99 protein-coding genes, 4 tRNA genes and 1 pseudogene (2 of these 104 only partly in view) are annotated in these 113518 nt (G+C 70.4%); 34 read left to right on the plus strand and 70 right to left on the minus strand.

Annotation, left to right across the window (positions count from 1 at the left end; translation table 11 throughout):
* The 6 genes from RGI145_RS10205 to RGI145_RS10230 all read left to right on the plus strand — a co-directional run.
* Nucleotides 1–209: the 3' end of an orotate phosphoribosyltransferase gene (locus RGI145_RS10205; RefSeq protein ID WP_027280231.1), read on the plus strand. It extends 523 nt beyond the left edge of the window; 209 of the gene's 732 nt are visible here — the last part of the coding sequence; the start codon falls outside the window, past its left edge; it ends in the stop codon at nt 207–209.
* 172 nt (nt 210–381) lie between these two features.
* Nucleotides 382–2118 (plus strand): peptide ABC transporter substrate-binding protein, encoded by a 1737-nt coding sequence (locus RGI145_RS10210; RefSeq protein ID WP_083670588.1) that lies wholly within the window; start codon nt 382–384, stop codon nt 2116–2118.
* A 4-nt stretch (nt 2119–2122) separates the two neighbouring features.
* Nucleotides 2123–3070, plus strand: coding sequence for an ABC transporter permease (locus RGI145_RS10215; RefSeq protein ID WP_075798241.1), 948 nt, complete (start codon nt 2123–2125; stop codon nt 3068–3070).
* Nucleotides 3067–3888: an ABC transporter permease gene (locus tag RGI145_RS10220; protein ID WP_075798242.1), complete on the plus strand. Its 822-nt coding sequence runs from the start codon at nt 3067–3069 to the stop codon at nt 3886–3888. Before RGI145_RS10215 ends, RGI145_RS10220 begins: the two co-directional genes overlap by 4 nt.
* A gap of 150 nt (nt 3889–4038) precedes the next feature.
* On the plus strand, nt 4039–4788 hold the full coding sequence (locus RGI145_RS10225) for a class II glutamine amidotransferase (RefSeq protein ID WP_156878489.1): 750 nt from the start codon (nt 4039–4041) through the stop codon (nt 4786–4788).
* 146 nt (nt 4789–4934) lie between these two features.
* Nucleotides 4935–5168 carry a hypothetical protein gene (locus RGI145_RS10230; RefSeq protein WP_075798244.1) on the plus strand — a complete coding sequence of 78 codons (234 nt, stop codon included), beginning with the start codon at nt 4935–4937 and terminating at the stop codon, nt 5166–5168.
* A gap of 82 nt (nt 5169–5250) precedes the next feature.
* Here the strand turns inward: RGI145_RS10230 and RGI145_RS10235 are convergent, their stop codons facing one another.
* Complete coding sequence (locus RGI145_RS10235) at nt 5251–7554, minus strand: molybdopterin-dependent oxidoreductase (RefSeq protein WP_075799980.1); 2304 nt, start codon at nt 7552–7554, stop codon at nt 5251–5253.
* A 261-nt stretch (nt 7555–7815) separates the two neighbouring features.
* Here RGI145_RS10235 and RGI145_RS10240 point away from each other — a divergent pair, with 261 nt between their 5' ends.
* The 3 genes from RGI145_RS10240 (at nt 7816) to RGI145_RS10250 (ending at nt 11665) form a co-directional block, all read left to right on the plus strand.
* Nucleotides 7816–9210, plus strand: a complete 1395-nt coding sequence (locus RGI145_RS10240; RefSeq protein WP_075798245.1) for an aminotransferase — start codon at nt 7816–7818, stop codon at nt 9208–9210.
* Between the two features lie 113 nt (nt 9211–9323).
* Nucleotides 9324–10454: an O-antigen ligase family protein gene (locus RGI145_RS10245; protein ID WP_156878490.1), complete on the plus strand. Its 1131-nt coding sequence runs from the start codon at nt 9324–9326 to the stop codon at nt 10452–10454.
* On the plus strand, nt 10451–11665 hold the full coding sequence (locus RGI145_RS10250) for a hypothetical protein (protein ID WP_075798247.1): 1215 nt from the start codon (nt 10451–10453) through the stop codon (nt 11663–11665). Before RGI145_RS10245 ends, RGI145_RS10250 begins: the two co-directional genes overlap by 4 nt.
* 69 nt (nt 11666–11734) lie before the next feature.
* Here the strand turns inward: RGI145_RS10250 and RGI145_RS10255 are convergent, their stop codons facing one another.
* Nucleotides 11735–12994, minus strand: a complete 1260-nt coding sequence (locus tag RGI145_RS10255; RefSeq protein WP_075799981.1) for a GGDEF domain-containing protein — start codon at nt 12992–12994, stop codon at nt 11735–11737.
* A gap of 332 nt (nt 12995–13326) precedes the next feature.
* Here RGI145_RS10255 and RGI145_RS10260 point away from each other — a divergent pair, with 332 nt between their 5' ends.
* The gene (locus RGI145_RS10260) at nt 13327–14070 is read left to right on the plus strand and encodes an SHOCT domain-containing protein (protein ID WP_075799982.1); all 744 of its coding nucleotides are present in this window, start codon (nt 13327–13329) and stop codon (nt 14068–14070) included.
* A 48-nt stretch (nt 14071–14118) separates the two neighbouring features.
* Here the strand turns inward: RGI145_RS10260 and RGI145_RS10265 are convergent, their stop codons facing one another.
* From RGI145_RS10265 to RGI145_RS10305, 9 genes are all read right to left on the minus strand, one after another.
* Nucleotides 14119–15768, minus strand: a complete 1650-nt coding sequence (locus RGI145_RS10265; protein WP_075798248.1) for a hydantoinase B/oxoprolinase family protein — start codon at nt 15766–15768, stop codon at nt 14119–14121.
* On the minus strand, nt 15768–17858 hold the full coding sequence (locus RGI145_RS10270) for a hydantoinase/oxoprolinase family protein (RefSeq protein ID WP_075798249.1): 2091 nt from the start codon (nt 17856–17858) through the stop codon (nt 15768–15770). Before RGI145_RS10270 ends, RGI145_RS10265 begins: the two co-directional genes overlap by 1 nt.
* Nucleotides 17859–18131: 273 nt before the next feature.
* Nucleotides 18132–19499 (minus strand): NAD-dependent succinate-semialdehyde dehydrogenase, encoded by a 1368-nt coding sequence (locus RGI145_RS10275; protein ID WP_075798250.1) that lies wholly within the window; start codon nt 19497–19499, stop codon nt 18132–18134.
* 165 nt (nt 19500–19664) lie between these two features.
* Entirely contained in the window at nt 19665–20432 is a 768-nt protein-coding gene (locus tag RGI145_RS10280; RefSeq protein WP_314280947.1) for an SDR family NAD(P)-dependent oxidoreductase, read from the minus strand.
* Between the two features lie 80 nt (nt 20433–20512).
* Nucleotides 20513–21343 carry a lysozyme inhibitor LprI family protein gene (locus tag RGI145_RS10285; protein WP_075798251.1) on the minus strand — a complete coding sequence of 277 codons (831 nt, stop codon included), beginning with the start codon at nt 21341–21343 and terminating at the stop codon, nt 20513–20515.
* Nucleotides 21344–21492: 149 nt separating this feature from the next.
* Entirely contained in the window at nt 21493–22683 is a 1191-nt protein-coding gene (locus RGI145_RS10290) for a motility associated factor glycosyltransferase family protein (protein WP_075798252.1), read from the minus strand.
* Nucleotides 22680–23411 carry a hypothetical protein gene (locus RGI145_RS10295; RefSeq protein WP_075798253.1) on the minus strand — a complete coding sequence of 244 codons (732 nt, stop codon included), beginning with the start codon at nt 23409–23411 and terminating at the stop codon, nt 22680–22682. The genes RGI145_RS10290 and RGI145_RS10295 overlap by 4 nt, the downstream gene beginning before the upstream one ends.
* Nucleotides 23408–26620: a glycosyltransferase gene (locus RGI145_RS10300; protein WP_075798254.1), complete on the minus strand. Its 3213-nt coding sequence runs from the start codon at nt 26618–26620 to the stop codon at nt 23408–23410. Before RGI145_RS10300 ends, RGI145_RS10295 begins: the two co-directional genes overlap by 4 nt.
* Nucleotides 26620–28356 (minus strand): hypothetical protein, encoded by a 1737-nt coding sequence (locus RGI145_RS10305; protein WP_075798255.1) that lies wholly within the window; start codon nt 28354–28356, stop codon nt 26620–26622. The genes RGI145_RS10300 and RGI145_RS10305 overlap by 1 nt, the downstream gene beginning before the upstream one ends.
* 308 nt (nt 28357–28664) lie before the next feature.
* Here RGI145_RS10305 and RGI145_RS10310 point away from each other — a divergent pair, with 308 nt between their 5' ends.
* The 3 genes from RGI145_RS10310 to RGI145_RS10320 are packed head-to-tail and all read left to right on the plus strand — an operon-like array spanning nt 28665 to nt 31009.
* Nucleotides 28665–29699 (plus strand): Gfo/Idh/MocA family protein, encoded by a 1035-nt coding sequence (locus RGI145_RS10310; protein ID WP_075798256.1) that lies wholly within the window; start codon nt 28665–28667, stop codon nt 29697–29699.
* A 13-nt stretch (nt 29700–29712) separates the two neighbouring features.
* The gene (locus RGI145_RS10315; RefSeq protein WP_075798257.1) at nt 29713–30309 is read left to right on the plus strand and encodes a D-sedoheptulose-7-phosphate isomerase; all 597 of its coding nucleotides are present in this window, start codon (nt 29713–29715) and stop codon (nt 30307–30309) included.
* A gap of 19 nt (nt 30310–30328) precedes the next feature.
* The gene (locus tag RGI145_RS10320) at nt 30329–31009 is read left to right on the plus strand and encodes an acylneuraminate cytidylyltransferase family protein (protein WP_237183041.1); all 681 of its coding nucleotides are present in this window, start codon (nt 30329–30331) and stop codon (nt 31007–31009) included.
* A gap of 66 nt (nt 31010–31075) precedes the next feature.
* Here RGI145_RS10320 and RGI145_RS10325 read toward each other — a convergent pair whose 3' ends face one another.
* Nucleotides 31076–31861, minus strand: a complete 786-nt coding sequence (locus tag RGI145_RS10325) for a 2-keto-4-pentenoate hydratase (protein WP_075798259.1) — start codon at nt 31859–31861, stop codon at nt 31076–31078.
* The gene (locus RGI145_RS10330; protein ID WP_075798260.1) at nt 31858–32586 is read right to left on the minus strand and encodes an inositol monophosphatase family protein; all 729 of its coding nucleotides are present in this window, start codon (nt 32584–32586) and stop codon (nt 31858–31860) included. The genes RGI145_RS10325 and RGI145_RS10330 overlap by 4 nt, the downstream gene beginning before the upstream one ends.
* Before the next feature lie 177 nt (nt 32587–32763).
* Between RGI145_RS10330 and RGI145_RS10335 the strand changes: the two genes are divergently transcribed.
* The 4 genes and pseudogenes from RGI145_RS10335 to RGI145_RS10350 form a co-directional block, all read left to right on the plus strand.
* On the plus strand, nt 32764–33375 hold the full coding sequence (locus tag RGI145_RS10335; protein ID WP_075798261.1) for a metal-dependent hydrolase: 612 nt from the start codon (nt 32764–32766) through the stop codon (nt 33373–33375).
* A gap of 310 nt (nt 33376–33685) precedes the next feature.
* The gene (locus tag RGI145_RS26015; protein ID WP_257787103.1) at nt 33686–33820 is read left to right on the plus strand and encodes a hypothetical protein; all 135 of its coding nucleotides are present in this window, start codon (nt 33686–33688) and stop codon (nt 33818–33820) included.
* A 6-nt stretch (nt 33821–33826) separates the two neighbouring features.
* On the plus strand, nt 33827–34762 hold the full coding sequence (locus RGI145_RS10345) for an NAD(P)/FAD-dependent oxidoreductase (protein WP_075798263.1): 936 nt from the start codon (nt 33827–33829) through the stop codon (nt 34760–34762).
* A gap of 168 nt (nt 34763–34930) precedes the next feature.
* Nucleotides 34931–35194 (plus strand): annotated as a pseudogene (locus RGI145_RS10350) (HU family DNA-binding protein); the annotation flags it as partial.
* Between the two features lie 175 nt (nt 35195–35369).
* Here the strand turns inward: RGI145_RS10350 and RGI145_RS10355 are convergent.
* The 14 genes from RGI145_RS10355 to rpsB form a co-directional block, all read right to left on the minus strand.
* Entirely contained in the window at nt 35370–36206 is an 837-nt protein-coding gene (locus RGI145_RS10355; protein ID WP_075799984.1) for an LpxI family protein, read from the minus strand.
* A gap of 11 nt (nt 36207–36217) precedes the next feature.
* A complete protein-coding gene (lpxA, locus tag RGI145_RS10360; protein WP_075798264.1) occupies nt 36218–37051 on the minus strand; it encodes an acyl-ACP--UDP-N-acetylglucosamine O-acyltransferase in 834 nt (277 codons plus the stop codon).
* Nucleotides 37048–37527: a 3-hydroxyacyl-ACP dehydratase FabZ gene (gene fabZ, locus RGI145_RS10365; protein WP_019460065.1), complete on the minus strand. Its 480-nt coding sequence runs from the start codon at nt 37525–37527 to the stop codon at nt 37048–37050. Before fabZ ends, lpxA begins: the two co-directional genes overlap by 4 nt.
* Nucleotides 37524–38561, minus strand: coding sequence for a UDP-3-O-(3-hydroxymyristoyl)glucosamine N-acyltransferase (lpxD, locus tag RGI145_RS10370; protein WP_075798265.1), 1038 nt, complete (start codon nt 38559–38561; stop codon nt 37524–37526). The genes fabZ and lpxD overlap by 4 nt, the downstream gene beginning before the upstream one ends.
* A gap of 3 nt (nt 38562–38564) precedes the next feature.
* Nucleotides 38565–39338, minus strand: coding sequence for an OmpH/Skp family outer membrane protein (locus tag RGI145_RS10375; protein WP_075798266.1), 774 nt, complete (start codon nt 39336–39338; stop codon nt 38565–38567).
* Nucleotides 39339–39355: 17 nt separating this feature from the next.
* Nucleotides 39356–41713, minus strand: coding sequence for an outer membrane protein assembly factor BamA (gene bamA / locus RGI145_RS10380; RefSeq protein WP_075798267.1), 2358 nt, complete (start codon nt 41711–41713; stop codon nt 39356–39358).
* A gap of 125 nt (nt 41714–41838) precedes the next feature.
* Complete coding sequence (gene rseP / locus RGI145_RS10385) at nt 41839–42951, minus strand: RIP metalloprotease RseP (RefSeq protein ID WP_418314477.1); 1113 nt, start codon at nt 42949–42951, stop codon at nt 41839–41841.
* Nucleotides 42952–43005: 54 nt separating this feature from the next.
* Entirely contained in the window at nt 43006–44175 is a 1170-nt protein-coding gene (gene dxr, locus RGI145_RS10390; protein WP_075798269.1) for a 1-deoxy-D-xylulose-5-phosphate reductoisomerase, read from the minus strand.
* Between the two features lie 42 nt (nt 44176–44217).
* Nucleotides 44218–45069: a phosphatidate cytidylyltransferase gene (locus RGI145_RS10395; protein WP_075798270.1), complete on the minus strand. Its 852-nt coding sequence runs from the start codon at nt 45067–45069 to the stop codon at nt 44218–44220.
* Nucleotides 45069–45812 carry a polyprenyl diphosphate synthase gene (gene uppS, locus RGI145_RS10400; RefSeq protein WP_075798271.1) on the minus strand — a complete coding sequence of 248 codons (744 nt, stop codon included), beginning with the start codon at nt 45810–45812 and terminating at the stop codon, nt 45069–45071. The genes RGI145_RS10395 and uppS overlap by 1 nt, the downstream gene beginning before the upstream one ends.
* Nucleotides 45813–45845: 33 nt before the next feature.
* The gene (gene frr, locus RGI145_RS10405) at nt 45846–46418 is read right to left on the minus strand and encodes a ribosome recycling factor (RefSeq protein ID WP_075798272.1); all 573 of its coding nucleotides are present in this window, start codon (nt 46416–46418) and stop codon (nt 45846–45848) included.
* 13 nt (nt 46419–46431) lie between these two features.
* The gene (gene pyrH, locus RGI145_RS10410; RefSeq protein ID WP_075798273.1) at nt 46432–47151 is read right to left on the minus strand and encodes a UMP kinase; all 720 of its coding nucleotides are present in this window, start codon (nt 47149–47151) and stop codon (nt 46432–46434) included.
* A gap of 191 nt (nt 47152–47342) precedes the next feature.
* The gene (tsf, locus tag RGI145_RS10415; protein WP_075798274.1) at nt 47343–48257 is read right to left on the minus strand and encodes a translation elongation factor Ts; all 915 of its coding nucleotides are present in this window, start codon (nt 48255–48257) and stop codon (nt 47343–47345) included.
* Nucleotides 48258–48348: 91 nt separating this feature from the next.
* Nucleotides 48349–49230 (minus strand): 30S ribosomal protein S2, encoded by an 882-nt coding sequence (rpsB, locus tag RGI145_RS10420; RefSeq protein ID WP_075798275.1) that lies wholly within the window; start codon nt 49228–49230, stop codon nt 48349–48351.
* A gap of 372 nt (nt 49231–49602) precedes the next feature.
* Here rpsB and RGI145_RS10425 point away from each other — a divergent pair, with 372 nt between their 5' ends.
* Nucleotides 49603–51594 carry a PhoX family protein gene (locus RGI145_RS10425; protein WP_075798276.1) on the plus strand — a complete coding sequence of 664 codons (1992 nt, stop codon included), beginning with the start codon at nt 49603–49605 and terminating at the stop codon, nt 51592–51594.
* A 51-nt stretch (nt 51595–51645) separates the two neighbouring features.
* Here RGI145_RS10425 and dnaE read toward each other — a convergent pair whose 3' ends face one another.
* The 3 genes from dnaE to RGI145_RS10440 are packed head-to-tail and all read right to left on the minus strand — an operon-like array spanning nt 51646 to nt 57563.
* A complete protein-coding gene (gene dnaE, locus RGI145_RS10430) occupies nt 51646–55080 on the minus strand; it encodes a DNA polymerase III subunit alpha (RefSeq protein WP_075798277.1) in 3435 nt (1144 codons plus the stop codon).
* Nucleotides 55081–55140: 60 nt separating this feature from the next.
* A complete protein-coding gene (locus RGI145_RS10435; RefSeq protein ID WP_075798278.1) occupies nt 55141–56703 on the minus strand; it encodes a DUF5666 domain-containing protein in 1563 nt (520 codons plus the stop codon).
* A 5-nt stretch (nt 56704–56708) separates the two neighbouring features.
* Complete coding sequence (locus RGI145_RS10440; protein WP_075798279.1) at nt 56709–57563, minus strand: DUF6502 family protein; 855 nt, start codon at nt 57561–57563, stop codon at nt 56709–56711.
* A gap of 143 nt (nt 57564–57706) precedes the next feature.
* On the opposite strand from RGI145_RS10440, the gene RGI145_RS10445 reads away from it, so the two are divergent.
* On the plus strand, nt 57707–58381 hold the full coding sequence (locus RGI145_RS10445; protein WP_075798280.1) for an ATP-binding protein: 675 nt from the start codon (nt 57707–57709) through the stop codon (nt 58379–58381).
* Between the two features lie 435 nt (nt 58382–58816).
* On the opposite strand, the gene RGI145_RS10450 is transcribed toward RGI145_RS10445, so the two are convergent.
* The 32 genes from RGI145_RS10450 to RGI145_RS10605 all read right to left on the minus strand — a co-directional run bounded on the left by RGI145_RS10450 (nt 58817) and on the right by RGI145_RS10605 (nt 91433).
* Nucleotides 58817–59506: an ABC transporter ATP-binding protein gene (locus RGI145_RS10450; RefSeq protein WP_075798281.1), complete on the minus strand. Its 690-nt coding sequence runs from the start codon at nt 59504–59506 to the stop codon at nt 58817–58819.
* A complete protein-coding gene (locus RGI145_RS10455) occupies nt 59499–60752 on the minus strand; it encodes a lipoprotein-releasing ABC transporter permease subunit (protein ID WP_075798282.1) in 1254 nt (417 codons plus the stop codon). The genes RGI145_RS10450 and RGI145_RS10455 overlap by 8 nt, the downstream gene beginning before the upstream one ends.
* Nucleotides 60752–62059 carry a proline--tRNA ligase gene (gene proS, locus RGI145_RS10460; RefSeq protein WP_075799985.1) on the minus strand — a complete coding sequence of 436 codons (1308 nt, stop codon included), beginning with the start codon at nt 62057–62059 and terminating at the stop codon, nt 60752–60754. The genes RGI145_RS10455 and proS overlap by 1 nt, the downstream gene beginning before the upstream one ends.
* 318 nt (nt 62060–62377) lie before the next feature.
* Nucleotides 62378–62635, minus strand: a complete 258-nt coding sequence (locus RGI145_RS10465) for a DUF1467 family protein (protein ID WP_075798283.1) — start codon at nt 62633–62635, stop codon at nt 62378–62380.
* Nucleotides 62636–62638: 3 nt separating this feature from the next.
* The gene (locus tag RGI145_RS10470; RefSeq protein ID WP_075798284.1) at nt 62639–64285 is read right to left on the minus strand and encodes a ribonuclease J; all 1647 of its coding nucleotides are present in this window, start codon (nt 64283–64285) and stop codon (nt 62639–62641) included.
* 23 nt (nt 64286–64308) lie between these two features.
* The gene (locus tag RGI145_RS10475; protein WP_075798285.1) at nt 64309–65127 is read right to left on the minus strand and encodes a type III pantothenate kinase; all 819 of its coding nucleotides are present in this window, start codon (nt 65125–65127) and stop codon (nt 64309–64311) included.
* Nucleotides 65128–65142: 15 nt separating this feature from the next.
* Entirely contained in the window at nt 65143–65886 is a 744-nt protein-coding gene (locus RGI145_RS10480; RefSeq protein WP_075798286.1) for a biotin--[acetyl-CoA-carboxylase] ligase, read from the minus strand.
* Nucleotides 65887–65894: 8 nt separating this feature from the next.
* Complete coding sequence (gene nuoN, locus RGI145_RS10485; RefSeq protein ID WP_418314509.1) at nt 65895–67316, minus strand: NADH-quinone oxidoreductase subunit NuoN; 1422 nt, start codon at nt 67314–67316, stop codon at nt 65895–65897.
* Between the two features lie 13 nt (nt 67317–67329).
* Complete coding sequence (locus tag RGI145_RS10490; RefSeq protein ID WP_075798288.1) at nt 67330–68841, minus strand: NADH-quinone oxidoreductase subunit M; 1512 nt, start codon at nt 68839–68841, stop codon at nt 67330–67332.
* Entirely contained in the window at nt 68838–70754 is a 1917-nt protein-coding gene (gene nuoL / locus RGI145_RS10495) for an NADH-quinone oxidoreductase subunit L (protein ID WP_075798289.1), read from the minus strand. Before nuoL ends, RGI145_RS10490 begins: the two co-directional genes overlap by 4 nt.
* 5 nt (nt 70755–70759) lie before the next feature.
* Nucleotides 70760–71071, minus strand: a complete 312-nt coding sequence (gene nuoK / locus RGI145_RS10500; RefSeq protein WP_019460037.1) for an NADH-quinone oxidoreductase subunit NuoK — start codon at nt 71069–71071, stop codon at nt 70760–70762.
* Nucleotides 71071–71769: an NADH-quinone oxidoreductase subunit J gene (locus RGI145_RS10505; protein WP_075798290.1), complete on the minus strand. Its 699-nt coding sequence runs from the start codon at nt 71767–71769 to the stop codon at nt 71071–71073. Before RGI145_RS10505 ends, nuoK begins: the two co-directional genes overlap by 1 nt.
* A gap of 72 nt (nt 71770–71841) precedes the next feature.
* Nucleotides 71842–72330, minus strand: coding sequence for an NADH-quinone oxidoreductase subunit NuoI (gene nuoI / locus RGI145_RS10510; protein ID WP_019460035.1), 489 nt, complete (start codon nt 72328–72330; stop codon nt 71842–71844).
* 72 nt (nt 72331–72402) lie between these two features.
* A complete protein-coding gene (gene nuoH, locus RGI145_RS10515) occupies nt 72403–73413 on the minus strand; it encodes an NADH-quinone oxidoreductase subunit NuoH (protein WP_075798291.1) in 1011 nt (336 codons plus the stop codon).
* Between the two features lie 5 nt (nt 73414–73418).
* The gene (nuoG, locus tag RGI145_RS10520; protein WP_075798292.1) at nt 73419–75512 is read right to left on the minus strand and encodes an NADH-quinone oxidoreductase subunit NuoG; all 2094 of its coding nucleotides are present in this window, start codon (nt 75510–75512) and stop codon (nt 73419–73421) included.
* A 4-nt stretch (nt 75513–75516) separates the two neighbouring features.
* Nucleotides 75517–76827: an NADH-quinone oxidoreductase subunit NuoF gene (gene nuoF, locus RGI145_RS10525; RefSeq protein ID WP_075798293.1), complete on the minus strand. Its 1311-nt coding sequence runs from the start codon at nt 76825–76827 to the stop codon at nt 75517–75519.
* A gap of 4 nt (nt 76828–76831) precedes the next feature.
* Nucleotides 76832–77524 (minus strand): complex I 24 kDa subunit family protein, encoded by a 693-nt coding sequence (locus tag RGI145_RS10530; protein WP_027280283.1) that lies wholly within the window; start codon nt 77522–77524, stop codon nt 76832–76834.
* Nucleotides 77521–78690, minus strand: coding sequence for an NADH-quinone oxidoreductase subunit D (locus RGI145_RS10535; RefSeq protein WP_390889870.1), 1170 nt, complete (start codon nt 78688–78690; stop codon nt 77521–77523). Before RGI145_RS10535 ends, RGI145_RS10530 begins: the two co-directional genes overlap by 4 nt.
* Nucleotides 78691–78758: 68 nt before the next feature.
* Nucleotides 78759–79469: an NADH-quinone oxidoreductase subunit C gene (locus tag RGI145_RS10540; RefSeq protein ID WP_075798295.1), complete on the minus strand. Its 711-nt coding sequence runs from the start codon at nt 79467–79469 to the stop codon at nt 78759–78761.
* Nucleotides 79462–80013 (minus strand): NuoB/complex I 20 kDa subunit family protein, encoded by a 552-nt coding sequence (locus RGI145_RS10545; protein WP_075798296.1) that lies wholly within the window; start codon nt 80011–80013, stop codon nt 79462–79464. The genes RGI145_RS10540 and RGI145_RS10545 overlap by 8 nt, the downstream gene beginning before the upstream one ends.
* A gap of 115 nt (nt 80014–80128) precedes the next feature.
* Nucleotides 80129–80497, minus strand: coding sequence for an NADH-quinone oxidoreductase subunit A (locus RGI145_RS10550; RefSeq protein ID WP_027280287.1), 369 nt, complete (start codon nt 80495–80497; stop codon nt 80129–80131).
* Between the two features lie 246 nt (nt 80498–80743).
* Nucleotides 80744–80820: transfer RNA gene (locus RGI145_RS10555), tRNA-Asp, on the minus strand.
* Between the two features lie 70 nt (nt 80821–80890).
* A tRNA-Asp gene (locus RGI145_RS10560) sits at nt 80891–80967 on the minus strand.
* A gap of 351 nt (nt 80968–81318) precedes the next feature.
* A tRNA-Val gene (locus tag RGI145_RS10565) sits at nt 81319–81390 on the minus strand.
* 83 nt (nt 81391–81473) lie between these two features.
* On the minus strand, nt 81474–81749 hold the full coding sequence (locus RGI145_RS10570; RefSeq protein ID WP_027280288.1) for an HU family DNA-binding protein: 276 nt from the start codon (nt 81747–81749) through the stop codon (nt 81474–81476).
* A 231-nt stretch (nt 81750–81980) separates the two neighbouring features.
* Entirely contained in the window at nt 81981–84389 is a 2409-nt protein-coding gene (gene lon, locus RGI145_RS10575; RefSeq protein WP_075798297.1) for an endopeptidase La, read from the minus strand.
* 184 nt (nt 84390–84573) lie between these two features.
* The gene (gene clpX, locus RGI145_RS10580; RefSeq protein WP_075798298.1) at nt 84574–85830 is read right to left on the minus strand and encodes an ATP-dependent Clp protease ATP-binding subunit ClpX; all 1257 of its coding nucleotides are present in this window, start codon (nt 85828–85830) and stop codon (nt 84574–84576) included.
* Nucleotides 85831–85998: 168 nt separating this feature from the next.
* A complete protein-coding gene (clpP, locus tag RGI145_RS10585) occupies nt 85999–86655 on the minus strand; it encodes an ATP-dependent Clp endopeptidase proteolytic subunit ClpP (protein WP_075798299.1) in 657 nt (218 codons plus the stop codon).
* A gap of 372 nt (nt 86656–87027) precedes the next feature.
* Complete coding sequence (gene tig, locus RGI145_RS10590; RefSeq protein WP_075798300.1) at nt 87028–88407, minus strand: trigger factor; 1380 nt, start codon at nt 88405–88407, stop codon at nt 87028–87030.
* A 58-nt stretch (nt 88408–88465) separates the two neighbouring features.
* Nucleotides 88466–88550: transfer RNA gene (locus RGI145_RS10595), tRNA-Leu, on the minus strand.
* A gap of 166 nt (nt 88551–88716) precedes the next feature.
* Nucleotides 88717–89847 carry a class I SAM-dependent methyltransferase gene (locus RGI145_RS10600; RefSeq protein ID WP_075798301.1) on the minus strand — a complete coding sequence of 377 codons (1131 nt, stop codon included), beginning with the start codon at nt 89845–89847 and terminating at the stop codon, nt 88717–88719.
* A 134-nt stretch (nt 89848–89981) separates the two neighbouring features.
* On the minus strand, nt 89982–91433 hold the full coding sequence (locus RGI145_RS10605; protein ID WP_075798302.1) for a bifunctional ADP-dependent NAD(P)H-hydrate dehydratase/NAD(P)H-hydrate epimerase: 1452 nt from the start codon (nt 91431–91433) through the stop codon (nt 89982–89984).
* A gap of 260 nt (nt 91434–91693) precedes the next feature.
* Here RGI145_RS10605 and RGI145_RS10610 point away from each other — a divergent pair, with 260 nt between their 5' ends.
* From RGI145_RS10610 to RGI145_RS10620, 3 genes are all read left to right on the plus strand, one after another.
* Nucleotides 91694–92602, plus strand: coding sequence for a dienelactone hydrolase family protein (locus RGI145_RS10610; protein ID WP_208863864.1), 909 nt, complete (start codon nt 91694–91696; stop codon nt 92600–92602).
* 146 nt (nt 92603–92748) lie between these two features.
* The gene (gene parA / locus RGI145_RS10615) at nt 92749–93375 is read left to right on the plus strand and encodes a ParA family partition ATPase (protein WP_027280296.1); all 627 of its coding nucleotides are present in this window, start codon (nt 92749–92751) and stop codon (nt 93373–93375) included.
* A 166-nt stretch (nt 93376–93541) separates the two neighbouring features.
* A complete protein-coding gene (locus RGI145_RS10620) occupies nt 93542–93919 on the plus strand; it encodes a YbbN family protein (protein WP_075798303.1) in 378 nt (125 codons plus the stop codon).
* Nucleotides 93920–93935: 16 nt separating this feature from the next.
* Here the strand turns inward: RGI145_RS10620 and modD are convergent, their stop codons facing one another.
* Nucleotides 93936–94790: a ModD protein gene (gene modD, locus RGI145_RS10625; RefSeq protein WP_075798304.1), complete on the minus strand. Its 855-nt coding sequence runs from the start codon at nt 94788–94790 to the stop codon at nt 93936–93938.
* A 291-nt stretch (nt 94791–95081) separates the two neighbouring features.
* On the opposite strand from modD, the gene fdhD reads away from it, so the two are divergent.
* Nucleotides 95082–95939, plus strand: coding sequence for a formate dehydrogenase accessory sulfurtransferase FdhD (gene fdhD, locus RGI145_RS10630; protein ID WP_075798305.1), 858 nt, complete (start codon nt 95082–95084; stop codon nt 95937–95939).
* 91 nt (nt 95940–96030) lie between these two features.
* Here fdhD and RGI145_RS10635 read toward each other — a convergent pair whose 3' ends face one another.
* The gene (locus tag RGI145_RS10635; protein ID WP_237183042.1) at nt 96031–96714 is read right to left on the minus strand and encodes a CBS domain-containing protein; all 684 of its coding nucleotides are present in this window, start codon (nt 96712–96714) and stop codon (nt 96031–96033) included.
* 136 nt (nt 96715–96850) lie between these two features.
* Nucleotides 96851–97747, minus strand: a complete 897-nt coding sequence (locus RGI145_RS10640) for a DMT family transporter (protein ID WP_075798307.1) — start codon at nt 97745–97747, stop codon at nt 96851–96853.
* Between the two features lie 152 nt (nt 97748–97899).
* Between RGI145_RS10640 and RGI145_RS10645 the strand changes: the two genes are divergently transcribed.
* Genes RGI145_RS10645 through metC form a run of 3 tightly spaced genes read left to right on the plus strand, consistent with a single transcriptional unit; the run spans nt 97900 to nt 100727 of the window.
* Complete coding sequence (locus RGI145_RS10645; protein ID WP_075798308.1) at nt 97900–98631, plus strand: alanyl-tRNA editing protein; 732 nt, start codon at nt 97900–97902, stop codon at nt 98629–98631.
* Nucleotides 98632–98637: 6 nt separating this feature from the next.
* Nucleotides 98638–99522 carry a sulfurtransferase gene (locus RGI145_RS10650; RefSeq protein WP_075798309.1) on the plus strand — a complete coding sequence of 295 codons (885 nt, stop codon included), beginning with the start codon at nt 98638–98640 and terminating at the stop codon, nt 99520–99522.
* On the plus strand, nt 99522–100727 hold the full coding sequence (gene metC, locus RGI145_RS10655) for a cystathionine beta-lyase (protein WP_075798310.1): 1206 nt from the start codon (nt 99522–99524) through the stop codon (nt 100725–100727). Before RGI145_RS10650 ends, metC begins: the two co-directional genes overlap by 1 nt.
* A gap of 141 nt (nt 100728–100868) precedes the next feature.
* Here metC and RGI145_RS10660 read toward each other — a convergent pair whose 3' ends face one another.
* The 3 genes from RGI145_RS10660 to RGI145_RS10670 form a co-directional block, all read right to left on the minus strand.
* Nucleotides 100869–101303 (minus strand): hypothetical protein, encoded by a 435-nt coding sequence (locus tag RGI145_RS10660; RefSeq protein ID WP_026032999.1) that lies wholly within the window; start codon nt 101301–101303, stop codon nt 100869–100871.
* Between the two features lie 139 nt (nt 101304–101442).
* On the minus strand, nt 101443–102900 hold the full coding sequence (locus tag RGI145_RS10665; RefSeq protein WP_075798311.1) for a DASS family sodium-coupled anion symporter: 1458 nt from the start codon (nt 102898–102900) through the stop codon (nt 101443–101445).
* Between the two features lie 136 nt (nt 102901–103036).
* Nucleotides 103037–103492 (minus strand): Fur family transcriptional regulator, encoded by a 456-nt coding sequence (locus tag RGI145_RS10670; RefSeq protein WP_083670591.1) that lies wholly within the window; start codon nt 103490–103492, stop codon nt 103037–103039.
* 43 nt (nt 103493–103535) lie between these two features.
* Here RGI145_RS10670 and hisI point away from each other — a divergent pair, with 43 nt between their 5' ends.
* From hisI to RGI145_RS10705, 7 genes are all read left to right on the plus strand, one after another.
* Nucleotides 103536–104027 (plus strand): phosphoribosyl-AMP cyclohydrolase, encoded by a 492-nt coding sequence (gene hisI, locus RGI145_RS10675; RefSeq protein ID WP_083670593.1) that lies wholly within the window; start codon nt 103536–103538, stop codon nt 104025–104027.
* 136 nt (nt 104028–104163) lie between these two features.
* Nucleotides 104164–105735 carry a tetratricopeptide repeat protein gene (locus tag RGI145_RS10680; RefSeq protein WP_075798313.1) on the plus strand — a complete coding sequence of 524 codons (1572 nt, stop codon included), beginning with the start codon at nt 104164–104166 and terminating at the stop codon, nt 105733–105735.
* Between the two features lie 34 nt (nt 105736–105769).
* Nucleotides 105770–106402, plus strand: a complete 633-nt coding sequence (locus RGI145_RS10685) for a GNAT family N-acetyltransferase (RefSeq protein WP_237183043.1) — start codon at nt 105770–105772, stop codon at nt 106400–106402.
* Nucleotides 106399–107307 (plus strand): carbon-nitrogen hydrolase family protein, encoded by a 909-nt coding sequence (locus RGI145_RS10690; protein WP_075798314.1) that lies wholly within the window; start codon nt 106399–106401, stop codon nt 107305–107307. The genes RGI145_RS10685 and RGI145_RS10690 overlap by 4 nt, the downstream gene beginning before the upstream one ends.
* Nucleotides 107304–108533, plus strand: a complete 1230-nt coding sequence (lpxB, locus tag RGI145_RS10695) for a lipid-A-disaccharide synthase (RefSeq protein ID WP_075798315.1) — start codon at nt 107304–107306, stop codon at nt 108531–108533. Before RGI145_RS10690 ends, lpxB begins: the two co-directional genes overlap by 4 nt.
* A gap of 22 nt (nt 108534–108555) precedes the next feature.
* The gene (locus tag RGI145_RS10700; RefSeq protein ID WP_075798316.1) at nt 108556–109206 is read left to right on the plus strand and encodes a DUF1345 domain-containing protein; all 651 of its coding nucleotides are present in this window, start codon (nt 108556–108558) and stop codon (nt 109204–109206) included.
* An 81-nt stretch (nt 109207–109287) separates the two neighbouring features.
* Nucleotides 109288–109683 (plus strand): polyketide cyclase, encoded by a 396-nt coding sequence (locus RGI145_RS10705; protein WP_075798317.1) that lies wholly within the window; start codon nt 109288–109290, stop codon nt 109681–109683.
* A gap of 27 nt (nt 109684–109710) precedes the next feature.
* On the opposite strand, the gene RGI145_RS10710 is transcribed toward RGI145_RS10705, so the two are convergent.
* The gene (locus tag RGI145_RS10710; protein WP_075799989.1) at nt 109711–110931 is read right to left on the minus strand and encodes a Bcr/CflA family multidrug efflux MFS transporter; all 1221 of its coding nucleotides are present in this window, start codon (nt 110929–110931) and stop codon (nt 109711–109713) included.
* Between the two features lie 164 nt (nt 110932–111095).
* Nucleotides 111096–112067, minus strand: a complete 972-nt coding sequence (locus tag RGI145_RS10715) for a Gfo/Idh/MocA family protein (protein WP_075798318.1) — start codon at nt 112065–112067, stop codon at nt 111096–111098.
* Nucleotides 112068–112305: 238 nt separating this feature from the next.
* Between RGI145_RS10715 and secD the strand changes: the two genes are divergently transcribed.
* Nucleotides 112306–113518, plus strand: the 5' portion of a protein-coding gene (secD, locus tag RGI145_RS10720; protein WP_075799990.1) for a protein translocase subunit SecD. 371 nt of this gene lie beyond the right edge of the window; only the first 1213 of its 1584 coding nucleotides appear in the window; it begins with the start codon at nt 112306–112308; its stop codon lies off the right edge, out of view.

The following is a 113518-nucleotide window of genomic DNA, read 5'->3' on the forward strand; positions in this document are numbered from 1 at the left end:
CGATGAAGGAGATGAACCTCAGCCTGCACCACCTCGCCACCTGGTGGGACGTGCTGGAGGTCTGCCGCGAGCGCCCCTATTTCGAGGAAAGCGCGCTGCGCGAGGTCCGCAAGTTCCTGGAGGACCCGGTGAGCTGGTCCGGCGCGCATGGCGGCGTGAGCAGCGCCGAGGAAGCCAAGGCGCTGATGAAGGCCAAGACCGCGGGCTGAGTCTCCCCGGGGCGGCGCCCGCCTGGCACCCACATCCGGCGCGGTGCCGCCCCCTTCGCTGCCCTCTCTGGCGGCCCCTCGTCCCCTGCCCCGGCCAGCGGGGCGAGTTCCAAAACCGGCCGCCTTGTGTTGGAGTCCGCGGAGCGCACCGGAAGCAGGGAGCCGACACCCCTTGGGTCAGGACCACGCAGAGCCACCGACACGCCCCGCCGCCCTCCGCGCGGGCCGCCGTTCCCTTCTGCGCGCCTCGCTGTTCTCGCCGGCCCTCGCCCCCTGGCTTGCCCTGGCCGGGCGGGCCCGGGCGCAGGGGGCGCGCGACAGCCTGACCATCGGCATCACCCAGTACCCCTCCACCCTGCACCCGAACATCGAGAGCATGATGGCCAAGGCCTATGCGCTCGGCTTCGCGCACCGGCCGCTCACCGCCTATGGGCCGGACTGGAAGCTCCAGGCCCTGGGCTGCGAGACCCTGCCCAGCCTGGAGAACGGCCTCGCGGCGATGGAGACTACGCCCGGGGGCAAGCCCGGGATGCGCGTCACCTGGCGGTTGCGGGAGGGCTGGCGCTGGGGCGATGGCACGCCCGTCACGGCGGAGGATTTCCGCTTCGCCTGGGAGGCCGGGCGCAGCTTCGAGACGGGCTTCGGTGGGGCCGAGTTCTACCGCAGCGCCTATGAGTTCCTGTCTCCCGACCCGCGCACCGTGACGCTGCGCCTGGACAAGCCGTCCTTCGACTATGCCTCGGCCGGGGGGTTCGTGCCGCTGCCCGCCCATCTCGAACGGGCGCGCTGGGAGGCCGACAAGCGCAACTACCGCTCCCGCACCCTCTACGACACCGAAAGCACGAATCCCGGCCTCTGGTGCGGCCCCTACCGCGTCAATGCCGTGCAGCCGGGCAGCGGCCTGACGCTGGAGCGCAACGAGCACTGGGACGGCCCCGCCCCCGCCCCCGCCTTCCGGCGGATCGTGCTGCGCGCGGTCGAGAACACCGCCGCGCTGGAGGCCCAGCTCCTGGCCGGGCAGATCGACATGGTGCCGGGGGAGATGGGCTTCCCGCTGGAACAGGCCCTGGCGCTGGAGAAGCGCGCCGGGGACCGCTTCCGGCTCTTCACCCGCCCCGGCCTGGTCTGGGAGCATATCGACCTGCGGCTCGACAACCCGGCGCTGGCGGACCGGCGGGTGCGGCAGGCCCTGCTCTGCGGCATGGACCGGGCCCGCATCGCGCAGACCCTCTATGGCGGGAGGCAACCCCTGGCGCGCAGCGGCGTGCATCCGGACGATCCGATGTACAGCCCCGACACGCCCGACTGGCCCTTCGACCCGAAGCGTGCCCAGGCGCTGCTGGATGAGGCGGGCTGGCGGCCCGGACCCGGCGGCATCCGCGTCCATGCGGGGGGCGAGCGGCTGAGCCTGGAGTTCAACACCACCGCCGGCAACCGCGCGCGGGAGCAGGTGCAGCAGATCATCCAGGGCATGTGGAAGGCGATCGGCGCCGAGGCCCGCATCCGCAACGAGCCGCCGCGCGTGCTGTTCGGCGAGACCCTGTCGCAGCGCCGCTTCACCGGCGCCGCGCTCTTCGCCTGGGTCAGCAGCCCGGAAAACGTGCCCCGCAGCACGCTGCATTCCGACGAGATCCCCACCGCCGAGCGGAACTGGTCGGGGCAGAACTATCCGGGTTTCCGGAATGCGGAGACGGACGCGCTGCTGGAGGCGCTGCCGCAGGAGCTGGACCCCGCGAAGCGCCGGCCGCTCTGGGCGCGGCTGCAGGCCATCACCGCCACGGAACTGCCCGCCCTGCCGCTCTGGCACCGCGCCGAGGCGCATGTCTGGCCGCTCTGGCTCTCGGGGGTGCAGCCGACCGGGCACCTGAACCCGTCCTCGCTCTGGGTCACCGACTGGAAGAGCGGCTGACCCCGTGCTGCGGCTGATCGGCTGGCGCCTGCCGCAGATGGCGCTGTCGCTGGCGTTGCTTTCCCTGCTCGCCTGGCTGGCGATCGGGCTGATGCCGGGCGATCCGGTCTCGCTCGCCGCGCTGAACGACCCGCACCTCACCGCCGCGGACGTGGCGCGGCTGCGGGCGCTGCACGGGCTCGACCAGCCGCTGCTGCTGCGCTGGTGGGCCTGGGCGCAAGCGGTGCTACGGGGCGAGTTCGGCTATTCCCGGCTCTATGCCCGTCCGGCGGCGCAGATCCTGCTGCCGGCCCTGCGCGCGACGCTGGAGCTGCTCGGCGCCGCGCTGCTGCTTTCGGCCGGGCTCGGCGTGGCCATGGGGGTGCTGGCGGCGCTGCGCCCGCGCCTCGCCCCGGCGGTCGAGGCGGTGGCGATCCTCGGCCAGTCCGTGCCGGTCTTCTGGTTCGCCATCCTGGCCATCCTGCTCTTCGCGGTGCGGCTGGGCTGGCTGCCGGCGGGCGGCACGGCGGAGGCGGGCTGGCCGGCGGAATGGCGCTTCCTGCTGCTGCCGGTGGTGACGCTGGCCTTCCATGGCCTTGCCGCCTATGCGCGGCACACGGCGGCGGCGATGCGCGGCGTGCTGGGGCAGAACTTCATCCTCGCGGCGCGGGCGCGCGGGGCAGGCGGGGCGCGCATCGCCTGGACCCATGCCTTCCCCAATGCCGCCATCCCCGTGCTCGCCATCGCGGCGGTGGATGTCGGGGCGCTGGTCTCCGGCGCGCTGGTGACGGAGACGGTCTTCGCCCGGCCCGGCATGGGGAAGCTGCTCTACGACGCGGTGATGGGCAACGACTACAACCTCGCCCTTCTCGCCCTGCTGCTGGTGGCGCTGGTGACCATGCTGGCGACGCTGGGGGCCGACCTGCTGCAACAGGCGCTGGACCCGCGCCTGCGCGGGGAGGAGCCGCGATGATCCGCTTCCGCCTGGGCCTCGCGCTGCTCGCGGCATTGCTCCTGCTGGCCCTGCTCGCCGGGGCGATCGGCCATGCCCTAGGCCTCGATCCGGAGGCGCAGGATCTCCTCGCCCGCTTCGCGCCGCCCTCCGCGGACCACCCGCTCGGCACCGACGAGCTGGGGCGCGACCTGCTGGCGCGCCTGCTGGCCGGGGCGCGGGTCTCGCTGGCCGCCGGACTGGCCACGGCCCTGCTCGCCACGGCGCTGGGCACGGGGATCGGCCTGCTGGCCGCCTGGCGCGGCGGCTGGCTGGACGCGCTGCTGATGCGCCTCGCCGACGGGCTGCTGGCCCTGCCGGCCCTGCCGCTGCTGGTGCTGCTGGCGGCCATGGATACCAGCGCCATCGGCCTGCCGCGCGGCGAGACGGCAGCGGACGTTACGCGGATCGTGCTGATCCTCTCGGCTTTCGGCTGGGTCGGCGTGGCGCGGCTGGTACGGGCCGCCGCGCGCTCCGTCCTGGCGCGGGACTGGGTGCGGGCCGCGCGGGCCCTGGGGGCGGGCGAGGCGCGGGTGCTGTTCCGGCATGTGCTGCCGAGCCTCGCGCCCTCCATCGCCGTGGCGGCCTCGCTCACCGCCGCCGGGGCGATCCTGGCGGAAAGCACCCTCTCCTTCCTGGGCCTCGGCATCCAGCCGCCGGCCCCGTCCTGGGGCAACATGCTGGCCAATGCGCAGGACTTGGTGCTCTCCGCGCCGGAGGTCGCCATCTGGCCGGGCCTCGCGATCATGCTGGCGGTGGCGGGCTGCACCCTGCTGGCGGACGGGGTCCGCCGGCGCTGAGCCAGCCGGGAGAACGTGGCAATCCGATCGGAATGACGTGGAGGAAACTTTTTCTGCCACATTGATCGGGTTTAGAACGGCCTTGCCCTGAAACCGCCAAAGGCCCCGATCGTGTGCCGATTCCTTGCCTATCATGGTGAGCCCATTCTCATGGACACGCTGGTGGCGACGCCCTGCCACTCGCTGATCCACCAGTCCCTGCATGCTTCCGAATGCAAGACGGAAACGAATGGCGACGGCTTCGGGCTGGGCTGGTACGGGGAGCGGGAGGTGCCGGGCCTGTACCGCGAGCTGCGGCCCGCCTGGTCGGACGAGAACCTGCTCTCCATCGCCTCGCAGGTCCGCTCGCGCCTCTTCTTCGCCCATGTGCGGGCGGCGACCGGCACGGCCACGACCCGGGCCAACTGCCACCCCTATACGCATGGCCGCTGGCTCTTCATGCACAACGGCCAGATCGGCGGCTGGAGCACGATCCGCCGCCGGGTGGAGGCGCTGATCCCCGATGAGCTCTACACCGCCCGGGGCGGCACCTCGGATAGCGAGGCGCTGTTCCTGGCCGCCCTCGCCGCCGGCATGGAGGACGATCCGGTCGGCGCGGTGATGCGGACGTTGCACCGGGTACGCGGGTTGATGGACGAGGCGGGGATCGGGGCGCCGCTGCGCTTCACCGCCGCGCTGTCGGATGGGCGCAGCCTCTGGGCCTTCCGCTGGGCCTGCGACGCGCAGCCACCCTCGCTCTATTTCCGCCACACGCCGAGCGGGCTCGTGCTGGTGTCCGAACCGATCGACGAGGACCGGGCAAACTGGCAGGAGGTGCCGCGCGGGCATGCGCTGGTGCTGCATCCGGACGCGGCGCCGGCCATCCAGTCCCTGGAACCGGCGATGGCGCGCGCGGCCTGACGGCGGGGTGGGAGGCGGGCGATGCCGCGCCTCCATCTTGCGATCCTTACTTGCGAATGCATCGCAATATCGAATAACCTGCGGATGTTCCTTCCCGGCCTATGCCGGGTCGCGCCGGACCCCCTTCGAGGCACGGAATTGCCGCCATGACCTGCTACCGTTCGATCGGCCTCACCGAACTCGTCGCCCTGATGGCCTCCCACCGCTCCGTCGAGGCGGGACAGTCGCCCCGCCCGGGCGAGCTCGACCCGGAGGAGTTCCAGCGGATCACGGCCTATCTGCACAACGGCACGCGACTGCCCGCACCGCCCGGTTTCCGGCCCGGTGGCCAGGGCGGATCGCGCTTCCGCACGGCCGCGGAACGCTACAGCCGGGTCTGATCCGGCGGCGCGCCGGGACCGCGTCAGCCGGAAGACGCCATGTCTTCCGCGCCGGGCTTCATGAAACGCGGGCGGAGGGCCGCTACTCCGCCGCTTCCAGCACCGGCGGCGGCACATGCACCCGGATTTCCGGCAGGGCGCCGGTCCAGGCCTCCACCTGCACCAGGCAGGACTGCGCCGCGCAGCCCTGGCCAAGCCGGGAGGTGCCGACATCCTGCGTCAGCACATTGGCATTGCCATGGACGCAGAGCGTCTCGCCGCCGATCTCCTGCGGGTCCCACCAGGCGCCGGTGGCCAGGGCGACCACGCCGGGGCGGATCTCCCCGCTTAGCCGCAGCCCGGCCAGCACGGCGCCGCGCGCGTTGAAGACCCGCACCACCGCCCCGTCATCGAGGCCGCGCGCCGCCGCATCCGCCGGGTGCATCAGCATCGGCTCCCGGCCCTGGATCTTGCTCGCCAGCGAGACGCGTCCGTCATCCATCTGCCCGTGCAGCCGCGTCGCCGGCTGGTAGGACAGCAGGTGCAGCGGAAAGCGTTCCGCCAGCGGCGCGCCCAGCCATTCGCGCGGCTCCCGCCAGACCGGGTGGCCCGGGATCTCCTCGTAGCCGAAGCGGGAGATGGTCTCGGAGAAGAGCTCCACCTTGCCGGAGGGCGTGTTCAGCGGGTGCGCCGCCGGATCGCGGGCGAAGCCGTCGAAGATCGTGTAGCCCTCGTTGGGCGGCGGGATCTCGACATGCCCCTCGGCCCAGAAGCGGTCGAAATCCGGCACCGCCACGCCGAAATGCGCGCAGGAGCGCTGCCACTGGCCGTAGAGGTGCCGCAACCAGGCCTCCTCGTCCCGCCCCTGGGTGAAGCGGTCGCGGAAGCCCAGTTCCTCCGCCATGTCGGCCAGCATGTCGTGGTCGTTGCGCGCCTGCCCCTGCGGCGGGATGGCCCGGTGCATGGCCCGCACGAAGCGGTCGGCGGAGGAGGAGCCGATGTCGTTCCGTTCCAGCGTCGTGGTGGCGGGCAGCACGATGTCGGCCATGCGCGCCGGGGCGGTCCACCAGGGTTCCTGCACGACCACCGTCTCCGCCCGGTTCCAGGCGCGGCGGAAGCGGTTCAGGTCCTGGTGGTGGTGGAAGGGATTGCCGCCGGCCCACCAGATCATGCGGATCTCCGGCAGGGTGATGTCGCGTCCGTTGTAGGACAGCACCTCGCCCGGCCGCTCCAGCAGCTCCACGACGCGGGAGACGGGGATGGAGGGGCCGGCGTTGCGCGTGGCCGGCAGGTTCACGCTGGGCAGGCGGCGGCGCGGCGTGCCCATGCCGTTCATCGAGCCGTAGCCGAAGACGACTCCCCGGCCCGGCTCGCCGATCCCGCCCAGGGCGCTGGCCAGGGCGACCAGCGCCCACCAGGGCTGCTCGCCATGCTCGGCGCGCTGGAGCGACCAGGTGGCGGTGATCATCGTGGCGTTCCCGGCAGCCTCGCGCGCCAGGCGGCGGATGGCCTCGGCCGGGACCTCGCAGAGCGGCGCGGCCCAGTCGGGGCTCTTCGCCACGCCATCCGCCTCGCCCAGCACATAGGCGCGCAGCCGCTCCCAGCCCACGGTGCAGCGGCCGAGGAAGTCCCGGTCCTCCCGTCCCTCGGCGATCAGCACGTGCAGCAGGGCGAAGACCAGCGCGGCGTCGCTGTTGGGGCGGATGGGCACCCATTCCGCGCCGAGGAACTCCGCGCAATCCCCGCGGAAGGGGGAGATGTTGACGAAGCGGACCCCGGCCGCGGCAGCGCGGCGCATCTGGGCCGCGTAGTCGTGGCTGCCGGCGCCGCCCGCCGTGACCAGCCCGTTCTTCAAGGGCAGGCCACCGAAGCAGAGCATCAGCCGCGTGTGGCGCGCGATGGTGTCCCAGTCCGTGACCGGCCCTTGCAGCACGTCGTTGGTGCCCAGGACATGCGGCATCAGGGTCATGCCCGCGCCGTAGGAATAGTTCGTCACCTGCGAGGTGAAGCCGCCGCCCAGGCCAAGGAAGCGGTGCAGCTGCGAGCGCGCATGGTGGAAGCGCCCGGCCGAACTCCAGCCATAGGAGCCGCCGAGGATGGCGGCATCGCCCGCTTCCGCCCGCACCCGCCGCGTTTCCTCCGCCGCGAGGCGGATGGCGCGGTCCCAGGACACCGGCACGAAGCGGTCGCGCCCGCGCTCCGACCCCGCGCGCTCGCCGCGCAGCCAGCCCTCCCGGATATGGGGGCGGTCGATGCGGCTGCGGGCATGCACCGCGTCGGGGATGCTGGCCAGCAACGCCCCCGGCGCCGCGTCGCGCGCGAAGGGCCGCGCCTCGCGCAGCCGCCCCTCCTCCGCCACCGCGTCGAAGGCTCCCCAATGCGCGCTGTGCGGGTGGATGCGACTCATGGCGGGGCTCTCATGGCTGTCGTATTGCGGCGCGGCATGCCCCGCCATGCCGTGTGTGCCACAGCCCGATCGTGGCGTGGAGGCGGATCATGCCGTGGATGGGCCTCGTGACGGCATATCGTGCCTCGGGATGGCCGGGTTGGCGGCGGTCCGTGCGGATCATGGGCCCAGGCGCGGAATCATGGGCCTTCCCCCCTGGGCGCCCGCGCGGATACGGGCCTAGGATGCCACCTTCCGATCCAGCAGAAGGGCGCCTCCGACATGCCTCCCCGCGCGAATTCCGCCGCTGCCCGCGACGCCGCCTATGTCCTGCATCCCAGCACCGAGCTCAAGGCGCAAAGCCAGAACGGCTCGCTGGTCATCGATCGCGGCGAGGGCGTGCGCGTCTGGGACGAGAGCGGCAAGGAATACATGGAGGCGGTCGCCGGCCTGTGGTGCGCCTCGCTCGGCTTCAGCAACGAGCGGCTGCGCGAGGCCGCGGACCGGCAGATGCGCAAGCTGCCCTACTATCACGGCTTCGGCGCCAAGTCGCACGAGCCGATGATCGAGCTGGCCGAGATGCTGGTGCAACGCGCGCCCGTGCCGATGGGGCGTGCCTTCTTCGCCAATTCCGGCTCCGAGGCCAACGACACGGCCGTGAAGATGGTGTGGTACTACAACAACGCCATCGGCCGGCCGCAGAAGAAGAAGATCATCTCCCGTCTGCGCGCCTATCACGGCATCACCGTGGCCGCCGCCTCGCTGACCGGGCTGCCCACCAACCACAAGCTCTTCGACCTGCCGCTGCCGGGCTTCTTCCACGTCTCCACGCCGCACCACTACCACGGCGCCGAGCCGGGCGAGACCGAGGAGGCCTTCGCCTCCCGCCTCGTGGACGAGGTGGAGCAGCTGATCCTGCGCGAGGGGCCGGAGACGGTGGCGGCGATGTGGGCCGAGCCGGTGATGGGCGCCGGCGGCGTCGTCATCCCGCCGCGCACCTATTACGAGAAGCTGCAGGCCGTGCTGAAGAAGTACGACGTGCTCTTCGTCGCCGACGAGGTGATCTGTGGCTTCGGACGCACCGGCTCCTACTGGGGCTCGCAGACCTTCGACCTGAAGCCGGACATCATCGTCTGCGCCAAGGCGCTCTCCTCCTCCTTCCTGCCCATCTCCGGCGTGCTGGTGACGCAGCAGGTCTTCGACGGGCTGGCGGAAGGCAGCGCCTCGGTCGGCGTCTTCGGCCATGGCTACACCTATTCCGGCCATCCGGTCTCGGCGGCGGTCGCGATCGAGACGCTGAAGATCTATGACGAGATGAACATGGTCGAGCATGCGCAGCGCGTCGGCGCGCATATGCAGGCCGAGCTGCGCCGCCGCTTCGCGGATCATCCTCTGGTGGGCGAGGTGCGCGGCATCGGCATGATCGGCGCGGTCGAGATCGTCGAGGACAAGGCCAGCCACCGGAACTTCGATGCCGGCAAGAAGCTGGGCTACCGCCTCGCCGCGCTCGGCGAGAAGGAAGGCGTGCTGACCCGTGCCCTGGGCAATGACAGCATCGCCTTCTCCCCGCCGATCATCGCCACCGAGGCGGAAGTGGACGAGATGCTGGAACGGTTCTCCCGCGCGCTCGACAGCTTCACGGTGGAGCTGCGCCGCGAGAACCTGACGGTCGTTTGACCAGCCTCGCTTCCGCGGGCCTGTCGGGCCGGGCTTCCTGGAGGAGCCCGGCCTTTCCGCTTGCGCTGGGAGCCGCCATCGCGCCCGTCGCGGCCGTCCTGCAATCCAAGGCGATGGCGCCCATCGCCCTGGTCTGCCTGCTGCTCTCCGTCCTCGCCGCCCGGCGCGAACAGGGCCGCTGGCCCATCCCCCGGGGGCTGCCCTTCGGGATCGCCCTGGCCCTGGCCCTTTGGGGCGGGCTGTCCGCTCTCTGGGCCGTCGAGCCGCGCCAGAGCCTCGCCGCCGCCGCGCAGTTCGGCGGGATCGCCCTGCTGGCCGCCGCCGCCGCGCGTGGCGTGGAGGGCGAAGATGCCCGTCCGCTCGCGCGCTGCCTCTTCTGGGGCGTGCTGGCCGGGCTGGCGCTGGCCACGGTCGACAACCTCACCGGCAATGCCGTCCGCATGGGGGTGCGCGGCCTGCATGACTGGAAGCCGGAGATTACCTTCGGGCTGAAGCCCGCCGCCTCGGTCATGGCACTGCTGCTGCCGCTGCTGCTGGCCGCCCCCCTGCCCCACGTGCTGCGGATCGGCGGCACGCTGCTGGGCGCCATCGCCCTGCTCGCCCTGCCGGGGGATACGGCGCGCATCGCCGGGCTGGTGGGCCTCGCCGTGGCGGGGTGCTTCGCCTGGATGCCCGCGCGCCCGGCCCGTGGCCTCGCCACCGCCGGCGTGCTGGCGGTGGTGCTGCTCGCCCCGATGGCGACCGCGCTGCTGGCCCGGCCGGACGTCGCCGCGCACCTGCCGCTCTCGGCCGTGCACCGGGTGCTGATCTGGGATTTCGCGCGAAGCCGCGCCGCCGAGCGCCCCTGGCTGGGCTGGGGCATGGAATCCAGCCGCGCCATCCCCGGTGGCCGCGACAACTTCCCCGAGGAGAACCTCGCCCGGCTGGGCATGACCGGCCCCGAGGCGCGTGCCTTCTTCGACCGGCCGGGCGTGGAGGCGCTGCCGCTGCATCCGCACAACGCGCCGCTGCAACTGCGGCTGGAGCTGGGCTGGCCGGGGCTGCTGCTCTGCGCCGGGCTCTGGGCGGCGCTGGCCTTCCGGGCGCCGGGACCGCTGGCGCTGGGCGTGCTGGCTTCCGCCCTGGTGACCTTCCTGTTCTCCTATGGCGCGTGGCAGCCCTGGTGGGTGGCCAGCCAGGCCCTCGCCGTCGCCATGGTCTCGGCCCTCGGCCCCACCCGGATTGCGGGAGGGCCGCAGCCATGAACCGGGTCGAGGGATTGAACATCCGCCACAGCCCGGCCTCCGGCCTGTTGCAGATCGGCCTGCGGCTGACCGGCCCGATGCCGTCCGGGACGCTGCACGGGCAGTTGCGCGGCCTGCCGCCTCTGGCCAATGCCGCCGTGGAGGTCTTCCCTTCCTCGGCCGGCGGGACCCGGATCGAGGCCACGGCGGTGCTGCCGCCGGAACTGGGGCCGGAATCCGTGCGGCTTCTGCTCTCCGCCGGCGAGGAGCCGCTGCTCTCCCTGTCGCCCCTGCCGGCGACCGCGGAGCAGGCCGGGCCGGCCACGCTGGAACCCCTCGATGGAGGCGGCGCCACCGTGCGGGCCTGGGCCGATCCTGGCCTCCGACCCGGCCTGATGGTGGACCACCGGGCGGAGCCGCTCCAGCCGGCGGGCGGCGGGCTCTGGCAGGCGCGTCTGCCCGAGGCGCCGCTGCGGCTCGCCGTCACGCTGGGGCCGGACCGGGGGCTCGTCACCAACCCGCTTTCCAACTGGATGGCGCCCAACCCGGACCCGGACCCGCGCCTGGATGCCCTGCGCGGCCGCCATGCCGGTCAGGTCGCCTGGCTGATCGGCAACGGTCCCTCGGTGCGGTCAGAGGATCTGGACCGCCTCCACGGCCAGCTCAGCGTCGCCTTCAACCGCTTCCACCTCGCGCACGGCAGCATGCGCTTCCGCCCCGCCTACACGCTGAGCGGCGACGGGCAGGTGATCGGCGATTTCGGCGCGGAGATCGCCGAGGAGGCTGGCGGCCCGGTCTTCCTGGCGGCGGAAACGCGGCCGGACCTGCCCGGCGACTGGATCTGGCTGCGCCAGGCCGCCGTCTGGCCGACCCTCTTCTCGCTCGATCCCCGGCGGGTGGTGGGGGCCGGGGGCTCCTCGCTCTTCGCTGCCTTCCAGCTTCTCTGGTGGATGGGGGTCCGGCGCTTCGTGATCTACGGGGCCGATTTCCACTTCGAGGGCGCGGAGCCCGGCGGGGATGGCCTCGCCCATGCCGAGGGCAACCACTTCATCCTCGGCTATCGCGGCGGCAAGGGCTGGATCCCGCCAGCCTGGCGCGACATCTGCACGGGTTTCCTGCTGGCCCGCCATCTGGCGGAAGCGGAAGGCGGCTGGGTCCGCAACGCCACGCGCGGCGGGATGCTGGAGATCTTCCCGCGCATCGGCTTCGAGGGCGCGCTGGGCCTGCGCTGACACGGGTTCACCCCTGCCCGCCCGGATGCGGGGGAGCCGGCAGGACCGCAGCGGGCCCGGGCGGTGATGTCAGGCCGCGAGGATCACGCGGTTCCGTCCGGCGCGCTTGGCGCGGTACAGCGCGTCGTCCGCCTCCCGGATCAGCCGGATCGCATCCTCCGCGCCGCCGGGAGCCGGCGTCATGGAGGCAGCACCGACGCTGACCGTCACCGGCTTGTCCGCATTGAAGTCATGCGCATGGTCGCTCTCGATGGCCAGGCGGATCGCCTCGGCCACCACGCGCGCGCCCTCGGCATCGGTGCCGGGCAGGATGGCGGCGAATTCCTCCCCGCCGAAGCGGGCGGCCAGATCCCCGGGACGGCGGATGCTGCTGTCGATGTGACGTGCCACCATCCGCAGGCAGGCATCCCCGACCGGATGGCCGAAGCGGTCGTTGATCTGCTTGAAATGGTCGATGTCGATCAGAAGCAGGGAGAGCGGCTGCTGGCTGCGGCCGCCGCGACGGGCCTCCTCCTCCAGCACCGCCTCGAAATGCCCGCGATTGGCGATGCCCGTCAGCCCGTCGGTGATCGCCATGATGGCGATGCGCTCATAGGCTTCCTGCAACTCCCGCTGCTGCCGTTTCAGAGTGGTGATGTCGGCATGGCTGACGCAGCTCGTGCCGTCCTCCATGCGCCGTTCGATCACGCGGCGCCAGCGGTCCCCCGGCAGTTCCACCTCGAAGGCGGCGCCGGCGAAGCGCGCATTGTCGAGGAAGGCATCGAGCGCCGCGCCGGCATGCCCCTCCCAGAGAAGCTGCAGCACCTCCCGGAAGCTGCGGCCGATGGCGACTTCCTTGGAAGGCAGGTCGTAGAGCTCGACGAATTCCTGGTTGGCGTCGGTGATCCGGCCCTGACGGTCCTGCACCGTGGCACCATCCGCCAGATGCGCGAAGGGATCGACCGGCACCCTGAATTCGCTCGCCGGCAGGGCCTCCGCCAGTGCCTTCCAGACCCGCACGCGCCCGCCCTGCGGCAAAGGCAGGGAGGAGACCAGCAGCCGCCGCCCGCGATGCTCGAAGCTGAAGGGGCGGGTCTGGGCGCGGTGCCGCGCGATGCCGGCCGCGACGAATTCCGGGAGGCGTCCGCGTTCCGGGCCGGTGAGCCGGACGGCGTAGAAGCGTTCCAGGTTCCTGGCATAGGGTTCCCCGGCATGCACATGGCCGTCATGCTCGGGGAAGAAGCGCAGGAAGGTCCGGTTCCACAGCAGGGTCCGGTCCTCGGCATCGAAGAGGCAGAGCGCCAGCCCCTGGCTGTCGAGGACCTGGCCGATGACACCGATGGTTTCCATTCCGTCCGACACAGCTTTCGCACAGGAAACATCGGTCTGACCGGCCATGATCTGCCGGCGGATATCATGGTCCAAACAGTGCTCCACGAAAGCTCCGGCCTTCCTGTCCTGATATAGTTGCATTTCATACGGCAAATGCAACTTCCTGGCAGGTGTTTTCTGTTCCGGCCGCCGCCGGTGCGGCTTTCCGCGCGGAGCACGGCACAGGGCCCGTGACGAAGCCCATGCCGTGGCGTTGAGGCCATGCGACGGCATCGGGGGCGGGAACCTCTCCCCACCGCCGTCCCACGGACATGACGCGGCGCACCGGCAACGGTCCCGGAGGAGGCGAGATGAGCGACGGCCCGAAGAGCAGCCCGGCCTTTCTGGACCTGCTGGCGCGGCGACATGGCTTCAGCGAGGAGGCGACGGAGGAAGCCTATCGCGCGCTGCGGGCCGGCAAAGGGCGGCAGGCGCAGTTCAACCACTCCGAGCTGGGCGGCATGGGCCAGTGGGCCGGGGACGGCATGGTCATGATCGGCGACATGTTCAATGGCGCGCTCAAGATCAGGGTCGATGCGCTGCTCGGCGATCTCGCGGCCCGGATGCGGGACATGCCGGCGGAGGACCGGCCTGGGGCCGCCCTGCCGGAAGGATCGGGGCGGAGCTGGTGGCCGGAGGGACTTGGCACGCCCGCGACCAGCGGGGCCCAGGACGGACAGCGCTACGCCTGGTTCTCCAAGGCGCGGCGGCTGGCCATCGAGACGGCGGGGGCCGTCACTCTTTACGACACGGGGGAGCACCGGATCGGCGGCGTGTCGCAGTCGCAATCGGGTTCCGGGCCGGGCCAGCTCCGCTTCAGCAGCCAGCATGGCGAGCTGCGCCTGTCGGAACTGCCGCTGGCCGAGGGGGTGGGCGGCGCCTCCCCCCGGCCGGAGCAGGCCGCCGGACGTGGGGCCACCCCATCCGGAACGCCGGAAACGGGCACGGATGCGCCTCTTTCCGCCCTGGAAAGGCTGGGCAGGCTCTACCAGCAGGGCCTGCTGACCGAGGAGGAGTTCCGGGACAGCAAGGCATCGCTGCTGCGCCGCCTCTGACGGGAGTGGTTGGCCGGGCCGGGAATCGTGCTTCCCCGGCCCGCCACTTTAGCGGCGTGTTACCAGCCCGTCGGCGATGTCGCGCTCCACCAGCGCCGGGTCGCGATCGGCCGGCTCGCCCATGCCGCCGCCGCCCGGCAGCTTGAGCAGCAGGCGCCGGCCGGCCGGGATGACCTGGTAGCCTTTGGGCCGCAGCAGCGTGCCGTCATCCAGCCCGACCCAGCCGGGCGCGCCGTCCTGCCCGCCGTCGCGGCCCTTCGGCGCGTTCTCCACACGGTCGAAGATGGCGTTCACCGCGAATTCCGCCTCGCCCTTCGTGCCGATCTCCATGACCTGCCCCATGCCGCCACGGGTGCGGCCGGCGCCGCCGGAATCCGGGCGCAGCTCCTTCTTCCAGAAGATCACCGGGGCGACGTTCTCAGTCGCCTCCACCGGCATGGTCCGCACGCCGGAGGGGAAGGCGATGCCGTCCAGCCCGTCCCGCGCCGGGCGCGCGCCGGTGCCGCCGGAGTTGAAGGTGATGATCTCGAAATCCGGCAGGGCGGCGTTCTGCCCGCTCACCTCGGAGCCGCCGCGCAGCGGGGGGTTCCACAGTGCCGAGGCGCCTTCCGCCGTCACCCGGTCCGGCACGGCCTGGTGCAGGCAGCCCATCATCAGGTCGGGCAGGAGCTGGCCGATGATGTGCCGCACCGCCACCGGATAGGGGCGCGGCGCGTTCAGGATGCAGCCCTCGGGGATCACCATGCGGAAGGGCAGCAGGCTGGCCCAGTTGTTCGGGATCTCCGGCGCCACGACGCATTTGATGCCGAAGCAGGCATAGGCGCGGCAATAGGCGGCCGGAACGTTGATGGCACGCCCCGAGAGTCCCGATGTGCCCTCGTAGTCCACCTCGATATGGTCGCCCGCGACGGTCATCGCCGCGCGCAGCTCGACCGGCGCCTCGTAGCCGTCGGAGCGGATGGATGCGCGGTAGGTGCCCTGCGGCAGCTTCGCGATCTCCGCCACCGTGGCGCGCAGGCTGCTGTCGAAGATGAAGGCGGCGAGTTCGTCCACGCCCTCCATGCCGAACTCGTCCATCATCTCGACGAGGCGCCGCACGCCGGCATCGTTGCAGGCGCAGAGTGAGTAGACGTCGCCTTCCAGCTCCGCCGGGGTGCGGGTGCCGGCGCGCAGGATGTCGAAGAAGGTCTCGTTCGCCTTGCCCTGGTCGAAGCACTTCACGATGGGGATGTAGATCCCCTCCTCGAAGACCGAACGCGCCTCCGGCCCCATGCCGCGCCCGCCGACATCGATGACATGCGCGGTGTTGGCGAAGAGGCCGACGATCTTCCCGCGGCGGAAGGCGGGCGTCACGACCGTCAGGTCGTGCAGGTGCCCGGTGCCCAGCCAGGGATCGTTGGTGATGTAGTGGTCGCCCTCCTTCATGGTCTCGACCGGGAATTTCGCGAGGAAATGCCCGACGCTCTCCATCATGGAGTTCACATGCCCCGGCGTGCCGGTCACGGCCTGGGCCAGCATGCGCCCCTGCAGGTCGAAGATGCCGGCGGACAGGTCGCCCGCCTCCCGCACTGTGGTGCTGAAGGCGGTGCGGATCATGGTCTGCGCCTGTTCCTCCACCACGGCGATCAGGCGGTTCCACTGGATCTGCCGCTGGATCGCGGCGAGAGGGTTCGCCGCGGCGTTTTGCACCTTGTCCATCACGCGACCTCCCGGTTCAGTTCCAGATAGCCCAGCCCGTCCATGGCACAGCTCCAGCCCGGGCCGACCAGGGTGCTCGTTTCCGCCTCGGCGACGATGCAGGGGCCTTGCACCACCGCGCCGGGCGGGAAGCCGGCGCGGTCATAGACCTGCCAGTCCGCGACCTCGCCCGTCACCGTGTCGCGCACACGCTGCGTCCGCACCGGCGCGGGGGCCGGCGCGGCCTCGGCTCGGGCGGCCGGGGCGGGCTTGTCCGTGAGGGTGGCAACGGTCAGCGCGAAGCTCAGGATCTCCACATCCGAGCCCGGCACCGGCCGGTCGTAGAAGCGGGCGTATTCGCTGTCATAGGCGGCGCGGATCGCGGCGATGTCCGCCTCCGCCAGCGCGCGCGCCGGGAGTTCCACGGCGATCTCGTGTCCCTGGCCGACATAGCGCATATAGGCGATGCGCTTCTCCTCGGTCGGACGGCCGAAGGCGCCGGGGGCGACCATGGCGCTGGCCTCGCGCGACATCTCCTCCAGCAGCGCGTTCACCGCGCCGAGGTTGAAGGTGGCGAAGCGCTGGTAGAGCGAGCGCACCACCTCGTAGCCCACCGGCGCGCGCAGGAAGCCAATGGCCGAGCCGACGCCCGCGCCCGAGGGCACCAGCATCCGGCGGATGCCGATCTTCTCCGCGACGCGGTAGCCATGCACCGGCCCGCCGCCGCCGAAGGCGATCATGGCGCAGCCGTCGAAGCTCGTGCCCGCCTCGATGGCATGGACGCGGGCCGCGTTGGCCATGTTCTCGTCCACCATCTCGATCACGCCCAGCGCCGCCATCTCCGGGGAGAGGTTGAGCGGGCCCGCCACATGCGCCTCCAGCGCCGCCGCCGACTTCTGCGGATACAGGGTCAGGTTGCCGCCCGCGAAGCTGGCGGGGTCGTAGCGGCCGAGCATCAGGTTGCTGTCCGTCACCGCCGGCCTCTCGCCGCCGCGCCCGTAGCAGGCCGGCCCCGGATCGGCGCCCGCGCTTTCCGGCCCGACCTGGATCAGGCCGAGGCTGTCGATGCCGGCGAGCGAGCCGCCGCCGGCGCCGATCTCCACCATCTCCAGCACGGGGATGCGCAGCGGCAGGCCGGAGCCCTTCTTGAAGCGGCCGACGCGCGCGACCTCGAAGCTGCGGCTGGCATGCGGGGCATAGTCCTCGATCAGGCAGACCTTCGCCGTGGTGCCGCCCATGTCGAAGGAGAGCACCTTCGGCAGTCCGCGTTGCCGCGCCACATGGGCGGAGAAGATCGCCCCGCCCGCCGGGCCGGATTCCACCAACCGGATCGGGAAGCGCGAGGCCGTCTCGAAGGTGGTGAGGCCGCCGCCCGAGAGCATCATGAAGAGCGGCGCGTCGAGCCCCATCTCCCGCAGCCCGACCTGCAGCCGCGCCAGGTAGCGCGCCATCAGCGGCTGCACATAGGCATTGGCGACGGTGGTGGAGAAGCGTTCCCACTCCCGCATCTCGGGGCTCACCTCGGAGGAGAGCGAGATGGACAGTTCCGGCCAGAGGTCGCGCACGATGGCGGCGGCGCGGCGCTCGTGCTCCGGGTTGACGAAGCTGTGCAGGAAGCCGATCGCCAGCGCCTCGATGCCCTGTTCCCGCATCACCGCGACCTGGGCGCGCACGGCGTCCTCGTCGAGCGGCAGCAGCACCTGGCCGCGATGGTCCAGCCGCTCCGGCACCGGCAGGCGCAGGCGGCGCGGCACCAGCGGCTCCGGCAGGGCGATGTTCAGGTCGTACTGGTCGTAGCGGCTCTCATTGCCCAGGGCGAGCACGTCGCGGAAGCCCTCGGTGGTCAGCAGGGCCGTCTTCGCACCTTTGCGCTCGATCACCGCATTGGTGGCCAGCGTCGTGCCGTGCACCAGCAGCGACACATCCGACGCGGCGAGCCCGGCCTTCTCCAGCACCAGCGCTACGCCTTCCAGCAGACCCTTCTCCGGGGCCGCGGGGGTGGTCAGTACCTTGGCCGTCCAGCGCTCCGTACCGGCTTCCGTGACCCGTTCCACCGCGAGGTCGGTGAAGGTGCCGCCGATATCGGCAGCCAGGCGGATATCGGCGCTCATCGGCCCGGGTCCATCGGGGAAAGGGGTTGCGGCGCAAGGAGGCGCTGCGGCATCGGTGTCACTCCACGGTTCAGGCCGCGCGCGGGGCAGAGCCGGGGCCCCGGGGCGCGATGCGGATGTGGCCAGCAAGGAACGTGCCGGGCATCCGCCGATCCTGCGCCCGGCTTTCCCGCGCGGGAAGCCTCCCCCCTCCCCGCGCGATCATCCCCGCTTCGCCCCCCGGGGCCGCCCCTGGAGTCGCCCCGGGGGTCGCCCCTTCGGGAGCGGCGCCGTTCAGGCGACCGAGACCGCCTTGATGTTCACGAACTCCCGGATACCGAAATGCGAGAGCTCGCGGCCATAGCCGCTCTCCTTCACGCCGCCGAAGGGCAGGCGCGGATCGGAGACCACGGGCTGGTTGACGAAGGCCGCGCCGCATTCCAACGCCTCGGCGGCGATCCGCTCGCCGCGCTCTAGGTCCCGGGTGAAGACGCCGCCGCCCAGGCCGAAGACGGAGGCATTGGCCACGGCGATGGCCTCCGCCTCGTCCCGCACCCCGATCACCGAGGCAACGGGACCGAAGATCTCCTCGTCATGGGCCGGCATCCCCGGCTTGAGATCGGTGAGGACCGTGGCCGGATAGAAGGCACCCGGCCCGTCCGGCACCTCCCCGCCCAGCAGCAGCCGCGCGCCCTGCTCGATGCTCTGCCGCACCTGCCCGTGCAGTTCGTCGCGCAGGTCGCGCCGGGCGATGGGGCCGTATTCCGTGTCCTTGTCGAAGGGATCACCGAAGCGGCCGGCCTTCATCGCCTCCACCAGAAGCGCCTCGAAGCGCTCGCGCACCGGCTCCACCACGATGAAGCGCTTGGCGGCGATGCAGCTCTGGCCGGAATTGATCAGCCGCCCCTTGGCGCAGGCCGTGGCCGCCGCCTCCAGATCGGCATCCTCCAGGATCAGGTAGGCATCGCTGCCGCCCAGCTCCAGCACCGTCTTCTTCAGCACCGAGCCCGCCTTGGCCGCCACCTTGCGGCCGGCCGGGCCGCTGCCGGTCAGGGTCACGGCGCGGACCAGCGGATGCCCGATCACCGCATCCACCGCGTCGCTGCCGATCAGCAGGGTGCGGAACAGGTCGCGCGGGAAGCCCGCCTCGCGGAAGATCTCCTCGATCGCCAGGGCGCAGCCGGGCACGTTGGAGGCATGCTTCAGCACCCCGGCATTGCCCGCCATCAGCCCCGGCGCGGCGAAGCGGAAGACCTGCCAGAAGGGGAAGTTCCAGGGCATCACCGCCAGCACGACGCCAAGCGGGTTGAAGGCGACGAAGCTCTTGCGTGCCTCCGTCGGAGCGTCCTCCCGGCTCAGGAAGCGCTCAGCGTTCTCCGCGTAGAAATCGCAGGTCGTGGCGCATTTGCGGGCCTCGCCCTCGCCCGCCGTCACCGGCTTGCCCATCTCGGTCGCCATCAGCCGGCCGAATTCCGGGGCGCGGTCGCGCAGGATGGCGGCCGCCTTGCGCATCGGCACCGCGCGCTCGGCGAAGCTGGTGTGGCGCCAGTCGAGGAAGGCCCGGTGCGCCGCCTCCACGACCTGCGCCACCCCGGCGGGCGGCAGGGAGTCGTATTCCCTGACGGTCTGGCCGTTCACCGGATTCACCGAAGCGATTGCCATGCTGGGGGCCTCCTCTGTGCTCGCGCGGAGCCGGACAGGATGCCGCGCCGGGCGCCCCGGAAGGGGGCCGGTACGGTCCGGAGGCTTATCTAGGCAGGCACCCGGGCGGATCGGCCCGGGTGACGGGCTCGTGATGCGCCATCCCAGCGACGGGCGCCCCGGCGGTCAGACGTGCTGCCCGCCGTTGATGTGGATCTCCGCCCCGTTGATGTAGGAGGAGGCCTGGGAGCAGAGGAAGAGGATGGTCTCCGCCACCTCCCGCGCCTCGCCCAGCCGGCGCATCGGGATCTGTTCCTCGACGATCTTCTCCGTGCCGGGGGAAAGGATGCTGGTGCGGATCTCGCCCGGGGCGATGGCGTTCACGCGGATGCCATGGGCGCCGAACTCATGCGCCATCTCCCGCGTCAGGGCGTTCAGCGCCGCCTTGGAACAGGCATAGGCAGGCCCGGCGAAGGGATGCACGCGCGAGCCGACGATCGAGGTGACGTTGACGATGTTGCCGCCCGCCACGTGCAGTTCCTCGAACAGCCCGCGCGCCAGCAGGGCGATGGAGAAGAGGTTGACGTTGAAGACCGCGTTCCAGGCGGCATAGTCCGTCTGCATCACCCCCATGCGGCCACCGCCCGGCCCCTTGGGGGAGATGCCGGCATTGTTCACCAGCGCATGCAGCCGCCCGTCCGGCAGGCGCTGCTTCACCAGGGCGATCAGCTCGCCCACCTGCACCGGGTCGGAGAGATCGGCCTGGAGATGGCTTTCCCGCGCCTCGGGCCAGCGGCATTCCTCGGAGAAGGGCTGCCGCGACACGGTGAGGATGCGCCAGCCTTCCTCCTGGAAGCGCTTGACCGTGGCGTGGCCGATTCCCCGGCTGGCGCCGGTCAGCAGCATGGTCTTGCGGGTGGTGGACATGCGGGCCCCCTCGGTGCGGCGCACCATCTCTAGAACATTTCCGGTTCCCTGGCCCTGGCCGCGAGGACTCTTGCGCTCCTCGCCGCAGCGGCGCGCCCCCGGCGGCGCTAGCGCCCGGACGGGGAGCGCTGGGAGGGCGAGCGCCGGGACGGACGGTCGCAATCGACCTGCATGGCGGTCTCCGGCCCGAAGACGCCCGGCGCGTTGCCCTGCCGCGAGCCCGGCGGAAACACCGTCGTTCCATAGAGCACGGCGCCATGGCCCGCCATGCGCTCGCAGCGTGCGCCTTCCTCGGTGGCGACCGCATAGGCCCCCTCGGCCGTTCGCCGGATCGTCACCACGCAACGTTCCGCCGGGTCGCGGGAGCGCATGCCCGATTCGAAGCGCCAGACCGCCTCCGGATGCGAGGCGCCCTGGGGAGCCGCCGGCCTGGCGAGCCCGTCCACGGAGAAGTTGCTGCCCCGGCTGGTCCAGGAGCTGAGGACGAAGTCCAGGCCACCGCCCGCCCCACTCCGGAGGAGCAGCATGTCCATGCTCGTTCCCGCGCCGAAATTGCAGTACTTCCCGTCCACAGTGCCCCCGGCGGCCGGAGCGGGCACCGGGCCGGCTCTCTTCGCCCCCGGAGGCGCGGAGAGCGCCGCGACCCGCTGCTCATAGGCCGCCCTGACGCAGTCCTCCGTGCGGCAGCGGTTGCGCCCGGCCAACCATTCGCGTTGCGCGGCCTGCAATCCCGGCGCGCCGCCCTGGCGGGCGGACAGGAAGGCGGCCGCCATCTCCTCGTCGAGCCGGGAAAGCCCGCTGTCGCGGCAGATCATCCGCTCCATGTCGGAGCCCGCCCTGGCGCAGTCGAAACTGGCGGCCTCCGCCTCCGGGGATGGCAGGGCGGACAGGGCGAGGCACAGCAGCGGCAGCAGGAGCCGGAGACACGCAGGGGTCATGGTCGCTCTCCCGGGGATGCGGCCCCGGTGCCGCCACGCGGCACCGGGCCTGCCCGGAAGCTAGGCCATCCCGGCGGCCGGCGTGGTGACCGAAAGCACGCCGGGATTTCGTTCCGGCATCATTTTCATGTTCCCGGCGCCCCTCCGGCTCAGAACAGGCTCTCGAAGCCCACCTTCGGGAAGGCGTCGAGATGCGTGCCCGGCGTGGCGTTCAGCACCTCCACCCCGTTCGCCGCACCCCAAAGGTTGCAGTAGCTGTAGCAGACCTCCGACCAGGCGGTGCGCGGCGGCACGAAGATGCGGTTGCTGGTGTAGTTGTTGGTGAAGTGCGTCGGCCCCTGGGCGGTGTTGCCCTCCCAGAAGTCGAAGCCCAGCCGCGTGCGCTTCACCAGCTCCTCCGGCGGGATATGCGCCGTCGGATTCGGGTCCTGCTCGTCCTGGCCGCGACGCCGCACCTTGGCGATCGGATAGGAGTGGTCCACGCCCACCAGCACGATCGGGTTGCAGCCCATCATGGCGGCGATCTGGATCAGCACGATCGTCACGGTGAAGCTGTTGAACAGCATCGCCGGCGTTTCCCCGAACTGTGGGAAGTTCAGGATCTGCTCGCCCGCCACGATCTCGCCCGGCATCGGCACCGGCACCTGGTTGGGCATGCGCAGGAAGCCGAGATACTCGAAGGGGATGAACTTGATGGATTCCGCATCCATCCCCGCCTCGTATTCCTCGCGGTACATCTCGATCTGCAGCCGGTCCGAGATGGCCCAGTAGGGGAAGGCGAGCCCCCAGTCGGCATAGCCCATGAAGGAGCGGTTGGAGCCGAGGGCGATCTCCCCCTTCAGCCGCCCCATGTCGATCTGCCGCAGGCTGGGGCCGTTGCCGACCACGAAGGCACGCTTGCCGGCATGGCGGTTGCGGAAGGTGTCCAGCAGCAGCGGCACCTCGATCCGCAGCTCCCGCGTCCGGCCCAGGAAGTGGAAACGCCGGGCGCCCAGCGCATGCATCACCCGCACCGCCGGATAGCGGTCGTTCCAGGCGGGCTGCTCTTCGCCGCTGAGGAAGACCATGGACATGCGCGCGGGCTCGCTGAGGATCACCGCCTCCCGCGCCCCCACCGCCCCGAGCAGCGGGCGCAGACGCAGCGCCTCCGGCCGGTCCGGCGAGTCCGGGATGGCGTGGTGCGCCAGCCCGTGGCGCCGCGCGATGCCGGCGGCGATCGGCGCGTCCTCCTCGTCGGACAGGATGACCGGCGCACCGCCGCCGAAGAGGCGGTTCGGCGTCGCGCGCAGCCATTCCTCGGCCAGGTCGGCATCCGCCGCGTTCACATGGACGAAGCTCATGCCGCCACCTTCGCCTTCTCCTTGCCCGTGGGTCGGGCCTCGGGGGGTTTCTTCGCCGGCTCCGCCCCGGCCTCGGGCGCCACGGGCTTCGGCTCGGCCGCTGCGGCCGCCTTAGGGGTCCCGGCAGGCTTCGCGGGTTTTTCCGCCGTCACGGGTTCTGCTCCGGCCTTGGGAACAGCGGGTTTCGGCTCCGCAGCCTTCGCGGTGCCGGCAACCGGTCCGGGCTTCGCGTCAGCCACAGAAGCGGCAGGCTCCGTCTTCTCCGCCGGCTTGCCGCCTACCGGGGCCAGCGGCCGGTCCACGGCCAGCAGCAGCGGTCCGGCGAGGCGGGTGCCGTCCGGATGCGGCAGGCTGCGGGTCAGGCGCAGTTCCAGCCGGCCTGCCCCCGCTCCTTCCAGCGGAGCCTCAAGCGCCACCACGTCGTCCAGTCCGGCGAATTCCGCCGGAACCGGTACGGGACGCAGCGCCAGCGGCTTGCCCTCCAGCGTCGCGGACAGCGTGCCGAAGGGCGACAGGTCGGCGGGCGCGAGGAGCAGGCGGAGTCGGCCGACCGGCCCCTCCACCGGCGGCAGGGTCAGCAGGGCCGCCGGGGCCGGGCCGATCCGGCGCGACGGCAGGCCCTGGAGGAACTCCACCTCCCAGAAGCCGGACAGGGTCAGGTTCTCGCGCAGCAGGATACGGCGCGCCTCCGCCGCATGGGCCAGCGCGACGGGAAGCAGGGCGTTCATGCGGCCTCCGCGGTGGAGAGGGAGAGGGGCTCGGCCGCGTCCCGACCCGCCCGCGCGGGCTCGATGCCCTCCAGCGCCGCATAGGGATCGCCCGGCGGGACGGGGACCGGCAGCGTGCCGGAGGCCAGTTCCTTGGGCGTCACCAGCGGCCAGGGGCTGCCTGTCGCGGAAGCGCCGGCCAGGGCCAGCACGGGGACGCCCCGCGCCGCCATGGCGCCGCAGAAGGGCGCGACGCCCCCCGCCGGGGCAAGGTCCACCACGGCCCGGACCGTCGCGGGCGCCAGCAGCAGCGCGGAGGCCACCCAGGCGACCGGCAGGTCACGCGGCAGGCCGAGCCGGGCGCGAAGGGCCTCGGCGGGCTCCAGCGGCGGCGCATCCACCACGCAGAGCAGCGACAGCCCCGCCTTGCGCAGCGGCGTGGCAAGGCGTGACAGGGCGTCGCGCAGCACGGCGGGTTCGGCCAGGGTGGCGTCGAGCAGCAGCCACGGCCCCTCCCCCGGCCCTTCCGGCGGCGTCATGCCGGGCAGGGTCAGGGCGCGCAGCAGGCCCGGCCCGTCCAGGCCGATCACCCCAGGCCCGGGTTGCAGGCCGAAGCCCAGCCGCCCGGCCCGGAAGGTGCCCAGCTCCGCGCCCGGCAGCAGGGTGGTGGCGCGCAGCCCGTCCGGGATGGCACTGCGCCGCTTGGCGCCGCGCATGATCACGCGGCCCAGCCCCGGCTCGGCCGCGAGCAGCGCCAGGCTGTGCGCCAGCGCGTCCTCGCCGGGATGCAGGTCGTTCACCAGCAGCAGCCCGTCACAGAGTTCCTGCCAGCGCGGCAGGTCCGGGGTGAAGCCGTGCGGGTTGCCGTGCAGCAGCAGCAGCAGCGGCCCGCGCCGGCGCAGTTCGGCCAGCAGCGCCCGCTCCGCCGCGCCGCGCAGGTGATCGAGGGTCGCGCCCTTCTCGATCACCACCAGGGTCGCGTCGGAGCCGGCCTCCTCCAGCAGGCCGGGTGGCAGCCAGGCGAGGTCGGCGCCGTAGCGCGCGCCCTTGCCACGACGCATCCGCGCCGGCGCGGTGGTGATCGCATGCGCCACCTCCCCGCCCCGGATGAACTCCACCCGAACCTCCTCCCCCGGCAGGTTCGGCGCCCGGCCGTTCAGGGCGAAGCCGGAATAGGCGTCGCCATAGGCCCGGTTCTTGTTGTGCAGGCCGGTCTGCAACCGGTCCGGCAGGGTCTCGCCAAGCAGCTCGCCGTCGAGCAGCACGCGGATCGCCTCCATGCGGGGGCGGGACAGGACATGGCCCTCCACCTCCAGCACGCCGTACTCGTCGAGGGCGACGCGCTTGAGCTCGGCCAGGATCGGCAGGCTGGTCGGGTCCTCGCCCTGCGCGAGATGCGGCTCCACCGCTCCCGGCGCCGCCTTCTCCCACTTCGCCGGCAAGGCCTGCACCGCGACGCCGGCACGGCTGTAGCCGACCAGGGTGAAGGCGCCCGCCGCCTCCAGCATCCAGCTTTCCTCGGGGCCGAGATGGGCGCTGAAGCCCGGCGTCTGCTGCGGGAAGCCTTCCAGCTTGCCCATCACATCGGGCCGCGCCCGGCCGCCCTGCATCCAGACCCGGCGCGGCCCGGCGAAGCCTTCCAGCAGGAAGGGCACGGGCGCCCCGGCGGCCCAGCCATGCACCAGGCTGCTGCCGGATTCGCGCAGGAACTTCATGCCGCCGCTGCGCCACCAGCTCGGCGGCTTGGCCGGCCGTGCCTTGGCCAGCTCCACCAGGTCATAGACCCGCGTGGCATGGTCCAGCACCTCGCCCGAGGCGGAAAGCACCACGGCGCTGACCTGCACCGCATGGCCCATGGCGACATGCGGGCGGACCAGCCCGAAGCCGCACTCGTCCGTGCCGATCCAGGGATTCTCCTTGAGCACGTCCTTGCGCACCATGCCGCGCACCGCCTCGCCGAGCAGCTCGCCATCGGCGCGCAGCACCACGCGCGCATCGGGCGGCGCGGCGGCCCAGCCCTTGATCTCCAGCAGCCAGCCCGGATGCATCACCGCCGCGCCCAGGTTGAGGCGCTTGGGCTCCGGCCGCTTCGGCAGCTTCGCCGGCACCGCGATCACCGGCTTCGGCGGCAATGGCCTGGCCAGGAAGCTCTCCAGCGCGGCCAGCGCCGCCTGGCCGCAGCGCTCGACGGAAGAGACCGCCTCCACCACCTGCGGCAGGTGCGCCCAGTCCTCCGGCGAGGACTTCATCACCCGCAGCACGCCCTCGCGCAGCTTCGCCACGTCGCCCACGGGGGCGGTGATCAGCGCGTCGCCGCAAACCTCCTTCACCACGTCCAGGTCGTAGCAGACGCAGGGCGTGCCCACGGTCAGCGCCTCGATCGGCGGCAGGCCATAGCCCTCGAACCAGGAGGGATAGAGCAGCATCCGCGCCCGCCGCAGCTCGACGAATTTCTGCGTGTCGCTGGCCAGCGGATGCACCTCGACCTCGACGCCATAGCGGCGCGCCACCGGCACCAGCGCGTCGCGATAGGCCTCGTCCAGCTTCGGGCTGCCGACGATCAGCGACAGCGTCCAGCCGCGCATCTCCTCGCAGAGCACGTCGATCAGGTCGCCCGCGCCCTTGTGCGGGTCGCGCGGCCGCACGAAGCTCAGGATGCGCTTCTCGCGGTACTGCACCGCCGCCCGCGCCGCCGCGTCGAGGTTGATCGGCTGGTGCCAGTGGCCGAATTCCAGCCGTTCGTCATCGTACCAGAGGCGCGCGTACTTCTCGGATTCGCGGGAATTGCTGAGGATCAGCACGCCGTTCTCGGCGACATCCTCGGTGGCCAGCTTCCATTCGCGCCACAGCACCTCGTCGCGCGGCACCGGCACGGCGGCGTTGAACCAGTTCGGCGTCTCGAAGTTGAAGATGCACATCCGCGCCCCGCGCCGCTGCGCGAAGCCGCGCGCGCCGACATAGACCATGCGGTCCAGCGACTGCGTCGGGATCAGCACCACCACGTCGAAGCGCCCTTCCGGCAGTGCCGTCAGGAAGTCCTTGGTGACATGGATACCGATCTTGCCCGGCCGCCCGAAGGCGTGCAGGTCCTCGTGGAAGACGGGGACGTGGTTGGTGACGAAGGCCACCTCGGCCCCGGCGCGCGCGAGGCACTGCGCCAGCACATAGGCCGCGAGCCGGCCGCCGCCGTAGTTGCCGGGGGCGTTGGTGACGAAGATCGCGACCCGCATCAGGCGGCCCTCCTCCGATCGCGTGCGATGACCCGGATGCCCTCCGCCTCCAGCCGACGGAGCGCGGGGGCCAGGGCGGCCTCCTCGGCCGGCGGGATGGCCAGGCGCAGCGACACGCAGCCGGCATGCAGCACGAAGGCCAGCAGCGGCAGCAGCCGGAACGGCAGGCCCGGCGTTCCGGAGAACAAGGGAGCGGCCAGATCCTCCCCATAGCCGATCGTCGCCCCCATGCCCCGCGCCGGCGGCCTGCCCCAGAAGGCGGGCGCCCGCGCATCGAACAGGCTGGCGAGGCGTCCCCGGCGCGGATCGCCGGCCCAGCCGAGTTCCACCACATCCGCCTCCAGCCCCGCCTCGCCGCCAGCGAGGAGCACCAGGTCCTCCTCGCTGGGCGAGGGACGGTACACGGCCGCATCGGCCAGCAGCGCGATCCCGCCTGCCCGGATGCCACGCAGCGCCGCCAGGGCGCGCCGGTCGGCGGTCGAGGGACCCGGCAGCAGCGGAACGGCTTCCAGCCCCCATTCCTCGACGATGGCGCCGAGCGCCTCCCCCTCCGCGCCGATGGCCGGCACCAGAAGGCGCTCCACGCCGTCGCGCATGGCGCGGGCCAGCGGCTTCACGCCGGGCGCCGTGCCGCCGCCCAGGGCATAGAGGCACCCCTGGGCCAGCCTCGAAAGTTCCCCGGTCAGGGCGTCGCCTTCCGTGCCGTCCACCAGCAGGCCTGTCCGGCCCTTGCCCTCCGGATCGGCGAGGCGCGCCTCCAGCACCAGATGGCGCAGGGCGCGGTCCAGAGCCTCGGCTGAGGGGCTCGCCATGGGCAGGCCCAGCCCGCGCGCCAGTCCCGTGGCCGGTGCCCCGTCCCGCAGCACGAGGGTCTGCACCTCCGGACAAAGGCGGGAAAGGCTGGCCCGCAGGGGCTCGGAGGACAGGATGACCCTGATGCCGCGCAGCCTGTCGCGCATCTGCCCCACCAGCTTCTGCCGGTGCTGCGGGATGTAGATCAGCCGTGGCGCCGTCACCGCCTCGGCGGGCAGCAGGCAGGCGCGCGGGAAAGCCAGCGCGGGCTTGCCGAAGCGTTGCAGCAGTTGCGGGGTCTCAGCCAGCAGCAGCGCGGGCAAGCGCACACCTTCGGCGGGCTTGGCGATGCGCTGCATCACCTGTTCCAGCGCCGGATCGCCGGGGAACGGCTCCCACTCGGAGGCCGGCAGGCCACGGGCCGGAACGGCCAGCATCGCCAGATCGAAATGCGCCAGCATCCGAGCCGTGGCGCCGGCGAAGCCCGCGGCATCGGAGACCAGCAGGAGCCAGGGGGAATGCCCCTCCCCGCGCAAGCCCCCGGCCAGCGCGCAGAGCCGGTCCCAGCCCGGCCCCTCGGCTTCCGTGGCGAGGAACAGCACCACCGCACCCGGTCCCTCGCGCAGGGCCGCCATGGCATCGGGGCGGCGGGACACCAGCGCGGGCGACGGGCGGTTCGCGGCCAGCGGTCCCAGGCAGCCATGCGGACGCAGGACGAGGTCGTGCCGTCCATCCTTCGTGGTGACGGTCAGCACCGGCGTGGCGTCACGCTCCGGCAGATGCAGCCGGGCCTCGAACTGGCCCCCGCCCAGCGGATGCACCGCCTCCGGTGGACCCTGGCCGGTATCGAGCAGGACGCTCCCGATCTCCGCGGCCGTCACGTTCATCCGCAATGTGAAGAAGCCGGCCTCGTCGAGGCTGGCCTCGATGACCTGCCCTGGCATGGCTGTATCGGGGCAGCCCTCACCCTCTGAGTCGTAAGTGGTCATGTCCGGTTGTCGGTGCTCGCGGAACATTGAAGTTGCACCTTTCAGCATGCCCACAACCATAGCAAGGGTTAATCATGTGTAACTAAAGAGACGACCGCATACTGTGGGTTTGTCTCAACTTATGAGAAGCGTTATAAAGGTTTTACACACTAAATGGTTGTATCATGCAATCTTGCGGTGCAAAATAACCCTTAGTTTACCTACCCATGGTTGTCGCCCCCCGGGTCGTCAACCCGGGCAGCCACCAAAAAGGGACTCACCGCATGAAAGTGGGGATCATCGGCTACGGGAAGATGGGGCAGATCCGCGCCACCGCCATCGAAGGCGGACGGCACGCGGAAATCGCCACCGTCTTCGACACGGTACGCCTGCCGGACTGCCCGTATCCCTATGCCGCCTCGGCCGAGGAGATCATCGCCGACCCCAGCCTCGACGCGGTCTTCGTCTGCACGCCGAACTGGCTGAACCGCCCGCTGACCATCGCCGGGCTGCGCGCGGGCAAGCACGTGTTCTGCGAGAAGCCGCCCTGCTTCAACGGCACCGAGATGCGCGAGATCATCGGTGTCGAGCGGGAATGCGGCCGGGTGCTGATGTACGGCTTCAACCATCGCCACCACGGCGCGATCCTGCGCATGAAGGAGATGATCGAGGAGGGCGAGTTCGGCCGGATCCTCTGGATGCGCGGCCGCTACGGCAAGAGCGTGGACGGCGACTACCTGAAGGGCTGGCGCGCCGACCGGAAGCTCGCCGGCGGCGGCATCCTGCTCGACCAGGGCATCCACATGCTCGACCTGCTGCTGCACCTGAACGGGCGCCCGTTCGACGAGGTGCAGGCCATGGTCTCCAACCTCTACTGGAAGACGCCGGGCATCGAGGACAACGTCTTCGCCCTGATGCGCGACAGCGCCACGGGCTGCGCGGTCTCCTTCCACTCGACCATGACCCAGTGGCGGCACCTCTTCTCGCTCGAGGTCTTCCTGGAGCGTGGCTACCTCACCCTGAACGGCCTCAAGACCTCCTCCGGCACCTATGGCGAGGAAGTCCTGACCATCGCGCGCAACCGCGCCACGGCGCCGGCCGCGAGCTTCGACAGCGAGGAGAAGATCCACTTCGAGGTGGATGCCTCCTGGCAGCGCGAGGTGGACGCCTTCTTCGAGTCGGTTCGCGCCGGCTCGCCCGTCACCTACGGCTCCTCGGCGCAGGCGCTGCAGGTGCTCGACCTGATCGACCGCATCTACGCCCATGAACGGCACGAATCCGCCGATCTGCGCGAGATGCTCCTGGGACATGCGGACTGAGGGGAAGAGAGTGATGGACACCAACGTCAAGGACGCCATCGTGACCAATGACTGGCACGGCTGGCTCGAGAACTACTTCCAGCGCTACACGTCGGAGGCCTTCGACGAGAAGCACTATCCGGCGCTGATCGCCTTCCGCGATCTCTGCCTCAAGATCCGCGCCAGCAAGAACAAGCTGCTCTTCGCCGGCAACGGCGCCTCGGCCTCGATCTCCTCGCACGGCGCGGTGGACTTCACCAAGCAGGGCCGCGTCCGCGCGGTGGACTTCAACGAGCCCAACCTGATCACCTGCTTCGCCAACGACTACGGCTACGAGAACTGGATCTGGCGCGCCATGGAGCGCTATGCCGATCCGGGCGACGCGGTGGTGCTGATCTCCGTCAGCGGCACCTCGCCGAACGCCGTGAAGGCCGCCGAATGGGCCCGCAGGAACGACGTCAGCGTCGTCACCTTCACCGGCAAGTCGCCGGAGAACCCGCTGAAGGCGCAGGGCGACATCAACTTCCACATCCCCTCCGGCGCCTATAACGTGGTCGAGGGCGTGCACAACATCTGGCTGACCACCGTCGTCGACATGCTGGTCGGCGAGGCCGAGTACAGCGTGGTCTGACGCCATGCGCATCCTGGCCATGATCCCTGCCCGCATGGGCAGCCAGCGCCTGAAGCAGAAGAACCTCAAGGAGATCCGTGGCGCGCCGCTGATCGCGCATGCGATCCGCAAGTGCCAGGAGGCCGGGGTCTTCGACGAGATCTGGGTGAATTCGGAGCATCCGGCCTTCGGGCCGGTGGCGCTGGCCGAAGGCGCCCGCTTCCACCAGCGTCCGGAGCATCTCGGCTCCAACACCGCGACCTCCGAGCAGTTCGTCGCGGAGTTCCTGGAAAAGCGGACCTGCGACGCGGTGGTGCAGGTGCACTCCATCGCGCCGCTGCTGACGGCGGAGGAGGTCCGCTCCTTCGTCACCCGGCTGCGCGAGGGGCAGGAGGACGCTCTGATGAGCGTCATCCACGAGAACCTGGAATGCATGCATCGCGGCGCACCGGTGAACTTCACCCTCGCCGAGAAGACCAACAGCCAGGACCTGCTGCCGGTCGAGCGGATCACCTGGTCGATCACCGGCTGGCGGCGCGACACCTATCTGGAGGCCTTCGCCGCCGGACGCTGCGCCACCTATTCCGGCCGCATCGGCACCTGGCCCGTGGGCCGGATGGCCGGGCACGTGATCAAGACGCAAGAGGATTTCGACATCGCCGAGGCGCTCTGGGACACGGTGCACCGTCCCGCCGCCGCCATGGATGCCGCCGCCGCCTGACGGCGCGGCGCATCGCCTGACAGGAAGCGCCGGGAGGGAGACCTCCCGGCGCTTCGTCGTTCCGGCTCAGGCCGGAACCCGCATCTCCACCGTACCGAAGCGGCCGAAGGAGGCCCGCACCAGCCCGGGGCGCGGCGGCTGCAGGCAGCCGGTGCAGGAACCGGTCAGCACGTACTGCCCCGCCTGGACCGTGTAGCCACGCGCATTGGCCAGGGCCACGAAAGCCACGGTGGCACCGAAGGGCCCGCCCTCCACCAGCGCCCCGGTGCCAGAGGCCGCCTCGGCCCCGTCGAAGCTGACCGAGACCCGCAGGTCCAGCAGCTCCTCCGGTGTCCAGTCCGCGACTCCATCCCCGACGATGCCGAGGCCCGAGGCGCCGTTGTCGGCGATCAGCCCGAAGGCACCGAACTGCCCCAGCGCGGCGAAGCGCGTCTGCGGCACCTCGATCGCGGGATGCACGCCGGTGATCGCCGCCCGCACCTCCTCCGCCGACCAGGGCGCGCCGCGTGGATCGAGGTCGCGGCCGAATCGGAAGGCGATCTCGCTCTCCACCCCGGCCTGCGGCAAGTCCGACGCGGCAGGCTCGGCACCGGAGGGCAGAACGCGCTCCGCCGGCAGCACGCCGAAGAAGCCGCGCTCCAGCCCGAAGCCCTCGCGCACCGACTTCACCGTGGCGCCCAGCTTCCAGGCCCCGATCCCGCGGATGGTTCCTGCCACCACCGCGTCCTGCACCGCTTCGGCTTCCGCCAGGCTGGCCGGGATCTCGGTTGGCTGCGGCGCCAGGACGGCGCGGTCGCGCACCGCCGCGATCAGCTTCGCCGCCAGCGCGCGGCGCTCTGCCACATCGCTCACGAGGGTGCCCTCCCCGACACGGCGCGTACATGCATCGGCCCGCCGACCTCGCCGGCGATGGCGATCTCGCCGCCTGCGGCCTCCACCAGCGCGCAGCCGGCGGCGACGTCATACCAGTTGATGCCTTCCTCCTCGTAGCCATCGAAGCGCCCGCAGGCGACCCAGGCCAGGGAGAGCGCGGCACTGCCGATCATGCGGATCTTGGTCCAGCCCTCGAAGCGGCCGATCACCCGCGCCAGACCCTCGGGCGAATGGTCCGCCTTGGCGGGCAGGCCGGTGGAGAGCACCGCGCGCGGCCGGGCCGGCGGCTCGACCAGCATGCCGTCCTGCCGGAAGCCCAGCCCCGGGCCGCCCGAGAAGAGCTCGTCGCGGTTGAAGTCATAGATCGCGCCGAGCACCGCCTTGTCATCGCGGCACAGCGCCACCGAGACGCAGCACAGCGGCACGCCACGGAAGAAGTTCCACGACCCGTCCAGCGGGTCCACCGCCCACCAGGCCTCGCCCGGCGCCGGCTGGCCGCCGATCCAGCCGGCCTCTTCGCTGAGCACCGGAAAGGGCGCGGCCTCGCGTAGCGCGGCGATGATGAGGGCCTCGGAAGCCTTGTCCTGCTGGAGCTTGATGTCCCGGCCGATGGCGGATTCCGCCACGCCGCCCCCGGCGCGCAGCAGATCCCGGCTCACCCTTGCGGCCGATTCGGCCAGGGCGAGAGCTGTCAGGTTGTCCATGCGCGCAGTCTGCTCCATCGCAGCGCGCAAAGACAGTGTGGAACACGCGGGCACCGGAATCGCATGACCGGGCAGGCCAATTGTACGGTTCCGGTGAAAAACGGTGGGATTCAGCCTTGTAGAGCGATTCTCTGACACCTAATCTCAAGCAGTTTCAACAAGGACGCAGCCACTGGCATGATGGCGGGGTCGCATATCGCGCTCGGCGCCGCGGCCTGGCTGGTGGCCGCGCCGAAATTCGGCCTTCCCGCCGTGGATGCCGCCTCGCTCGGCCTCGCCGTGCTCGGTTCCCTGTTGCCGGATATCGACCACCCGAAATCCTGGGTCGGCAAGCGAACGCGGCCGCTCTCCAATGTCGTCGGCTGGATCTTCGGCCATCGCGGCATCACCCACTCCGCCCTGGCGGTGGCGGCCTGCTTCGCGCTGCTGTTGCAGACGGATCTGCCGCGCTGGGTCATGGCACCCCTGCTGGTCGGCTACCTCTCGCATCTGGTGGCGGACCTGCTGACGCCCGGTGGGCTGCGCCTCGCCTGGCCGCTGAGGGGCACATGGTCCCTGCCCCTCTGCCGCACCGGCTCCGCCTTCGAGCCGCTGGTGGTGGCGCTGATCCTGAGTTGCGCGGGCTGCGGGACCTTCGGCAAGCCGGATCTTGCATCCGGCTGGCGCGCCGCCGGGCTGTGCCGGGTCTGGCAGGGCTATGACGGCTTCCGCCCCTGTGCGCCGGAGCGGGAGCAGCGCGCCCATCCTGCGGAGCGGACGCTGGCCGGCCGCTTCGCCAACCGTTCCTGAAGCAACCCCGCGCGGCGATTCGCGCGGCGGCCAAACCCTGCCGCGGGGCCGGGCGTTCCAGGGGGTGGAGCGCCGCTCAACCTCCACGCCCGAGGAAGGCCACATGACGCCACAGCCGCCGAGCATACCGAGATCCCCGTGGTGTCGCCTGCCTGGGCTCGCCGCGCTCCTGACGCTTCTTTCCGGGCCGGTCCTGGCACAGGCCCCCTCACCCACGTCACCCGGCAATCCCTCCACCCCTGTACCGGCGCCCTCCACTCCCGAGCAGGGCACTTCGCCCGATCGTTCTGCTCCCCTGCCGCGCAGCGGGGTGATCCAGCCGCCCGCGACCAGCCGGGTGGACCCCGGGATCCAGACCACCGTCCCCGATCCCCGGCCCAACACCATGCCGGTGATCCCGCCGCCCGGCACGCCCGGCGGGAACCCGCAGATCCAGCCGCGCTAGGACGCCATGCCGGACCCTGAGCCCGTGGAACCGGAGGAGACCTGGGAGGTCGTGGTGGTCGGCGCCGGGCCTGCGGGGCTTAGCGCCGCGCTGGTCCTGGGGCGGTGCGGACGCCGCACGCTGGTCTGCGATTCGGGCGAGCACCGCAACGCGGCCGCCAAGGCGATGCGCGGCTATCTCGGGCGTGACGGCACACCGCCCGCCGAGATGCTGCGAATCGCCCAGGAGGAGATCGGCCGCTATCCCAGCATCTCCGTGCAGCGCGTGACGGCGGTGGAGGCCGTGCGACGGGATGACGGCGCCTTCCGCGTCGATCTCTCCGATGGCCGCGCGGTTCTGGCGTCGAAGCTGATCCTCGCCACCGGGGTGGTGGACCAGTTGCCGTCCCTGGAAGGGCTGGACGCGGTCTGGGGCCGTAGCGCCTGGCGCTGTCCCATCTGCGATGGCTGGGAGCACCGCGACCGCCCGCTGGCCGTCTATGGCAACAGCGAGGACGCGGCGCGCTTCGCCCTGGAGATCCGGCACTGGACGGCGGACCTCGTGCTCTGCACGGATGGGCCGCCGGAATACCCGGAGCGCTGGCGGCAGCGCCTGGAGGGCCAGGGCATCGCGATCAGGACGGATCGCATCGCACGCCTCGAATCGGATGCGGGAGCCCTTTCGGCCATCCATTTCGCGCAGGGCGACAGGCTGCCGCGGAGCGGGCTCTTCCTCGCCACGCCCTGGCGTCAGCGCTGCGATCTCGCCGAGGCGCTGGGCTGCGAGATGACGGAGCACGACACCGCGCGCACCGGACGGCACGAGGCCAGCACGGTTCCCGGACTCTATCTCGCGGGCGACATCGCCGGGGGCTACCAGCTTGCCATCGTCGCCGCCGCGCAGGGCGCGACGGCCGCCGTCGCCGTCAACACGGAGCTGATTCGCGACGGGCTGCGCGGCTGACCGCGATCGTCGCTTTTGCAGTGCACAAAAGGCATCCCGCCCATTCCCGCCCCGCCGCAGGGGTTTGGGAACGCGATGGAAAACGCGATTCCCTTGCTGTTTACTCGCATCTGGCCGAGACAGCGTGAAACGGCTGCGTTATGGAAGCCGCACTACTGGAGGGGTTGCATGAGCAAGAAGTTCCTCACTGGCGTGATCGTGGAGTCCAGCGAGATGACCGGCGTCGCCGCCAACCGGCTGGCGACCGACCTCATCGAGGCGATCAAGAAGGAGATCATCGAGACCGGCCGCTTCTCGCTGCCGGAATTCGGCTCCTTCATCGTCCGCGAGACGCCCAAGCGCACCGCGCTGAACCCGCGCACCGGCGAGAAGGTCGCCGTGAAGGCCGGCGCCACCGTGCGCTTCAAGCCTTCGCCGGCGCTGAAGGAATCGGCGCTGGCCGGGCTGAAGAAGGCCAAGCGCAAGGCCGCGCGCAGCACGGGCAGCAGCGCGAGCTGAACCCGGCAGCCGCCGGCGGGGCTTCTCCTGGAGACGCCCTGTCCGGCGGCCGCCCGTCCCGGCATGGCCGGGACAGCCCCGGCTGCCACGCAGGGGCGGACCGGCGGGCTCAGCCGCCGGCGTAGTCCCCAGGCCTGATGGCCAACAGGAAGATCCCGTTTCCGTCCGCCAGGCGGATCATCTCCTCGCGCTGGATCACCAGCGCCCCCTGAGCCTCGAAGGCGATCCCCGCCAGCCCGACCTGGATCGCCATCCGCACCGTCGCCGGCCCCAGCGAGGGCATGTCCAGGTTGCGGTCCTGCTCCGGCTTCACCAGCTTCACCAGCACACCGCCCCGGCCTTCCCGCTGCAACGCGCCGCAGCGGGCGATCAGCGCATCCGTGCCCTCGATCCCCTCGACCCCCAGCACGAGGCCCTGCTGCACCACGGCCCCCTGCCCCACATCAAGCCGACCCAGCGCCTGAACCACGGTGACGCCGCGGCGGATGTCCTCCAGATGGTCCGCATCCGGGGCGACATGGCCCAGCAGGCCCGGCGGCACCTGCAACCCGTCCAGCACCGAATCCGGCCCGACCAGGGAAAAGCCTTCCTCCATCAGGACCTTCCGCAGCGCGCTCAGCAGCCCGTCATCGCCGGAGAAGGCGCGCGCGCCGATCCGGGCGAGGTAGCGCGCCGTCGCCGCATCCGGCCGCAGCGACAGCAGCGAGGGGCGGCGCACATGGCCGCAGAGCACCAGCTCGCGCACGCCCTCGTTTCGCAGCCAGGGAATCGCCGAGCCCAGGGCACCGAAACGCAGCCGAAGGGACGGATAGCCGGCCCAGGCTGCGGGATCGGCGAAGCCTTCCAGCAGCACGGGGCGCACCTCCCGCCCCGCCGCCCGCGCGGTGGCGGCGACGCGGAGCGGCAATTCCCCTCCCCCGGCGAAGATGCCCAATGGGGGAGCCATGGCCGGCGAGGTCAAGCCGCCTCGCCCGGGGCCTCGTCCTCGCGCAGCCCATGCACGCGGGCCCGCATCAGGCCACGCCGGCTGTGCGTGTCCACGAAAGCCAGGATCTCGGCCACCGCCGGGTCTTCGCCCCAGCTCGCCCGGGTGCGGGCCAGGCGTTCGGAGAAGACACCGTCGCTGGCGAAGAGACTCCGCACCGCCGCCCGCAGGGCGTGGATGCGCGGCCGGGAGAAGCCGCGGCGTTTCAGCCCGATCAGGTTCAGCCCGGTCAGCCTCGCCCGGTCGCCCAGGCAGGCACCATAGGGGATCACATCCGCCTCGATGCCGCTCATGCCGCCGATCACCGCCTGCCGGCCGATGCGCACGAACTGGTGCACCGCCGCGCCGCCGCCGACGAAGACCGTGTCGCCGATCTCCACATGGCCACCCAGCATGACATTGTTGGCCAGGATCACGTTGTCCGACAGCGTGCAGTCATGGCCCACATGGGCGCAGGCCATGATCAGGCAGTTGTCGCCGATGCGGGTGAGGCCATGGCCGCCGACGCTGCCGCGATGGATCGTCGAGTGCTCGCGGAAGGTGCAGCGCGCGCCGATCTCCACGCGCGTGGGCTCGCCCTTGTACTTCAGGTCCTGCGGCGGCAAGCCGACCGAGGCGAAGGGCATGAGCTTCGTGCCCGGCCCGATCCGCGTGTCACCGTCCACGACGGCATGGGAGACGAGCTCGACGCCCTCCTCCAGCACCGCCTGGGCGCTGACGCTGCACCAGGGGCCGATCTTGACGCCGGCGCCCAGCCGGGCACCCTCGGCGACGATAGCGCTGGGATGGATCTCTGCCACGCTCACTTGTCCAGAATCATCGCGGCATAGGTGGCCTCGGCCACGACCGTGCCATCGACCTTGGCTTCCGCATTGAACTTCCACACGTTCCCGCGCTGCCGCTCCTTCACCACGTGGATGCGGAGCTGGTCGCCAGGGACCACGGGGCGGCGGAACTTCGCGCCCTCGACACTCATGAAATAGACCAGCTTGCCATTCGCGGAGGGCCCCAGCGTGCGCACCACCAGCACGGCCGCCGTCTGCGCCATGCTCTCGATGATCAGCACGCCGGGCATCACCGGATGGCGCGGGAAATGGCCCTGGAAGAAGTTCTCGTTGACCGTGACATTCTTGATGCCGATGGCGCGCTCGCCCAGCACCACTTCCACCATGCGGTCCACGAGGAGCAGGGGATAGCGATGCGGGATCGCCTCCATGATCTGCGCGATATCGAAAGTCTCGAAGGTCTCGCCCTCGGCCCGCGGCTCTTCCTGCCCGCTCATTCTGTCCTGTCCGTTGAAACCTTCTTGGCGGCCAGGCGGCGCACCGCCGCGAAGCCGCGCATCGCGTCGCGTACCGGCTCCGCCGGGCTGCCCAGAACGTCCATGCCCGCGGGCACGTCGTTGATGACACCCGCCTGCGCGCCGATCCGCGCCTTTGTTCCGATTGTGATATGGCCCGTCAAGCCCGCCTGCGCCGCCACGGTCACGTAGTCGCCAAGGATCGTAGAGCCGGAGATCCCGGCCTGTCCCACGATGACGCAGCCGCGCCCGGTGCGGACGTTATGGCCGATCATCACAAGATCGTCGGTCCGCGTCCCATCGCCCAACACCGTGTCTCCCGCAGCACCGCGATCGACGCAGGAATTCGCCCCGATCTCGACGCGGTTTCCCAGAACCACCCGCCCCAGTTGCGGGACGGTGACGAAGTTCCCGGCGCCATCCGGCACGAAGCCAAAGCCCTCGTTGCCCACCCGAGCACCCTGGTGCAGCACAACCCCGTCCCCGGCCAGGCAGAAATAGGCGCTGGCCTGGGCATGGATGCGGCAGTTGGCGCCGAAGGCGCAGTTCGGGCCGATCACCGCATGTGGCCCGACGATGCAGCCGGGCCCGAGCTTCGCCCCCTCGCCGATCACGGCATGGGGGCCGATCTCGGACCCTTCGCCGATCTCCGCGCCCTCCCCCACCACGGCAGTCGGGTGGATGCCCGGGCGCGGCGGCGGCGGCGGATGGAACAGCCCGGCGATCCTGGCGAAGGCTAGCTGCGGCGAGCGTGCCAGCAGCACGGCAGCCTGCTCCGGGACATCCGCCTGCATCGAGGCGGCGACGATCACCGCCCCCGCCCGCGTTGCCTGCAGGGCATTGCGGTTGCGCCGCCCCTCGGCGAAGGCGATCTCGCCCGGCCCTGCCTGGTCCAGCGGGGCCACCTCCGTCAGGGAGAGGGCGGGGTCGCCACGCAGGATCTCGGCGCCTCCGACGCGCGCAACCTCCTCCAGCGTCCGCTTTCCGGCATGGATATGGAAGCGCGGGTCCGCCATGGTCTAGCGGCGTTGCTGCGCCGGCTTGGCCGCCTGCGGCTCGGCCTGCGCCGCGGGCGCGGCCTCTTCCTTGGCGAGCGTCACGCTGCGCAGAACCTTGTTCAGCTGCTGGCTGATCTCGTCCGTCAGGTCGAAGGGCGGATCGTTGTAGATCACCAGCGGCCGCGGCAGGACGAGGTTCACCTTGTGGTTCGCCGCCACCTGACGCACCACCCCGGCCAGGGACCGCTCGATCTCGTTCAGCGCAGTCTGCGCCGCCTGCTCGATGGCCCGCGAACGGTCGCGGAAGACGCGCTGGCTCTCGGTGATCTTCTCCTGAAGCTCGCGCTCGCGGTTGCGCAGCGCCTCGGGCGGGTTGCGCTGCTGGTCCGGCGTCAGGGCCGCGCGCTCCTGCTGCAGCTGCTGCTGCGCGTCGCGCCAGCCCGTCTGCTCCTTCTGCAGGTCCTCGTTCAGCTTCTGCCGGCGGCGCTCGATCTCCTCCCGCACGCCGTTGAAGGCGGTGGAGTTGCGCTGGACCTCCGGCACGTCCACCACGCCGATGACCGCATCGGGTGGTGCCTGGCCGGGGCCGAGTGCGGCACGGTTCGCCGCCGGCTGGGCCGGGCGCTGCGCCGGCTGCTGCTGCTGCGCCGGGCGCTGCTGCTGCGCCGGCTGGGCGGGACGGGTCTGTTGCTGACCCTGCGGAACGAACCAGTCCTGCGCCTGGGCCGGCATGGCCCATTGGGTGGCAGGAATCAGGACGGCCAGGGCGGCGAGAGCGGTGCGCGCCTTCATCATCGATACTCCGGAAATTCTCAGAAACGGGTGCCGAAGCCGAAGCGGAACACCTGCGTCTTGTCGTAGGACTTCTTCACCACGGGCGCGGCGAAGTCGAGGTTGATCAGGCCGAAGGGGCTGGCCCAGGAAATGCCGGCGCCGGCGCCCACGCGTGGGGAGCTGTCATCCACCACCCCGTCGCCCTTGGAGGACTGGCTCAGGGCGCCGACATCCACGAAGGTCCGGCCGGTGATGCCCAGCTCGTCCGGGATCGGCAGCGGGAAGCGGAACTCGGTGGACTGGGTCCAGAGGAAGCGGCCGCCCAGGGATTCGTCGTTCTGCACGCCGCTCACGATGGAACGGTCGCGCGGGCCGACGCCCGCCACCTCGAAGCCACGCAGGTTCTCGCCGCCCAGGAAGAAGCGGTCCACGATCAGGTCCTTGCCGCCGCCCCAGGTCTGCAGGTAGCCGGCGCTGCCGCTGACCGCGAGGACGTATTTCGGGTCGCCCAGCAGCTTCTCGAAGGGGACATAGACGGCGGCGTCCCCGCGCCAGCGGACATATTTCGCGTCGCCGCCGAGGCCGGCGAAATCCGTGCCGAAGCGCAGCACGTAGCCGCGCGTCGGATCGAGACGGGAGTCGCGCTTGTCCCAGGTCAGGGTCTGGCCCACCTGCGACAGCAGCGTCTTGCCCTTCTGCTCCAGGATGTACTTGCTGGTGACGTCGTTGCTGATGTCGAAAATGTTTCGCTGCGACAGGGTATAGGTCCAGGACTGGCGCAGGAACTCGTTGAACTCGTAGCCGGCGCGCAGCGCGAAGCCGTAGCGGCGCTCCTCGTAGCCCGAATAGTCGCGCAGGTCGCGCGTCACGTAGAAGATGTCCGCGCCCACGGCGAGGTTGCGGTCCAGGAAGGACGGGTCGGTGACCGAGGCGTCGATCGAGGAGCGGCGCTGCGCGATGGTGCCGTTGATGCGCGCGTCGATGCCGGTGCCAAGCAGGTTGCGCTCGCGCAGGCCGATATCGGCCAGCGCGCCGGCATCCGTCGAGTAGCCACCGCCGAGGCTGATCTCGCCCGTGGCCTTCTCCGAGACCGCGGCGTTGACGATCACCCGGTCCGGCGCCGAGCCGGGCGAGGTGGTGATGTTCACGTCGTTGAAGTAGCCGAGGTCACGGACGCGCTGGCGGGAGCGGCGGATCTGCGCGGCGTTGAAGGGATCGCCCTCGGCGACGCGGAACTCGCGGCGGATGACCCGGTCCTGGGTGCGCGTGTTGCCGGTGATGTCGATGCGGTCGACATAGAGCCGCTCGCCCTCGCGCACGTCGAAGGTGATCTCGACCGTGCCCTTCTCGCGGTCGCGCTGGATGCGCGGCTGGGCCTCGGCGAAGGGCGCGCCCAGCTCGTTGGCGCGGTCCTGGATCGCCTGGACGGCGTTCTCCACCGCCTCTCCGTCATACCAGTCGCCGGGGGAAAGGCTGATCTCCGGGCGGAGCTGCTCCGGCTTGATGTTGCGCAGCTCCGAGGTCAGGTCGATCTTGGAGACGCGGTAGCGCTTCCCCTCGTTGATCGTATAGGTGACGAAGAAGCCGGAACGGTCCGGCGCCAGCTCGGCCGTCGCGGCCGTCACCTGCACGTCGGCATAGCCGTGGCGGAGGTAGTAGCGGCGCAGCAGCTCGCGGTCGAAGTTCAACCGGTCCGGATCGTAGGAGTCCGAGGAGCTGAAGGGACGGTACCAGGCGGCCTCGCGGCTGGCCACGATCTCCTTCAGCCGGCTGTCCGAGAAGGCCTCGTTGCCGACGAAGTTGATCCGGCCGATCAGCGCGGTCTCGTTCTCCTTGATCTCGAAGACCACATCGACCCGGTTCTGCGGCAGCTCGATGACCTTGGGCTCCACCGTGGCGGCGAAGCGGCCGCGGCGGGCATAGAGCTCCAGGATCTTCTCCCGGTCGGTCTGGGCCGCCTGGGGCGTGAAGACCGCCCGCGGACGGATGGAGACCAGGGGCTGCAACTGGTCGTCGGAGATCTTGCGGTTGCCCTCGAAGGCCACCCGGTTGACGATCGGGTTCTCCTGCACCCGCACCACGATGCGGTCGCCCTGGCGCCCGACCTGGACGTCCCGGAACAGGCCGGTGGCGAAGAGGGTGCGGAGCGAGCGGTCCAACTGCTCCGAATCGAAGCGGTCGCCCGGCTGGAGCAGCATGTAGGAGCGGATGGTATCCGCCTCGATGCGCTGGTTTCCGACGACATCGATGCCACTGACGGTGCCCTGCCCCGCACCCTGTCGGGGAGCGGCGGCCGGGGTGCCGGTGCGACCGCGCTGCGGCTGGGCGCTGGCAGGGGTCACGAGCACGGGGACGAGGCAGGTAGCAGCGAGAAGCAGGGCGCGTGTGGCGTTCAAGTTCCAGGTTCCGAGCCGGCATTCCCCGTCCGGCGCCGGGAAGGGCCGGACGGGGGCGGGCGCAAACTAGCGGCAAGCCCCCGGGAACGCCAACCCCGTCTCAACAACCAAGGCGAAGCGTATGGTTATCCAGCCAGACCTGTGATCCATCGGACAACGCCCAGATGGCTCAGGTCGTTCCAGGTCGAGAAGATGAACAGGGCCGCCAGCACCGCCAGCCCCGCCCGCAGCCCGTAATCCATGGCCCGGGCGGAGAGCGGCCGGCCGCGAATCGCCTCCGCCGCGTAGAAGACCAGATGCCCGCCATCCAGGACCGGGATGGGGAAGAGGTTGATCAGCCCCAGATTCACCGAGAGCACGGCGATGAAGGTGATCAGGCTGGGCAGGCCCAGCGCGGCCGCCTGCCCGGAGATCTGCGCGATCCGCAGCGGGCCGCCGAGATCGTCCGTCCCGCGCTGCCGGGTGATCATCTGCCAGACCCCGACCAGGGTCTGCTTCGAGACCTCGTAGGTGTTGGCGACCCCGCCCCAGAGCGCCGCGGCCGGATTCATCCGCTCGAAGCTCGGCGCCCCGGCCGCGATGCCCAGCACCCCGACCGGCGCCGCCCCGTCGCGCTGCCGCGATTCGGGGGTGGCGGAGACGGTCAGATCCTCCATCCCGCGCCGGACCGACAGGGTGATCGGTTGGTCGGGATGCGGCTCGATCCGGCTCTGCAGGTCCGTGAAGCGGCTGACCGGCTGGCCATCCACCGCGAGGATCGTGTCCCCGGCCTGCAGCCCCGCCCGCTCGGCCGCGCTGCCGGCCACGACGGTGCCGACATTGGCGTTCATCACCGGCTGGCCGACGGTCATGAAGAGCCCGGCGAAGAGCACCGCCGCCAGGGCGAAATTGGCGATGGGCCCGGCCGCCACCACGATGGCCCGGTCGCGCACCGGCTTGTCGTGGAAGGTCTCGCCCGCGCGCCACGCGGCCCGCACCGCCGGGTCCACATCCCCCGGCTGCTCCTGCCCATGCAGCTTCACATAGCCGCCCAGGGGCAGCCAGCCGATGCGCCATTCCGTGCCGCGCCGGTCGGTCCAGCGGGCCAGGGCCTGGCCGAAGCCGATCGAGAAGCGCTCGACATAGACCCCGCGCCAGCGTGCGGCCCAGTAGTGCCCGGCCTCATGGATGAAGACCAGCACGCCCAGCACCACCACGAAGGCCAGGATCGTCCGGCCAGAGCCCAGCAATGCGTCCAACTCAGTGTCCTCTCAGGGTCTTGCCCCCGAAATCCTCATATGGTCCGGCCCCGCCTAGGCAGCCATCCCCATCCGTTCCGCCTCGGCCTCGGCCGCCCGCCGCGCCTCCCCGTCCAGCGCCAGCACGGCCTCCAGATCGGGAATCGCCGGCGCACCGAGCCGTTCCATCACCGCCTCGACCACCCGGGCGATGCCCAGGAAGCTCAGCCGGCGGCCCAGGAAGCGCGCCACCGCGACCTCGTTGGCGGCATTCAGGATGGTGGGAGCGCCACCGCCCGCGGACAAGGCTTCCCGCACCAGCCGCAGCGCCGGGAAACGTTCCGGATCGGGCGGAAAGAATTCGAGACGTCCCAGCGCGGCCAGATCCAGGCGACCCACATCCACGTGGCGGCGCCCTGGCCAGGACAGCGCATGGGCGATCGGGGTCCGCATGTCCGGCGTGCCGAGCTGGGCGATCAGCGAGCCGTCAGCATACTGCACCAGCCCGTGCACGGCGGATTGCGGGTGCACCAGCACCTCGATCCGCTCATGCGGCACGGGGAAGAGATGCGCCGCCTCGATCACTTCCAGCCCCTTGTTGAACATGGTGGCGCTGTCGATGCTGATCTTGGCGCCCATGCTCCAGACAGGGTGGCGGACTGCCGCCTCCGGGGTCGCGGCGGCCATCTCGGCCAGGCTGGCCTGGCGGAAGGGGCCGCCCGAGGCGGTCAGGATGATCTTCTCCGGCACCGAGGGCTGCCGCGCGTCCAGCGCCTGGAAGATCGCGTTGTGCTCGGAATCCACCGGCAGCAGCAGCGCCCCGGCCTCCCGCGCCACCCGCATCACGATCGCCCCGGCGCAGACCAGGCTTTCCTTGTTCGCCAGCGCCAGCGTGCCGCCCCGGCGCAGCGCCGCGAGGGTCGGGCGCAGCCCCGCCGCCCCGACCACCGCCGCCATGGTCCAGTCCGCCGGGCGGGAAGCCGCCTCCAGCACCGCGGCCTCGCCGGCGGCACAGGCGATGCCGCTACCCGCCAGGGCTTCGCGCAGGGCCGGCAGGCAGGTCTCGTCGGCCAGCACGGCGATGGCGGGGCGCAGCCGGCGTGCCTGCTCCGCCAGGGCGCGGGCGTCGCGCCCAGCCACCAGGGCCTCGACCGCGAACTCGCCTGGCGCGGCCGCCTCCAGCAGCGCCACCGTGCTCTTTCCCACCGAGCCCGTGGAGCCCAGAACCGTGATCCGTCGCGTCATCGCCCCTGCGTCACCACTTCTTCTTGCTTCGCCGCCGTGGCGTCAGCGCCACAGCGGAACCCCGTAGCCCACCCCCAGCGCCAGCAGTGCCGCCACCGGCGCCGCCGCCAGCAGGCCGTCCAGCCGGTCCAGCAGTCCGCCATGGCCGGGGATCAGGCTGGACGTGTCCTTCACCTTGAAATGCCGCTTGATCGCGCTTTCCAGCAGGTCGCCCGCCTGGGTAGCCACGGCGAGGATCGCGGCCACCGCCGCCGCCCGCGCCATGGAGCCGGGGGCCAGGACCAGGGTCAGCAGCGCGCCCACCAGCATGGCGAAGACGAGGCCGCCAATGGCGCCGGACCAGGTCTTGTTCGGCGAGACCTCGGCCCAGAGCTTCGGCCCGCCGAAGACCCGACCGGCCATGTAGGCCCCGATGTCGCTGGCCCAGACCGCGAAGAGGAGGAAGAGGATGTTGTCCCGCCCGGCCTCGTTGTCGTGCCGCAGCTCGATCAGGCAGAGGCCGGCGATGCCGATATAGAGCACGCCGAGGGCCAGGCTCAGCGCCGGCTGCTGCGGCACGCCCCTGCGCCCGCGCGAGCGCTCCGCGCCCATCCAGGCCAGGAAGAACCCCGCCACCAGCACGACCCAGGACAGGGCCGAGTGCTCGATCACCGCGACGATGCCGGCGAGAAAGATGGCGATCGGCACGCCCAGGCCGGGGAAGGCCCGCGTCCGCATGCCGCAGAGATGCACCCATTCCCAGGTCAGGATGGCGATGCAGATGGCGATCAGAAGGGTGTAGAGCTCGGCCCCCAGCCAGACGCAGAGCAGCGCCGTGGGGCCCAGGACCAGGGCGGAGAGGAAGCGCTTGCGCAGGTCGCGCCAGCGCTTCTCCTCGGTCTTCGCTTCCGCCATCAGCCCGCGACGGCGCCGTAGCGGCGCTCCCGCCGCCCGAATTCCTCCAGGGCCGCCCGGAGGTGGCCCACGTTGAAATCCGGCCAGAGCACGTCGGTGAAGTACAGCTCGGCATAGGCCGACTGCCAGAGCAGGAAGTTCGACAGCCGTTGCTCGCCGGAGGTGCGGATGATCAGGTCCGGGTCCGGCATCCCGGCGGTGGAAAGGTGGTGGGAGAACTGCTCCTCGTCCAGCGCCGCCGGGTCCAGCCGCCCTTCGGCCACGGCCTGGGCCATGGCGCGGGCGGCGGCCAGGATCTCCGCCCGGCTGCCATAGGACAACGCCACGTTCAGGTTCAGCCGCGTGCCGCCGGCGGTGTCGCGCTCCGCCCGCAGGATGGCCTCCCCGGTCTCCGCGCCGAAGCGCGCCCGGTCGCCGATCACTCGCAGCCGCACACCGTCGCGTACGAGCTGCGCGACCTCATGCCGCAGGTAGTGCCGCAGCAGGCCGGTCAGTTCCAGCACCTCCTGTGCCGGGCGCCCCCAGTTCTCCGAGGAGAAGGCAAAGAGCGTGAGCCAGGGTATGCCGGCCTGGGCCGTGGCCTCGATGGCGCGCTTGGTGGCCTCGGCCCCGGCGCGGTGGCCCATGGCGCGGGGCAGGCCCCGCGCCGCGGCCCAGCGGCCATTGCCGTCCATGATGATACCGATATGGGTCGGCATCGCGGCCGACGCCGGTTCGGGCCGACGTTCGGGCGCCGCACTCATCCGCTGGTCTTCATCCTGTGCAAGGCCGTCCGATCAGACCGCCTTGATATCCTTTTCCTTCTCCGCGAGCGCCTCGTCCACCCGCTTGACCGCCTGATCGGTCAGTTTCTGGATCTCGTCGGAATGGCGCTTGGCATCGTCCTTGGAGATCTCGGACTTGGTTTCCCAGCCCTTCACCGTCTCCATGCCGTCGCGGCGCACGCCACGCACCGCCACCTTGGCAGCCTCGGCATAGCGGGAGGCCTGCTTGGCCAGTTCGTTGCGGCGCTCCTGGGTCAGCGGCGGCAGCGGCACGCGGATCACCTGCCCCTCGGCCTGCGGGTTCAGGCCCAGATTGGAATCCCGGATGGCGACTTCGACGGCCTTCACCACCGACTTGTCCCAGACCTGCACCGAGAGGAGCCCCGGCCCGGCCACCGAGACATTGGCGACCTGGCTCAACGGCTGGTTGGCGCCATAGGCCTCGACCCGGATCGGCTCCAGCAGCGCCGGGCTGGCGCGGCCGGTGCGCAGGCCGGTGAACTCCTTCTTCAGCGTGTCCAGGGCCCCGTCCATGCGGCGGATGAGGTCCTGCTTGAGATGATTGAAATCCGGGACGGCGGCCATGAAACGGTATTCCTCAGTTCTCGACGACCGTGGTGAATCGCCCCTCGCCCTTCATGACGGCGGTGAAGGCACCCGGCTCGTGGATGTTGAAGACGACGATCGGCAGCTTGTTCTCGCGCGCCAGGCTGATCGCGGCGGCATCCATCACCGCGAGGTCGCGGGCCAGGACGTCCAGATAGGTCAGGGTCTCGTAGCGCTCGGCCTGCGGGTTCTTGCGCGGGTCGGCGGAATAGATGCCGTCCACCTGCGTGCCCTTCAGCAGCGCGTCGCAGCTCATCTCCGCGGCGCGCAGGGCGGCGGCGGTGTCGGTGGTGAAATAGGGGTTGCCGGTGCCGGCGGCGAAGATCACCACCCGGCCCTTCTCCATGTGCCGGATCGCGCGGCGGCGGATGAAGGGCTCGCACAGGCTCTGCAGGGGAATGGCGCTCTGCACCCGCGTCGTCACGCCCTGGCGTTCCAGCGCGCTCTGCATGGCCAGGGCGTTCATGACGGTGGCGAGCATGCCCATCCCGTCCGCCTGCACCCGGTCCATGCCCGAGGCAGCTCCGGAGATGCCGCGGAAGATGTTGCCCCCGCCGATCACCAGGCAGACCTCGACCCCCAGCGCCACGACGTCGCGCACGTCCTGCGCGATGGCTTTCAGCGTCGAGGTGTCCAGGCCGTAATCCCTGGACCCCATCAGGGCCTCCCCGGACACTTTGAGCAGGACGCGCTTGTAGGTCGGGGAGGACATCGGCGGGCTATCCTTGAAGGTCGGGGAAGTTACTCAACGGCGCCCTTGCCCGGCAAGGGGGCCGGGCAAGGGTCGCCCGGCCAGCGGCCCCGGGCCGGAGGATGCATGCCCCCCTGGAAGAAGGCAGGCGTATCCTCCGGAACACACCGGACCCGGCCATGGCCGGGTCCGGCGGGAAGCCATGGGAGGCTTCAGCCGCCCACGCCGGCCGCCGCGGCGACCTCGGCGGCGAAGTCGCCGGCCTGCTTCTCGATGCCCTCGCCGAGCTGGAAGCGGGCGAAGCCCGTCAGCTTGGCGCCGGCCTTCTCGACGACCTTGCGCACCCGGCTCTCGCCGTCATGCACCCAGACCTGCTCCAGCAGCACCACTTCCTCGTAGTACTTGCGGATGCGGCCCTCGACCATCTTCTCGATGATGTTCTCGGGCTTGCCGGAGGCGCGGGCCTGCTCGGACAGCACCGCCTTCTCGCGCTCCAGCGCCGCCGGATCGACCGCGTCGATGTCCAGCGCGTCCGGGCGGGTGGCGGCGATGTGCATGCCGACCTGCCGGCCCAGGGTCTCCAGCGCGGCGACCTCCGAGGCGCTCTCGACGGCCACCAGCACGCCGATCTTGCCCAGGCCCGGCTTCACCGCGTTGTGCATGTAGGTCGCGACCGCGCCCTGCGACACGGAGAAGGTCTTGGCGCGGCGGATCGACATGTTCTCGCCGATCGTGGCGATCAGGCGGGTCAGCTCGTCGGCCACCGTGCCCTCGCCGCCGGGATACGGGGCGGCCTTGATGGCCTCCACATCCTCGCCGACTTCCAGGGCGACCTCGGCCACCTGGGCGACGAAGTTCTGGAACTGCTCGTTGCGGGCCAGGAAGTCGGTCTCGGCGTTCACCTCGACCATGGCGGCCTTCAGCGGCGCGGAGGCAACGGCGACGAGGCCCTCGGCGGCCACGCGGCCGGACTTCTTGGCAGCGGCGGAAAGGCCCTTCTTGCGCAGCCAGTCGATGGCGGCTTCCATGTCGCCATTCGCCTCAACCAGCGCCTTCTTGCAGTCCATCATGCCCGCACCGGTCTTCTCGCGAAGGTCGCGGACGAGGGCAGCCGTGATCTCGGCCATGGTGTTCTCCTCAACTTGGCAAGGCAAACGCGCGGGGCGCATCGAAGCCCCGCGCGTCGCCCGTTTTCCAGTGGATCAGGCGACCCCGGCCTCAGCCGGCGCGGCTGTCTTCCTCGGCCTTGGCCTCGGCCTCGATCTCGGCGCTGGGCAGACCGCTGGTCGGGCTGGACTGGACTTCGCCCTCCAGGGCCACGTCGCCGGCCAGCTCGGCCGGCAGGGTCTCGTCGGGCAGGCCCTCTTCCGGCAGCTCCTCGACAGCGCCCAGATCCATGCCCGAGGCCTGCAGCTCGGCGCTGATGCCATCGAAGACGGCGCCGGCGACCATGTCGCAGTACAGGTTGATGGCGCGGATCGCGTCATCGTTGCCCGGGATCGGATAGGTCACGCCCTGCGGGTCGGCGTTGCTGTCGCACACGGCCACGACCGGGATGCCGAGCTTGTTGGCCTCCTCGATCGCCAGCTTCTCCTTGATGGTGTCGATCACGAAGATGATGTCGGGCAGGCCGCCCATCTCCTTGATGCCACCCAGGGCGCGGTCCAGCTTCTCCTTCTCGCGCGTCAGCATCAGGACCTCTTTCTTCGTGAGGCCCGCGGTGTCGCCGGCAAGCTGCACTTCCATCTGCTTCAGGCGCTTGATGGAGCCGGTGATGGTCTTCCAGTTGGTGAGCATGCCGCCCAGCCAGCGGTGGTTCACGTAGTACTGGCCGCAGCGGGTCGCGGCCTCGGCCACGTATTCGGCGGCGGACTTCTTGGTGCCCACGAAGAGCACGCGGCCACCGGCGGCGACCACGTCGCGCACGGCCTTCAGCGAGCGCTCCATCATCGGCACGGTCTGCTGCAGGTCCAGGATATGCACCTGGTTGCGCACGCCGAAGATGTAGGGCGCCATGCGCGGGTTCCAGCGCCGCGTGTGGTGACCGAAGTGGACGCCGGCCTCGAGCAGGCCGCGCAGGGAAACTTCCGGCATCGCCATGATTGGCGTTCCTTTCCTTCCGATGGAGTCCGGTTGAACCTCCGCGGCGCCGAGCCCCCGTTTCGAGGGGAGCACCGGACCCTTGCCGCGTATCTCGGAAGGGCGCGCCGCGTGCGGATTTGCCGCCGGCAGGACGCTCCCGCCGGCGGCGTGGGGCACATGGCATAGTCATGCCGCCTGCGCAAGGGGCAGCGGCCGCGCAGGGGCCTGCCATGCCGCGCCGGCACCTCTCCGGCGCAGCGCCGCGGGATGCACGGGCCGATTAAGACAATACCGTTAAATCAGGGCGTTAACATCGAAGCGCGGTTGTTCCGCGATCCCCGGCGCCGCTATGCCGCAGCCGCCGACGACCTCAAGGGATCAATGGGACCCATGTCCATCACCGTGGAGCAGCCGCTCGCCGCGGCGGATGCCGATCTCGACGAGATCGGCGTGAACGCTTCCCCCGAGCCCGACTTCCAGGCCGTGCTGGGGCGCCGTCTGGTGCGCCGCTCCTTCTTCCGGGGCGTGCTGGGCGCGGCCACGGTGGCCACCCTCGGCTCCGCCCTGCCCGGCTCGCGCCCCGCGATGGCCGCGGGCAGTGCCCCCATGGGCCAGGGCCGCGGCCTGTCCAGCCTGACCTTCCCCGAGATCCAGCACGGGCCGCGCCCGGACCTGGCCGTCGCCGAGGGCTACGAGGCCCGGGTGCTGATCCGCTGGGGCGACAAGGTCCTGCCGGGAGCGCCGGAATTCGACCCGCATCGCCAGACCGCCGCCGCCCAGGCGCAGCAATTCGGCTACAACAACGACTTCCAGGCCTTCCTGCCGCTGCCGCGCGGCTCGGCCTCCCCGGACCATGGGCTGCTCTGGGTGAACCACGAGTATCCCGAGGCGCAGATGATGTTCCCCGGCCTGGACGCGAAGACCATGGGCGATGCCCTGACGCGCGAACAGGTGGACGTCACCATGCAGTCGATCGGCGGCAGCGTGGTCGAGGTCCGGCGCCAGGATGGCGTCTGGCAGACCGTGCTGGGTCAGCACAATCGCCGCGTCACCGCCACCACCCCGATGCGGGTCTCCGGCCCCGCCGCCGGCGACTCCCGCCTGCGCACCGGCGCCGATCCGGAGGGGCGCAACGTCCTCGGCATGATCGGCAACTGCGCCGGCGGGGTCACGCCCTGGGGCACGATCCTGACCTGCGAGGAGAATTTCGACACCTACTTCTCCGGCGACGCCACCAAGGGGCCGGAAGCCGCCGCCTGGAAGCGCATGGGGCTGAACGGCAAGTCCAACCAGGGCTGGGGGCGCTTCCACGACCGCTTCGACCTGGGCAAGGAGCCGAACGAGCCGAACCGCTTCGGCTGGGTGGTCGAGATCGACCCCTATGACCCGGCCTCCACGCCGGTGAAGCGCACCGCCCTCGGCCGCTTCAAGCACGAGGCCGCCACCACGGCCCTCACGCCGGACGGCCATGTCGTCGTCTATACGGGCGACGACCAGCGCTTCGAGTACCTCTACCGCTTCGTCAGCCGCGACCGCTACGACCCGAAGGACCGCGAGGCGAACCGCGACCTGCTGGACCACGGCATCCTCTCCGTCGCCCGCTTCGGCGATGACGGGCAGGTGGAATGGCTGCCGCTGGTCTTCGGCCAGGGCCCCCTCACCCCGGAGAACGGCTTCCGCTCCGCCGCCGATGTCATGATCGACGTCCGCCGCGCCGCCGACCTGTTGCGGGCGACGCCGATGGACCGGCCGGAGGACGTGGAGCCGAACCCGGTGACCGGTCGGGTCTATGTGGTGCTGACCAACAACAACCAGCGCAAGGCGGACCAGACCGACAAGGCCAATCCCCGCGCCCGGAACCTCCATGGCCAGATCCTGGAGATGACGCCCCCGGACCGCAACGGGCGGCCGGACCACGGCGCCACCCGCTTCGCCTGGGAGATGTTCATCATGGCCGGGAACCCCGAGATCGAGGAGCACCAGGCCTCCTACGGCGCCGGCGTCACCCGTTCCGGCTGGTTCGCCTGCCCGGACAACATCGCCTTCGACGGCCAGGGCCGGCTCTGGATCGCCACCGACCAGGGCGAGCAGCAGGCGGCGAACGGCATCGGCGACGGCATCTGGGCCTGCGACACCACCGGGCGCGGCCGTGCTGTCACCCGCATGTTCTTCCGCACCCCGACGGGCGCGGAGATGTGCGGCCCGGTCTTCACGCCGGACAGCCGGAGCTTCTTCGTGGCGGTGCAGCATCCGGCCAATGACGACCCGACCACGACCTACGCCGCGCCGACCACCCGCTGGCCGGATTTCCGCGACGACATGCCGCCCCGCCCGTCCGTGGTGAGCATCGTCCGGAAGGATGGCGGGATCATCGGGAGCTGACCCGCACGCCCCCGGTGCTGCCCAGACACCGGGGGCCGCGCGCCGGCCGGCTCAGGCCGCCCGCACATCCGTCACGCCGGGCAGCACGCGCAGCCGCTGCGTCAGGCGCGGCGAGACGTTCCAGGTGCCCGGCACGGTGATCTCCACCTCCTGCGTCTCGCCCAGACAGGGCACGAGCACCACCTTGCTCTTGCCCCGGCCCTCGCCGCGCAGGATTTCGGCGACGCTGTGCACCGCCTCCTCCTCCGCCACCAGGATGCGGATGCCGGTGGCGACCGCCGAGGCCGCCTGATCCAGCGATTCGCAGGAACTCGCGGTCAGGCGCAGCGCATCGCCATCCATCCGCACATCGGCGGCGAAGATGACCGCCATGCCTTCCTTCAGGATCTCGCGCGACTTGGACAGCACTTCGGAGAAGCAGGTCACCTCGGTGCTGCCGCTGGAATCGGAGATCCGGACCCAGGCCATGCGGCTGCCGGTCTTGGTGGTGCGCTCCTTGGTGCCGACCACGGTGCCGGCCAGCTTGATGACCCCCGCCCCGCCGCGCGCCGCCGCCTCCATCCGGGCGATCGGCGTGACCCGCAGCTTGGCCAGCACCTCCTTGTAGCTGTCCAGCGGATGCGCCGAGAGGTGGAAGCCGATCGCCTCCGCCTCCTCCGCCAGTTTCTCCAGCGTCGGCCAGTCGGGGCGCTCGGGCAGGCGCAGCGGCGCCTCCTCCGCCGCCACGCCGCCGAAGAGCCCGATCTGGTCGCTGGTCCTCTCTTCGGCCGAGGACTGGGCGCGGCGCAGGATCGCCTCCGCCCCATACATCACCCGGGCTCGGTTCCGGTCGAGGCTCTCGAAGGCCCCGGCGCGGGCCAGGTTCTCCAGCTGCATCTTGTTCAGCAGCTTGGGATCGACGCGGGAGGCGAAATCCACCAGGGAGCGGAAGGGGCCGCCCTGCTTGCGCGAGGCCACGAGGTCGCGCATGGCCCCAAGCCCGACGCGCTTCACCGCCGCCAGGGCGAAGCGGATGGACTTCTTCCCGTCCTCGGCGATCTCGACGTTGAACTCGGCCTCGGAGCGGTTCACGTCCGGCGGCAGCACCTTGATGCCGAGGCGCGAGGCCTCGCCCATATGCCCGGCCAGCTTGTCCGTGTTGCCCAGGTCGAGCGACATCGAGGCCGCCAGGAACTCCTCCGGGTGGTTCGCCTTCAGCCAGGCGGTCTGGTAGGCGACCAGCGCATAGGCGGCGGCGTGCGACTTGTTGAAGCCGTATTCCGCGAACTTCTCCATCAGGTCGAAGATCTCGCCGGCCTTGTTCTCCGGCACACCGTTCTTCGTGGCGCCCTCGACGAAGATCTTGCGCTGCGCCTCCATCTCGGCGCGGTTCTTCTTGCCCATGGCACGGCGCAGCAGGTCGGCGCCGCCGAGCGAATAGCCCGCCAGTTCCTGCGAGATCTGCATGACCTGCTCCTGGTAAACCAGGATGCCATAGGTTTCCTCGACCAGCGCCCGCATCTTCGGATGCGGCGCGTCCCAGGCCTCGCCATGCTTGCGCTGGCAATAGGCGGGGATATTGGCCATCGGCCCCGGCCGGTAGAGCGAGACGGCGGCGATCAGGTCCTCGAACCGGTCGGGCCGCATCATCCGCAGGACGTCGCGCATGCCCTGGGATTCGAACTGGAACACCGAGGCGGAATCGCCCCGCGCCAGCATCTCGTAGGTCCCCCTGTCATCCAGCGGGATGCGCGCGAGATCGACCTCGATGCCCTGCTTCGCCAGCATCTGCACCGCACGCTGCAGCACGGTGAGCGTCTTGAGGCCCAGGAAGTCGAACTTCACCAGCGAGGCGCTCTCCACGTACTTCATGGAGTACTGCGTCACCAGGTCCGGAGCCCGCGGGTCGCGGTAGAGAGGCACGATGTCGATCAGCGGCTTGCGCCCGATCACCACGCCGGCGGCATGGGTGGAGGCGTTGCGGTACAGCCCCTCCAGCTCCAGCGCCGTCTCCATCAGCCGCGCCACGGTCTCGTCCGCCTTCTGCATCTCCTGCAGCCGGGGCTCCCCATCGATCGCCTGCCGCAGGCTGACCGGCTTGGCGGGGTTGAAGGGGATCAGTTCGGCGATCTTGTTCACCTGGCCATAGGGCATGCCCATGACCCGGCCCACGTCGCGCACCACCGCCTTGGCCTGAAGGCGGCCGAAGGTGATGATCTGCCCCACCCGGTCCTCGCCATATTCGCGGCGGACGTAGTTGATCACCTCGTCGCGCCGGTCCTGGCAGAAGTCGATGTCGAAATCCGGCATCGAGACACGTTCCGGGTTCAGGAAGCGCTCGAACAGCAGCCCGAACTGCATCGGGTCGAGATCGGTGATGGTCAGCGCCCAGGCCGCCACCGAGCCGGCGCCCGAGCCGCGCCCCGGCCCCACCGGGATGTCCTGCGCCTTGGCCCACTGGATGAAGTCGGCCACGATCAGGAAGTAGCCCGCGAAGCCCATCTTCTCGATGATGTCGAGCTCGAAGGCCAGGCGCTCGCGATAGGGCTCGCGGTCCGTGGTGCCCTGCGCGTCCAGCCGCGCCTCCAGCCCGCGCTTCGCCATGTCGCGCACCGTCTCGGCCTCGGTCATGCCCGGCTGCACCTTGGGGCAGATCGGCAGTTCCGGCTTGCGCGTTTCCGCCATCACCGCGCAGCGTCGGGCGATGGCCAACGTATTGTCGCAGGCTTCCGGCAGGTCGGCGAAGAGCTTGCGCATCGCCTCGGGCGGCTTGAACCAGTGCTCCGGCGTGCAGCGCGGCCGGTCCGGCTCGGCCAGGGTGCGGCCATGCGCGATGCAGAGCAGCGCGTCATGCGCCTCGTACATCCGCGCCTCGGCGAAATGCACGTCGTTGGCCGCCACCAGCGGCATCCCGACGAGATCGGCCAGCGCGATCAGCCCCGGCTCCGCCGCGCGGTCGCGGTCGGTGCCATGCCGGGTCAGCTCCACCGCCAGCCGGTCGCCGAAGGCCTCGTGCAGTGTCCGCAGCAGATGCTCCGCCGGATCGCGCCGCCCTTCCAGCAGCAGCCGCCCGAGCGGCCCGCGCGTGCCGCCGGTCAGCAGCGTCACGCCCTCGCTGCATTCGCGGAGCTGGTCGAGATCGATGCAGGGCAGGCCCGAGATGTCCTCGCCCAGCCAGCCGAGCGAGGAGAGGCGCTGCACGTTGACCAACCCCTGGCGGTCCATCGCCAGCGCCACCACCGGATCGGGCTGGCAGCGCATCGGCTCCGGCCGTTCCTCCGTCGCACGGCGGGAGAGCCAGAGCTGGCAGCCCATGATCGGCTGCACATTCTCCTTCGTGGCGTACTGCGCGAATTCCAGCCCGCCGAACATGTTGGAGGTATCGGTCAGGGCCACCGCCGGCATGCCCAGCTTGCGGGCGAGGCCGGGGAGCTTGTCGGCCTTGATGGCGCCCTCCGCGAGGGAATAGGCGGAATGGACGTGGAGATGGACGAAGCTGCCGGACATGTTCCCCCTGTAGCACAGGCCGGCGATTCGGGCCCGGTGGGAGGCGGCGCCTCCGCCGCCTCAGCGCCCCCGCATCGGCCCGGCCGGCATGCCCTGGCCATCGCCCCCACCGGACGGTCCCTCCGCCGGCATGCCCTGTCCTGAACCCTGCCTCGGCTCGCGGCCCTGGTCCCGCATCAGGGGCCCGCCCTGGCCGCGGCCGCCACCCACCCCTGGACGACCGCCATCCCGGTTCAGGTCGTTCGCGTCGCGGCCACCCGGCACCGGCGCCGGTTCCCAGCTTCCGCCCGCCCGGCCGGCGCCGCCCACCGGGTCGGCGCCACCTCCGGCTCCGGCCCGTGCCGCGCCCGGAACGCCGCGAGGCGCCGCCTGCCCCGACGGCCCCGCGGGAGCCATGCCCGGCCCTCCGCGTGCGCCGGCCGCGCCGCCGCCCATGCCGCGCCCCATCCCGGGACCCATGGCCGGGGATTGCGGGCCCAGCGGCGCCCCGGCCCCTGCCCTCGCGCCGAAGGGCGCGCCCCGCAACCCGGCCGCGACGATCCCGCGCCCCGGTTCCCGGCGCAGGTCCAGCACGCCCCGCCCCGCCGCCCCGCCCCGCAGCGGCGGCGCGAGCGGCCCAAGCCCATAGCCGGGGCGCAGATAGCTGCCATCCCAGCCGATATAGGACTCGATCACGAAGCGCCCGACGCCAGGGCCGAAGCTGGCCGGCAGGTCCGTCAGCAGCCGATCCGCCTCCACCGAGCGCGCCAGCATCCGGCCGCCGGACAGGGGGCCGCTGGCCACCACATAGCTGCCCGGCCGCAGGTCGATGCCGGCGCCCGGGCTGACCGGCAGCGCACCGATCCGCAGGCTGCCATCCGCGTCGCGCGCCAGCAGGCCATGCACGGTGACCGGCCCGGGCGCCCGGCGGTCGATGCGCGTCGCCACGATCGTCCCGCTGGGATCGCGCAGCCCGCTCACCGTGATCCAGTCGCCCGGCGCCCAGTCGGTGCCGCCCCGCGTGGAATCGTCCAGGCGCACGCGCTGGCCCGCGACGGTCAGGGCACGGCCTCCATCGCCTTCCGACACGCTGCCGACCGGCCCCGAGACCTCGTGGCGGACGGCCATGCGCCGCGCCCGCAGCACCTGGCCCTCGCCAGCCGCCTCCAGCACCACGACCTGGCCGACGCGCAGCGAATCCGGCCGCATCCAGCCATCCTCCAACGCCACGGGCAGGGCGTCGTCGTAGAGCACCTCCAGCCCGTTCACGCAGACGCTGGCGAAGCCGGTAACGGTGCCGACGATCCCGGTGCCGCCGATGCCACGGTCCTGGCCGCCGGTCTGCGACCCCGTCTGGCTGGAGTCCGCGACGGCGCCGGTCCCGCCGATGCCGCGGTCCTGCGCGGCCGCGATCGCGCCCGTGCCGCCGATGCCCCGGTCCTGGCCGCCGGATGGTGTTCCGGCGATGGCCCCCGTGCCGCCGATGCCGCGTTCGGCCAGGACCGGCCCGTCATCGGGGCCGATCCGGCAGAAGCCGGGACGCGGTTCCCCGTCGCGGGCGGCGGACCCGCCGGCATCCTGCCCGGCGGGCGGCGCATTCGCGCAGGCCGCCAGCAGGAACGGAAGAGCGACAGCCCAACGCATGCGTGTCACCCTTCCGCGCGGTTCCCGTCATCCTCGGCATAGAGATATACGCCGAGATTGAAACGGCGTGTCAGGGTCCCGGCCGCAGCCTCGCCCTTTTCCTCCAGCATGGCCAGCGCCAGGCGGTTGATCTCGACCAGGAGCCGCTGCGCCGATTCGCGTCCGGCCGTCTCCAGCGCCGCCACGACCTCCGGGCTCAGCCCATCGTAATGCACGCTGCGATCGAGGAAGGGCGCCGGCCCGGAGGCCACGACATTCGCCGTGGCCGCCGCGAGGTGATCGTGGAGATTGCGGGCGAAGAAGAAGAGCTGCTCCTCCTTGCCCGGCGCCGGCAGGAAGGCCGCCGCCAGCAGGTGCACGCGGTCCTCCTCGTCCAGCCGCACGATTCCCTGGGCGATCCAGTCATCCAGCACCGCCCTCGGCCGGACATCGGTGGTGACCGAGGCGACCAGCGCCTCGAAGGACGGCACGCCCTCCGGCGCGCTGCGCGGCAGGGGCAGCGGCCGTCCGTCCGGGCCGGTATGGGTGGGCTGCCCCAGCCAGCGCGCGATGATCCCGGTGGCCAGCGTCACCACGACCGGCACCTCCGCCACGTCGGCGCCTTCCTCGCGCAGCCGGCGGATCTCCTTCCGGTGCACGCCGGTCATCAGGCTGATCCGGCTGTCCGTGCGGCTCTTCGGGTCCGTGAGCAGTTCCTGGCCCGCGACCTCCACATAGAGGCCGCGCAGCAGGTCGGCGAGCACCGGGAAGGTCACGCCGCTGCGGATCAGCAGCCGCACGAGGGGGCGCAGGAGGCGGCGCAGGGGCTTGGTCAGGCTGTCCGGCAGAGGCAGGTCGGCGCGGTCGGGAACAACTGGCATCCGGAGGGATGGGTCCTTGGGCTCCCCTCTTATTAGCACGCTTCTCATGTGGGAAAAATGCCCACAAATGCCTGTTTCGCTGTTGACGTGGGTTTTTTTCCCACAAATACTCCGCCCATCACACCACTCCCTGGAGCGGTTCCTTGTCCCTCGACGTTTCCGACCCTTCCCTGATCCCGTCCCTGACCCGGATGATGCACCGGCCCCGGCACGACGCCGGCGACGACGCGCTCCGGCAGCTCCGTCACCACTCGAAGAACGCGTTGCAGCGGATTTTGGCCCAGCTCTGGCATTCGGAGGATCTGCAGGCGACCCCGGAAGGGCGGCGACTGGTGCGGGACCTGGAAAACCGGATCAGCCTTTCCGCCGGGATCTCGGACGATCTCTTCGGCTTCACCCGGGAGCCCCGGCCGCTGGATGAGCGTCTCCGCTCCCTCTGCGAGAAGGTGGTCGGCCTGATGGCCGATCCGGACCAGCGCATCGCCCTGACGCTGCAAATCGACGGTGCCTGCCCGGATCACCTGGAGAACGTCGTCCTGCGTATCGCGCACGAGATGGTGGGAAACGCGGTGAAGCACGGCCTGCATGTCCGCCTGTCCGGCCGGATCACCGTCGAGTTCGGCTGGCGCGGACAGGGCTGGCAACTCCGCGTCACCGATGATGGGTGGGGCCCCTCTCCCGGTGCCGTGGATGGCGATGGCATGCAGCTCATGCGGAGCCTGTCCGAACCCTATGGCGGCCGGATCGTGATGAGCCGCCAGGACAGCACGACCGGCGTCACACTCGACCTGCCAGCCGCCGATTTCGGAAGCCACTAAGGCGCATGTCCCGGAGCGGGCCACGAAGATTTAATGATGGATGTGGAATCAGATTCATGCCCGCCGGGGCATGATCTTCCTTCGCGAGCATGCCGACCGGCATGTGGAACCTCAGCCGTTGGCCCCAAAATGCCTGATACGGGAATACTGACCGGACTGTTCAGCGGAGCAGCCAGACAAAGGAAGTCTAATTCCGGAGAGCCCGTCTTCCAGCGAGGCTACCCGACCCGCGCTCCCTTTCCGGGCGAAGGCAGGGCCGGAGCCGGCGCCCTGCCTTCCCTCGCCTCGGGGGCACCGCTGCCCCTGGCGCCCGGCCGCTGGCGGGCGCGGGACATCCTGGCCGTTTTCCTGATCGCTCTGGTCAGCCTCGCCATCGCCGACAGCTTCGGCCAGATGGACCTGTTGCGATAGGACGCCGCGGCGGCCGAGGCTGGTTCAGGCCTCGCGGAGATGCCCGTCGCGCAGTTCCACCACGCGGTCCATCCGGGCCGCCAGTTCCGGGTTGTGCGTAGCGATCAGCGCCGCCAGCCCCCGTTCCCGCGCGCTTTCCAGCAGCTCCGCGAAGACCCGGTCCGAGGTGCCGACATCGAGGTTTCCTGTGGGCTCGTCCGCCAGCAGGATGCGCGGGCCGTTCGCCAGGGCGCGGGCGATGGCCACGCGCTGCTGCTCGCCACCCGAGAGGCGGCCGGGCCGGTGATGCTCCCGTCCCGTCAGGCCGAAACCGGCCAGGAGCTGCCGCGCCCGCTCCACCGCGCGGGCACGCGACACGCCGGCGGCCATCTGCGGCAAGCAGACATTCTCCTCGGCGGTGAATTCGGGGAGGAGGTGGTGGAACTGATAGACGAAGCCGATCGCCTCCCGCCGCAGGGTGGTGCGGGCGCCGTCGTCGAGCCCCCCGGCGGCACGGCCGTTGATGAAGACCTCGCCCCCATCCGGCCGCTCCAGCAGACCCGCCAGGTGCAGCAGGGTGGACTTGCCGGTGCCCGAAGGGGCGACCAGCGCCACGATCTCCCCCGCCCGGAGGGTCAGGTCGGCCCCGCGCAGCACGGGGAGTTCCCCCGCCTCGGTGCGGTAGCGCCGCTCCAGCCCCACGAGGCGCAGCGGCAGGCTGTCCGTGTCACTCATTGCGCAGCGCCACCACGGGATCGGTCTTCGCCGCCCGCCAGGACGGATAGAGCGTCGCCAGCAGCGACAGGCCGAGGCCCATCAGCACCACCTGCGCCACCTCGTGCGGGTTCACCACCGCCGGCAGGCGGGTGAGGAAATAGACCTCCGGGCTGAACAGCTCCGTCCCCGTCAGCGCCTGCAAGGCCTCGCGGATGCGCTCGATATTGGCGCAGAAGACGATGCCGATCAGGAAGCCGATCAGCGTCCCCGCCACGCCCACGCTGGCGCCGCAGAGCAGGAAGATCCGCATGATCGCGCCGCGCGTGGCCCCCACGGTCCGCAGCACCGCGATGTCCTTGGTCTTGTCCTTCACCAGCATGATCAGCGAGGAAACGATGTTGAAGGCCGCCACGACGATGATCAGGGTGAGGATCAGGAACATCACGTTCCGCTCCACCTGCACCGCGTTGAAGAAGGAGGAGTTGGCGCTCTGCCAGTCGAGGATGCGCACGCGGGTCGGCATCAGCGCGGCGTAGATCTCCCGCGCGATGGTGCCGACACGATCGGGGTTGTCCACGAAGACCTCGATCTGCGAGGCCGCGCCCTGCGTCTGGAAATAGATCTGCGCCGCCTGGAAGGGCATGAAGACGTAGGAACTGTCGTACTCGTTCATCCCCGCCTCGAACATCGCCACGACCTCGTAGGATCGCAGGCGCGGCACGGTGCCGATGACGGTGGTGCGCCCCTGTGGCGAGACCAGGGTGATGCGGTCGCCCAGGCGAAGGCCCAACTTCTGCGCCAGACGCGTGCCGACGACGATGGTGTCGTCGCCGCCGAAGCGCTCCAGGCTGCCGAGGCGGATATTGCCGGCGATCAGCGGACGGGCGCGCAGGTCCTCCGGCCGGATGCCGCGGGCGATGCCGCCCGAGGCGCCGCCGGCATCGGAGGTGAAGAGCACCTGCCCCTCCACGATGGGAGTTGCCGTGACCACGCCGGGCACGGCACGCACCTTCGCGGCGATGTCGTCGAAATCGGGCAGCTTGCCGCCCTCGGCGGAATAGACGCCCATATGGCCGTTCAGCCCGAGGATGCGCCCCAGCAGCTCCTGGCGGAAGCCGTTCATCACGCTCATCACGATGATCAGCGTCGCCACGCCGAGGGCAATGCCCACCAGCGAGAAGATCGCGATCACCGAGACGAAGCGCTCGCCCTTCCGCGCCCTCAGGTAGCGGAAGGCGACGGCACGCTCGAAGGCATTGAACATCAGGCGCGGAGCTTGGCCAGTGCGTCCTCGAGCGACAGTTCCTCGCGCTCCCCGGTCATGCGCCGCTTGATCTCGACCTTGCCGGCCGCCGCGCCGCGCGGGCCGACCACGACCTGCCAGGGATAGCCCATCAGGTCGGCATCGGCGAACTTCACGCCGGCGCGTTCGGGGCGGTCGTCATAGACCGCATCCTGCGGGAAGGCGGCATAGACCTGCTCGCAGACCGCGTCGCAGGCGGCATCGCCGCTCTTCAGGTTCAGGATGGCGAGCTTGTAGGGCGCGATGGCATCCGGCCACTTGATGCCGTTCTCGTCGTGGTTAGCCTCGATCGCCGCGGCCACGAGGCGCGAAACGCCGATGCCGTAGGAGCCCATCTCCGGATGCACCGGGCTACCTTCCGGCCCCGTCACCTGGAAGCCCATCGCCGCCGAGTACTTGGTGCCGAAATAGAAGATATGGCCGACCTCGATGCCGCGCGCCGAGACCTGCTCTTCCGCCGCGACGGCGTTCCAGGCGGCCTCGTCATGCATCTCGTCGGTGGCGGCGTAGCGGCTGGTCCAGAAATCGACATGCGGCGTCAGGTCGCCGTCATAGTCCGGCGCCTGGGCCAGCGGGTCATAGGCCAGCAGGTCGCGGTGCAGGAAGACCTGGCTCTCGCCGGTCTCCGCCAGGATGATGAACTCGTGGCTCAGGTCGCCGCCGATCGGGCCGGTATCCGCCCGCATCGGGATCGCCTTCAGCCCCATCCGCGCGAAGGTCCGCAGATAGGAGACGAACATCCGCTGATAGGACTTCCGCGCCGCTTCCGGCGAGATGTCGAAGGAATAGCCGTCCTTCATCAGGAACTCGCGGCCGCGCATCACGCCGAAGCGGGGGCGCACCTCGTCCCGGAACTTCCACTGGATGTGGTAGAGGTTGCGCGGCAGATCCCGGTAGGACTTGGCGAAGCCCTTGAAGATGTCGGTGACCATCTCCTCGTTGGTCGGGCCGAACAGCATCTCGCGGTCGTGCCGGTCGCGGAAGCGCAGCATCTCCTTGCCGTAATCGTCGTAGCGCCCGCTCTCCCGCCACAGATCGGCGGACTGGACCGTGGGCATCAGGATCTCCTGCGATCCGGCCCGGTCCTGCTCCTCGCGCACGATCTGCTCGATGTTGCGGAGCACGCGCAGGCCGAGCGGCAGCCAGGCATAGATGCCGGCGCTGGTCTGGCGGATCAGCCCGGCGCGCAGCATCAGGCGGTGCGAGGCGATCTGCGCCTCGGCGGGCGTTTCCTTCAGCGTGGGCAGGAAGGCGCGGGACAGGCGCAAGGCAATCATACTCCCCAGGGACCGCAGCGGAGGCGGATTCAGGCGGCGCAACCTAGATCGGATCGCGGCGCGGCGAAACGGCCCGGAAAGCCACAAAAAGAAAGGGCCGCGCCAGGAGGCACGGCCCAAAGTTTAGGGAGGAAACGCCAGTCACACGGCAGGAAGAGGACCAACCCTCTTCCTGTCCCTGAATCTGACCGCATCGGTCCGTCTTCGCAACCGCAGAAGAGATATTCCAGGGCAAAAATTGGGCTCCCATAACCCGGAAAGCCCGCTTTCTTGGCTAACAGTCACGGATTTCACGCAAAATGCACAAATTCAGTGCATCGCCAGCCAGCCGTGGCGGAAGGAGAGGTAGTCGCTGCGGATCACCACCTCCAGCCCGACCCAGATCACGGCCGAAATGGCCGTGGTCAGGAGGGCCTTCCGCCCGATGCGGGGCGCCAGCGGCGCGCCCCGCCAGCCACCGGGCGTCGCCTCCGCATCCGTGTCCGGCCTCACCCCGAGCGGCAGGGTGACGAAGAGCACGGTCCACCAGACCAGGAAGAAGACCACGACACCGGTGACGACGCCCATGGCTCAGACCCGCAGCAGATGGACATCCACCATCGGCCGCTTGCGCAGCCGGCGGCCGAGCGCCCGGCGCAGGATGGCTCGGGCGGCCTCACGCAGCGGATCGTCGTCCCGCCGCAGGTTGAGTGGCAACTCCTCCACCGCCCGTGCCAGTTCGGCAGCGATCTGCCCGGGGGCCGCGTCGAGCTGCTCGAACAGGCCGGGCGCGGAAACCTGCGGCTCCCCTCGCACACGCCCGTCCCGGTCCACGGCCAGGGAGGCGACGATCACCCCGTTGAACAGCATCCGCCGGCGCGCCGAGAGCACCCCACCCTCCAGCGGCAGGAGCCGGTCGCCATCGATGGCCAAACGCCCCGTGGGGACGGAATCCACCACATCCGGCTTGTTGCCCGACAGTTCCAGTACGTCGCCATCCTCGATCAGGATCGGCGTCGCTCCGATGGCGCGGGCCAGCTCGGCATGCTGCTCCAAATGACGCCACTCGCCATGCACCGGCACGGAGAAGCGCGGCCGCACCAGCTCGTAGAGGCGCTTCAGCTCCCCCTTCGCCGGATGGCCGGAAACATGGACCTGCCGCTCGTCGGCCGTCACCACGCGGCAACCGGCGCGGCGGAGCTGGTCCTGCACCCGGGCGATGGCGCGCTCGTTGCCGGGGATCTGGCGGGAGGAATAGATCACCGTGTCCCCCTCCCCCAGCGAGATGTTGGGATGGGTGTCGGCGGCGATCTTGGACAGAGCCGAGCGTGGCTCGCCCTGGCTGCCGGTGCAGACGATCAGCAATTCCTCGTCCGGCAGGTAGCCCGCCTCGTCCTCGCTCAGAAAGGGCGGCGTGTCCTTCAGGTAGCCGCATTCCCGTGCCGCCGCATCGGCATTGCGGAGCGAGCGCCCGAACAGCGCCACCTGCCTGCCATTGGCCCGCGCGGCATGGGCGATGCTCTCCACCCGCGCCACATTGGTGGCGAAGCAGGTCACCGCCACCCGGCCGCGCAACTCGCCGATCAGCGCCGTCAGCTCGCGCCGGACATCCGCCTCGCTGCCGGAATAGCCCTCGACCAGCGCATTGGTGCTGTCGCAGACCATGGCCAGGACGCCCTCGCGCCCCAGCGCCTCGAAGCCCGCCTCGTCGGTGGGCAGGCCCAGCAGCGGGTTCGGGTCCAGCTTCCAGTCGCCGGTGTGCAGCACCGTGCCATAGGAAGTGCGGATCGAAAGCGCCTGTGCCTCCGGCACCGAATGCGCCACCCGGAGGAAGCGCATGGCGAAGGGGCCCAGTTCCAGGCTGCCACCCAGGGGAATGGTGTGGAGCTCCGCCTGGTGCAGCAGACCGGCCTCGCCCAGCTTCCGCCGCAGCACCGCCGAGGCGAAGGGGCTGGCATAGATCGGGCAGCGAAGCTGTGGCCAGAGCGGTGCCACGGCGCCGAGATGATCCTCATGCGCGTGGGTGATGACCAGCCCGACCAGCTTGTCGCGCCGTTCCGCCAGCCAGCCGGCATCGGGGACCATGACCTCGGCCTCCGGCGTGTCGGTGCCGCCGAAGCCGATGCCGCAATCCACCGCGAGCAGGGCTCCGTCGCAGCGGTACACATTCAGGTTCAGGCCGATCTCCCCGGTCCCGCCGAGCGGGATCAGGGCGAGGTCGGAGGTGGGTTCTGTCATTCTGTTCTCGTTCTGATAAGCATCTAATCGGGGTCCGGTTTCAGGGCGTCGGGCAAACTGGTGCGGTGGAAGATGGGCGTGGGGTTACGATCCGCCAACAGCCGCAGCCCCTCCAGGGTGATATCGGGGTCGGTCTTCTCGATCACGGCCGTGCCCTCGGCAAAGAGCGGCGCCAGCCCGCCAGTGGCCACGACCTTCATCGGTGCGCCGAACTCGGCGCGGATCCGCTCCACGATCCCCTCGATCAGCCCGACATAGCCCCAGAAGATCCCGGACTGCATGGCCGGCACCGTGTCCCGCCCGATCACCGATTGCGGCCGGCCGATGCCGATCCGCGGCAGGCGGGCGGCGGCCCGGTGCAGAGCCTCGATCGACAGGCTGATGCCGGGCGCGATCACGCCACCGAGATAGCTGCCCTTCCCGTCCACGACGTCGAAGGTGGTGGCGGTGCCGAAATCCACCACCACCAGCGGCCCGCGATAGTGGTGATGCGCCGCCAGGGCGTTCAGCAACCGGTCGGCGCCGACCTCCTTCGGGCGGTCCACCAGGATCTGGAAGCCCCACTCCACCGCGGCCCGGGCCACCAGCGGCTCGCAGGAGAACCATTCCCGCGACAGGCGGCGCAGGTTGTACAGGGCCGCCGGCACCACCGTACCGATGGCGCAGCGGTCGATGGCGGATGGGTTCAACCCCGCATGGCGGAACAGGGCCAGGAGCCAGACGGCGTATTCGTCGCTGGTCCGGTCGTCCCGCGTGGCGATGCGCCAGCGGCCGCGCCATTCCTGGCCGTCGTGAACCGCGAAGACGACGTTGGTGTTGCCTGCGTCGATGGCCAGCAACATGGATCTCGACCTCCCTCAGCCCGCCAGTTCACCCGCGACAATGGTGTGAACGCGTTCCTCCGTCGCTATCAGGAGAGCCCCGTCCTCGGCCAGCCCCCCGAAACGACCCGTGATCGATCCCTGCGGGCGCCGGACCGTCAGGACGGTGCCGGGCGCCGGCCCGCGCTCCATCCAGGCGGCCCGGACCGGGGCGAAGCCTTCCGCCGCCCGCCGCGCCCGCCAATGCCCCAGGCAATCCAGCAGCCGCCAAGCGAAGGTTTCCGGCCGGGGTGGCGCCTCGCAAACATCGGCCAGACATGTCACGGGCCGGTCAGGAAGCTGGGGCGCATAGGAGAGGTTCACCCCGATCCCCAGCACGATCCACGGCATCCCCGTCTCGTCCAGGCCGGAGTTCAGCAGGATGCCCGCGCATTTCGCGCCGTTCAGCAGCAGATCGTTCGGCCATTTGACGGAAAGCGGAGCACCGCCGGGAAGGAAGCCCGACATGGCATCCGCCAGGGCCACCGCCGCCAACAGCGAGTACTGCGGCAGTTGCCGCGGCGCCTCGCGCGGCCGCAGCAGAAGCGAGAGATGCAGGTTGCCCGACAGGGACTGCCAGACGCGGCCATACTGGCCCCGCCCCGCCGTCTGGCGGAGCGCCAGGGCGGCCGCCCCTTCGGGCTCGCCCGAGGCCGCCAGGGCCAGCAGGTGGTCCTGCGTGCTGGGAAGGCTCTCATGCACCTGGAGCCGCCAGCCGAAGCCGGCGGCCCCGGGTGTCATCGGCTCGCTCACCCGGCCAGGGCGGCCACGGCGGCCTGTGCCGCCGCGAGCAGCGGCGCGGCGAAGAAGACCAGCGCCACGTTCAGGATGCCCGCGCCGGCCAGCAGCACCGACACGCCGGTCGCGCGCGGCTCCAGCGCCTCCGCCGCCTCGTCGAAATACATCACCTTGACGATGCGCAGGTAGTAGTAGGCCGAGACCACCGAGGTCAGCACGCCGATCACCGCCAGGGTCCAGTACCCCGCCTGCACCGCCGCCAGGAAGACGTAGAGCTTCGAGAAGAAGCCGGCCAACGGCGGGATGCCGGCCATGGAGAACATGAAGATCGCCATGGCGAGCGCCATCGCCGGGTCCGTCTTGCCGAGGCCGGCGAGGTCGCTGATCCCCTCCACCGAGCGGCCGTTGCGGCGCATGGAGACGAGCACGGCAAAGACGCCGATGTTCATCACCAGGTAGATGGCCAGGTAGAAGAGCAGGCCGCGCACGCCCGTGCCGGTGCCCACCGCCAGGCCCATCAGCGCGTAGCCGACATGGCCGATGGAGGAATAGGCCATCAGCCGCTTGATGTTGCGCTGACCGATCGCGGCGAGCGAGCCCAGCAGCATGGACAGGATGGAGACCACCACCATCACCTGCCCCCACTGCGCCACCAGCTCGCCGAAGGGGCCGACCACCACGCGGGTGAGCAGCGCGAGGGCCGCCACCTTCGGCGCCGAGGCGAAGAAGGCCGTCACCGGGGTCGGCGCGCCCTCGTAGACGTCCGGCGTCCACATGTGGAAGGGCACGGCCGAGATCTTGAAGGCCAGGGCGGCGATCACGAAGATCAGGCCGATCACCACCCCCGCCGAGACGCCGCCGGTGCTGCCCATCGCGGCGGCGATGCGGGTGAAGTTCGTGGTGCCGGTGAAGCCGTAGATCAGGCTCGCACCATAGAGCAGCAGGCCGGAGGCCAGCGCGCCCAGCACGAAGTACTTCAGCCCCGCCTCCGCCGAGCGGACATTGTCGCGGTCGAAGGCCGCCACGACGTAGAGCGAGAGCGAGAAGAGCTCCAGCCCCAGATAGAGCATCATCAGGTCGTTGGCCGCGAGCATGATCAGCATGCCCAGCGTCGCGGTCAGGATCAGGATCGGGAACTCGAAGCGGGCGATGCCCTCCTTCGCGTTCCAGTTCAGCGCCAGGATCATGGTCGCCAGGCTGCCCAGCAGCACCAGCAGCTTGGTGAAGCGGGCGAAGGCGTCGGAGACGTACTGGCCGAAGAAGCCCGTCCCGTCCGCCTGCCCGAGCACCAGCGCCGCCGTCACCAGCAGGGCGCCGACGCCGCCCATGGTCACCGCGAAGCTGGTGTCGCGCTTCGGCAGCACGCCGCAGACCAGCAGCACCAGAACCGAGACCGCCAGCACGATCTCCGGCAGCGAGAGGGTCCAGTTGATCGGGTTCATGCTGTCACATCCCGGCCAGGCGCGGCAAAGCCAGAGCGGCCTCATGCCGCTCGATCAGCGCCGCCACGCTGGCCTCGAAGAACTGAAGGAAGGAGGACGGATACACGCCGAGCCAGATCGTCAGCAGGATCAGCGGCGCGAAGGTCACGTATTCGCGCGGGCTCAGGTCCAGGAGCGAGCGCAGGTCCTCACGCGTGATGCGGCTGAAGATCACCCGGCGGTACAGGTACAGCATGTAGCCCGCACCCAGGATCATGCCGAGTGCACCACCGAAGGCGGCCCAGGGATTTGCCTTCCAGGCGCCGACCAGCACCAGGAACTCGCCCGGGAAGCCGGCCAGGCCGGGCAGCGCTACCGAGCCCATGGTGAAGAACATGAAGACCAGCGCATAGGCCGGCATGATCTTCGCCACGCCGCCATAGCGCGCGATCTCCCGCGAATGCACCCGGTCGTAGAGCACGCCGACACAGAGGAAGAGCGCCCCCGACACCACGCCATGCGAGATCATCTGCAGCAGTGCGCCGGAGATGCCCTGCTGGTTGAAGGTGAAGAGGCCGAGCGTGACGATGCCCATATGCGCCACGGAGGAATAGGCGATCAGCTTCTTCATGTCTTCCTGCGCCATGGCGACGAGGCTGGTGTAGACCACCGCCACCACCGACAGCACGAAGATCAGCGGCGCGAAGAACACCGCAGCCTCCGGGAAGAGCGGGATGGAGAAGCGGATGAAGCCATAGGCCCCCATCTTCAGCAGCACGCCCGCCAGGATCACCGAGCCCGCCGTCGGCGCCTCCACATGCGCGTCCGGCAGCCAGGTGTGCACCGGCCACATCGGCACCTTCACCGCGAAGGCGGCGAAGAAGGCCAGGAACATCCAGATCTGCGTCGAGCGCGGTAGGTTCAGCTGCATGATCGCGCCGATGTCGCTGCTGCCGGCATTGTACCAGAGCGCGAGGATGGCGAGCAGCATCAACACCGAGCCGAGCAGCGTGTAGAGGAAGAGCTTGAAGGCCGCATAGACGCGGCGCGGCCCGCCCCAGACCCCGATGATCAGGAACATCGGGATCAGCACGCCCTCGAAGAAGACATAGAAGAGGACGATGTCCAGCGAGCTGAACATCCCCACCATCATGGTCTCCAGCAGCAGGAAGGCGACCATGTACTCGCGCACCCGGTTCTGCACGGACTCCCAGGAGGCCAGAATGCAAAGGGGCGTCAGCACGGTGGAGAGCAGCACGAAGAGGACGGAGATACCGTCCACCCCCATGTGGTAGCCGAGGCCGAATTCCGGCAGCCAGCGGAGCTGCTCCTCGAACTGGTAGGCCGCCGAGGCGGTGTCGAAGCGAAACCAGAGCAGCAGCGACAGGGCCAGCACGATCAGGCTGGTCCAGAGCGCCGTCCAGCGGGCGTTGGAGGCGACGACCGCCTCATCCCCCCGCACGCACATGATGACCGCCGCCCCTGCCAGCGGCAGGAAGGTCAGCAGGGAAAGGAGGGGGAACCCGGCCGCGTTCACCGCATGACTCCCAGCAGGAAGATGGACACGAAGAGCGCGAGCCCGATGATCATCGCGAAGGCGTAGTTGGCGAGCTTGCCGGTCTGGAGCTTCACCGCGCCGCGAGACGCCTCGACCGTCAGGCTGGCCGCCCCGTTGGGCATGCCGTCGATGATCTGCGCGTCGCCCACCTTCCACAGGGTGCGGGCCAGGCGCTGGCAGGGGCGCACGAAGAGGAAGTCGTACAGCTCGTCGAAGTACCACTTGTTCAGCAGGAACAGGTAGATCGGGTGGAAGGCGCTGGCCAGCTTGCCCGGCAGCGACGGCACGAACATGTACATGATGTAGGCCAGCGCGATGCCGGACAGGCCCATCACGGTTGGTGCCAGCGGCACCCATTCGGGCACCTCGTGCATCGCATGCATGATGTGGTTGGTCTCGGCGTTCACGATGGAGCCGTTCCAGAACTCCTCCCAGTGATGCCCGACCATCAGGTCGAAGAAGGCATAGCCGGTGAAGACCGCGCCGATCGCCAGCAGCACCAGCGGGATCAGCATCACCGGCGGGCTCTCATGCACGTGCTCCATCACGTGGTGATCCGCCCGCGGCTTGCCGTGGAAGGTCAGGATCGTCAGGCGCCAGGAGTAGAAGGCGGTCAGGAAGGCCGCGATCATGGTCATGACGAAGCCGTACATGCCGACCGCGCTACCCGAGGCGAAGGCCGCCTCCATGATCGCGTCCTTGGAGTAGTAGCCGGCGAAGAAGGGAATGCCGGCCAGCGCCAGGTTGCCGATCCAGAACACCACGTAGGTGACGGGGATCTTGGTCCAGATCCCGCCCATGCGGCGGATGTCCTGCTCGTCGGACATGGCGTGGATCACCGAGCCCGCGCTCAGGAAGAGCAGCGCCTTGAAGAAGGCGTGCGTGAAGAGGTGGAACACCGCCGCCTGATAGGCGCCGACGCCCACCGCCACGAACATGTAGCCGAGCTGCGAGCAGGTGGAGAAGGCGATCACCCGCTTGATGTCGTTCTGCACGCAGCCCACCGTCGCCGCGAAGAAGGCGGTGGTGGCGCCGACGACGGTCACCAGCATCAGCGCATGCGGCGCCATCTCCATCAGCGGCGACATGCGCGCCATCAGGAAGACGCCGGCCGTCACCATGGTGGCGGCGTGGATCAGCGCGGAAACGGGGGTCGGGCCCTCCATGGCGTCCGGCAGCCAGGTGTGCAGCACGAGCTGCGCCGACTTGCCGCAGGCGCCGGCGAAGAGCAGCACGCCGATCACCTCGATGGAGGAGAAGCCGAAGATGGTCTGGCCCTGCGCCTCCGGCAGCGCGGCGAAGATCTCGTTGAAGCCGAGCTCTCCGAAGGTCCAGAAGGTGAGCGCCATGCCCATCATGAAGAACAGGTCGCCCACGCGGTTGACGATGAAGGCCTTCATCGCCGCGCGGTTTGCGCTTTCCCGCTCGTAATAGTAGCCGATCAGCAGGTAGCTCGCGAGGCCCACGCCCTCCCAGCCGAAAAAGAGCTGCACGAGGTTGTCCGCCGTCACCAGCATCAGCATGGCGAAGGTGAAGAGCGAGAGATAGGCGAAGTACCGCGACGGCGTCTCGTCATGGGACATGTAGCCCACGCTGTAGAGATGGATCAGCGTGGAGATCAGCGTGATCATCCCGACCATCATGGCCGAGAGCGTGTCGTAGCGGAGCGCCCAGTCCACGCTGAGCGAGCCGGCCTCGATGAAGTTGGCGACCACCACCGTGGCGGGCTGGCTGTGCAGCCCGACCTGCCAGAAGGCGGAGATCCCGCAGACCGCAGCCAGCGCCATGCAGATCACGGTGGACCACTGGGCGGCCTTGTCGCCGATCCAGCGGCCCAGGAAGCCCGAGATGGCGGAGCCCAGCAGGGGGAAGAAGACAGCGCCGACGAACATGCCGCTCAACCCTTCAGGGTGGACACGTCTTCCACCTCGATGCTGCCACGGTTGCGGAAATAGATGACGAGGATCGCGAGGCCGATCGCGGCCTCGGCCGCCGCCACCGTCAGGATGAACAGGGCGAAGACCTGCCCGGTCAGGTCGCCCAGGGCCGAGGAGAAGGCCACCATGTTGGTGTTGACCGAAAGCAGGATCAGCTCGATCGACATGAGCAGCACGATGACATTCTTCCGGTTCATGAAGATCCCGAAGATGCCAAGCAGGAAAAGGATCGCCCCTACCGCCAGGTAGTGGCCAAGCCCGATGGTGAGCATCAGTGGTGGCCCCCCCCGTGGCCATGATCTGCGTGGTGGATCGCCTTGGGCTTGTCCTTCGGCTCCGGCGGCAGCGGCCGCAGGATGCCGATCTCGCCCAGCCCGGCGCCGCTCGGCACCTTCTGCATCTCCACCTTGCCCACGCGCGCGATCTGCTGGGCGATGTTCTGCCGGCGCGACGGCCCGGTCTTCTCCCGGTGGGTCAGGACGATGGCGCCGATCATCGCCACCAGCAGGACCATGCCCGCCGCCTGGAACAGGAAGATGTAGTCCGTGTAGATCAGGTGCCCCAGCGCATGGGTGTTGGTCATGTCCGCGGGCACCGCGTTCATGCGCAGCGTCACCGCCTCCGTGCTGAACTGCCAGCCGGCCAGGACCAGCAGCAGTTCCAGGAAGAGGATGCCGCCGATGATCGCCCCGATCGGGGCGTAGCGCTGGAAGCCCTCCCGCAGCCGGATGAAGTCCACATCCAGCATCATCACGACGAAGAGGAACAGCACCGCGACCGCGCCGACATAGACGATGACCAGGATCATCGCGAGGAACTCCGCCCCCGCGAGGAGGAAGAGCCCGGCCGCGTTGAAGAAGCCGAGGATGAGGTACAGCACGCTGTAGACGGGATTGCGGCTGGTCACCACCATCACGGCGGAGGCGATCAGCACCGCCGCGAAGGCGTAGAAGGCGAGAGCTGCGATCATCGGGCCAGGCAGTCCATGGGGCGTTCCATCTTCGTGAACCGGGGGCGCTTTGCGGCGCCCCCGGATGCGGTCTCAGCGATAGGGAGCGTCGAGCTCAAGCCTTGCGGCGAGCAGCGGTTCCCACCGGTCTCCGTTCGCGAGCAGCTTGTTCTTGTCATAGAGAAGCTCCTCCCGCGTTTCGGTGGCGAATTCGAGGTTCGGCCCCTCGACGATCGCATCCACCGGGCAGGCCTCCTCGCAGAGGCCGCAATAGATGCACTTCACCATGTCGATGTCGTAGCGCGTGGTGCGGCGTGACCCGTCCTCGCGCGGCTCGGCCTCGATGGTGATGGCCAGGGCCGGGCAGATCGCCTCGCAGAGCTTGCAGGCGATGCACCGCTCCTCCCCGTTCGGATAGCGGCGCAGCGCGTGCTCGCCCTTGAAGCGGGGCGAGAGCGGCTGCCGCTCGAACGGATAGTTCAGCGTGACCTTGGGCTTGAAGAAGGCCTTCAGCGTCAGCCACATGCCCTGCGCGATATCCACGAGCAGGTAGCCGCGCGCCAGGCTGTCGAGCGTCGCCATGATGCTATGCCTTTCCGGCCAGGGCCATGGTGGGAGCAAAAGAGGGGATACGCATGTCGTCCAGGGCCCGCGTCATACCGGCAGCCACCCGAAGGCCTTCAGCGCCACCGCGGTCAGCACCAGCCAGCCCAGGGTGAAGGGCAGGAAGACCTTCCAGCCCAGCCGCATCAGCTGGTCGTAGCGGTAGCGCGGGAAGGTCGCGCGGACCCAAAGGAAGACGAAGAGGCAGATCAGGATCTTCAGGATGAACCAGAGCGGCCCTGGGACCCAGTTCAGCGGCGCCACGTCCATCGGCGGATACCAGCCACCCAGGAAGAGGATGGTGGTCAGCGCGGACATGAGGATCATGTTCGCGTACTCGCCGAGGAAGAAGAGCCCGAAGGTCATCGAGCTGTACTCGACGAAGAAGCCCGCCACCAGCTCGCTTTCGCCTTCCGGCAGGTCGAAGGGGGCGCGGTTCGTCTCGGCCAGGATCGAAATGAAGAAGATGATGAACATCGGGAAGAGCGGTATGGCGAACCACACATGCTCCTGCGCCCGCACGATGTCCGTCAGGTTCAGCGACCCCACGCACATCAGCACGGTCACGATGATGAGGCCCATCGAGACCTCGTAGGACACCATCTGCGCCGCCGAGCGCAGCGCGCCCAGGAAGGCGTATTTCGAGTTCGATGCCCAGCCGGCGATGATGATGCCATAGACGCCGAGCGAGGAGATGGCGAAGAGGTAGAGCACGCCGACATTGATGTTGGCGATCGCCCAGCCATCGTTCACCGGGATCACCGCCCAGGCCAGCATGGCCAGGACGAAGGTGATCATCGGCGCCATGATGAACAGCAGGCGCGACGCGCCGGTCGGGATGATGGTCTCCTTGGTCATCATCTTCAGCGCGTCGGCGAAGGGCTGCAGCAGGCCGAAGGGGCCGACCACGTTCGGCCCCCGGCGGTACTGCATGGCGGCCAGCACCTTGCGTTCCGCATAGGTGAGATAGGCGACCGCGATCAGCAGCGGCACCAGCAGCGCCAGGGTCTGCGCCAGCGTCAGGGCCAGGATGCCGATCGGGGAGGAAAGGAAGCTGTCCATCGTGCTCACTCCGCCGCCAGATGGGGAGCCAAGCGGGGTTCGGTCGCGGAGGCCCGGACCCGGCTGCACTCGGCCATCACCTCGCTTGCCCGGCTGATCGGATCGACGCGGTAGTAGTCCGTGATCGGCAGCACGAAGCCGGCCCCGCCCAGCGGCTGCCCGCCGGCCCGCGGCCCGCTCTGCTCACGGCAGGTGGGCGCATCGACCACGTCCAGCCGCCCGAAGACCGGGTTCACCCGCACCAGCGCGGCGCGGATCGCATCCTCGTCGTCATAAGGCAGCGGCCGCCCGATGATCTCGCTGGCCGCGCGGATGATGCGCCAGTCCTCGCGTGCCTCGCCCGGGGCGAAGACGGCGCGGCGGGCGCGCTGCACCCGGCCCTCCGTGTTCACGTAGGTGCCGTTCTTCTCCAGGTAGGTCACGCCGGGCAGGATCACGTCGGCCCGCGCCGCCGCCCTGTCGCCGTGATGGCCCTGATACACCACGAAGGTATCGCCGCCGATCAGTGCCGGGTCGAAGCTGTCGGCGCCGAGCAGCCAGAGCAGGTCCACCCCGCCGCCCAGCATGGCGCCCAGGTCCTTGCCACCCTCGCCCGGCAGGAAGCCGAGGTCGAGCGCGCCCACCTGGCCGCCGAACTGGTGCAGCAGGTTGAAGCCGTTCCAGTCCTCGCGCAGCGCGCCGACCCGGCCCGCCAGCGCCCAGGCGGCGGCCAGCACCGCCGCGCCGTCCGGCCGCGCCAAGGCGCCACGGCCCAGGATGACCATCGGCTTCTTCGCCTCGCGCAGCGCCTGGGCGAAGGCCCCCTCGCCCACCTCGATGCCGGAGAGCAGGTTCGGCCCGTCGCCCAGATGCTCGGCCGGATAGGTCAGGTCCAGCACCTCCGGCCCGACATAGGCCACCGGCAGGGCCGTCTGGTTCCAGCGCTTCAGGATGCGGGCGTTCAGCACCGGCGCCTCCAGCCGCGGGTTGCTGCCCACGATCAGGATGGCATCGGCCTCGTCGATCCCGGCGATCGTCGAGTTGAACAGGTAGAAGTCGCGCCGCGAGGCATCGATCGCCGCCCCGTCCTGGCGGCAGTCGAGGTTCCGCGAGCCCAGCCGCTCCATCAGGTCGCGCAGCGCCAGCAGGCTTTCGGCATCCGCCATCTCGCCCGCCACGGCGCCGACCCGGTCGCCCGGCACGCCCTTCAGGCGGTCGGCGATGACCTCGAAGGCCTCGTGCCAGCTCGCCGGCTGCAGCCGCCCGTCGCGCTTCACCCAGGGGCGGTCCAGCCGCTTCCGCTTCAGCGCATCGTGCGAGAAGCGCGAGCGGTCGCCCAGCCACTCCTCGTTCACGTCGTCATTGATGCGCGGCAGGATGCGCAGGATGTCCGGCCCGCGCGCATCGACGCGGATCGCGGCGCCCAGCGCATCCATCACGTCCACGCTGTCGGTCTTGGTCAGCTCCCAGGGCCGCGCCGTGAAGGCATAGGGCCGGCTGGTCAGCGCCCCGACCGGGCAGATGTCGATCAGGTTGCCGGCCAGCTCGGTGGTCAGCGCCTTCTCGACATAGGTGCCGATCTGCATGCTTTCGCCACGGCCGGTGGCGCCCATCTCCTGCACGCCCGCCACTTCCGCCGAGAAGCGGACGCAGCGGCTGCACAGGATGCAGCGGTTCATGATCGTCTTGATCAGCGGCCCGACATACTTGTCCTTCACCGCCCGCTTCGCCTCGCGGTAGCGGCTGTGGTCCATGCCGTAGGCCACGGCCTGGTCCTGCAGGTCGCACTCGCCGCCCTGGTCGCAGATCGGGCAGTCCAGCGGGTGGTTGATCAGCAGGAATTCCATGACGTTCCGGCGCGCCTGCCGCACCACCGGGCTGTCCGTCTTGATCACCATCCCGTCCATCACCGGGAAGGCGCAGGAGGCCTGCGGCTTCGGCGACTTCTCGACCTCCACCAGGCACATGCGGCAGTTGCCGGCGATGGAGAGGCGCTCGTGGTAGCAGAAGCGCGGGATCTCCTTGCCCGCGACCTCGCAGGCCTGCAGCGCGGTGGCGCCGGCCGGCACCTCCACCTGCTGGCCATCCACCGTGACCTTGACGGTCTTGATCTCGCTCATCGGATCACTCCGCCGCCAACGGCATTGAGGGCGCCGCGTGGCGCTGCTTGTACTCGGCGATGCGCGCTTCCATCACCGGGCGGTAGTGCCGGATCAGGCCCTGCACCGGCCAGACGCCGCCATCGGCGAGCGCGCAGATCGTGTGCCCTTCGATCTGCCTCGTCACCTGCTCCAGCACGTCGATCTCGTCGATTTCCGCGCGGCCCTGCACCATCCGCCACATCACCCGGTTCACCCAGCCCATGCCCTCGCGGCAGGGGGTGCACTGGCCGCAGCTCTCGTGCTTGTAGAACTGCGACAGGCGGGCAATCGCCTTGATGATGTCGGTGGACTTGTCCATCACGATCACGCCCGCCGTGCCCAGGCCCGACTTGTGCTCGCGCAGCGCGTCGAAATCCATCAGCACGTCGTCGCAGATATGCTTGGGCAGCAGCGGCGTGGAGGAGCCGCCGGGAATGACGCAGAGCAGGTTGTCCCAGCCCCCGCGCACGCCGCCGGCATAGCGCTCGATCAGCTCCCGCATCGGGATGCTCATCTCGGCTTCCACGTTGCAGGGCTTGTTCACATGGCCCTGGATGCAGAAGACCTTGGTGCCCGAGTTCTTCGGCCGGCCGAAGCCGGCGAACCAGGCGCCGCCGCGGCGCAGGATCGTCGGAACCACCGCGATGGTCTCGACGTTGTTCACCGTGGTCGGGCAGCCATAGAGGCCGACCGCCGCCGGGAAAGGCGGCTTCAGCCGGGGCATGCCCTTCTTGCCCTCGAGGGATTCGATGAGCGCCGTCTCTTCGCCGCAGATATACGCACCCGCGCCGCGATGCAGGTAGAGGTCGAAGTCCCAGCCCGACCCGGCCGCGTTCGCGCCGAGCAGCCCGGCCTCATAGGCCTCGTCGATCGCCGCCTGCAGGATGACGGCCTCGTTGTAGTACTCGCCGCGGATGTAGATGTAGGCGGCATGCGCGCCCATCGCGAAGCTCGCGATCAGGCAGCCCTCGATCAGCGTCTGCGGATCGTTGCGGACGATGTCGCGGTCCTTGCAGGTGCCGGGCTCGGACTCGTCGCAGTTCACGACGAGATAGGAGGGACGCCCGTCCGGCGAGGCCTTGGGCATGAAGCTCCACTTCATGCCGGTGGGGAAGCCGGCGCCGCCACGGCCGCGCAGGCCCGACTGCTTCATCTCCTCGATGATCCAGTCCCGGCCCTTGGCGATGATGCCCGCCGTGCCGTCCCAGTTGCCGCGCCGCCGCGCCTCCGGCAACTGCCAGGAATGCAGCCCGTAGAGGTTGGTGAAGATGCGGTCCTTGTCGCTCAGCGCCATGGTCTCACTCCTTCACCGGAAGGTCACGGCCATCGGCATCCACCATCGGGATGTCGAGCAGGGTCTCCGCCCCGCCCACCGGCGCGCTGCACACGCGACCGATGGCGCTGCCCGCCGGCGGCCGCTCGCCGCGCTTCAGGGACTCGATGAGCTTCACGGTGCTCTCGTAGTCCAGGTCCTCGTAGTAGTCGTCGTCCACCTGCAGCACCGGCGCGTTCACGCAGCCGCCGAGGCACTCCACCTCGGTCAAAGTGAAGAGCCCGTCCGCGCTGGTGTCGCCATAGCCCTTCAGGTGCCCCGCATCCTTGCAGGCGCGCAGCACGTCGTCAGAACCGCGCAGCCAGCAGGGCGTCGTGCCGCAGACCTGCAGGTGGTAGCGCCCGATCGGCTTGGTGTTGAACATGAAGTAGAAGCTGGCGACCTCGTAGACGCGGATCGGCGCCATGCCGAGCCGCTTCGCCACCTGATCCATCGCCACGCGCGGCACCCAGGCGCTGCCCGTCTGCCGCCCCATCTGCCGCTGCACGACATAGAGCAGCGGGATGGTGGCGCTGGCCTCCTTCCCCGCCGGATAGCGCTTCAGGATCTTCTCGATCTGCGCCTCGCTTTCCGCGTCGAAGGCGAAGGAGGCAGGCTCGTGATGCGCCTCGGCCTTGCCGACGGCCTGGGTCGGACCCTCGTGCGCGTGGTCGCTCACCGGTCGATCTCCCCGAACACGACATCGATGCTGCCGATGATCGCCACGGCGTCGGCCAGCATGTGTCCCTTGGTCATGAGTTCCGTCGCCTGCAGGTGGGCATAGCCCGGCGAGCGGATCTTGCAGCGGTACGGCTTGTTCGTGCCGTCGGCGACCAGATAGACCGCGAACTCGCCCTTCGGCGCCTCGACCGCGGTGTAGGTCGCGCCCTCCGGCACGTGATAGCCCTCGGTGTAGAGCTTGAAGTGATGGATCAGCGATTCCATCGAGCGCTTCATCTCGGAGCGCTTCGGCGGCGCGATCTTGTTGTCCTGGACCTTGATCGGCCCGGGCTTCATCTGCGCCAGGCACTGCCTGATGATCTTCACGCTCTCCCGCATCTCGGCGATGCGGACGAGGTAGCGGTCGTAGCAGTCGCCGTTGCGGCCCACCGGGATGTCGAAATCCATCCGGTCATAGACATCATAGGGCTGCTGCTTGCGCAGGTCCCAGGCGCAGCCAGAGGCGCGCAGGCAGGGGCCGGAGAAGCCCCAGGCCATGGCCTCTTCCGGTGAGACGATGCCGATATCGACCGTACGCTGCTTGATGATGCGGTTGCCCGTCACCAGCGTGTCGAGGTCGTCGATGAAGGCCGGCAGACCGTCAGCCCACTCGGCGATCCGCTCCTCCAGCCCGGCCGGCAGGTCCTTCGCCACGCCGCCCGCGCGGAAGTAGTTCGCGTGGTAGTGGCTGCCGCTCACCGCCTCGTAGAATTCCAGCCCGCGGTCGCGCTGCTCGAAGCCCCAGAGCGGCGGCGTCGTCGCGCCCAGGTCCAGCGCGAAGGTGGTGACGTTCAGCAGGTGGTTCAGCAGCCGCGTGACCTCGCTGAACAGCACACGGATGTACTGCGCGCGCTCCGGCGCCTCGATGCCCAGCAGCCGCTCCGTCGCCAGCGCGAAGGCGTGCTCCATGCACATCGGGCTCACATAGTCGAGCCGGTCGAAATACGGGTTCGCCTGGACGTAGGTCTTGTACTCGATCAGCTTCTCGGTGCCGCGATGCAGCAGCCCGATATGCGGGTCGGCCCGCTCGACCTGCTCGCCCTTCATCTCCAGGATGAGGCGCAGCACGCCATGCGCGGCCGGATGCTGCGGGCCGAAATTGATGGTGTGGCTGTCCACCTCGATGGTGGTGCGGCCATTGGCCTCGTCGGGCGTCCCCTCGGCGGGGCCGACATCTCCGGTGAGGAGGTGGCTCACTTCTGCGCCTCCTTCTGCTCGCCAGACGGCCCATCCTCGGGCGGCGGCAGGCGGTTCAGATGCACCTTCTCGTCACCGGGCAGCGTGGTCATGCCCTCCCAGGGAGAAAGGAAGTCGAACTGGCGGAATTCCTGCGTCAGCTTCACCGGCTCGTAGACCACCTCGCGCCGCTCGGAATCGTAGCGGACCTCGACATGGCCGGTCAGCGGGAAGTCCTTGCGCAACGGGTGGCCTTCGAAGCCGTAATCCGTGAGCAGGCGGCGCAGGTCCGTCTGCCCGGCGAACAGGACGCCGTACATGTCCCAGGTCTCGCGCTCGAACCAGGTCGCCGTCGGCCAGATCGCCGACACGCTCGCCACCGGCGTGTTCTCGTCCGTGCTGGTGATCACGCGGACACGATGGTTGTGCCGCAGGCTCAGCAGGTTCCAGACCACCTCGAAGCGCTCGGCCCGGTCGGGCCAGTCCACGCCGCAGATGTCCATGCACTGCTCGAAGGCGAAGCGCGGATCGTCGCGCAGCATCAGCATCACCGGCAGCACCGCCTCGCGGCGCAGCCGCACCACCAGCTCGCCCGGCGCGGTCTCCGCCCGCCGCGTCACGCGCGCATCGAGCACGGAACCCTGGGGCGCTGCCGCGGTGATCGCCTGGCCGAGCGCGGCCAAAGGCGAAAGCGGCGCGGAAGGAGGAGTGGAGTCGGTATCAGCCACGAAGGATGGTCCCCGTCCGCCGGATCTTCTTCTGGAGCTGCAACACGCCATAGACCAGCGCCTCGGCCGTCGGCGGGCAGCCGGGCACATAGACATCGACCGGCACGATCCGGTCGCAGCCGCGTACCACGCTGTAGGAATAATGGTAGTACCCGCCGCCATTGGCGCAGGACCCCATGGAGATCACCCAGCGCGGCTCCGACATCTGGTCGTAGACCTTGCGCAACGCGGGGGCCATCTTGTTGGTCAGCGTGCCGGCCACGATCATCACGTCGGACTGGCGTGGCGACCCACGCGGGATGGCGCCGAAGCGGTCGAGATCGTAGCGCGCCATGTAGGCGTGGATCATCGGCACCGCGCAGCAGGCGAGACCGAAGGTCATCGGCCAGAGGCTGCCGGTGCGGGCCCAGTTCACCACCTTGTCCAGGTTGGCGATCACGAAGCCTTTTTCCTGGATCTCCCCGGTCACGCCTTGGATCACCGCATCCTGTCCCGGGCCGGGCGGAAGCGCGTCCTTGTTCCAGGCAACGGCTTGATCAGACATTCAACTCTCCCACCCGCCGGTCACTCAGCATGGTCACGCAGCACATTCCTTCCAGGGCCCCCGCCGGGAGGCCCCCACCGGCAAGGCGGCTCCTGCCCCGCCCCGCCGGCCGCCCTCATTCCCAGTCCAGCGCGCCCTTCCGCCACTCATAGACGAAGCCCACCGTCAGCACGGTCAGGAAGCCCATCATGGAAAGGAAGCCCACCCAACCGAGGGTGCCCAGCGAGATCGCCCAGGGGAACAGGAAGGCCACTTCGAGGTCGAAAATGATGAACAGGATGGCCACGAGGTAGAAACGCACGTCGAAACGGTGACGCGTATCCTCGAAAGGCTCGAAGCCGCACTCATAGGTCGAGAGCTTCTCCGGATCCGGCTTCTGGTGCGCGGCCAGGAACGAGCCGCCCACCATGGCGATGGAGATCACCACCGCGATGGCCAGGAAGACGAGGATCGGGAAGTACTCGGCGAGGAGCGGCTGCGTCATCGTTTCGTTATCCAATGCAAACAGCGCCACGAGGGCGTGTGCGATGCAGCGCGAACATACTGCGACCCGCAGGACACTGCCATAGCGCGCGGGCAGCAATACCGCCATGTGACCCAAAGACAAGGGGGCATCCCGACATGGCTGGTCGACAATAAATCCGGACAAATTCAGTCCGGATACATGGGGCAGTTCTTGTTGCGACGAGAGTGGCGGTACAGGTCGTTGAAAGCAAGGGAATGTGGCGAATGGCGCGAGTGACGGGGCTCGAACCCGCGACCTCCGGCGTGACAGGCCGGCGCTCTAACCAACTGAGCTACACCCGCGCAAACCATGCGGCACAGGCCGGCGGCGATCCGCCGGACTTGCCGGGACCAGGAACGACGATGCATCGGGTGGCGCGAGTGACGGGGCTCGAACCCGCGACCTCCGGCGTGACAGGCCGGCGCTCTAACCAACTGAGCTACACCCGCACACGATGCATGCCCCTGCTGCCCTGGGGGCAGGAGAAGCGCCGCACCCTTCGGTGCGGCTCGTGGGGCGGGGTTTATGGGGTGGCGGGGAAGGTGTCAAGCAGGCCACCGGCAGCTTCCGCCAGCCGTCGCCCTGCCCTGCAGTTTCCGTCCACCAGTTCCGACTCGCGGCCCGTATCCGGATGGCGGATCGGCGCGAGACACGCCCGCAGGCACGCCGATCCGGAGGCCGCAGGGCAAGCGGACAGCCTGCGACGGGCGCGGCAGAGGCCTTGGAACGACAAGGAAGATGGGGATGCGCCAGGACCGGCCAAAGACAGGCGGACGGGGCGGAAGAAACGGCAGGCGGAATGGGCGCTGAGGGATTCGAACCCCCGGCATCCTCGGTGTAAGCGAGGCGCTCTACCGCTGAGCTAAGCGCCCGGGAAAATCCGCCAGGGCAGCGGGGCCGGCAAGATAGGGCGGAAGCGGGGTCCAGGCCACCGCCCCCGCCAGCAACTCCGGAATCAGGAGTTCAGCGCGTCCTTGAGACCCTTGCCGGGCTTGAAGCGCACGGAGGTGGAGGCCTCGATCTTGATCTCCTCCCCGGTGCGCGGGTTCCGCCCGGTGCCGGCCTTGCGCGTGGAAATGGAGAAGGTGCCGAAACCGACCAGCCGAACCTCCTGACTCTCCTTGAGGGACGCCTCGATCGCCTTGAACATCGCGTCCACCACCTCGGTGGCCTTGGCCCGGGTCAGCTCGCCCGTCTCGGCCACCACGGCCACGAGATCCTGCTTGTTCACCTGCGATACCCCTCCGGTGATCACCAACAATACGGGGGAAGTCCCGAGCGGAACCTCCCCCTCCTGGCCGGGACACTAGGCAGCGCGGTTTCCGGCCGTCAACGGCCCGGAACCGCGGAGAAGCCGCGCCTCGCGCACTTCCCCGGGAGAAGCGGCAGCATGGCCACGATGGTCACGCCGCATCGCACAAGAAGGGGCGGAGGCCCTGAGGCCCCCGCCCCCTCGCAGGGATCAGTGCGGCAGGCTGGGCGAGGCCGGCGCGCCGGCACCGGGCTTGGCCGGCGGCGCCTCGGACGCCTCGTCCCACTCGATGGCCTCGGGCTTCCGGACCAGCGCCTGGGCGATCACCTCGTCCACATGGGAAACGGGGATGATCTTCAGGAACTTCTTCACCGATTCGGGGATCTCGGCGAGGTCCTTCTCGTTCTCCTGCGGGATGAAGACGGTGGTGACACCGGCCCGCATCGCCGCGAGGAGCTTCTCCTTCAGTCCGCCGATCGGCAGCACCCGGCCGCGCAGCGTGATCTCGCCCGTCATCGCCACATCCTTGCGGACGGGAATGCCGGTCATGATCGACACCATGGCGGTGGCCATGGCGATGCCCGCGCTGGGCCCGTCCTTCGGCGTCGCCCCTTCCGGCACGTGGACGTGGATGTCCCGCTTCTCCAGGAAGTTCGGCTTGATGCCGAAGGCGATGGAACGGCTGCGGACATAGGACAGCGCCGCGGAGACGCTCTCCTGCATCACGTCGCCCAGCTTGCCCGTGTGCTTCACGGCGCCCTTGCCCGGCAGCAGAACCGCCTCGATGGTCAGGATCTCCCCGCCCACCTCGGTCCAGGCGAGGCCGGTGACGGCACCCACCTGATCCTCCAGCTCCGCCTCGCCATAGCGGTACTTCTTGATGCCCGCGTACTTCTCGAGGTTCTTGCGGTTGACCGCGACCTTCTTGGCCTTGCCGGACACGATCTCCCGCACCGCCTTGCGCGCCACCCCGCCGAGCTCTCGCTCATAGGACCGCACGCCCGCCTCCCGGGTGTAGTACCGCGCCAGGTCCAGCAGGGCCTCGTCGGTGATCGTCCACTCGCCCGCCTTCAGCCCGTTCGCCTCGGTAACCTTGGCGATCAGGTGGCGCTTGGCGATCTGGATCTTCTCATCCTCCGTGTAGCCGGGGATGCGGATGATCTCCATGCGGTCCAGCAGGGGCTGAGGCATGCGCAGCGAGTTGGCGGTCGTGATGAACATCACGTCCGACAGGTCGTAGTCCACCTCCAGGTAATGGTCGGCGAAGGTCCCGTTCTGCTCCGGGTCCAGCACCTCCAGCAATGCCGAGGACGGGTCGCCGCGCCAGTCGGCGCCCAGCTTGTCGATCTCGTCCAGCAGGAAGAGCGGGTTGGAGGTCTTAGCCTTCTTCATCCCCTGGATGACCTTGCCCGGCATGGAGCCGATATAGGTCCGCCGGTGGCCGCGCACCTCCGCCTCGTCCCGCACGCCGCCCAGCGACATGCGCACGAAGTTGCGGTTCGTCGCCTTGGCGATCGACTTGCCCAGGCTGGTCTTGCCGACGCCCGGCGGGCCGACGAGGCACAGGATCGGACCCTTGATCTTCTGGCTGCGCGACTGCACCGCCAGGTATTCCAGGATGCGCTCCTTGACCTTCTCCAGCCCGTAGTGGTCGGCGTCCAGCACCTCCTCCGCGGCCTTCAGGTCGTTGCGGACCTTGCTCTTCTTCTTCCAGGGGATCGAGAGCATCCAGTCGAGGTAGTTGCGCACCACCGTCGCCTCGGCGCTCATCGGCGACATGGTCTTGAGCTTCTTCAGCTCCGCCATCGCCTTCTCGCGCGCCTCGGCCGAGAACTTGGTGGCCTTGATCTTGGCCTCCAGCTCGGCGGTCTCGTCCTTGCCTTCCTCGCCCTCGCCCAGCTCCTTCTGGATCGCCTTGAGCTGCTCGTTCAGGTAGTACTCGCGCTGCGTCTTCTCCATCTGCCGCTTGACGCGGTTCCGGATGCGCTTCTCCACCTGCAGGACGCCGATCTCGCTCTCCATATGGGCGAAGACCCGCTCCAGGCGGGCCCCCACGCCCACCGTCTCCAGCAGCTCCTGCTTCTCGGAGATCTTGAGGTTCAGGTGGCTCGCCACCGTGTCGGCCAGCTTGGCCGTGTCCTCGATCTGGTTGATCGAGACCAGCACCTCGGGCGCGATCTTCTTGTTGAGCTTGATGTACTGCTCGAACTGCGTGACCACGGAGCGGGCCAGCGCCTCGACTTCGCGCGGCTCGGCCGGCGCGGCTTCCTCCACCGGGGTGGAGAAGGCCTCGAAATAGGAATCCGTCTCCTTCCAGCCGACCACCTGAGCGCGGCGGCCACCCTCGACCAGCACCTTCACGGTGCCGTCCGGCAGCTTCAGGAGCTGGAGGATCGTGGAAACAGTGCCGATCTCATAGAGATCGGAAGCCTGGGGGTCATCCTGGGACGCGTTGCGCTGCGCCAGGAGGAGGATCTGCTTGTCCTCCCGCATCACCGCTTCCAGGGCACGCACGGATTTCTCGCGCCCCACGAACAGCGGCACGATCATATGCGGGAAGACGACGATGTCCCGGAGCGGCAGGACGGGAAGCAATTCGCCGCTGACAGTTTCCGTCATGGGACCTCACTATGGACAGTCGGCCCGGGGCCGCCCACAGGAAAGCCCGACCTCGGGCTTCCATCGAACGGCACGGCCCCGGCGCCACGGGGATGGGATGACAGATGGTGCGCCGCGCCCTTGCATACAACCGTGTAGGTCAAGACCCTTTCGGCGGTGCGGGCGGGCGCGGCTCCCATCGGCGTCAGGCGGAGGTCTGTTCCGCCGGACGCTCGCCATAGATGAACAGCGGCGTGGCCCGTCCCTCGGCCACCTCCTTGTTCACCACGACCTCCTCGACCTGATCCAGGCCGGGCAGCTCGAACATGGTCCCGAGCAGGATGTTCTCCATGATCGAGCGCAGCCCGCGGGCGCCCGTCTTGCGCTGGATCGCCCGCATGGCCACCGAGCGCAGCGCGTCCTCGGTGAAGGTCAGCTTGGTGGCCTCCATCTCGAACAGGCGCTGGTACTGCTTCAGCAGGGCGTTCTTCGGCTTGGTCAGGATCTCGATGAGCGCCTTCTCGTCCAGGTCCTCCAGCGTCGCGACCACCGGCAGGCGGCCGATGAACTCGGGGATCAGGCCGAACTTCAGCAGGTCCTCGGGCTCCACCTCGCGCAGGATGGCACCCTGGCGCCGCTCGTCCGGCCCACGGACCTCGGCACCGAAGCCGATGCCCGACCCCTTGCCCTTGGCAGCGATGATCTTGTCCAGGCCGGCAAAGGCACCGCCCACGATGAACAGGATGTTCGAGGTATCGACCTGGAGGAATTCCTGCTGCGGATGCTTCCGGCCGCCCTGGGGCGGGACGGAGGCCACCGTGCCCTCCATGATCTTGAGCAGCGCCTGCTGGACGCCCTCGCCGCTCACGTCGCGCGTGATCGAGGGGTTGTCCGACTTGCGGCTGATCTTGTCGACCTCGTCGATATAGACGATGCCGCGCTGCGCCCGCTCGACATTGTAGTCGGCCGACTGCAACAGCTTCAGGATGATGTTCTCGACATCCTCGCCGACATAGCCCGCCTCGGTCAGCGTCGTGGCGTCGGCCATGGTGAAGGGCACGTCGAGGATGCGGGCCAGCGTCTGGGCGAGCAGCGTCTTGCCCGAGCCGGTCGGCCCGATCAGCATGATGTTGCTCTTGGCGATCTCGACGTCGCCGGACTTCCCGCCCGCGGCCAGCCGCTTGTAATGATTATGGACTGCCACCGAGAGCACCTTCTTGGCGTGCTCCTGGCCGATCACGTAATCATCGAGAACCTTGCAGATCTCCTTCGGGGTCGGCACCCCGTCGCGAGACTTCACGAGGTGCGTCTTATGCTCCTCGCGAATGATATCCATGCACAGCTCGACGCATTCATCGCAGATGAACACGGTCGGACCGGCGATAAGCTTGCGCACCTCATGCTGCGACTTGCCGCAGAAGGAGCAGTACAGTGTATTCTTCGAGTCGCCGGACTTGCTCATGCTCGCTCCTGACCCCGGTTACCGTCCCCTGGACGCGGAACGCCCGGGTTTCGCCCGAAGGGCAAAGGGTACTCTAGACCCCGTATGACAAATGGGGGAAGCCTCGGGCGCCGGCGAGCCCCCAAAGAACACATCTCCGGGTTGCTCGCCGGGCATCTCCTGCGCGGCTCAGACGGGCTTGGGCGCCGCGCCATCAGCCGTCGCGCTGATCGGGCGCTGCTCCACCACCTGGTCGATCAGCCCGAAATCACGGGCCTCTTCGGCCGACATATAGGTGTCGCGCTCCAGCTTCGCCTCGATCGCCTCGACCGGCTGGCCGGTATGCTTCACGTAGATCTCGTTCAGCCGCTTGCGCAGGCTCAGGATCTCGCGCGCCTGGATCTCGATGTCTGTCGCCTGACCCTGGGCACCGCCGGAGGGCTGGTGCACCATGATCCGGCCGTTCGGCAGGGAGAAGCGCTTGCCCTTCTCGCCGGCGGTCAGCAGCAGGGAACCCATGGAGGCCGCCATGCCCATGCAGACCGTGCTGACGGGCGCGCGGACATACTGCATCGTGTCGTAGATCGCGAGGCCCGCCGACACCACGCCGCCCGGAGAATTGATGTAGAACGAGATTTCCTTGTTCGGGTTCTCGCTCTCCAGGAACAGAAGCTGGGCGCAGATCAGCGAGGCCATGCCGTCATAGACCTGGCCCGTCATGAAGATGATCCGCTCCTTCAGAAGGCGCGAATAGATGTCGAAGGAACGCTCCCCGCGAGCGGTCTGCTCGATGACCATGGGAACGAGCGTATTGTTGTAGATCTCAACCGGATCGCGGTCACGCATGTCACTTCCTTTCGCCACCGGGCCCAAACCGATGCTGGCGGCGGAAGGGCACGAAGGCAACCGCCTCCCGGCCCGTCCGGTCCCCAGTTCCGGCCCTCCCCGGGGGTATATGCCCGGCGGGAATTGACGAAACATGTGGCGAACCGGCCCGCCCCGGCACGTCGCGCGCCTCGGCGGAACCAAGATGGCCCGCCCTGCCCACCGATGGAAGGGGGCGGAAGACAGATCGGTGACCAGGGGGGCGGCACCGGGGGCGGCACCGGGGGACGGCACCGCGCCGGCCCCGCCCCGGCGGGTGGGAAGCCACCGGGCGGAGCCCGGCGGCAGGCAGGGCGCGGCCGGCGGCCGCGCCACAGGGTCAGTGAAGCCGGATCAGGCCGCGTCGGTGGCCTTGGCCTTCGCGTCCTCGGGGGCCTGCAGCTCCTCGGGCGTCACGCTGCGCTCGTTGACCTTGGCCAGCTCCAGCATGAAGTCCACGACCTTCTCCTCGAAGAGCGGGGCGCGGATGCTGTCCATGGCCTGCGGGTTGCGCTGGAAGTACTCCATCACCTGCTTCTCCTGGCCGGGATAGCGGCCGGCCTCGGCGCGCATGGCCCGCAGGATCTCCTCCTGCCCGACCTGCACGCCGTTGGTGCGGCCGATCTCGCTGACCAGCAGGCCCAGGCGGATGCGGCGCTCGGCGATCTTGCGGTACTCGGCCCGCAGGGTCTCCTCGTCCTTGCCCTTGTCCTCCTCGTCCAGGCGACCGGCCTTCAGGTCGGCCTCGACCCGCTGCCAGATGCCCTCGAACTCGGCATCCACCAGGCCCTGCGGCACCGGGAAGTCGGCGCGCTCGGCCAGGGCGTCCAGGAGCTGGCGCTTGACCTTCAGGCGGGAGGCCTGGTCGTACTGGCTCTGGATGATCTCCTTCATCTGGTTCCGGAGATCCTCGATGCCGCCCGGTACGCCGACCTTCTGGGCGAACTCGTCGTCCAGCGCCGGCTTCACCGCCTTCTTCAGCGCCTTGGCCGTCATCTCGAAGACCGCGGGGCGGCCGGCGAGGTCAGGGGCGTGGTATTCCTCGGGGAAGGTCACATCGACATGCCGGGTCTCGCCGACCTTGATGCCGACCAGCCCGTCCGCGAAGCCCGGAATGAAGCCCTCGCCGCCCAGCTCCACCGGCATGTCGCTGCCGCTGCCGCCCTGGAACTCCTCCAGATCGCCCTCGGGATTGTCCTTCGGGCGGGCACGGCCCACGAAGTCCACGATCACCGTGTCGCCGGCCTCGGCGGGGCGCTCCTCGGTCACGTCCTCCAGCGAGGCCGCGCGGGTCGCCAGACCCTCCAGCGCCTTGGTCACCTCCTCCTCGGAGGGCTCGGCCTTCAGCCGCTCCACCTCGATCGAGGCGAATTCCGGCATCGGGATCTCGGGCAGGACCTCCATCTCGATATGGAAGGCGACGTCCTTGCCCTCGCCGATCTCCTCGCTCTTCAGCTCCACCTTGGGCTGCTGCGCCGGCTTCAGCCCGCGCTCGGAGAGCAGGTCACGGGTCGCGGTCTGCACCGCCTCCTCCAGCACCTCCCCGTTGATGGCCGTGCCGTAGCGGTTCTTGACCACCGACATCGGCACCTTGCCCGGGCGGAAGCCCGGCAGCCGGAGATCCCTGGCCACGGCCGCCAGGCGCTTGTTCCGCGCCGCGTCCACCTCGGCCGCCTGCACCACCACGTCAAAGGAGCGCTTCAGCCCCTCCGTCGCGACCTCGGTCACCTGCATGTCGTTCGGTCCCAGTTCCAAAATCTCTGTGCGGCATCGCCCGCGGCGGGGCGGTGGCTGGTGCGGGCGGAGGGACTTGAACCCCCACGACTTGCGCCACTGGAACCTAAATCCAGCGTGTCTACCAATTCCACCACGCCCGCATGCGCCGTGCCGTCGAAGCGCCGGCGTGTAACCCATAGGACTGGCATTTCCAAGCCGGCAGCCGGGCTTTCACGCCCCTTCCGCCACGAATCCACCCTTCCCGGTCTCCCACGGGACCTGCGGCGGACGATGCCGGCCTGCGGAGGCAGCGGCCTCCGCGCCGCCTTACCCCCGCCGGATGCGGGGCTGCGGCCGCCGGGGCTGTCCGATCTTGCGGAAGGCATAGAGGAAGGAGGTCCAGCGCCCGGTCGGCAGGTCCAGCAGGCCGGTATCCTCGCGCAGCTCCACCGGCACGCAGCCATGCCGGTTCGCCAGGGCGAAGACCGCGCGTTGCGGGAAGACATGGAACTCCCGCTCCGCCACCGGCTCCCGCGCCAGGTATTCCTCGGTGGAGAAGCGATAGCCCTCGGCCCAGCCGGGCACCGAGAAGATCGCCATCCCTCCGTTGCGCAACGCGGCGAAGGCCTGGTCCAGCACCGCCGCCACCACCGGCGGCGGGTCGTGCCACAGGGTCAGCCGGCTGTAGAACAGGTCATAGGCCCTGGCCGGGACGAGGTTCTCCGCGGTGACGGGATGGAAGCGGACATTGCCGATCCCCGCCTCCTCCATCCGCGCCGTCGCCACGTCCAGATGCGGCCGCGAGATGTCGCAGGCGATCACCTCCCGGAACCAGGGCGCCACCTGCCCCGTCACCCGCCCGACGCCGCAGCCATATTCCAGCATGACCGGCAGGTCGGCGGTGGCGAGGCCAGCGCGACGGAAGATCGACAGGATCAGCCCGAGATCGAAGAGCCCGGTCTGGTAGAATCCCTCCCGGTGCGCCTCCAGGTTCTCCGGGCGGTGCTGCGGCAGGGGCAGCACCGACCAGTGCGGCGCCTCCTCGCCCAGCGCCGTCCAGCAGGCGGCCAGCCGCTCCAGCAGCCGCGCCAGTTCCTCGGGCGGCGCCTCGGCCTCGATCTCCTGCAGGGGCGCGTCCAGCGGCGCGAAGGGCGGTGGCGGGGTGATCGCCAGGCCGAGCCCGTCGAGCTTCGCCCGGAACTCGTCCGAGCCCAGGAATTCCTGCCGCAGCGTGGCGAGGTCCGGCGTCGCCGCCGCCCTGGCCGGCATCGCGGCGCGCTCGTCCGGATGCGGCTCCCGCCCCAGGATCAGGCGATAGGCCGCGCGCACGTCCTCGGCCGTCACCTCCGCCCTCGCACGCCGTGGGGCCAGCGCCACCAGGGTGTCGCCTTCCGCCGGGGCCGTGTCGCGCCCTTCCGCGCTCTTCCCGTCTTCACGGGGCTGGCGATCGGCAAGCATGATCCGCCTCCCATCCTTGACCCCGGCATGGCTAACACGGGTGCGGCGCACAAACGACCACTTTCGCGGGAAAATCCATCATGTCCTGCCCGCAGGGGTCGTTATCCGTCAGCAGCAAACCGGTGGCCGCGGGGTCATCCGCCGGGGCGCGCCTCCTCCGCCCGGGCCAGCGCCGCCGGAATCCCGGCCACGACATCCTCCGCGATCAGCCCCGGTCCCGGCGGGGCGGCGGCGCCATGCACCCAGACCGCCGCGGCGGCGGCCTCGAAGGGCGGCATCCCCTGCGCCAGGAAGGCACCGCAGATCCCGGACAGCACATCCCCCGTCCCCGCCGTGGCCAGTCCCGCCGGAGCGTTGTCGTTGATCGCCACCCGCCCGTCCGGCGCGGCGATCACCGTGTCGCTGCCCTTCAACACCACCACCGCCCCGGTCCGCGCCGCCGCCGCGCGCGCCGAGGCCAGCCGGTCCTCCCCGGCCTCGCCGAAGACCCGCGCGAACTCCCCGGCATGGGGCGTGACGATGGAGGCACCGCGCAGCCGGTCCGGATTCCCGGCGCAGAGTGTCAGCGCCCCGGCATCCGCCACCACCGGCTGACGGTCGGCCAGCACCTTGTCCAGCAGGGCACCCGCCCGCTCATCCGGCGGCAGGCCCGGCCCGAGGACCCAGACCCGTCCCTTGCCGCCGATCATCCCATCCGCCGGCGGGTCGGCGATGATGTCGCCCGGCATGGCGACGCCGCGCAGGATGAAGGCCGCCCCCGGCGAGGTCGCGGCAACCGTCAGCATCCCCGCCCCCGCCCGGCGCGCCGCCGCCGCCGCCAGCCGCGCCGCGCCGGGCATGGTCGCACCGGCGGCCACCACCACATGGCCGCGCTCGTGCTTGTGCATCGCCGCCGCCGGGCGCGGCAGGCGCCACAGCCAGGGCCCGTTGCGGAAGGCGCACGGCCCCACCTCGGCGATCACGGAATCCGGCAGGCCGATATCCGCCAGTTCCACCTCGCCGCAGAGATCGCGCCCCGGCAGCAGCAGGTGCCCCGGCTTCAGCCGCGCGAAACTCACGGTGGCCACGGCCCGGGCCGCATGGCCCAGCACCTGCCCCGTGCCGCCATCCACGCCGCTCGGCACATCGACCGCCAGGACGGGCGCCGCGATGGCCCGCAGCACATCCGCTGCCACGCCGTCCACCGGGCGCGACAGGCCGGCGCCGAAGACCGCATCCACCACCGCCGCCGCCCGCGACACCGCTGCCGGGTCCCAGTCCAACCGTGGCCCGCGCCAGCGTGCCGCCGCTTCCGCCGCGGCCCCGCCCGGGCGCGGCTCCGCCAGGGCCGCCACCGCGACAGGCCAACCTTCCTGCGCCAGCAGCCGCGCCGCCACCCAGCCGTCGCCGCCATTATCCCCGGGCCCGCACAGCACCACGACACGCCGGGGCCGCCAGCACCGGCGCACCGCCCGCGCCACCGCCCGCCCGGCCGCCGCCATCAGCACCCGTGTCGGATGCCCCGCCTCGGCGGCCAGCGCATCGGCGCGGGCCATCTCGGCAGGGGTCAGCAGCTCCGGCGGAATGGGATGCGTCTTGCGGATCAAGCCAGGTTCCTCGCGAGGGCCGGTCGCCCTCCTGAAACAGCCGATGGAAAAGCCGGGCGAGCGATAGGAAGCCCGTGAGCGCCCGGCCCGGGAGCTTCCTGCGCCCCCGCGCCCATGTCACGCTGCCAACGCCCCGCCCCGCCCCTGGATGCGGGCACGGCCCCGCCCTTTCAGGCCCGGATGCCGGGCCGGGGCAGGCCGGAGAAGCGGGCGGGACGGGCGGAAGCTGCGGGCCAGCCGGAACGGAAGGGATGATGACGATGACGGATTTGCACGGCCTCGACGGGCTGATCCAGCCGGCCGGCCCGCGTGGCGCCGCCACCCCGGACCGCGATGGCCTCCACCGGCGTGACATCATCGTCATGACCTCGCTGATGACCGGCCTGACCCTGGCCACCGCCCATGGCGCGGCGGCCCAGGTGATCCAGACGGACAATGTCGGCCTCTGGGCCGGCGAGGTGCAGATCCCCACGGCCAATGCCCAGATCCCCGCCTATGCCGCCCGCCCGGCCGGCGAGGGCCCCTTCCCCACCGTGCTGGTGATCGAGGAGATCTTCGGCGTCCACGACTACATCAAGGACATCTGCCGCCGCTTGGCCAAGGCCGGCTACCTCGCCGTGGCGCCGGAACTCTATGCCCGCCTCGCCGACCTCTCGAAGATGACCGACGTGCAGCAGATCGTGCGCGACGTGATCAGCAAGGCCCCCGACGCCACCATGCTGTCGGACCTTGACGCGACCGTGGCCTGGGCGAAGGCCGAGGGGCGCGGCGACACCGCGCGGCTCGGCGTCACCGGCTTCTGCCGCGGTGGCCGCAACACCTGGCTCTACGCCGCCCACAACCCGGCGCTGAAGGCCGCCGTCGCCTGGTACGGGCCGGTCGGCGGCGGCACCAGCGACATCCAGCCGCGCACGCCCACGGACGTGGCCGCCGAGCTGAAATGCCCGCTCCTCGGCCTCTATGGCGGCGCCGACACGGGCATCCCGGTCGATCAGGTCCAGGCCGCCGCGGAGAAGGCCCGCACTGCCGGGAAGCAGGTCGAGATCGTGGTCTTTCCCGATGCCCCGCACGGCTTCCACGCGGACTACCGCCCCAGCTACCGGCGCGAGGCCGCCGAGGATGGCTGGCGCCGCATGCTCGCCTGGTTCCGCCGCCACGGCGTGGCCTGAGCCCCGGCCCGGCGGATGGCGCCCCGCGCGGGGTCGTTCGCCAAACCGGATGAAAAGCCCCAGTCTGTCGCCGGAGACGGATTCGCGCCGGCCGCACAGCCCCCGGGCTCGGTGGCGCCCGGCAGCCTCAGGAAAGAAGAACGGCAATGGCATTCGTGGTGGCGGTGGCGAGCCAGAAGGGTGGCGCGGGCAAGTCCACGGTGGCGGCGAACCTGGCGACCGCCCTGCTGGCCGAGGGGGTTCCCGTCGCCCTGCTCGACACCGACCCGCAGGGCACGCTCAGCCGCTGGCACCAGGAACGCCCGGAGGACGCCCCGGCGCTGGATTTCGACGCCCCGGCGGGCTGGCGCGTGTCGCAGATGGTGGAGAAGCGCCGCAAGGCCCCCGGCTTCCTGATCCTCGACACGCCGCCGCATGCCGATGCCGATGCCCGCCGCGCCATCCGCTCGGCCGATCTCGTGCTCATCCCCCTGCAGCCCTCGATGCCCGATGTCTGGGCCATCGACGCCACCCTCTCCGTCGCCGCCGACGAGAAGCGCCCCGTCGCCCTGTTGCTGAACCGCGTCCCCTCCCAGGGGCGGCTGCGGGACGAGGTGCGGGCGCATCTGCGCAAGCGCGACCTGCCGGTCCTGTCCGCCACGCTCGGCAACCGCACCGCCTTCGCCGCCGCCTTCGGGCGCGGCCTCGGCGCGGTGGAGGACGCGCCGCGCGGCCTCGCCGCCCAGGAGGCCCGCGCCCTGGCCGCCGCCCTGCGGCGCGAGGCGGCGCCCTGAAGCGACGTGCCGGTGCGACCGTCCCGGCAACGGCCCGCCATCCTGTGATCCCGGCTGTCTTCCTTTTGTCACGCTCCGGCGCCGGCCGCGTCTAAGCTCTGGCGGTCCGCGGGGACCCAGCAGAGCCAGGACATGGCCATCCCGCGGCAATCAGGAGGAAGAGCCCTTGGCCAGCATCATCGCGTTCAGCGCCTTCGGGCGCCTGCCCATGCGCCCCGTCACCGATCCCGATCTGGACTCCGTCCTCGCCGAAAGCGCGCCGGGCGAGGTGAGCATCCTCTATCTCTGGGGCAGCCGCTGCGCCGATTGCGACGCGGTCCGCACTGCCCTGCGCAGCACGCCGGACAGCTTCCTCTGGCCCGGCGTGCGCTGGCTCGAAAGCGACCTGCGCGACGATCTCAGCCTGGCGACGCGCTTCGGGCTGCTCGGCATCCCGGCCTTCCTGATCTTCTCCGGGCGGCGCCCCCGGGGGCGGATCACCGGCTGGCCGGGCGTTCCCGCCTTCACCCGGCTCGTCGGGGAGCAGCTCCGGCGCCTCCACTGAGGCGCCGCCGGCGCGCTCAGCGGCCGTTGCGCTCGATCGTCACCCGCACGTCGAGCGGCGGCGCCGTATAGGGGGCGGAGGTCGCGATCACATCCACCCCGGCACGGGCATAGTCGGCGATGTTGCGGTCGCCGATGCCGCCGGTGGCGATCAGCACCGGCCGCTGCGGATGGCCGTTCAGCGCGCGCACCACCTCCCCGATCTGCTCGGGCGAGAACTTGTCGCATTGCAGGATGTCCGCGCCGGAATGGGCGAACTGCACCGCCTCGTCCACGTTCCCGGCCTCGACGGCGATCTTGCGCTCCGGCTGCGCCGCGCGGAGCTGCGCCACCCAGAGATGCGGCGGCTGCCGGCCGAGGAAGCCCCGGTGCTGCGCGAAGACCAGCACGCTGTCGGAAAGCCCCAGCCGGTGGGGGACGCAGCCGCCCGCCGTGATGGCGCGCAGCATCACGTCCTTGGCCCCGGGCAGATGCTTGCGCGTGCAGGCCACCGCGATCTCCGGGTGGATCTGCCGCGCGGTCGCGCGCAGCCGGGCGGCGGCGGTGGCGATGCCGGAAGTCAGCTCCAGCAGCGTCTGCGCCGTCTTGGTGGCGCGGTGCAGCGCGCTGGCCGGACCCCGCGCCTGGAGGATGGGGCTGCCTTCCTCGACCTGCGCGCCAGACCGGCAGAAGCTCTGCACCTCCTCACAGCCGGCGAGGCGGAACAGCGTCTCCGCCTCCTCGGTGCAGCACACGGTCATCAGCGCCCCGGCCGTCATCGACAGGCGGCCATGCAGTTCGCCGATACCCAGGCCCAGCGTGGTCAGGTCGCCGTAGGGAGAGTCCTCCTGCAGCATGGACTCCAGGCGGGCCGTCGGAATGGTGAAGCTCATGGAGTGACCCCCTTTTTCTGGCGCCGATCATAGACCAGGCCCCGCCGCGCAGCCCCCCCGCAGGTCCATGCCGAGGCCTGCACCAGGCTCATAACGAACGGCCGGGGAAGCGAACCGCGTCCGGTGCCGGCCATGGCCCGCGGCCCCGGTCCTGGCCGGGACGCCCGGAGGAGGACGGACCGGGAGGGCCGGTCACAGGATCGGCATCCGCGCGGCCGGGCGGGGCCGGTTGTTTCCCGTCGGGCCCGGCGCCATTGATGCTCCGGGCCGGGTCGGCCCCAGGATCCGCCCATGACGACTTCCCCCTTCCCCACCGCCGTCGCCGCCGAGGCCCTGCTCCTGCCCCTCGGCGATGGCCCGGCGGGTGAAGGCCCGGCCCGGCCGCGGGCGCTGATGGTGGCGGCGGAAACGCCCGTGGCCCTGGCCTATTCCTCGGTCCCCTTCGCCGTGATGATGGCGACGCCGGCCGATCTGGAGGATTTCGCCTACGGCTTCAGCGTGACCGAGGGGATCGTCGCCACCCCCGCCGAGATCCGCGGCGTGACCCTGCGGGAGGAGGACCGTGGCCTGGCCCTCGACATCACGCTGGAGGCCGCCGCCCTGCGCCGTCACCTGGCGCAGCGCCGGGCACGGGAGCGCAGCCTGCCCGGCCGGACCGGTTGCGGCCTCTGCGGGATCGAGGGGCTGGACGCCCTGCCCGCCGCTGCCCCTCCCGCCGCCCCCGCGCCGGTGCTGGAGGCCGGGGCGATCCACGCCGCGCTGGGCGCGATGGAAGCGGCGCAGGCGTTGAACCGGGAAACCCGTGCGGTCCATGCCGCCGCCTGGGCGGGGCTGGATGGCGGCCTGCGCCTGCTGCGCGAGGATGTCGGCCGTCACAACGCGCTGGACAAGCTGATCGGCGCCGCCCTGCGCCGGGGGGAATCACCGGCGGAAGGCTTCCTGCTGATCACCAGCCGCTGCTCCTTCGAGATGGTGGAGAAGGCGGCGGCCTTCGGGGCGCGCAGCCTCGTGGCGATCTCGGCGCCGACCTCCCTGGCGCTGGAACGCGCCCGGGCGCTCGACATGACGCTGCTGGCCGTGGCGCGACGGGATGCCGTGACGGTCTTCCACGGTGCCGGACGCGTCGCCGGGCTGGAATGTTCCGCCTGAAGCGGGCCGCGGCGGAACGGCATTCCCCGTGAAAAAGAGGAAGGCGGCGCCTTCCCCCCGGACCGGCGGCATCCGGCGGCCGCCCCGCGCCTCAGGCCAGCATCGGCGGCGGCACGGGGGAGAGGTCGAAGGTCACGTCCTTCACGCCCGGGATGCCTTCCGCCAGCACGCGCAAACCGCGCTCCACATCGTCCGAGTTGCAGAAGCCGTGGAACTGCACCACGCCCTTCTCCACATGCGGGAAGATGTAATAGGCATCCGCCCAGCTGTGCCGGCGCATCTCGGCCACCAGCTTCCGCTCGATCTCGGCATCGCTGGTCTCCCCGGGCGCCTGCGCCGGAGGGGCGACGATGGCCTTCATCAGGTCGGCGCGGGACAGGATACCGACCAGCTTGCCATCGCGCACCACCGGCAGGCGCCGGATGTTGCGCTTCGCCATGATCCCGGCGGCCTTCTGGATGCTGTCATCCTCGCCCACCGTTTCCAGGCTGGTCGTCATCAGGTCGCGCGCCACGCGCCCATGCGACTGCACGTACTGGAGGGCCTGGCTCGGCGCGGATTCGATCAGGCGGCGAAACCAGGACTGCGCCTCCTCCTCGCCCGTGATCTGGCGCAGCAGGTCGCCCTCGGTCACGAGGCCGACGAGCTGGCCCGTCCCGTCCACCACCGGCACGCCCGAGATGCCGCGCGAGGCGAAGAGGCTGGCCAGGGCGGGCACCGGCGTATCCGGGCCGACCGTCATCACCTGGCTGGTCATGATCTCGCGAACTTTCACAGCGTCCTCCTTGTTCTGTCTTTGGCGAAGCCGGCGCGGCGGAACCGTGCGGCACAAGGGCTTCATCCCATGACAGATGAAAACGCCGCCATGATCTGGATCAAGGGGAAAAACCCATCCGACGGCGCCCCCGGCATCAGGCCCGCCGCGTCACCTCCGTGCGCCAGATGAACAGCCCCGCCGAGACCAGGATCACGAATCCGGCCAGGTCGGCGAGGCCCGGGAACTCGCCCCAGAGCAGGCTGCCCAGCAGGGTGGCCCAGATCAGGCCGGAATACTCGAAGGGCGCCAGCATCGCCGCCTCGCCGCTGCGATAGGCCGCCGTGAGCAGGAGCTGGCCGATCCCCGACACCATCCCGAGCCCCGCCAGCAGCGCCCATTGCCCCGCCGTGGGCCAGACCCAGACGGGCAGCGAGGCGATGGAACAGGCGACCACGCCCGAGAGCGCGTACCAGAGCACGATGGTCACGCCCGGCTCCCCGCTCGTTCCCATGCGGCGGATCGAGATCATCGCCAGCGCCCAGCCGATGGCGGACAGCAGCACCACGCCGACCGCGACGGGATCGGGCGTGCCCACCCCCGAGCCGGGCAAGAGGCCGGGCGAGAGCATCACCAGCACCCCGGTAAAGCCCACCAGCACCGCCGAGGCCCGGCGCGGCCCCACCCGGTCGCCCAGCAGCGGCACGGAGAAGACCGTGAGGAAAAGCGGCATGGTGAAGGTGAGCGCGCTGGCCAGGGCGAGCGGCAGGTTCGCATAGCCGTAGAAGGCGCCGCCCATGGCCAGCAGCCCCCAGCCGCTGCGCTGGAGATGGCCGAGCGGCGCCCGCGTCCGCAGCGCCCGCCAGCCGCCATGCGCCAGGGCCTGCGGCATCAGGGCCGGCAGGGCGAAGAGGTTGCGGAAGAGCATCACCTCCGCCAGCGGGATCGCGCCGCCCAGCAGCTTGATCATCGCGGCGACCAGCGAGAAGGCCAGGGCCTCCCCGAGGACAAGGAGAATGGCGCGCCTGCGCGCGGCGCTGACCGGGTCTTGCATGGAGGGGGCGCTCGTGTGGACGGCGTACCGGCCCGAGGCTACGGTCCAGCGCCCGGGATGACCAGAGCGCCACCCCGCCCTTCTCGCCCGCATCCTGGGGAGGCCGGGGGCCGCCAGGGCCGGCGGAACGCGTTTTGCGGAGTGGAACGACGATGACCGAGTTGCTGTACCGCCTCGACCCCTATGGACGCGACGCGGGCGCGACCGTGGTCTCCTCCGGTCCCGAGGGCGTCGTGCTGGACCGTACCCTCTTCTACGCCCGCGCCGGCGGCCAGCCCGGCGATTCGGGCACGCTGCGCTGGGCGAAGCCCGATGGCGGCTTCGCCGAGGCCAAGGTTACCGAGGCGCTGAAGGGGCCGGACAACACCGTCCTCCACACGCTGCCCGAGGACGCGCCGCGCCCCGAGCCCGGTACGCATGTGATCGCTTCGATCGACTGGGAGCGGCGCCACCGCCACATGCGGATGCACACCACCCTGCACCTGCTCTGCGCCGTGATGCCGGGCATCTACGCCACCGGCAACCAGATCGGCGCCGAGAAGTCGCGCCTCGACTTCGACCTGCCCGAGCCGCCGCCGAAGGAATGGCTGACGCAGCAGCTCAACCTGCTGATCGCCGCCGACCATCCGGTCGGCGAGCGCTGGATCGAGGAAGCCGAGCTGGACCGCAATCCTGGCCTGGTCCGCACCCTCTCGGTGCAGCCGCCGCGCGGCGCCGGCCAGATCCGCCTCGTGCGCATCGGCTCCGAGGAGTCGCCGGTGGACCTGCAGCCCTGCGGCGGCACGCATGTCCGCTCCACCAAGGAGATCGGCGCGGTGGAGGTGACCAAGCTGGAAAGCAAGGGCAAGCAGAACCGCCGCGTCCATATCGTGCTGAAGGACTGAACCGGGATGGATTCGCTCGTCACCACCGAATGGCTCGCCGCCGAGCTCGGCAAACCGGACCTCGTGGTCCTGGACATCACCTACTACCTGCCGCCCGAGGGTAAGACCGGCCGCGCCGAATTCGCCCGGGCCCATATCCCCGGCGCCCGCTTCCTCGACGTGGACGAGATCGCGGACCCCGAGACGGACCTGCCGCACATGGCCCCCACGGCCGGCCGCTTCGCACGCCTCGTCGGCGCGCTCGGCATCGGCAACGACACGCGCGTGGTGTTCTACGACCAGAAGGGCATCTTCTCCGCCCCGCGCGGCTGGTGGCTGATGCGCCTCTTCGGCCATACCAAGGTCGCCGTGCTCGATGGCGGCCTGCCGAAATGGCAGGCCGAGGGCCGCCCCGTGGAAAGCGGCGAACCCACCCCCGCCACGCCCGCCGCCTACCAGCCCGACTTCATCGCCGCCTTCCTTGCCGGCATCGGCGACGTGAAGCGCATCGTGCGCCAAGGGAGGCCATGGACCAGTCCCTTCGCCACGACGCCCGATGCCGAGGGCGGCGCGGCGCTGATCCTCGATGCCCGCGCCCGGGGCCGCTTCGACGGCACCGCGGCGGAACCGCGCCCCGGCCTGCCCTCCGGCCACATGCCCGGCGCCAGCAACCTGCCCGCCACCGACCTCATCGCCCCCGGTGGCACCTTCCTGCCGCCCGAGGCGCTGCGCGGGAAATTCGCCGCGGCCGGGGTGGACGGCACCCGCCCGGTGGTGACGAGCTGCGGCACCGGCATCACTGCCTGTGTCCTGGCCTTCGGCTTGCATCGCGCCGGACTGCCCGAGGCCGCCGTCTATGACGGCTCCTGGACCGAATGGGCGGCCCGGCCCGAAACCCCGAAGGTCAAGTGATGCCCGACACGCTGCCCCACGCGCCCGCCGCCCGCCCGGACCTGTCCTTCGAGACCCGCATGACCCAGGCGGGCCGGGCGCCGCTGCGCCGGCACGGTTTCGTCAACCCGCCGGTGCAGCGCGGCTCCACCGTGCTGCACGCCTCCTGCGAGGCGATGGACGCCGTCCACCAGCGCAGCTTCGAGCAGGTCCTCACCTACGGCACCGCCGGCGGCCCGACGCATCACGCGCTGGAGGATGCCATCGCCGAGGTCGAAGGCGGCACGCGCTGCCTGATCGTCGGCACCGGCCTCGCCGCCATCGCCGTGCCGCTGCTCGCCTATCTCAAGGCGGGCGACCACTGCCTGATCGCCGACAGCATCTACGGCCCCACGCGCCGCCTCGCCGACGGGCTGATCCGGGGCTGGGGCATCGAGGTCGAGTACTACGACCCGCTGGTGGACGAGGCGGGGATGGAGGCGCTGCTCCGCTCCAACACCCGCGTGGTGATGACCGAGAGCCCCGGCAGCCATACCTTCGAGGTGCAGGACATCCCCGCCATCGTCCGCGCCGCGCACCGCCACGGCGCCAAGGTGCTGATGGACAACACCTGGGGCATCCACCACTTCCAGCCCTTCCAGCACGGCGTCGATGTCTCGATCCAGGCGCTGACCAAATATGTCGGCGGCCATTCCGACGTGCTGCTCGGCAGCGTCACGGTGAACACGCCCGAGGACTGGCAGACCGTCCGCGCGGCCTATGTGGCGCTGGGGCAGTTCGCCAGCCCGGACGATTGCTGGCTTGCTTTGCGGGGCCTCCGCACCCTGCCGGTGCGGCTGAAGCAGCAGGCGGAGAACGGGCTGGAGGTCGCGCGCTGGCTGGAAAGCCGCCCCGAGGTGGCGCGCACCCTGCATCCCGCCCTGCCCTCCCACCCGCAGCACGGGATCTGGAAGCGCGACTTCACCGGCACCTGCTCGCTCTTCGGCGTGGTGCTGCAGCCGCGCTATTCCCGCCAGGACATGTGCGCCCTGGTGGACGGGCTGCACCATTTCGGCATCGGCGCCTCCTGGGGCGGCTATGAGAGCCTGGCCCTCCCCACCGCCGTCACCCGCACTGCCACGCCGCTGGCCCTGGGCGGCCAGGCCTTCCGCCTGCATATCGGGCTGGAGGACCCGGCGGACCTGATCGCCGACCTCGCCAGGGGGCTGGACGCCCTGCCGCGCTAGGTGCTCCGGCGCGGTGTCCTTGCGGGAGAGGCCCGACTCCAGGCTGGAGCGCCGGCTCCGCGGAGGCAACCGGAGGTGCCGGAACCTTCGCCCCGGGGAAGGCGACGGGCGCTGGCGGGACAGCGCCCGCCGTCGCCGTCCTCAGTTCCTTGGCGTGGTCACGGTCTGGGAGGCCCAGGACGAGCACTCGTCGCTCGACAGGGCGTGCTTGTCGCACTCCTGCAACCCGACCACGTAGGTCGTGCCGAACTCGACAGTCCCCACCTTGTGGGCACAGGCCGGCAGCGACCGCCCGTCCTTGTAGATCCCGCAGTTCCGGCCGGACTTGATCTCCTGGATGATGTAGGGCTCCCGTCCCGCGATCCCGAAGCGGAGATGCACCGCATCCCAGCAGGCCGGCGCCCCCCTGAAGAAATAATGGATCTCGGCCTGCCGCTTGCTCGGCGGAATGGTGCCCGGCCCCACGACGATGCTCACGGTCGGCTTGTACTGCCGGCAGTCATTGCCCGCCGCGGCAGGCCCGGCACCAGCGAACAGGAACAGGCCGAGCACCGCCAGAACCCAAACCATCCTCATGGGACATACCCTCCGACTTCCGTCGCATCCTCGCCCCATTCGATACGAATCAGAAATTTTCCGGTGCCTGCCTCCGTTCATTTGATGGTGAGAAGCCGGGCGGCTTTCCCCAGTGGAAAGAAAGCCGCCCGGCGGGCCTCTACTTCACCAGCATCAGCCAGGGCAGCCCGACCACCAGGAAGACGATCAGGTTGATCGCCCCGAAGATCGTGCCCAGCCGCCAGAAATCCTTCACCGGCAGGAAGCCGCTGCCGGCATAGATCGGGCTCGGCCCGGTGCCATAGGGGGAGATGATGCCCATGATGCCCAGGCTCAGGCACAGCATCAGCGCCATCCGCTCCATCGGCATGCCGGGGATGGCGGCCGCCACGGTCAGCATCACCGGCAGCAGCGCGGTGACATGGGCGGTCACGCTGGCGAAGAGGTAGTGCAGCAGGAAGAAGGCCAGCACCAGCGCCGCCATCGCCGGCACCACCGGCAGCCCCTCCAGCGCCCCGCCGAGCAGCCCGGCGATCCAGCGCACCACGCCCACCTGGGCCAGCCCGCCGGCGAGGGTCACCAGCGTGCCGAACCAGACCAGCGTGTTCCAGGCCGGCTTGTCGGTCACAACGTCGTTCCAGGTGATGGTGCCGGTCAGCACCAGCAGCGCCACGACCAGCAGCGCCGCCATGGTCGGGTCCATGATCCGGGTGCCGAAGATCCACAGCGCCAGCGCCAGCACCACCAGCGCCGCCAGCATGATCTCCCGCCCCGAGAGCGGCCCCAGGTTCTTCAGCTCCGCCCGTGCCCAGGCCTGCACCTCCGGGCTGCGCTGCACCTCCGGCGGATAGAGCTTGTAGGCGAGCCAGGGGGTCGCCAGCAGCAGGATCGCGCCGACGGGCAGGAAGCCGACGAACCAGGAGGTCCAGCTCAGCGAGATCTGCGTGGTGCGCCGCACCAGTTCCACCGCCAGCAGGTTCGGCGCCAGCGCCGTCAGGAAGAGCGAGCTGGTGACGCAGGTGGAGGCGATGGCCGTCCACATCAGATAGCTGCCGATGCGCCGGGCCGAGGGGTCGTTGGGCCTGGAGTCGTAGAGCGGCGGCAGGTTCTTCACGATCGGGAAGATGGTGCCACCACTGCGCGCGGTGTTGGACGGCGTGAAGGGCGCCAGCACCCCGTCGGCGATCATCACCGCATAACCGAGCGACAGGGTCCGCCCGCCGAGCCGCGACACCAGCAGCAGCGCCAGCCGCCGCCCCAGCCCGGTCCGCTCATAGCCCAGCGAGAAGATGAAGGCGGCGAAGATCAGCCAGACCGTGCCGTTGGAAAAGCCCGACAGCGCCCAGGAGACGGCGGCGGCGGTGGGGTTGAAGCCCGGCTGCGCCAGTTGCTCCGGCGAGAACAGCACCCATTGCGCCGCGAGCCCCGCCAGCACCACGCCCACGAAGCCCACCGCCGGAGAGGGGATGGGCTCCGTGATCAGCCCGGCGATGACCGCCGCGAAGATGGCCAGGAAGTACCAGGCATGCTGCTGCAGGCCGGGGGGATGGGGCAGAAGAGCGATGCCGACCCCGATCACCAGGGGAAGAACGGGGGCGACCCATCCGCGATTGGACATGACGAGGTTCCGAATCCGGTTCTCTGCCCAGTTTCGCCCTCTTCGCGCGCTTCGTTCTGACCTGGATCAAGCCCGCGCCATCACCAAAGGGCGAGCCTCGTGCGACCCGGGGGACAACCCCGAGGTAGGCCCTCGCCTATGCCGCGGCGCAGCGGGCGCAGGTCCCTTCCACCTCCACCGTGGCGTGATCCGGGCGGAACCCGACCCGTCGCGCGGCCGCCTCCACCGCCTGCATCACCGCCGCGTCGGCCATCTCCTGGGTGGTGCCGCACTGCCGGCAGATCAGGAACTGGTGCGGATGGCCATGGGCGTGGCCATGCTCGGCCTCCATGCAGCCGACAAAGGCGTTCAGCCGCTCGACCTTATGGATCAACCCCTGCTCCAGCAGGAAGTCCAGCGCCCGGTACACAGTGGGCGGCGCGGCGCCCGGCCGCTCTGCCTTCAGCAGGTCCAGCAGCGCATAGGCGCCCAGCGGCTGGTCCGCGCCCAGCACCAGCCCCAGCACCTGCCGCCGCAGTGGGGTGAGCTGCGCCCCGCGCTTCAGGCAGGATGTCGCCGCCCGATCCAATGCCGCCTCAAGCGCCTGCGCCATGCCCCTGCTCCCATCCGGTCCGCGATGCGTTATATAGTATCGCATGCAGAGCCACCCAATCGCCGCCCCTGGCGCTAACCTCGGCGCCACCGGAGACGTCCCGCAGCCGCCCGGCGAAGCGGCGATCGCGCAGTTCCTCGGCGGCTTGCGCTTCGACGCCCAGGGTCTCGTCGCCGCCGTGGCGCAGCAGCACGACACGGGCGAGGTGCTGATGCTTGCCTGGATGAACCGCGAGGCCGTGGCCGAAACCCTTCGCACCGGCCGGGTCACCTATTACAGCCGCTCCCGCAAGGGCCTCTGGCGCAAGGGCGACACCTCGGGCCAGGTACAGCACCTGCGCGAACTGCGCCTGGACTGCGACGGGGACGCGGTGCTGGCGCTGGTGGACCAGGTGGGCGTGGCCTGCCACACCGGCCGGCGCTCCTGTTTCTCCTGGGCGCTGCGCGGAGGCGCTTTGGCCGCCATCGCCGAACCTCTGGAAGACCCGGCCGCGCTGTACGGCACGGCCGCACCCGCCCACGGCCATTCCGGATAACACGGCACCGGCAACCTGGAGGGATGTCCGCGAGACCCCCTTCCACCTTGCGTTGCATCCATCCCGCGGGCACTAATGGCGACGGAATGAGACGCTGCACGGGCCGGGCCGCCCGACACCCCACCCGTCCGCACCCATGACCGAACCCGCCGCCCGGATCCTGTTCGACGACGGCAACCTGCGCGTCGTCCTGCAGCCTGCCGAGGGAGAGGCCGGTGGCCGCGGCACGCTGCTGACCTTCGCCGACCTGACCTTCCGCCCCGACGGAACGCGCGCCTGGGGCATGGTCCCGGCCCGCAGGCTCGGCCTCGGCCTGATCGGCATCGTGAGCCACGCGCCGGACTGGTATCCCGCCCGCTCCGTCGAGGCCGCCGCCCGCGTGATCCGGCCCTTCGTCGATGCCCGCACCGTCGCCTATGGCTACAGCATGGGCGCGCACGCGGCGCTGAAACACGCCCGGCGCCTGGGCGTGAACCATGCCCTGGCGATCTCGCCGCAATACTCGATCGACCCGGCCGTGGTGCCGGAGGACAACCGCTACGCCGGCTACTTCAGCCGCAAGCTCCATGCCGGCCTGCGCATCGATGCGGACGAGCTGCCGCCGGTGCCGGTGATCGTGGCCGATCCCTATCACCGGGAGGACGGCGCCCAGGCCCGCGCCATCATGGCGGCCGGGCTGGCGCACTGGGTGCCCGCGCCCTTCATGGAGCACTGGGCGATCCACCTGTTCCGCAGCAGCCGGGTGCTGGGGGAGGCGCTGGACGCGGTGCTGGCGAACGACCCCCTGGCGCTGCGCCACCTGCTCCGCCGCCGCCGCCAGACCCATGTCTGGCACCGGGTCGTGGCGCGGGAGGCGCTGCGGCGCGGGCACGAGGACCGGGCCGCCCAACTCCGCGAGGGCGCCCTGCGCCATGGCTGCGACCCGGCCCTGCTCCGCGACGACCAGCGCGAGCTGGTGCCGGCGATGCTGCGCCGCCTCTTCGAGGACGGGAGCTGGCACCGGCTGGACGCCGCCTGGCCCCGCTACGGCGCGGTGCTGTCGGGCGCCTTCGACCCGTTGCAGGAGGTCGGCCACATGCTGACCGCCGCCGGGCGCGGCGCCCTGGCCGAGCCCTTCTTCCGGGCCGCGCTGGATGTCCGGCGCGACGTGGCGCATGTCCATGGCGGGCTTTCCGTCGCCCTTTCCGCCCAGGGCCGCCCGCGGGAGGCCGTGGATGCCGCGCTGGCCGGCCGCGGCTGGGTTCCGGGCGATGCCGCCCTGGCGGTGCTGGCGGGCGAGGCGCTGCTGGAGGCCGGCGAGCCCGCCCTGGCCGAGCCGCATTTCCGCGCCGCCCTGGCGCCGGAGGAGATCGATTCCGCCACCGGCCCCCGCGCCGTGGAACGGGCGCGCGCCCAGGCCGGCCTCGGCCGCGCCCTGGCGGGCCAGGGCCGCGCGGCCGAGGCCGTCGCCGCCCTGCGCCGGGCCGTCGGGCTGGACCCGGCGGCCGCGTCCCATGGCCTGGCGCTGGCGGCCCTGCTGCGCGACACCGGCGCGGCCGGGGAGGCCATGCTGGCCTGCCAGGGCCTGCTGGCACGCCATCCCGGCAACGAGGCCGCCCGACGCCTCCTCGCCAGCCTCGCCGTGGCCCCGCCCGCGATGGCGGATCCGCCGCGTCCGGCGACCGCCGCCCAGGGCGGACTCCTGGCGCGCCTGCTCGGGCGGGGCTGAGTCGACCCATAGCCCGGTGGGGCGGAACTGCTCTATGCCCTACCCCATGTCCCACCCCGCCCCGCCCCTCCGCACGGAAACGCTGCGTGGCGCCGCGCTGCGCCCCTGGCTGCCGGCCCTGTCGCGGCTGCGCGTCACCGTGTTCCGCGACTGGCCCTATCTCTACGAGGGCGATCCGCACCGGGAGGAGGACTACCTCGCCGCCTATGCCGGCCGCCCCGATGCCGCCGCGGTCTTGGCCTTCGCCAACGGGGAGCGGGGCGAGGAGGTCGTCGGCGCCGCCACCTGCCAGCCCATGGCGGAAACCCATGACGAGGTGCGCGAGGCCTTCTCCCGGGCCGGGCTCGACCCAGCGGGTTTCTGCTATTTCGGCGAATCGGTCCTCCTCGCGCCCTGGCGCGGCCAGGGCATCGGCCTCCGCTTCTTCGAGGGCCGCGAGGCCCATGCCCGCGCCCTGGGCCTGACGCACGCCGCCTTCGTGGGCGTGCGGCGCAACCCGGCGGACCCGCGCCGCCCACCGGGCCATATGCCGCTGGACGAATTCTGGGCGAAGCGTGGCTACCGCCACCATCCGGAGATCGTGGTCCGCATGGACTGGCCGGAGGTGGGCGGCGGCGGAGGCGAGGTGCCGCACGAGCTCACCGCCTGGCTGAAGGATCTGGCATGACCCCGCCCGCCACCTCTCTCCGCCTCGCGCTGCTGCAATATCCGGTGGAGCGCCAGCGCGGCGTGGCTGAATTCGCGGCGAAACTCGACACCTGGCTCGCCCGCATCGCCGGCCAGGCCGATCTCGCCGTCCTGCCCGAATACGCCGCCGTGGAACTCGGCGCCGCCCTTTCGGGCAACACCGGCGACGGCCTCGCCGTGGACGAGGCCGGCGAGCTGCGCGCCATGACCGAGGCCGCCCCCGCCATCCTGGAGGCGATGCGCGGCGCCGCGCGCCGCGCCGGGCTCTGGCTGCTTCCCGGCACGCTGCCGGTGCGCGATCCGGACGGGCTGGTACGCAACCGCGCCCCGCTGATCGACCCGCAAGGCCGCGTCGCCTTCCAGGACAAATGCTTCATGACCCGCTTCGAGGCGGAACGTTGGATCGTCTCCCCCGGTGCCGCGCCACGGGTCTTCGACACGCCCTGGGGCCGGATCGGCATCTCCGTCTGCTACGACGTGGAATTCCCCGCCCATGTCCGCGCCCAGGTCGAGGCCGGGGCCTGGCTGATCCTCGCCCCCTCCTGCACGGACACGATGCACGGCTTCAACCGCGTACGCTTCTCCGCCGCCGCCCGGGCGCTGGAAAGCCAGTGCTACGTCGCCGTCACCCCCAACGTGGGCCTCGCCCCCTGGTCGGCGGCGCTGGACGTGAACCGGGGCTTCGCCGCCGTCTTCGGCCCGGTGGATCGCGGCTTCCCGGAGGATGGCGTTCTCGCCCGCGGCGCGCTGGACGAGCCCGGCTGGGTCCTGGCCACCCTCGACCCGGCACGGATCGAGGCGGTGCGCGCCGATGGCGGGGTGCGCAACCACCGTGACTGGCCCACCGCCCCCTTCCCCGCCCCGGAAGCGGGCCGCTTCGCATGACGGAGGCGCCGCTGGTCTATCTGGTCGCCGGGGAAGCCTCCGGCGACGTGCTTGGCGCCCGGCTCATCGCCGCGCTGCGGGCGATGCGCCCCGATCTCCGCTTCGCCGGGGTGGGCGGGGAGCGCATGGCGGAACAGGGGCTCGAAAGCCTCTTCCCGATGCGCGAACTGGCGCTGATGGGGCTGCTGGAGGTGCTGCCGAACCTCCGCCGCCTCGCCCGCCGGCTGGACGAGACGGTGGCCGACATCGCCACGCGCCGCCCCGCCGTGCTGGTGACGATCGACGCCCCCAGCTTCGCCCTGCGCGTCGCGGCGCGGGTGCGCCCGACCGGCGTGCCGGTGGTGCATTACGTCGCCCCGCAGGTCTGGGCCTGGAAGCCCTGGCGCGTGAAGAAGATCGCCCGGCAGGTGGACCGCATCCTGGCGCTGCTGCCCTTCGAGGCGCCCTTCTTCGAGAAGGCCGGCATCCCCGTCAGCTTCGTCGGTCATCCCGTGCTGGAAAGCGGCGCCGACCGGGGCGACGCCGCCCGCTTCCGCGCGCGCCACGGGATCGGAGCGGAGGAACGTGTGGTGCTGGTCATGCCCGGCAGCCGCCGCACCGAGGTCACGCGCCTCCTGCCCATCTTCGGCGAGGCCCTGCGCCGCACCGAAGCGCACCTGCCCGGCCTGCGCCCGGTGGTGCCGCTGGCCGGGCCGGTGGAGGAGGCCGTCCGCGCCGGCACCGCCTCCTGGTCCCCCGCGCCCATCCTGGTGCGCGACGTGGCGGAGAAATACGACGCCTTCGCCGCCGCGCGTGAGAGCGGCGGGGTGGGGCTCATCAAGTCCGGCACCTCCTCGCTGGAGGTCTCGCTGGCGGGCGTGCCGATGGCCGTCGGCTACCGCGTGAACCCGGTCACGGCGGAAATCGTCCGCCGCATCATCAAGGTGCGCTTCGCCAGCATCGTGAACCTGCTGGCGGATGCCGAGGTGATCCCGGAATACATCCAGGAGAACTGCACGCCGGAGAAGCTGTCCGCCGAACTCGTCCGCCTCCTCACCGAACCCGCCGCCCGCGCGCGCCAGGAGGAAGGCTTCGCCCGCCTGCTGCAACAGCTCCGCCCCGGCCCCGGCCTCCTGCCCAGCGAGGCCGCCGCCCGGGTGGTGCTGGCGGAAATCGGGGCGCGGGCGCCATCATCGCTTCCGCCGCCTGCCGAATCGGAGCCCTCCCTCCCGGCCGCCGGCGACTGAGCCGGAGAGCCTCGCCCGCATCATGCTGATCCCGTCGCTGCGCTTCGCCACGCGGAGCTTCAGCCTGCGCCCCGGCCTCTCCATCGGCCTGCTCGTCGGCCTGTGCTGCTGGGGCGCGCTGGCCCGCTTCACGCCGCTGCGCCATTCCGCCGCCCTGCTGCTCGGCTGGGACGCGGCGATGCTGGTCTATCTCCTGATGCTGCTCCACGGCGCCCTGACCGCCGATCCGCGGCTGGCCAAGAAGCGCGCCGAGGCCCTCGACGAAACGCGATGGGGCGTGCTGGGCGGCACGGTGGCGGCGGTGCTGGTCTCCCTGATCGGGGTGGCGCTCGACATGGCGGGGGCCAAGGGAGACTCGCCCTGGACCTCGGCCCTGGCCATGGCCACGGTCCTGCTGTCCTGGGTCTTCGTGCAGGTGCTCTTCGCCACGCATTACATGCACGAGGCGACCCTGCGCGGCGGCATCGAGTTTCCGGGCGGGGAGAAGCAGCCCGACCTGCTGGAATTCCTCTACTTCTCCTTCACCGTGGGCATGACCGCCCAGGTCTCGGACGTCACCACCTCCTCTCCCGGGATGCGGCGGCTGGTGCTGTTGCATGGCATCCTGTCCTTCATCTTCAACGCCGCCGTCATCGCCGGCACGGTCAATATCGCGGCCGGGCTGGCCGGCTGATGCTGAACCCACCCTGAAATGTCACGCCCCTGTCAGCCTCTTCCCGGCACCGGCAGGGCAAGGGAGAAGGAAGGAGACGCCATGCTGGAGGCCCGGACGCTCAGCATCACCGTCGCGCGGGACTGGCGGGCTCTCTACGAGGCGCTCTGGCAGCCGGAGAGCTTCCCGCTCTGGGCCTCGGGCCTCAGCACCAGTCCGCTCGAACCGGATGGCGACGCCTGGAAGGCCCAGGGCCCCGAGGGCCCCATCCGCATCCGCTTCACCGGCCACAACGCCTTCGGTGTCATGGACCATCGGGTGGAACTTCAGGACGGGCGGGTGGTGCATGTGCCGATGCGGGTCATCGCCAATGGCGAGGGTGCCGAGGTGATGCTCACCCTCTACCGCCAGCCCGGCATGTCGGAGGACGCCTTCCGGCGCGATCAGGACTGGGTGCGGCGCGACCTGCAGCACCTGCGCGAGCGGTTCGCCGGGTAGGCGCTTCCCGCCGCGCCACCCCTCCTCTCAGGCCGATTGCGGCCCCCGCACCATCAGCAGGTTCGTCACCAGCGACGCCACGCCGCAGAAGCCGATCACCAGCGCCATGGACCAGGGCGTGCCGTCGGACAGCCAGCCCACCGCCGCGCTGCCCAGCGCCGCCAGGCCGAACTGCGTCGCCCCGGTCAGCGCCGAGGCGGTCCCCGCCTTGTGCGGGAAGGCCGCCATGGCGCCCGCCATGGAATTGGCCACCACCAGCCCCAGCATCGAGACATAGAAGAAGATCGGCACCACCAGACCCCAGAGGCCGCCGAAGCCGCCATGCCCGTTGAAGGCCAGGATCAGCCCGGACACGGTCGCGATCACCGTCCCGACGCGGAACAGCCGGTCATAGCCGAAGCGCATCACCAGCCGGCTGTTCAGCATGTTGGCGCTCATCATCCCGGCGATGTTGAGGCCGAAGAGGAAGCCGTAGAGCTGCGGCCGCACGCCGTAATAGTCGATATAGGCGAAAGGCGTGCCCGCCACATGGGCCAGCGCGCCCGCATAGAAGAACCCGCCCGAGAGCCCGTAGCCCAGGAAACGCCGGTTCAGGATCAGCTCCGCATAGCTGAAGAAGGCGTCGCGCAGCCGCATCGAGGCCCGGTACTGCGGCGGCAGGGTCTCGCGCAGCCTCAGCACCCCGGCCATGGCGACCAGCCCGAACAGCAGTTGCAGCCAGAAGATCGCCGGCCAGGTCCAGAAGGCCAGCGCCTGCCCGCCCAGCAGCGGCCCGAGCAGCGGCGCGATGCCCATCACCAGCATCAGGATCGACAGCATGCTGGCCGAGCGTTCCCGCCCGTAAAGGTCGCGCACCATGGCCCGCGCCAGCACCGGCCCGGCGCAGGCGCCGGCGGCCTGCACGAAGCGCCACAGGATCATCGCATCCGCCGAGCGCGACAGGGCGCAGCCCGCCGAGCCGACCAGGAAGCAGGCGATCCCCGCCAGCAGCATCGGCCTGCGCCCGTAGCGGTCGCCCAGCGGCCCCCAGAGGAGCTGCCCCAGGCTGAACCCGACCAAGAAGGAGGAGAGGGTGAGCTGGATACGCGACGGCGGCACCGCGAAGATCCGGCTCAGCTCCGGCATCGCCGGCAGGTACATATCGGTCGAGATGGACCCGAAGGCCATCAGGATGCTCAGCACCACGACGAGGCGGAGCTGCGGACGGCTGGTGGCGGAAGCGTTCTGCGCTTCGGAGCAGGCGGACATGGCGGCCAGGGTCGAGGTTTTTACCGCACCGCACAATGTCCGTTTCCCGGGCACTCGCCCCCGGATGGCGCATGGCTGGCTGCCATCCGCCCAAATCCACGCCATTCTGCCACATGACAGGACAGCGCCAGCCTTCGCCGCGCCGGGGCGGCAGGCCTGACGGCTCAGACCCCGGCGGCGAGGCGCGAGGCGGCCAGCGCCTCCTCCACCCGCAGCGCGGCATCCAGCGCCGCCCGCCCGGCTGCGCCGTCCACCCGCACCGGAGCGCCGTCCAGGCAGGCGGCCACGAAGCCGGCATGCTCCGCCTCCAGGCTATCGCGATCCTGCCAGGATTCCTGCGCCGCGCCGAAGCCCGGAAGCTGCTCCAGCGCCGCGCCCTCGCCCTTGCGCACGACGTGCATGGTGCGGGCCAGGAAATCCATCTGCAGATAGCCCTCCGTGCCGAAGAGGCGCAGGCGACGTTCCATCTTCAGGCTCACCCGGCTCGCCGTCAGCGTCGCCACCCCGCCATTGCCGAAGCGCAGCCGGGCATTGGCGATGTCCGTCTGCGCCGAGGCGATCGGCCCGCCCACCGCATCCACGCCCACCAGCGGCGCGCCGAACAGGGCGAAGGCCAGGTCGATGTCGTGCACCATCAGGTCCAGCACCACCGGCACGTCCAGCGAGCGCGGGCGGAAGGGCGCGATCCGCACCGCCTCCATGTAGAGCGGCCGCCCGACCCGGGCCGCCACCCCGCCCTCGCCCCCCATCAGCGTGGCGAAGCCGGCCGAGAAGCGCTCCAGATGCCCGACCTGCAGCACCAACCCCGTTGAGGCCGCCAGGGCGATCAGATCGTCCGCCTCGGCCAGCGTCGCGGCGATGGGCTTTTCCACCAGCACATGCCGCCCAGCCTCCAGCGCCTGCCGCGCCAGCTCGTGGTGGAAGGCGGTCGGCGTCGCCACGATCACCGCATCCGCCCGCGCGATCACCTCGGCGGCGGAGAGCGCATGCACCCCCGCCTCCGCGGCCACGGCGGCGGCGCGCGCCGGGTCGTGGTCGTGCAGCCCCACCAGCTGCACCCGTGGTCCGGCAGCGGCCTTCAGCACATGGAACCGCCCGAAATGCCCCGCCCCGAGCACGCCCAGCTTCAGCCGCATCGATCTTCTCCGGCACCGTTCGGGTGCAGAATTCCTGCACTTCGCCGTCGGCTCTAGATCATCCGGGCGCCGGGTTGAAGCGCGGAAGCCCGCGCGGCGCGGCGGCGGAACGGACCGGAAAACCACGCCGCCCGCATCGCGTCGCCCCTGTCACCATCCGCATCACGGCAGCACCTTGCATGAAACCGGCGCAAACTTCATGTTCCGCCCCCTCAACCAGAGGCTGATTTCAAGGACCATGCTGTACTTCGCGCGATGGAAGGTCGCCGCGATCCTCGGTGTCATCGCGCTCGGCATCCTGCTCTGCCTTCCCAACTTCCTCCCCCGCTCCGCCCTGCCCTCCTGGGCGCAGCGGCAGATCTCCCTCGGCCTCGACCTGCGCGGCGGCTCCTATCTCCTGCTGGAAGTGGACCTGAACCGCGTGGCGCATGACCGGCTGGAGGCCATCGCCGACGGCGCCCGCACCCGGCTGCGCCAGAACAACATCGGCTACACCGCCATCACGACGGACGAGCCGAACCGCCGCGTGACCGTGCGCCTGCGCGACCCGGCCCAGGCCGACACGGCGGCGGCCCAGCTCCGCGACCTGGCGAACCCGGTCACCGCCTCCACCGGCGCCACCAGTCCGGACATCGAGGTTGCCAGCGCCCCGGACGGCGCGCTCACCGTCGCCGTCACCCAGGCCGGGCTGCAGGCCCGCGCCAGCGGTGCGGTGGACCAGTCGGTCGAGATCGTCCGCCGCCGCGTGGACGAGACCGGCGTGGCCGAGGCCCTCGTCGCCCGCCAGGGCCAGGACCGCGTCCTGGTGCAGCTCCCCGGCGTGGACGATCCGAACCGGATCAAGGAACTGCTCGGCCGCACCGCCAAGATGACCTTCCACCTGCTGGACGAGAACGCGAACCCGCAGGCCACCGTGCCGCCGCCCGGCACCATGTTCCTGACCGGCGAGCGCGACGGCCAGCGCTACGCGGTCCGCCGGCAGGTCGCCGTGGACGGCGCCAACCTCTCCGACGCCCGCGCCTCGCAGGACCCGCAGACGCGCGAATGGGTGGTGAGCTTCACCTTCGATTCGGTCGGCTCCCGCCGCTTCGCCGACATCACCCGCGCCAATGTCGGCCGCCCCTTCGCCATCGTCCTCGATGACAAGGTGCTGACCGCCCCGGTGATCCGCGAACCCATCACCGGTGGCCGCGGCCAGATCAGCGGCTCCTTCAACGCCCAGTCGGCCAGCGACCTCGCCGCCCTGCTGCGCGCCGGCGCCCTGCCCGCGCCGCTGACGGTGGTGGAGGAACGCACCGTCGGCCCCGAGCTCGGCGCCGACGCCATCCGCGCCGGGCTGATCGCGCTGGGCACGGGCACCTTCCTCGTGCTGCTCTACATGGGCACGGCCTACGGGCTCTTCGGCTGGTTCGCCAACCTGGCCCTGCTGGTGAACCTCGTGCTGACCGGCG

This window comes from Roseomonas gilardii, from assembly GCF_001941945.1.
In the GTDB taxonomy this organism is placed as follows: domain Bacteria; phylum Pseudomonadota; class Alphaproteobacteria; order Acetobacterales; family Acetobacteraceae; genus Roseomonas.

Excerpts from the sequence above, each read along its gene's own strand:
- RGI145_RS10235 (WP_075799980.1), bottom strand. The coding sequence starts at position 7,554 with ATGAGTCGCATCCACCCGCACAGCGCGCATTGGGGAGCCTTCGACGCG.
- RGI145_RS10285 (WP_075798251.1), bottom strand. The coding sequence starts at position 21,343 with ATGACCCCTGCGTGTCTCCGGCTCCTGCTGCCGCTGCTGTGCCTCGCC.
- RGI145_RS10690 (WP_075798314.1), top strand. The coding sequence starts at position 106,399 with ATGACCCCGCCCGCCACCTCTCTCCGCCTCGCGCTGCTGCAATATCCG.
- pyrH (WP_075798273.1), bottom strand. The coding sequence starts at position 47,151 with ATGTCCTCCCCGACCTACAAGCGCGTCCTGCTCAAAGTGTCCGGGGAG.
- RGI145_RS10250 (WP_075798247.1), top strand. The coding sequence starts at position 10,451 with ATGAACCGGGTCGAGGGATTGAACATCCGCCACAGCCCGGCCTCCGGC.
- parA (WP_027280296.1), top strand. The coding sequence starts at position 92,749 with ATGGCATTCGTGGTGGCGGTGGCGAGCCAGAAGGGTGGCGCGGGCAAG.
- RGI145_RS10550 (WP_027280287.1), bottom strand. The coding sequence starts at position 80,497 with ATGACGCAGCCGCTCCTCGCCGAGTACTTCCCGATCCTCGTCTTCCTG.
- RGI145_RS10710 (WP_075799989.1), bottom strand. The coding sequence starts at position 110,931 with ATGTCCGCCTGCTCCGAAGCGCAGAACGCTTCCGCCACCAGCCGTCCG.
- RGI145_RS10470 (WP_075798284.1), bottom strand. The coding sequence starts at position 64,285 with ATGACAGAACCCACCTCCGACCTCGCCCTGATCCCGCTCGGCGGGACC.
- RGI145_RS10705 (WP_075798317.1), top strand. The coding sequence starts at position 109,288 with ATGCTGGAGGCCCGGACGCTCAGCATCACCGTCGCGCGGGACTGGCGG.
- RGI145_RS10680 (WP_075798313.1), top strand. The coding sequence starts at position 104,164 with ATGACCGAACCCGCCGCCCGGATCCTGTTCGACGACGGCAACCTGCGC.
- RGI145_RS10640 (WP_075798307.1), bottom strand. The coding sequence starts at position 97,747 with ATGCAAGACCCGGTCAGCGCCGCGCGCAGGCGCGCCATTCTCCTTGTC.
- nuoG (WP_075798292.1), bottom strand. The coding sequence starts at position 75,512 with ATGAGCGAGATCAAGACCGTCAAGGTCACGGTGGATGGCCAGCAGGTG.
- RGI145_RS10435 (WP_075798278.1), bottom strand. The coding sequence starts at position 56,703 with ATGCGTTGGGCTGTCGCTCTTCCGTTCCTGCTGGCGGCCTGCGCGAAT.
- RGI145_RS10670 (WP_083670591.1), bottom strand. The coding sequence starts at position 103,492 with ATGGCGCAGGCGCTTGAGGCGGCATTGGATCGGGCGGCGACATCCTGC.
- RGI145_RS10505 (WP_075798290.1), bottom strand. The coding sequence starts at position 71,769 with ATGATCGCAGCTCTCGCCTTCTACGCCTTCGCGGCGGTGCTGATCGCC.
- dxr (WP_075798269.1), bottom strand. The coding sequence starts at position 44,175 with ATGACGCGACGGATCACGGTTCTGGGCTCCACGGGCTCGGTGGGAAAG.
- RGI145_RS10645 (WP_075798308.1), top strand. The coding sequence starts at position 97,900 with ATGACCGAGTTGCTGTACCGCCTCGACCCCTATGGACGCGACGCGGGC.
- RGI145_RS10375 (WP_075798266.1), bottom strand. The coding sequence starts at position 39,338 with ATGATGAAGGCGCGCACCGCTCTCGCCGCCCTGGCCGTCCTGATTCCT.
- RGI145_RS10290 (WP_075798252.1), bottom strand. The coding sequence starts at position 22,683 with ATGAGCTTCGTCCATGTGAACGCGGCGGATGCCGACCTGGCCGAGGAA.
- RGI145_RS10220 (WP_075798242.1), top strand. The coding sequence starts at position 3,067 with ATGATCCGCTTCCGCCTGGGCCTCGCGCTGCTCGCGGCATTGCTCCTG.
- RGI145_RS10270 (WP_075798249.1), bottom strand. The coding sequence starts at position 17,858 with ATGAGCGCCGATATCCGCCTGGCTGCCGATATCGGCGGCACCTTCACC.
- RGI145_RS10650 (WP_075798309.1), top strand. The coding sequence starts at position 98,638 with ATGGATTCGCTCGTCACCACCGAATGGCTCGCCGCCGAGCTCGGCAAA.
- RGI145_RS10345 (WP_075798263.1), top strand. The coding sequence starts at position 33,827 with ATGCCGGACCCTGAGCCCGTGGAACCGGAGGAGACCTGGGAGGTCGTG.
- RGI145_RS10700 (WP_075798316.1), top strand. The coding sequence starts at position 108,556 with ATGCTGATCCCGTCGCTGCGCTTCGCCACGCGGAGCTTCAGCCTGCGC.
- clpP (WP_075798299.1), bottom strand. The coding sequence starts at position 86,655 with ATGCGTGACCGCGATCCGGTTGAGATCTACAACAATACGCTCGTTCCC.
- RGI145_RS10355 (WP_075799984.1), bottom strand. The coding sequence starts at position 36,206 with ATGGCTCCCCCATTGGGCATCTTCGCCGGGGGAGGGGAATTGCCGCTC.
- nuoK (WP_019460037.1), bottom strand. The coding sequence starts at position 71,071 with ATGCTCACCATCGGGCTTGGCCACTACCTGGCGGTAGGGGCGATCCTT.
- uppS (WP_075798271.1), bottom strand. The coding sequence starts at position 45,812 with ATGAGTGCGGCGCCCGAACGTCGGCCCGAACCGGCGTCGGCCGCGATG.
- lon (WP_075798297.1), bottom strand. The coding sequence starts at position 84,389 with ATGACGGAAACTGTCAGCGGCGAATTGCTTCCCGTCCTGCCGCTCCGG.
- RGI145_RS10310 (WP_075798256.1), top strand. The coding sequence starts at position 28,665 with ATGAAAGTGGGGATCATCGGCTACGGGAAGATGGGGCAGATCCGCGCC.
- nuoL (WP_075798289.1), bottom strand. The coding sequence starts at position 70,754 with ATGTTCGTCGGCGCTGTCTTCTTCCCCCTGCTGGGCTCCGCCATCTCG.
- RGI145_RS10230 (WP_075798244.1), top strand. The coding sequence starts at position 4,935 with ATGACCTGCTACCGTTCGATCGGCCTCACCGAACTCGTCGCCCTGATG.
- rpsB (WP_075798275.1), bottom strand. The coding sequence starts at position 49,230 with ATGGCGATGCCGGAAGTTTCCCTGCGCGGCCTGCTCGAGGCCGGCGTC.
- RGI145_RS10255 (WP_075799981.1), bottom strand. The coding sequence starts at position 12,994 with ATGGAAACCATCGGTGTCATCGGCCAGGTCCTCGACAGCCAGGGGCTG.
- RGI145_RS10685 (WP_237183043.1), top strand. The coding sequence starts at position 105,770 with ATGCCCTACCCCATGTCCCACCCCGCCCCGCCCCTCCGCACGGAAACG.
- RGI145_RS10665 (WP_075798311.1), bottom strand. The coding sequence starts at position 102,900 with ATGTCCAATCGCGGATGGGTCGCCCCCGTTCTTCCCCTGGTGATCGGG.
- RGI145_RS10660 (WP_026032999.1), bottom strand. The coding sequence starts at position 101,303 with ATGAGGATGGTTTGGGTTCTGGCGGTGCTCGGCCTGTTCCTGTTCGCT.
- hisI (WP_083670593.1), top strand. The coding sequence starts at position 103,536 with ATGCAGAGCCACCCAATCGCCGCCCCTGGCGCTAACCTCGGCGCCACC.
- RGI145_RS10335 (WP_075798261.1), top strand. The coding sequence starts at position 32,764 with ATGATGGCGGGGTCGCATATCGCGCTCGGCGCCGCGGCCTGGCTGGTG.
- tsf (WP_075798274.1), bottom strand. The coding sequence starts at position 48,257 with ATGGCCGAGATCACGGCTGCCCTCGTCCGCGACCTTCGCGAGAAGACC.
- dnaE (WP_075798277.1), bottom strand. The coding sequence starts at position 55,080 with ATGTCCGGCAGCTTCGTCCATCTCCACGTCCATTCCGCCTATTCCCTC.
- RGI145_RS10600 (WP_075798301.1), bottom strand. The coding sequence starts at position 89,847 with ATGCTTGCCGATCGCCAGCCCCGTGAAGACGGGAAGAGCGCGGAAGGG.
- nuoF (WP_075798293.1), bottom strand. The coding sequence starts at position 76,827 with ATGGCGCTGAGCGACAAGGACCGCATCTTCACCAACCTCTACGGGCTG.
- RGI145_RS10320 (WP_237183041.1), top strand. The coding sequence starts at position 30,329 with ATGATCCCTGCCCGCATGGGCAGCCAGCGCCTGAAGCAGAAGAACCTC.
- RGI145_RS10225 (WP_156878489.1), top strand. The coding sequence starts at position 4,039 with ATGGACACGCTGGTGGCGACGCCCTGCCACTCGCTGATCCACCAGTCC.
- frr (WP_075798272.1), bottom strand. The coding sequence starts at position 46,418 with ATGGCCGCCGTCCCGGATTTCAATCATCTCAAGCAGGACCTCATCCGC.
- lpxD (WP_075798265.1), bottom strand. The coding sequence starts at position 38,561 with ATGGCGGACCCGCGCTTCCATATCCATGCCGGAAAGCGGACGCTGGAG.
- RGI145_RS10300 (WP_075798254.1), bottom strand. The coding sequence starts at position 26,620 with ATGCGGGTCGCGATCTTCGTCACCAACGCCCCCGGCAACTACGGCGGC.
- RGI145_RS10305 (WP_075798255.1), bottom strand. The coding sequence starts at position 28,356 with ATGCCAGGGCAGGTCATCGAGGCCAGCCTCGACGAGGCCGGCTTCTTC.
- RGI145_RS10240 (WP_075798245.1), top strand. The coding sequence starts at position 7,816 with ATGCCTCCCCGCGCGAATTCCGCCGCTGCCCGCGACGCCGCCTATGTC.
- RGI145_RS10480 (WP_075798286.1), bottom strand. The coding sequence starts at position 65,886 with ATGACACCCGGGGCCGCCGGCTTCGGCTGGCGGCTCCAGGTGCATGAG.
- RGI145_RS10295 (WP_075798253.1), bottom strand. The coding sequence starts at position 23,411 with ATGAACGCCCTGCTTCCCGTCGCGCTGGCCCATGCGGCGGAGGCGCGC.
- RGI145_RS10715 (WP_075798318.1), bottom strand. The coding sequence starts at position 112,067 with ATGCGGCTGAAGCTGGGCGTGCTCGGGGCGGGGCATTTCGGGCGGTTC.
- nuoH (WP_075798291.1), bottom strand. The coding sequence starts at position 73,413 with ATGGACAGCTTCCTTTCCTCCCCGATCGGCATCCTGGCCCTGACGCTG.
- metC (WP_075798310.1), top strand. The coding sequence starts at position 99,522 with ATGCCCGACACGCTGCCCCACGCGCCCGCCGCCCGCCCGGACCTGTCC.
- RGI145_RS10610 (WP_208863864.1), top strand. The coding sequence starts at position 91,694 with ATGACGGATTTGCACGGCCTCGACGGGCTGATCCAGCCGGCCGGCCCG.
- lpxB (WP_075798315.1), top strand. The coding sequence starts at position 107,304 with ATGACGGAGGCGCCGCTGGTCTATCTGGTCGCCGGGGAAGCCTCCGGC.
- RGI145_RS10545 (WP_075798296.1), bottom strand. The coding sequence starts at position 80,013 with ATGTCTGATCAAGCCGTTGCCTGGAACAAGGACGCGCTTCCGCCCGGC.
- RGI145_RS10395 (WP_075798270.1), bottom strand. The coding sequence starts at position 45,069 with ATGGCGGAAGCGAAGACCGAGGAGAAGCGCTGGCGCGACCTGCGCAAG.
- RGI145_RS10330 (WP_075798260.1), bottom strand. The coding sequence starts at position 32,586 with ATGGACAACCTGACAGCTCTCGCCCTGGCCGAATCGGCCGCAAGGGTG.
- clpX (WP_075798298.1), bottom strand. The coding sequence starts at position 85,830 with ATGAGCAAGTCCGGCGACTCGAAGAATACACTGTACTGCTCCTTCTGC.
- RGI145_RS10440 (WP_075798279.1), bottom strand. The coding sequence starts at position 57,563 with ATGCCAGTTGTTCCCGACCGCGCCGACCTGCCTCTGCCGGACAGCCTG.
- RGI145_RS10475 (WP_075798285.1), bottom strand. The coding sequence starts at position 65,127 with ATGTTGCTGGCCATCGACGCAGGCAACACCAACGTCGTCTTCGCGGTT.
- RGI145_RS10265 (WP_075798248.1), bottom strand. The coding sequence starts at position 15,768 with ATGGACAAGGTGCAAAACGCCGCGGCGAACCCTCTCGCCGCGATCCAG.
- nuoI (WP_019460035.1), bottom strand. The coding sequence starts at position 72,330 with ATGGCGACGCTCGACAGCCTGGCGCGCGGCTACCTGCTCGTGGATATC.
- tig (WP_075798300.1), bottom strand. The coding sequence starts at position 88,407 with ATGCAGGTGACCGAGGTCGCGACGGAGGGGCTGAAGCGCTCCTTTGAC.
- fabZ (WP_019460065.1), bottom strand. The coding sequence starts at position 37,527 with ATGAGCGGGCAGGAAGAGCCGCGGGCCGAGGGCGAGACCTTCGAGACT.
- RGI145_RS10450 (WP_075798281.1), bottom strand. The coding sequence starts at position 59,506 with ATGAGTGACACGGACAGCCTGCCGCTGCGCCTCGTGGGGCTGGAGCGG.
- fdhD (WP_075798305.1), top strand. The coding sequence starts at position 95,082 with ATGACGACTTCCCCCTTCCCCACCGCCGTCGCCGCCGAGGCCCTGCTC.
- RGI145_RS10425 (WP_075798276.1), top strand. The coding sequence starts at position 49,603 with ATGTCCATCACCGTGGAGCAGCCGCTCGCCGCGGCGGATGCCGATCTC.
- RGI145_RS10465 (WP_075798283.1), bottom strand. The coding sequence starts at position 62,635 with ATGGGCGTCGTCACCGGTGTCGTGGTCTTCTTCCTGGTCTGGTGGACC.
- RGI145_RS10245 (WP_156878490.1), top strand. The coding sequence starts at position 9,324 with ATGGCGCCCATCGCCCTGGTCTGCCTGCTGCTCTCCGTCCTCGCCGCC.
- RGI145_RS10275 (WP_075798250.1), bottom strand. The coding sequence starts at position 19,499 with ATGGCAATCGCTTCGGTGAATCCGGTGAACGGCCAGACCGTCAGGGAA.
- modD (WP_075798304.1), bottom strand. The coding sequence starts at position 94,790 with ATGAGCTTCACCATTCCGACGGCCCGCCTGGAGTCCATGCTGCAGGAG.
- RGI145_RS10315 (WP_075798257.1), top strand. The coding sequence starts at position 29,713 with ATGGACACCAACGTCAAGGACGCCATCGTGACCAATGACTGGCACGGC.
- RGI145_RS10280 (WP_314280947.1), bottom strand. The coding sequence starts at position 20,432 with ATGGTGCGCCGCACCGAGGGGGCCCGCATGTCCACCACCCGCAAGACC.
- RGI145_RS10260 (WP_075799982.1), top strand. The coding sequence starts at position 13,327 with ATGAGCGACGGCCCGAAGAGCAGCCCGGCCTTTCTGGACCTGCTGGCG.
- RGI145_RS10455 (WP_075798282.1), bottom strand. The coding sequence starts at position 60,752 with ATGTTCAATGCCTTCGAGCGTGCCGTCGCCTTCCGCTACCTGAGGGCG.